A 94,201-nucleotide genomic window follows, 5' to 3' on the forward strand; every position below is an offset into this window, starting at 1 on the left:
GACGCGCGCCTGCCCCGGTCTGGTGGCCCTGCCGTACCGCGAGACGTCGTCCAGCAGCAGCTGCGGGAGCGGATGTTCGTCGAGCTCCTGTGGCAGCGGTGACAGCGGGGGCGGGTGTGGTGGCGGCGACTGAGCGGGTCTGACGAGACTGTCGGACCTGCCGGGTACGGTCTGTCCCGTGCCTGAAGTTCCCCCCACCCTGAGCCTGCTCGAGACCGCCGTCCACGCCGTCGGCGGTGCGGAGCGCCCTGGCCAGGTGGAGATGGCGGAAGCCGTCGACCACTCGATCCGCACGGGCGAGCACCTCGCGGTCCAGGCCGGCACGGGCACGGGCAAGTCGCTCGCGTACCTGGTGCCGTCCATCAGGCACGCGGTGGCCGAGGACGAGACGGTGGTCGTCTCCACGGCCACGATCGCGTTGCAGCGCCAGCTGGTCGACCGAGATCTGCCGCGGCTGGCGAAGGCGTTGAAGAAGGATCTCGGCCGCGAGCCCACGTTCGCGATCCTCAAGGGGCGGCGCAACTACCTGTGCATGCACCGCGTGCACAACGGCGCGCCGGAGGAGCCTGAGGAGGCCGGGCTGTTCGACCCGTTCGCGGTGTCGCGGCTCGGGCGCGAGGTGAAGCGGCTGCACGAGTGGTCGTCGGACACCGAGACCGGCGACCGGGACGAGCTGGTGCCCGGCGTCAGCGAGCAGGCGTGGCGGCAGGTGTCGGTGACGGCGCGCGAGTGTCTCGGCGTGTCGAAGTGCCCGATCGGCGCCGACTGCTTCGCCGAGCGGGCGCGGGCGGAGGCGGGCAAGGCGGACGTGGTCGTCACGAACCACGCGATGCTCGCCATCGACGCGTTGGAGGGCTACCAGGTCCTGCCCGACCACGACGTGGTGGTGATCGACGAGGCGCACGACCTCGTCGACCGCATCACGTCGGTAGCGACGGAGGAGCTCAGCGGGGCTTCGGTGGCCATGGCGGCGCGCCGGTGCGGCAGGCTCATCGACCAGGACGTCGCGGATCGGCTGGCCGAGGCCAGCGACGGGCTGGCGATGATCCTCGAGGACATGCCCGCTGGCCGGCTCGACACGCTGCCCAGGGCGCTCGCCGGGGCGCTGGCCGCCACCCGCGACGCCGCGCACAACTGCGTGTCGGCCATGGGGTCGGAGCGCAAGGAGGACCCGGACGGGGCGACGGCGCGCAAGCTCGCGCTGGCGTTGCTGGAGGAGGTCCACGACTGCTCGGTGCGGGTGCTGGAGGCGTTCGACGAGGAACGCGACGTCGTGTGGGTGTCGGGCGACTTCAACCAGAAGACGCCGACGCTGCGGGTCGCCCCGCTCGGCGTGGGCGGCCTGCTGCGCGAACGGCTGTTCGCCAAGCGCACCACCGTTCTCACGTCCGCGACGCTGACGCTGGGCGGCGCCTTCGACACGATGGCGCGCCAGTGGGGCCTGCCGCCGTCGGAGAAGGTCCGCAAGATCGAGGGTGCGGCCACGGACAAGGACATCGACGGTCCGAAGTGGAGCGGGCTCGACGTGGGCTCGCCGTTCCAGCACGCGTCGAGCGGGATCCTCTACGTGGCAAGGCATCTGCCGCAGCCGGGCCGCGACGGCCTGCCGCCGGAGTACCTGGACGAGATCGAGGGCCTGGTGAACGCGGCGGGCGGCCGCGCGCTCGGGCTCTTCTCCTCGACGCGCGCGGCGAAGGCGGCCACGGACGCGTTGAGGGACAAGCTCGACCACCCGATCCTGTGCCAGGGCGACGACTCGACTGGCCTGCTGGTCAAGAAGTTCGCCGAGGACGAGCGCACGTGCCTGTTCGGCACGCTGTCGCTGTGGCAGGGCGTGGACGTGCCCGGGCCGTCGCTCCAGCTCGTGATCATGGACCGGATCCCGTTCCCCAGGCCGGACGACCCGCTGGCCTCGGCCCGCCAGAAAGCGGTGAACTCCCGTGGCGGCAACGGCTTTCTGACCGTCGCCGCCACGCACGCCGCCCTGCTGCTGGCCCAGGGGGCCGGCCGCCTGCTGCGGTCGATGTCGGACAAGGGCGTGGTGGCCATCCTCGACCCGAGGCTGGCCACGGCCCGCTACGGCGGCTTCCTGCGCGCCTCGCTCCCCCCGTTCTGGACGACCTACGACCCCGAGGTGGTGCGCGCCGCCCTCAAGCGCCTGGACGCGGCCCAGACCCCGTGATCCGCTCGACCAGCTCGTCCCGGAACGCCTGAGCCTCCTGGAGTTCCGGTTCGGAGCCGTCCGCGCGCTTCAACGCGCCTTCGAGAATCTTCAACGCCTGACGCTCGTCACCGCGAGCGTCGGCCTGCCGCGCCGCGTTCTCCATGGCCTTGGCGAGTTTTGTCTGCGCTTCAGGTTCCGGGGCGGCCTTGTTGATGCGGATCCAGTTGCCACCGGGGTCGACCACGCTGAACCCGGTGTACCTGTCGTTGCGCAGCCGCGGCCGGGTCATCCGCGGAATGCCTGAGATGAGCACTTTCCCGTGCGCCGCCCGCATGCCTTCGGCAAAAGCCTCGTACAGCGGGCCGGTGTCCTGCACGATGACCAGGCAGGTGCCGTACGACTGCTCGGGATCGAAGTTGTCCATCCCGAAGAAGTGCAGCTGGATGTCCTCCCGCCGCACGGCGACGTACGGGTTCGGCCGCGTCTGCCGATAGGTGACCGAGAAGCCGAGCATCTCGTAGAACGACGCGATCTCGTCGATGTCTGGACAGGGAAGGAGCGGAAAGGTGAGTTCGTTCGCCACCGCCCGAAGCTAAGCCCGCCACTGCCGAAACGACACCGAGCTATTTGCTCAAGCGAACAGCAGGACAAGCCCGCCCAGCAACAACAACGCCGACACCACGGCGATCGCCAACACACGACCACGCGGCGTCTGCGCGTGCCTCAACGCGATCCCCAACGGTCCGATCCCAGCCACAGCAACCCCTTTCGACGGCATGGCGACAACAGCGCGCACGGCCCCGACCGCCACTCCCAACGGCGACATGCCGAGTTCGCGCGCGCCAACAACATCCGCTTCCCACTGCTCACGCCACCGGTCGTCACCGACCACTGCCGCCGCGAACCGCACCAACAACAACGCGACTCTCATTGCGCCGCCCTCGGCACCAGTCGCGGCGCCGGAGCAGCCCGAGCCACGACCTTGCGCGCCTCCGCGGCACCCTCGGCCGTCAGCCGGTACATCCGCCTGCGGGGTCCGCGCCGCTCGGCGTCGTCCTCCCAGGCCGAGGTGACCCAGCCGGCGCGTTCGAGGCGGTCCAGCAACGGGTAGACGCTGCCCGACGGCCTGCCGGTCAGCTTGATGATCTCCAGGCCCCAACGTGGCTCTTCCGCACCCAGAAGCACTTCGAGCACGTCGACCGTGGCCTTGCCGATGCGTTGCAGTGGCTCCACGCCACCAATACTACCTATGTAGATTAAGCCCTGGCAACGTCGACCTTCTCGGCCCCGATCCGCCGGATGCGTGCGGTGCCCCACGCGCCCAAGGCAGCGAGCGAGGCGTTGAGCGAGACCCCGTGCTCCGTCAGGGAGTACTCGACCTTCGGCGGCACCTCGGCGAACACCTCGCGGTGCACCAGGCCGTCCTCCTCCATCTCCCGCAGGTGCTGGCTCAGCATCTTCTCGGTGACACCCGGCAGACCGCGCCGCAGCTCGGCGAACACCTCGCGGTGCACCAGGCCGTCCTCCTCCATCTCCCGCAGGTGCTGGCTCAGCATCTTCTCGGTGACACCCGGCAGACCGCGCCGCAGCTCGGCGAACCGGCGGGTGCCGTGGTGCTGCAACTCCCACAGGATCAACGACTTCCACTTGCCCGAAACCACGTCCATCGCGGCATCGATGCCGCAGAAGTACGGACCACGCCGTGCTGCCACTCGAACCCCCAACGCGCTTACTTTTCAGTGAGTACCCCACTAATTAGTCAGTTCTTCTCAACGCCGGCGGTGCCGGAGAGGATTCCACCGAACGACGATCACAAGGGGGATCCGGAAAAATGACTGCACGCAACAACGTTCACGTGACCGTCCTCGGACTGGGAGCGATGGGCACCGCCCTCGCCGCCGCCGTGATCGGGGCGGAACACCCGACGACGGTCTGGAACCGGTCACCGGGCAAGGCCGACGGCCTCGTCGCACAGGGCGCCACAGCCGCGGCCACGGCCCGCGACGCGATCCTGAACAGCCAGGTGGTGATCGCCTGCCTGCTCGACGACGCGTCGGTGCACGAGGTGCTCGACCCGCTCACCGACGAGCTCGCCGGACGAGTCCTGATCAACGTCACCACGACGACACCGGCCCAGGCACGGGAGTCGGCCGCGTGGGCGGAGCGCGCCGGAATCGCGTACCTGGACGGCGGCATCATGGCCGTACCGCACATGATCGGCCGGCCGGAGTCGTCGATCCTCTACAGCGGGTCCGCCGAGGTGTTCCACGAGTACAAGCCGTTGCTCGACCTGTGGGGAACCAGCACCTACTTCGGCGAGGACGCCGGACTGGCCTCGCTGTACGACCTCGCCCTGCTCTCCGGCATGTACGTCATGTTCGCGGGGTTCCTGCACGGCGCCGCCATGGTCGCGCCGGCGGGCATCACGGCGACCGAGTTCGCCGCGGCGGCAGCACCCTGGCTTACTGCCATGACCGGCGGCTTCCACGGGTTCGCCGAGGTCGTCGACGGCGGCGACTACACCGTGGCCGGGCAGCAGAGCCTCGAGTTCTCCGACCTCACCGACATCGTGACCGCCAGTGCCGACCAGGGCATCAGCACCGAGGTGATCGACGTGGTCCAGCGCCTCATCCAGCGGCAGATCGACGCGGGCCACGGCAAGGAGGGGTTCGCCAGGATCTTCGAGAGCATCAGGCACCCGGCCTAGGAACGCAGTCCCAGCCGTTCAAGCAGCTCGTCCCGGAACTCCAGCGCTGTGGCCCGCTCCTCCTCCGAGGCGTGCACTTCCCGCACCAACGCCCGTTCCAGGATCTTCAACGCCTGCCGCTCCGCCGCGTGCGACCCCGCCAGCATCTCCGCGTTGTGCAACGCCCGCGTCAACCCGTTGGACGACGGCGCCTGCTCCCGCACCGCCGGCACCACCCGGATCCAGTTGCCACCGGGGTCGACGACCAGGAACCCGTCGCGTCGCGGCCGGGTCATCCGCGGCAGGCCCGACACCAGCACCCGCCCGTAGACCGCGCGCATGCCGTGCGCGAACGCCTCGTACAGCTCGCGCGGGTCCTCCACCTGGATCAGGCACGAGCTGTACGACCGTTCGGCCTCGTAGCCCGGGATGCCGAAGAAGTGGAGGTTGATCTCCTCGCGTCGCACCGAGAGGTACGAGTTCGGCCGGTACTGGCGATACGTGATGGTGAAGCCGAGCATCACGTAGAACTCGGCGACCTCGTCGATGGAGGCGCACGGCAACAGCGGGATCGTCACCTCGTTGGCCACTCCGCCACGCTAGTGCTACAGATCAGCCGTCGACCAGCAATCCACGTAACGGTCCTTGCAACCTTCCGGCACGCCGCGACACGCCGGGCAGCTCCGTCACCCGTGACGATCCCGTCAGGGCCGGACGCCACTGCTCGTCCACCACGACGTGCGCCGGGCCGGAGACCTCGTCGATCGACAGCCCGAGGTGTTCGGACCACAGCTTCAGCCTGGTTCGCCGCACGACGTCCGGGTCGTCGGTCACGACGTTGAGCTCCGTGTCGTTGAACAACGAGTGCTCGTTCAGGTTGGCCGACCCCACGGAGAGCCAGCGGTCGTCCACAATGGACAATTTCGCGTGCACGTACACCGGGCCGGGGTCGTCGCCGTGCGACACCAGGGTCGCCGCGATCAGCCGCCTGTTGCCGTCGTCGGCGTCCAGGAGCCGTCCGAGCTGACCGCGGGTGGTGTCGGCGCCGTTGCTGGGCTTCTGCGGCAGCACCAGCACCATCCGGAAGTCCGGTGACGGCGGACGGCTCAGCTTCTCCAGCAACACCTCGGTGATCTCGGGCGACCACAGGAACTGGTTCTCCAGGTACACCAGCGACTCCGCCGACCGCAGCGCCCGCAGGTACGAGTCGAGCAGGCTGAAGTCGCCGTGCGGCGCGAAGTCGTAGGTCTTCTCCGGGATCGTCCGCACGATCTGCACGGACGACGAACCGGCCTCGGGCGGCACCTCCGGGACGGGCAGGGTCTCCCCCGCGATCTCCAGCCACCGCGCGGCGAAGTGGGCGGCCACCTCCGCCACGGCAGGGCCCTCGATGCGGGCGATGTGGTCGTGCCAGCCCAGGTCGCGCGGCGGGTGCTTCGGCGAGTCGTGCCGGTCGCCCTCCACCGCGGTCATGTCGAGGCCGCCGACGAACGCCACGTCGTCGACGATCACGATCTTCTCGTGGTGGCAGTGCAACGTTCGTTCGCGCGCGTCGAGCTCGCACCGGACCGCGCCGCACTCCAGAAAGGCCTTCTGCGCCGCCACGGCCCGCTTGCGCGTCGGCTCGAAGAACGGGATCGGCGGGCCCGCCCACAGCAGCACGCGCACCGGGACCCGTTCCGCGGCGGACGACAGCAGCTCGCGCAGCTGCGGCGCACCCGGTTCGCGGGTCAGCTTGAAGTCCGGCGACGCGTGCCAGTTCGCGATGTGGACGTACTTCTGCGCCTTCTCGATCGCCTCGGCGATGACGGGGAACGCCGAGGCGCCGTCGATCAGAACCTCGATCGAATTGCCGTGCTGCACGGGTCGGCGCGGGGTGAACCACCCCGCGCCGTCGCCGTCCATCACCTCGCCCCACCCCAGGCGGCGCAGTCTTCGCCCGTGGTGAGAGCACAACAGGTTCTCCAGCCCGTCGCCGAGCCGTGCGTCGAGAACGTCGAGGAAGCCCACGAGGAGTGGATTTACCCGAATTGCCCGCGTTCTAACCCAAAGGTGAGAGAACCGTCGTCGTACCGGGCTCGACCTCGGTGAAGCCCGCGTCCCGCACGGCCACGACGTCGGCGCGCCCGATCAGCGCGTCCCACTCGGCGACCGACGGCGTCCGGACGGCACAGCGGTAGTCCAGCGACGCCCACTCCTTCAGCTCGTCGTCGGACAGGTGCGGCGCCAGCAGCATCGAGGCGTGCCCCACCTGCGCCGCGAGCTTGCCCGCGGACATCTCGACCCGCGGGTTCACGTACAGCACCCGCGCACCGGGAGGAACCGCCCCCGGCTCGTCGACGGGCAGGTCAGAGCCGGAGATCTGCAGTTTCGCGACCTCGCGGGGCGTCTCGGACACCAGGACGGGCAGCAGCGAACGAACCGACGCACCGTCCACGGTGATCGTCACGCCCGGCAGCTCCTGGACGGCCTCCCACTGCACGCCGCGAGCTCGCCGCGACACCTTGCGGATCCGTCCGGCCACCCACGCCCGCACGGCCTCGTGCCACTCCCCGCCCACGTCGGCGCGCGGGTCGAGGCACACCGCGACCGCCGAGGCGGCCGCGGCCTCCAGCAGAGCCGTCCGGGAAGGCGGCGAGACGCGTTCGATGCGCAACACCATCGGCATCGCGCGGACTTCGGACTCCTCCGCGTAGTTCCGGGAGGCGATCAGGTCGAGGATCATCACAGCCGGGTCAGCTCCAGGCCGTCCGCGGCGTCCGCGGCCTCCACCTCTGCCCTCGTGACGCCCAGGATGAACAGCACGGCGTCGAGGAACGGGTGCGACAACGCGGTGTCGGCGACCTCGCGCAGCGCGGGCTTGGCGTTGAACGCGATGCCCAGACCGGCCGCGCCCAGCATGTCGATGTCGTTCGCACCGTCACCGACCGCCACGCACTGCGCCAGCGACACGCCCGCCTCCTCGGCGAACCGGCGCAGCGCCACCGCCTTGCCCGGCCGGTCGACGATCTCGCCGACGACCTTGCCGGTCAGCTTGCCGTCCACGATCTCCAGCGTGTTCGCCGCGCAGAAGTCCAGCTGGAGCTCGTCGGCGAGGCCGGTGATCACCGACGTGAACCCGCCGGACACGACCCCGCAGTAGAAGCCGAGCCGCTTCAGCGTGCGGATCGTCGTGCGCGCACCCGGCGTGAGTTCGAGCGAGGCACCGACCTCGTCCAGCACCGTCGCGTCGAGGCCCTCCAGCAGCGCGACCCGGCGCCGCAGCGACTCCGAGAAGTCGAGCTCGCCGCGCATCGCGGCCTCGGTGATCTCGCGCACCTGCTCCTCGCACCCGACGTGCGCGGCCAGCATCTCGATCACCTCGCCCTGGATGAGCGTGGAGTCGACGTCGAACACGACCAGGCGCTTGGCGCGACGGGTCAGGCCGGCGCGCTCGACCGCGATGTCCAGGCCCACCCGCACCGACACGTCCGCCAGCGCCGAACGCAGCTCCGCGTCGTTCTCCAACGTGTCGTCGGCGACCGAAACCCGCAGCTCAAGACCGGTGACGGGGTAGTCGGCGACACCGCGGATCGCGTCGATGTTCACGCCGAGCGACGCGAGCCTGCGCGCCACCTCGGTGAACGCCTTCGCGGTGACCGGGCGGCCGAGCACGATCAGCACGTGCGACGACTCCAGGCGCGCGGTGCGCTTCGAGTCGGCGCCGATCTCGATCTCCACGTGCATCGAGACGGTGGCCATGGCCTGCTCGACGGCCTCCTGCAGGCCTTCCGGGTCGTGGTCGGTCGAGACCAGCGCCCCGAGCACCAGCCGGCCCCGGATCACGACCTGCTCCACGTCGAGCACCTCGACGCCGTGCCTGGTCAGCACGGCGAACAGCACCGAGGAGACGCCGGGCTTGTCGGGGCCGGTCACGGTGATCAGCACGGGCGTTTTCACGTTCGTCTCCTCGTAAGACGCGGCGAGCCCCGGCAGCGTGGAAGCAGCCGGGGCTCGTCGTTGAACCTGTGAAGTGCAGGTTACTTGTGGTCCGAGTCGTCCTTCTCGGAGGCCGTACCCGACTTGATGGCCGAGGCCGCGAGCTCCGACGGGGCGGGCTTCGCGTCCTTGTGCGCGATCGTCTTGCCGGTGAAGGTCACGTGACCCTCGTTCCGGATCCGCTCGATCATGTGCGGGTAGTGCAGCTCGAACGCCGGGCGCTCGGAACGGATCCGGGGCAGCTCGGTGAAGTTGTGCCGCGGCGGCGGGGACGACGTGGCCCACTCGAGCGAGTTGCCGTAGCCCCACGGGTCGTCGGCCGTCACGACCTCACCGAAGCGGTAGCTCCGGAAGATGTTCCAGATGAACGGCAGCGTCGACGCGCCCAGGATGTAGGCACCGATCGTCGAGATCATGTTCAGCGTCGTGAAGCCGTCGGACGCGAGGTAGTCGGCGTACCGGCGCGGCATGCCCTCGTTGCCCAGCCAGTGCTGGACGAGGAAGGTCGCGTGGAAGCCGAGGAACGTCGTCCAGAAGTGCAGCTTGCCGAGCGGCTCGTCGAGGAACCGGCCGGTGATCTTCGGGAACCAGAAGTAGATGCCGGCGAAGGTCGCGAACACGATCGTGCCGTAGAGCACGTAGTGGAAGTGCGCGACGACGAAGTACGTGTCCGACACGTGGAAGTCGATCGCGGGCGCGGCCAGCAGGATGCCGGAGAGGCCACCGAAGAGGAACGTGACGATGAAGCCGATCGAGAACAGCATCGGCGTCTCGAACGTCAGCTGGCCCTTCCACATCGTGCCGATCCAGTTGAAGAACTTCACACCGGTCGGAACAGCGATGAGGAACGTCATGAAGGCGAAGAACGGCAGCAGCACGGCGCCGGTCGCGTACATGTGGTGCGCCCACACGGCGACGGACAGTGCCGCGATGCCGAGCGTGGCGTAGACCAGGCCGTTGTAACCGAAGATCGGCTTGCGGCTGAACACCGGGAAGATCTCCGACACGATGCCGAAGAACGGCAGGGCGACGATGTAGACCTCGGGGTGTCCGAAGAACCAGAAGAGGTGCTGCCACAGGATCACGCCGCCGTTGGCGGGGTCGAACACGTGGGCACCGAGGTGGCGGTCGGCCAGCAGGCCGAGCAGCGCCGCGGTGAGGATCGGGAACGCGAGCAGCACGAGCACCGACGTCACCAGGATGTTCCAGGTGAAGATCGGCATGCGGAACATCGTCATGCCGGGCGCACGCAGGCAGACCACGGTGGTGATCATGTTCACCGCGCCGAGGATGGTGCCGAGACCACCGACCACCAGGCCGGAGATCCACAGGTCGGCGCCGACACCCGGCGAGTGGATGGCGTTGCTCAGCGGCGTGTACGCGAACCAGCCGAAGTCAGCCGCACCACCGGGGGTGATGAAGCCCGCCATCACGATCAGGCCGCCGAAGAGGTACAGCCAGTACGAGAACGCGTTCAGCCGCGGGAACGCCACGTCGGGCGAGCCGATCTGCAGCGGGAGCACGAAGTTCGCGAAGCCGAAGACGATCGGCGTCGCGTACAGCAGCAGCATCACGGTGCCGTGCATCGTGAAGAGCTGGTTGAACTGCTCCTGGCTGAGGAACTGCATTCCAGGCCGGGCCAGCTCGGTCCGCATCAGCATGGCCATCGCGCCGCCGACCATGAAGAAGGCGAACGAGGTGACCAGGTACATGATGCCGATTTGCTTGTGGTCCGTGGTGCGGAACATCCGCAGCAGGAAGGACCCCTTGACCGCAGTGCGCGTCGGATAAGGACGCGTTGCGATCGGCTGCGGGGCTACGGCCGTCACGGTGCCTCCAGGCCTTGGTGGGACCAGTCGTTCGGGAAACTCACCGGATATTAGACGGAGCCGATCAGCTCCATTCGGGTGGGCCATGGCCGGTGGCCAGCGACGTAGCGCACGTCACACGTATCCTGCCGCCGTGCTCCGAATGGTCGCTGTCGCAACTGTGCTGTCGCTGTCCGCCTGCGGCTCACCCGCCACCCACAACTCCGCGGACGTCGCGTTCGCGCAGGGCATGGTGCCGCACCACGAGCAGGCGCTGGAGATGAGCGACCTCGTCGCCTCCCGCACGGACAACCCGCGGGTGATCGACCTGGCCAAGCGGATCTCCGCAGCGCAGAAGCCGGAGATCGACCGCATGAACGGCTGGCTGCGCACGTGGAACGCCCCGGTGCAGGCGTCGTCGCACACGTCACACGGCCACACCGACAAGCACGGCATGGTCGACCTGGGCAACCTCGCCGACCTCGACGGCACCGAGTTCGACCGCCAGTGGCTCTCCCTGATGATCCTGCACCACCGCGGCGCCGTGGAGATGGCGCGCAAGCACCTCGCCGCCGGCACCGACCCCGAGACCCGCAAGCTGGCCCAGGACGTCGTCGGCCACCAGGAGAAGGAGATAGCGGAAATGGAGTCGCTTCTCCCGCAGGGCTGATGCCAGCCTCTCTTGCGTGACTTCTGCTGCTGTACGCGCCGCCGTGTCGTTGGCCGCGTCTCATGGTGTGGCCTGCACGGATCCTGTCGTGCTGAAAGACGGCAGCAACGTGATCGTGCACCTGCGCCCGGCCCCGGTGGTCGCCCGCATCGCCGCCCGCACGGCCCTGGTGCGCCCTGCGGTGGCCTCGCACTTCGCCCGCGACCTGTCGGTGTCGGCGTTCCTGGCCACGCGCGGCGTCCCCGTCGTGACCCCGTCCGCCGAGCTGCCCGCCGGACCTCACACGCATGATGGCTTCGTCATGTCCTTCAGCACGTACGTCCCGCACGACCCGTCCGTCGAGTTGTCCCGTCCGGACGTGCTCAAGCTGTTGCCCGACCTGCACGCCGAACTGCGCCTGTACGAGGGCGACCTCCCCACGCGCGGCCCTGTGGACGACGTCGAGAACACGCTCGAGTACCTGGGCGGCTTGGGCGTACCGGACCTTGAACCGTTCCGCGAACGGCACGAGGAGCTCCTCGCGTCGTGGGACGCGCACCACCGCGACGTCCAGCCGCTGCACGGCGACTCGCACTACGGCAACGTGCTGATGACCGCGTCCGGCCCCGTGTGGCTCGACTTCGAGGACACCTGGCGCGGCCCGATCGCCTGGGACCTGGCCTGCCTGGCAGGCGCACGAGGCAAAGAAGCCGCCCAACGCGCCGTAGAGACCTACGGCGGCGGGGCGGCTCCTGAGGACGTGGAGTTCCACGTCGAAACACGCATCAACTTCGGCACGCTGTGGGGCGTGCTGATGGAGAACTCTTAGGCGCGACGGCGGCGCAGCACGAACAGCACGGCGACACCAGCGGCGAGCAGCGCGGCGCCGAGGCCGACCAGCCAGGCGGACCCGAACCCGGTCGAGGCCAGGTCGTTGGAGCCCGGCGCACCAGCTGCGGTGGTGGTCGTGGTGGCCGCGACCTCGGAGGACGACGACGTCGTGGTCTCAGACGAGCTCGGGGGCGCCGTGTGAGTGATGGTCGAAGGAGAGGTCGACGACGAGCTGCTGCTGGACGTCTGGTCCTTCTTGACACCGCAGGCGTACCAGTGGCTGATGGTGGGGACGTTGCCGCCGTTGTTCTCAGGCGACCGGAGCTTGTTCCACGGCAGCGGGCCGAGCTTGGCCGCGAGGTAGACGTTGAACGCGTCCGAACCCTTCACGACCACACCGGTGACCGTCACGCCGGCGTCCACGGCCGTGATGTTGAGGTACTGGTCCTGCTCGCCACCACCGGTGAACGTCAACTTGCCCTTGGCGACCACCGTGCCGGTCAGCCCACCAACAGTGCAGACGTCGTCATGACCGGGCGCGACGTTCTTGTCGTACGCGACGGCACGCTCATCGCCGGAGTTCAGAACCGGCTTGTCGGGCGCGGCGAAGGCGGTGGTCACCAGAGCGAGCGTGGCCACGGCCGCCACGGTGGCGGCACCGAGCAGGCCGGATCTTCTCAGGGGCGTAAGGCGCATCGGGGTTACTCCGTTGGGGTCGACGGGATGTCGAGATCTAAGACCATCGACGTCCCCCTAACGGGTGTCATTACGGCCCGGGATACGCCCTGTGGCCCAGTCGTTATGCGGCTGTGAAGTTGAATCCCGAACGACCGAACGCCGAAGGGGCCGGAAACCCGGCCCCTTCGGCGTTCACCACGACTCAGTCGTTCTGCGCGCTCTCAGCGGGCCTCAGGAACACGGTGCCACCGTTGGGCATGCGCCTGAACCAGTCGACAGAGGTGACAGGCTGACCGATCACCGGCCCCACACCCGTCGGGAGGTGGGGAACAGGAACGCCGCCGTTGAGGTGAGACTGCGGCCGGCGAAGAGGCTGGTTCGGGGTGGTCATCGTTCCTTCTCGGGAGCGGAATGTCCGAGCGCCACGAGCGCACCGAGTGGTTGCCAAGCGCACGACTCCCCACAGCACGGCGTCCACGACCTGCCATTTCCCGGTTTGCCTGAAGTAGAGCTCGAACCATATTGATCTTCTATGGTGGCGCACTGCCCCAGAGCATGCGTCCAGCCAGAACATAGCGACACGACCTGACCGTCGTGTGAACCCTGCGGACAATCGCCGAGCCAACACGTCGGCACCGCGCGTCTGGCAACACACGGAAGGGGCCGGTTTCACTCCTCCCGGCACACCGGGATGCGGCAGTCTACATCGGACCGCAATACCTTCTCACCAGCAGCTTTACCGCGTCGTGACCGCAAAAGGGCCAGGCAGGACGAGCGGCTCCGCGTCAGACGGGGAACCGCGCCAAGCCGCGCAGGACCGACATGTGAAAACCTGTTTCCGTAGGTCATCCTACGGTTGGACTACCCCGTACAGAAATACTTCCTCGACTTCGGTCCACACATCGGAACTTCGGAAACGAACAGCCGTCCAGCCGAGAAATTCCTACGGTTGCCTCGATGTTCCGCGCGGCTTGGACTCCGGCCGCTTCCCCACCATCCAGACGAGCGCCCCCATGGCTGCCAGCCAGGCGATCAGCTCGGCGAGCTTCTCCCACCTGCCCTCACCATCGTCACCTGATCGTGTTGCTGGCACCGCGCTACCTCCTTCAGAGCGTTGACCGACCAAGTCCTGCAGACGCCGCTTCGGCGCCGTGGCGTGGATGCGCACGCCGACCCGCGGACCCTCTTGCTCGGACGCCATCGGACACCTCGCTGAACTGTGGATCGCGGGCACGGGGGACAGAGGAACCGACGTGGCCGGTTCCTGCGATAGGTGGTGCAGCTGTTCGGAATGCGCCTGAGCTGGTCGACGGAGGTGACAGGCTGACCGATCACCGGACCCACACCGGCAGGAAGGCGAGGGCAGGGACACCGTCGTTCGGCGGAAACCGTGGCCAGCGAAGCGGCTGGTCGGGGTGGTCATCGTTCCTTCTCGGGAGCGGAATGTCCGAGCCGCCACGTACGAGCACGCCGAGCGGTTGCCAGGCGCACGACACCTCACAGCACGGCGTCCACGACCCGACATTCCCGGATTGCCTGAAGTAGAGCTCGAACCAAATGAATCTTCCATGGTGACGCACTGCCACAGAGCCCAACTGGCATTGCATCCCAGCCAGAACATAGCGACACGACCTGACCGTCGCGTGAACCCTGCGACATTCGCCGAGTCAGCACGTCGGCACCGCATGTCTGACACCACACGGAAAGGGCCGTTTCACTCCTCCCGGCACACCGGGATGCGGCAGTCTACATCGGACCGCAATACCTTCTCACCAGCAGCTTTACCGCGTCGTGACCGCAAAGGGTCAGGCCGTACCAACGGCCCCACGCCAGACTCGGGGAAACTGCACCAAGCCGACATGGAAGGACCGTTTCCCCAGTACATCCCGTGGATGAACTATCTCTCGCAGAAGTAATTCCACCACATTGGTCCATGCATTAAAACTTCCTGAACAACTGTCCAGGAAACAAAAATCTACGGTTCCCCCGATTTCCGTGCGGCTTGGACTTCCGTCGACTCACCCGCATCCGGACGAGCGCTCCGACCACCGTCAGCCGAACGATCAGCTCACCGGGCTTCCCCTACACCGCCCTCGCCGTCGTCACCTGATTGCTGTCACCGGAGCCGGCGGCGGTGCGTCGTGCCGCCGTTGGGCACGCGCCGGAACCAGTCGACCGGTACGACAGGCCGGGTCACAGGCACATCCACGCGGCGCGGATGAGTGAGCTGCGAGCCGCAGGGCAGTACGGGTCTGAGCGGGCGAGCAGGCTGGTTCAGGCTTGTCATGGTTCCTTCTCGGGAGCGGTGAGTCCGGATCACGTCTGCATGACGAGTGACGAACGCAGAAGCGAGTCGAGGGAAATCTCCAGACGCCGCTCAGCGGTTGCCTCGGCGACCTGCCATTCCTCGACCGCCTTCGAGACCATGCGTTCGACCGCCATCGGCGTTCCATCGTCCGGCAGCTGGCTGAGCAGCCAGCTCGTGTCGTCATCGAGCCAGAAGACCTCAGGCGGTTGTGCCGCCCTGCCCACGACTCCGCGCCCAGTGGCCGCACGCCTGAGCCTGATGTCCGGCACCACGTGGAACTTGCCGTCCCGGTCAATGGCGACGGGCGACGCCGCACCGTCCACATCGGACGCGAGACTCGCCGGCTCATCAGCGATGGCCCGCAACAACCACCGCGCACCCGGGCCCAGGTCGTGCTCATGAGCGAGCAACCAGTCGCCGATTTCCGCCGCCCGCTCCCGCGCCTTCGGCAGCAGGGAGTCCTTGCCGAGTGATTGACCTTCGCAGGCGAGAGCGAACTGAGCGAGACAGCTGTAAGCGTGCCAGGCCGCGAACGTCTGCTCCAGCGGCCAACGGGCGTGCGACCAGGACGTCTCGAAGAACTCGACGTCCTCCGCCCGCGCGTCGAGAAATTCACGGGTGATGGCGAAGTCGAAGAACTTCTCGTGCGCACCTTCATGCACGAGCGCTTCTGCCACCTCGATCGGCAACGACGGTTCGTCGATCAGCACGATGCCGGGCACGTACCGCGACGAGGCCGAGACGACGCCGCCGGACGTCTCCCGCTTGAGCACCGCAAGCATCGACACGTGCGGGAGGAGGTCGTCAGCCGCCTCCGGCGCAAGCTCGCGGAACAGACGAATGCCGTCCGCCACCACCTGCAGCACCGCCTCGAACCGCTCCCCGTCCGCCTCGGTCAGCGGCCTGATCGTCACACCGGGCGGGGCGATGATCCGCAACGGCGCCTCGAGCAGGTCGGCGGACCGCGGGTCCGCGGCCACCAGAAGGCCTGCGTGCCGCACGCCGAGGGCCGCGACCTCGTGCAGCCGCCCGACATCCAGACCATGACCTGCCAGCGCACGGCCGATCTCGTATCGGACGATCGGATGGTCCACCAGGTTGTCCGACAACTCGGTTCCCGGAGCGAACAGGTCCACCGCGAGCCGGTAGAGCGTGCGCCGCTCGTCGACCAGCACCTCGGCCGGCGCGATGCGGGCGTGCAGCTTGTGAGCAGTTTCTGAAGGAGATGCCACCATCGAAGACCCCGTGTTCACGTGCCCAGAAGACGTCGTGGAGTCGTGGGCACCGCCACCGCGACGGCGCCTTGATGGCGAGCGACTCTAACGCACGATGTGAGCGTGACTACAGACAGGATCCCCCCACAAACAGACCGGTGCCCTGCCTGCGCTTGACGAAAGCGCAGGCAGGGCACCGGATTCCCCTCCTCAGCCGAACATGATGCTGGTGACGTTCACGAAGCCGACGACGGCCAACGCGACGACAGAGACTGCGACCATCGTGAGTACTGTGCGCCAACCGATTGCGGTCACGGCGACGGCGACGGCGGCTGCGATTCCGAGTGCGCTCCCTGCGGACATCTCGATCCCTCCCGACTAGGCGAGTCCGTGGTCCCGGTGTGGGCGGTCCGGGGCGGCTCGCCATGACAAAAGAATCTCGCAGTTGTAGGTTGTCTGTCAACGGTCGCCAGGTTGCCAGACAAGTTGCAACCAGACTGCGAGAGGCTTAGACTGAACCAATGCCTGCCGACGACGCACATCTCGGTGAGAGCTGGGCGCTCTCGCCTGATTCGCGACGGCCACTGCCGGAGCTCATCGAGCAGAAGCTCCGGGAGCAGATAATCGGCGGCACGCTGAAGGCGGGAGACCGCCTTCCCACAGAGCCTGAACTCGCTCGCAAACTGGATGTCGCGCGGTCCTCGCTGCGTACAGCTCTCCAGCGCCTCCAGCTCCAGGGCATCGTCGAGGTCCGCCGTGGTCTCGGCTGGTACGTGCGCCGCACCGACCTCGCTGCGGTAGAAGAGCACCTGGAGGGGCGCCTCGCGTCCCGTCAGTTCTCGCACACGGACCTGCTGGAGGTTCGGATCGCGCTGGAGACGACCGCGGCCTCACTCGCCGCGGTGCGCGCCGACGACGGCGAGCTGGACGAGCTGGCCAAGCTCAACCGTCGCTACCAGCGCGCCGAGGTCGAGGACACGCAGGAGGTCATCGAGTCGGACGAGGAGTTCCACTCGGCCGTCATCCACGCCGCGCACAACGAGCTGCTGGCGCAGATGTACCAGGCGCTCGTTCCCGGCCTGCAGGACTGCAAGCGGCACGCGCATCCGTCCCGCGAAGTGCACAACCGCTCGGCGAACGAACACGAGCAGGTCGTCTGGTTCCTCCGCCGGCGCGACGAGGTTGGTGCGAAAAGCGCAATGACCACGCACTTGCTCGGGTTGTACAACGACCTCGTCACCGACGACACCACCCCGCGAGCCACCCTCAGCACGTACGTCGGAGTCCACGACGAACCGATGTGGAATCGGCCCCGCTAGTACGACATCGACCGAAAGGGTCTGGCGCTGCTGCCCCATCACTCCCACCATGTATGGACAGCCGGTGGAGTGAGGGGGCGGCGACGAGGTGGTGGCGGCGCGCAGGCACGTACCAGCGCTGGCCGTCGCTGTTCTCCTGATCCTTCTGGCCGCTCTCGACCTGACCGTCGTCCTGCTCTGGCAACCCACGACTCGTTCAGTGCTGCACGACGTGCTCGTGGTCGTGTGGCCGCTACCCGCACTCGCGGGCTTCCTGCTCGGCACCTACGAGCTATTCCTGCACCGACGCCTGGTCGCCGAAGTCGGCCGCATCGCGGGCCCGGTGTTCGTCGAGCACCTGCTCCCGTCCGAGGTCCTGCGCACCTTCCTGGCCTCGGTCTACGGCCCGAACGTCGCCAACGACGACGTGGTGGCCGGCATCCTGGGCGGCGACGGCATGCGCCCCCGCGGCGACGATCTGACGATCAGCACCAGCACCACCGTGAAGCTGGAACTGCAGGGCATCGACACCAAGACCTACCACTTCATGACCACCCAGCGGTACCAGTTCCGCAACAGCGTGCCCGTCGACCGCTTTGTCATCTTCGCGACCTCGAACGCCCTGCTCCGCGACACCATCAGCGCCGCGTGCCGCTACCCCCTCTACGAGCTCTACTTCATCCCCGACTCGTCGCTGTTCCTGGACTCCGTCGACGACCTGCGCCAGTCCACCCAGATCGCCATCGACTACCTCGACCACGACGGCCAGCGACGCTCTGCGGAACCCAGTCAGATCCCGCCCGTCGAGGTGAAGTTCAACGAGTGGGCCAACTACCTGACCTTCTTCCGCGAGCCCACGGGCACGCTGCCGAAGCTCAGCCCGATGAGCCACATGAGCGACCTGCGGATCTTCGAATGCGATCTCAGCGGCATCGCCGACGACCACGTGGTGCGCGCGATCTGCGGGCTCACCGTCTCGTCGCGCACCTTGCAGCGCACCAACGACGGCTTCTGCTACTGGCAGTCACCCTATCCGTCCTTTGTGGACACGATCAGTTTCGACGCCACCGGACTGGCGGTCGACCACTCCCCCAGGCACGAGTTCCGCGTCATGCCCTTCACGTTCAGGTCGACGGAGGCGTCCGCGCAGTGGCTGGAGGCGAGCGAGCTCGGGGACTTGGACGTGCAGTCGTGGTTGCTGCCGGGACACGGGGTGGCTTTGCTGTGGCGTGAAGCGATGAGGTGACTCACCAGACAGCGACGACGCCCTGCCCCTCGACGATCCACCGGTCGAGGCTGAGCGAGGTGTGGCCGTCACTGGTGTTGTCGAGCACCAGCGAGTCGACACCACCCAGGAAGGTCTTCACCCAAACCCGGCAGTCCTGGCGGGTCACCAGTTCACGCATGTCCAAGGTGATGGTCCTGACGAACATGGGACGGTCGGCCGCCCAGTAGACGAAGTGCTCATCCAGGTCCTGAGACCAGTGGTAGTGGTAGCGAACCCGGACGAACTCGCCGTCCCCCTCACCCAGGTCCGCGGCGAAGAGCACGATGTCGCCGGCCGTCATCCCGACCGGGGGCGAGATGTACTTCCTCAACGCGTTCGCCGGGACCCTCCGGAACTCGACGCGCCGGGTGGTCCGGCTCGGTGACTCCACATAACACTCGAGCTTCTCGCCGAACGTCCTGGCAGCCTCGTCGAACGAGCCAGGCCTCCCGAGACTGACCACCTCGAACACGTCCGGACACGCTGCAGACAACGCGGTCGAGTGCATCACCGACGGCGTGGCGGCGACGAGCATCTGCCCACGTGGCATCGTCACCTCGATCCGGATGCCGGCGTGCACCGCAGTTTCGTCCACTCCCTCGATCCGCAGCGCCATCGAGACGTCGCGAAGAACAGGCCTCGGCTGCAGCATCAGCGAGACGAGCGAAGCCTTGTGAGGCGTGTGCGGGATGTCCCGGTCCAAAGCCGTGGTGACGAGTTCCTCCGATGTGGCGGAGTCGAGCACGAGCCGGCGGACAGCCGGTGCGGTCGCGTTGCTGATGTTCTCGCGGATCCCCTCCAGCTTGCCGTCAAGACCGCGCAGCAGGTCGCTCTGCTCGCGAGTCCGCACCCATTCGAAGTAGATCGAGATGAGCAGCACCAGCACGAGATCTTTGGTGATGGACCCGAGGCTGCGTGCGACAGCGTCACCGGCCTCGGGATTGAGCACGGCGGAGACGATGATCCGGGGTACCGGGGTGTTGATCAGTGCGACGGTTGCGAGCAGGCTGCCGAAGTAGACGAGCACACGTGACCGCATGGCACCTGTGATCAGTCGGCAGGCCGCACGTACACCGTACCGCCTCCGTTTGACCCGCAACGGAACCAGTCGACCGGCTGCACTGGAGGTGGCGACCAGCGTGGGCGCTCAAGAGGTGGTGAAGGGGGAGCGGAATCGGGCTGGACTGCTTCACTGGCCATCGCGGTCTCCCTCACCTGCGGTGACATTGCAGCGTATCCAAGAGTCCTGGCCCACAGCGCCTGCCGAGAGAGTGAGCGTGGGTGCGCAAGCGAGCGCAAGAATTTGCGTACACTTGCGCCATGACGCAACGGAGGCTGGCCGAGGTCGCGGCCAAGGTCGGGGTCAGCGAGGCCACCGTCAGCCGGGTGCTGAACGGCAAGCCCGGCGTCTCGGACGCCACGCGCAGTGCCGTGCTCACCGCGCTTGACGTGCTGGGATACGAGCGGCCCACGCAGCTGCGGGGTGAGCGGGCGCGGCTGGTCGGGCTCGTGTTGCCCGAGTTGCAGAACCCGATCTTTCCCGCGTTCGCGGACGTGGTGGGCAACGCGCTGGCGCAAAGGGGTTTCACGCCCGTCCTGTGCACCAGGACGGCTGGTGGGGTTACCGAGGCCGAGTACCTGGAGTTGCTGCTTGAGCAGCACGTTTCGGGCATCGTGTTCGCTGGCGGGCTCTACGCGCAGAAGGACGCCAGTCACGGGCACTACCAGCAGATGATGAGCAGGAAGTTGCCTGCGGTGCTGGTCAACGCCGCCATCGACGACCTGGCGTTTCCGCGAGTTTCGTGCGATGACGCAGTGGCCGTGGAGCAGGCGTACGGGCATCTTCTTTCGCTGGGACATCGCAGGATCGGGGCCGTGCTGGGGCCGCCGGACCACGTGCCGAGCTTGCGGAAGCTCGAGGCCATCACCAAGCAAGGTGGTGCCGATGTCGAGCACGCCATGTTCAGCCTTGAAGGTGGGCAGGCGGCGGCCACCAAGCTCGTGCAGCGCGGGGTCACGGCGATCATCTGTGCCAGCGACCCGCTTGCACTCGGGGCGATCAGGGCCGTCCGGCGCGCCGGGTTGGACGTGCCTGGGGACGTGTCGATCATCGGGTACGACGATTCCGCCTTCATGACCTGCACCGATCCGCCGCTCACCACCGTCCGGCAGCCCATTGAGGCCATGGGGCGGGCGGCTGTTGAGCTGCTTGCCAACCAGATTTCCGGCAACGCCGTGGCGCCGGACGAGTTGCTGTTCGAGCCGGAACTGGTGGTGAGGGCCTCCACGGCACCTGTCCGGTAGCAGTCGTCTTCTTGCGAGTTTTCGTCTAGATATTGCGTCCAGATGTAACGGGGACTTATGGTCGCCGTCACATCGACGCGCTCGCGAGAAGGGCGGCCCCACCATGAAGAAGTCCGCTGCCGTGCTGTTGGGCTGTGTCCTCGTAGCCGGCTGTGGGAGCGGTTCCACGAACGACACGGCGGGCGGCAAGGTCGTCATCAACATCAACGGCCAGCCACCGCAGACGCAGGCGTTCGACCGCAAGGTCTTCGACGAGGACGTCGCGGAGTTCGAGAACGAGCACAAGGACATCGACCTCGTGCCGCACGAGGGGTTCATGGACCCGAAGACGTTCTCCGCGAAGCTCGCCGGCGGGCAGCTCGAGGACGTCTTCTACGTCTACTTCACGGATCCGGCGGCGCTCATCGCGCGCAAGCAGGCCGCCGACCTCACCGGCTACGTCAAGGACGTCAAGTACTACGGCGACCTCAAGCAGGAGCTCAAGGACGTCTTCACCGCCGACGGCAAGGTCTACGGGCTGCCCACCGCCAACTACACGATGGGCCTGCTCTACAGCCGCACCAACTTCGCCAAGGCCGGTCTGAACCCGGACTCGCCGCCGAAGAGCTGGGACGAGGTCAGAACAGCGGCCAAGAAGCTCAAGGACGCCGGCGTCACGGGGTTCGCCGAGTACAGCAAGAGCAACCAGGGCGGCTGGCACTTCACCACGTGGATGAAGTCCGTCGGCGGTGACATCGCACGCAAGGACGGCGACACCTACAAGGCCGACTTCAACAACGACAAGGGCAAGGAGGTTCTGCGACGTCTCAAGGAGATGCGCTGGGACGACAACTCCATGGGCGAGAAGCAGCTCCTGGAGATCGGCGACGTGCAGAACATGATGGGCGCGGGCCAGCTCGGCATGTACCTCGCCGCGCCGGACAACGTCGCCGCGATCGTCAACCAGTTCAAGGGCAAGTACGACGACTACGGACTGGCGGCGATTCCCGGTCAAAAGGGCACTCTGCTCGGCGGCGAGGGTTACATGATCAACCCCAAGGCGTCGCCGGAGAAGATCAAGGCCGGCCTCAAGTGGATCCAGTGGAAGTACCTCAACCCGGACCGTCTTGAGACGAACCTGCAGAAGTACAAGGACCGCGGTCAGCCCGTCGGCCTGCCGATTCCGCCGATCGCCGACATCTGGACCGGTGAGCCGCGCAAGAAGCAGGAAGAGCTCAAGGGCAAGTACGCCACCATGCCCGTGCAGAACTTCCAGGCCTATGTGGACGGTTCGGAGCAGACCAAGGGCACGCTCGAACCTCCGCAGGCGCAGCAGGTCTACGCGATTCTCGACTCGGTCGTGCAGGCGACGTTGACCAACAAGGACGCTGACCACGCGGCGTTGCTCAAGGACGCCGAGACCAAGGTCAACGCCGTTCTGGCCCAGGTGAAGTGAGTGCGGCGCCACGTCACCGCGTACGGCTTTCTGAGTGCCGCGCTGGTCGTCTTCGCGGTGTTCTCCTGGTGGCCGATCGTGCGCGGGGTGGTCCTGAGCTTCCAGCAGGTCAACTTCGTCACGAGCCCCGACTGGGTCGGCTGGGAGAACTTCGAGCGGCTCTTCGCGGACCCGCTGTTCGCGGTGGCGTGGCGCAACACGGCGTACTTCACCCTCCTCGCGCTCGTCATCGGCTTCGGCGTCCCGTTCCTGACCGCCGTGGTGCTCAACGAACTGCGGCACGCCAAGGGCTACTTCCGGTTGCTGGTCTACCTTCCGGTGATGTTGCCGCCGGTCGTGACGGCGTTGCTGTGGAAGTGGTTCTACGATCCGGGACCGGGCCTGTTCAACTCCGTCCTCAGAGGACTGGGTCTGCCCACGTCCCAGTGGCTCGACTCCAGCAGCACCAGCATGATCAGCCTCGTCCTGGTGATCACGTGGGCGAACATGGGCTCGGCCACGCTGATCTACCTGGCCGCGCTGCAGACGATCCCCGGTGAGCTGTACGAGGCCGCGGACCTCGACGGCGCCGGACTGTTCAAGAAGATCTGGCACGTCACGATCCCGCAGACCAAGTTCGTGATCCTGATGTTGTTGCTGCTCCAGGTCGTGGCGACGATGCAGATCTTCACCGAGCCGTTCGTCATGACCGGCGGTGGCCCGGAGGAGTCCACGGTCACCGTGCTGCTCCTGCTCTACCGGTACGCCTTCTACTACAACGACTTCGGCACCGCGAGCGCGCTGAGCCTGATCCTCTTCGCGGTGCTGGGCGTCTTCTCCTTCCTCTACCTCAAGATCACCAGGAAGGCCGACGCATGAGGACCCTCACCGGGGGAACCGGCAAGACGTACTGGGTCGTCCTCACGCTCACGCTGGTCCTGTTCACGGCGGTGTTCCTGCTCCCGCTGGTCTGGGTGCTGCTCGGCGCCTTCAAGCCACCGGCAGAGCTCGCGCAGCAACCACCGACGATCCTGCCGCGGACGTGGGAACCGGGCGCGTACGCCGACGCCTGGAACTTCATGGACCTCGGCCGGTTCTTCCTCAACACGTTCGTCGTCGCGATCGGCGCGTGGGCCGTGCAGATGGCCGTGATCGTGCCCGCGGCCTACGCGCTCAGCAAGCTGAAACCGTGGGGCGGCAACGTCGTTCTCGGCCTGATGCTCGCCACGCTGATGCTGCCCGCGACGGCCCTGCTGGTCCCGGTCTACCTCACGCTCACCGACCTCGACCTGCTCAACAACCCCGCGGGCATCTGGCTGCCGGCCGCGGCCAACGCGCTCAACGTCTACCTGCTCAAGCGCTTCTTCGACCAGATCCCGGAAGAGCTCCTCGAAGCGGCCAGGATCGACGGCGCGAGCACGTGGACGACGCTCATTCGCGTCGTCCTGCCGATCTCGCGGCCCATCCTCGCGGTCGTCTCGATCTTCGCGGTCGTCGCGGCCTGGAAGGACTTCATCTGGCCGCTGCTCGTGTTCCCGGACCCGGCGAAGCAGACGCTCAGCGTGGCGTTGCAGCGCTTCGCCCCCGACACCCCGATCAACCTCCTGCTCGCGGGCCTCGTGCTCGCGAGCCTGCCGATGGTCGCGCTGTTCCTCGCGTTCCAGCGGCACATCCTCGCGGGGCTCACCGCGGGCGGCGTAAAAGGCTGAAAGGACACCAGATGAGTTGGTGGCGCAACGCATCCATCTACCAGGTCTACCTGCGCAGCTTCGCGGACGGCAACGGCGACGGCATCGGCGACCTGGCCGGCCTCCGCGCCAGGCTCCAGCACATCGCGAGCCTCGGCTTCGACGCGATCTGGATCAACCCGTGGTACCCCAGCCCGCTCGCCGACGGCGGCTACGACGTGGCGGACTACCGCGACATCGAACCGGTCTTCGGGTCGCTCGCCGACGCCGAGAAGCTCATCGCGGACGCGCACGGGCTCGGCATCAGGATCATCATCGACCTCGTCCCCAACCACTGCAGCGACCAGCACCCGTGGTTCACGCAGGGCCTGTGGGACCGCTTCCACGTCCGCGACTCCGACGAGATCCCGAACGACTGGAAGTCGCGGTTCGGCGGCCCCGCCTGGAGCAAGCTCGACGACGGGCGCTGGTACCTGCACCTCTACGCCGCCGAGCAACCGGACTTCAACTGGGAGAATCCCCTTGTCCACCGGGAGTTCGAGGACATTCTGCGGTTCTGGCTCGACCGCGGCGTCGACGGCTTCCGCATCGACGTGGCGGACGGGCTGGTCAAGGACTTCGGCAAGCCCGACGCCGACCTGCCCTACTCCGACCAGGACGGCGTGCACGAGATCTACCGCGAGTGGCGCAAGATCGTCGACTCCTACGACGGCGAACGCATCCTCGTCGGCGAGATGTGGCTGCCCGACCCCGTGCGGTTCGCCAGGTACCTGCGGGCCGACGAGATGCACTCCGCGTTCAACTTCGACTTCCTCTGCTGTCCCTGGAACGCCCAGGAACTGCGACGGGTCGTCGACGCCACGCTCGCCGCGCACGAACCCGTCGGCGCGCCACCGACGTGGGTGCTGTCCAACCACGACGTCACCCGGCACGTGACCCGGTACGGCCGCGAGAAGACCGGATTCTCCTTCGCGGACAGGCAACACGGCGCCCCGACCGACTTCGAACTCGGCACGCGCCGGGCCCGTGCGGCGATCATGCTCACCGCCGCGCTGCCCGGTGGCGTGTACGTCTACCAAGGGGAGGAACTCGGTCTCTGGGAGGTCGAGGACCTGCCGGACGAGCTGCGCGAGGACCCGGTGTGGCATCGCTCCGGCTTCACCGACAGGGGGCGCGACGGCTGCCGCGTGCCGCTCCCCTGGTCCGGCGAGGACGGTCCGAGCTGGTTGCCGCAGCCGGACAACTGGCAGGAGTTCTCGGTGGCGGCCCAGACGGACGACCCTGAATCGATGCTCAGCCTGTACCGCGAGGTGTTCGCGCGCCGCCGTGCGATCGACGGTGACCTGGAGTGGCTCGACCTCGGCGAGGACGTGCTGGCGTTCAGGCGGGGCGGCCACACGTGCGTGGTCAACCTGTCGCAAGCCCCGATCGACCTGCCGGGCGTGCCGGCGTTGACGAGCATCCCGCTGGTCAACGGGCAGCTGCCGAGTGATGCCGCTGCCTGGTTGGGCTAGAAACGGGCAAGTCTTGATGTTGATCCGGGCATGCCCGAAAGCCGCGTCCCAGGTGGGCGCGGCTTTCGTCATGTGAAACGGGCAAAAACCGGGCAGGATCTCACTGAGTTGTGGTGGCGACCACAACCTGACGTGGGTGTTTTATCTATGCACGGCCCGAACGGGCATCAACAGAGCCGAGTGGGCAGGTGACATGCGAGCCGAGGAACGCAAACGGCGGATCCTGGCCAGGGCGCGCGCCGACGGTCGCGTCGACGTGGTGGAGATGGCGCACGAACTGCGCGTCGCCCCGGAGACGGTCCGGCGCGACCTCCGGGTGCTCGACGAGCACGGTCTGGTGCGACGCACGCACGGTGGCGCGATCCCGGTCGAGAGCGCCGGGTTCGAGACCGGGCTGAGGTTCCGCGCCGGATCGCACGTGCCGGAGAAGCGGCGCATCGCGAAGGCCGCCGCCGAACGGCTCGACGACGCGGAGACCGTGTTCATCGACGAGGGCTACACACCGCAGCTCGTCGCGGAGGCGTTGCCCACCACCAACCCGCTCACGATCATCACGGCGTCGCTGCCGACCGCGGCGGCGATGTCCGAGCACCCGTCGTGCACCGTTCTGCTGCTGGGCGGGCGCGTCAGGGGCCACACACTGGCCACTGTGGACCACTGGACCACCAGGATGCTGGGCGAGATGGTCATCGACCTCGCCTACATCGGTGCCAACGGCATCTCCCGCGAGCACGGCCTGACCACGCCCGACCCCGCGGTCGGGGCGGTGAAGGCCAAGGCGCTCGGCTCGGCCCGGCGGAAGATCTTCGTCGGAGTCCACACCAAGTTCGGCGTGTCCAGCTTCCACCGGTTCGCCGAGGTCGCCGACCTGGAGGCGATCGTCACCGACAGCGGCCTCTCCGCGCACGAGGCCCACCGCTACTCCCTCCTCGGCCCCAAGATCATCCGCGCCTGAAAACGATGAACGGCGCATTTGTGCACCTGAGGTGAACAAAAGCGCCGTTCATCACAAACAGGGTGGGTGTGTTCAGCGCGCCCAAAAACCCCCGAAAGGAAAGACGATGTCGTCGATCCGCTCAACCCTTCGCACGCTCGGCGCCGCCACCGCTGTGCTGCTCCTGGCTTCCGCCTGTTCCGGTGCTGGAGGCGGTGGGGGTGGCGCCGACTCGGTGAACGTCCTGATGGTCAACAACCCGCAGATGCAGGACCTGCAGAAGCTGACCGCGGACAACTTCACCAAGGAGACCGGCATCAAGGTGAACTTCACCGTGCTGCCGGAGAACGACGTCCGCGACAAGATCAGCCAGGACTTCTCCAGCCAGGCCGGGCAGTACGACGTGGCGACGATCTCCAACTACGAGACTCCGATGTACGCCAAGAACGGCTGGCTCGCGGCGATGGACGACTTCGTGGCCAAGGACAGCGCGTTCGACCAGGCCGACATCCTCACTCCGATCAAGCAGTCGCTGACCGCCGCGGACGGCAAGGTCTACGCGCAGCCGTTCTACGGCGAGTCGTCGTTCCTCATGTACCGCAAGGACCTCTTCGAGGCCAAGGGTGTCACGCTGCCCGAGAAGCCGACGTGGCAGCAGGTCGCCGAGGCCGCCCAGAAGGTCGCGACGCCCGACGTCCGCGGCATCTGCCTGCGCGGTCAGCCGGGCTGGGGCCAGGTGATGGCGCCGCTCACGACGGTCGTGAACACCTTCGGCGGCACGTGGTTCACCAAGGACTGGCAGGCGCAGCTCAACGCGCCGGAGTTCAAGGAGGCCACCAAGTTCTACGTCGACCTCGTGCGCAACCACGGCGAGGCGGGCGCGCCGCAGGCCGGGTTCGCCGAGTGCCTGAACAACATGACGCAGGGCAAGGTCGCGATGTGGTACGACGCCACGGTCGCCGCCGGTCTGCTGGAGGCCGACGACTCACCGATCAAGGGCAAGCTCGGCTTCGCGCAGGCACCGGTCGTGAAGACCGAAACCTCCGGCTGGCTCTACACCTGGGCGTTCGGCATCCAGAAGGCGTCGAAGAAGCAGGAACAGGCCTGGAAGTTCATCTCGTGGGCGTCCGGCAAGGGCTACGAGGAACTCGTCGGCAAGAACCTCGGCTGGGCCAAGGTTCCCGACGGCAAGCGCTCGTCGACCTACCAGCGCGCCGAGTACAAGCAGTCCTCCGGCTCGTTCGCGGCGGCCGCCGAGGCAGCGATCAAGGGCGCGAAGCCGAACGACCCCGGTGTGCAGCCGCGGCCGGCTCCCGGCATCCAGTTCGTCGGCATCCCCGAGTTCACCGATCTCGGCACCCAGGTGTCGCAGCAGATCAGCTCGGCGATCGCGGGCGCGGTGTCCGTGGACGACGCGCTCAACAGCTCCCAGGGGCTCGCGGAGAAGGTCGCCGCGAAGTACAAGGGGCAGTGAGATGGCAGTCCTCGACTCCATTTCGACGGAGAAGCGGTCGGTCGCCGACCGGCCGCCTCCCGTCCCCCGCAAGCGGTATCCGAAGTGGGCGACGCGGGCACCGTTGCTGCCCGCGCTCATCTTCCTGATCATCGTGACGCAGCTGCCGTTCGTGGCGACGCTGGTCATCTCGTTCATGAAGTGGAACTCGCTCGACCCGGCCGGACGCGGGTTCGCCGGGATAGACAACTACGTCAACGTGTTCACCGACCCGGACCTGCGTTCGTCGGTCGTCAACACGGTCGTCCTGACGGCGTCCGTGGTGCTGATCAGCCTGCTGCTCGGGCTGGGCCTCGCGTTGTTGCTGGACAAGAAGTTCGCCGGTCGCGGGTTCGTCCGCACCATGCTCATCGCGCCGTTCCTGGTCGTGCCGGTGGCGTCCGCGCTGATCTGGAAGCACGTGCTCTACAACCCTGAGTACGGCCTGTTCAACGGAATCCTGAACTGGCTGGGCTTCGACGCCCAACCCGACTGGATCAGCACCATGCCGATGACGGCCGTGGTGGCGTCGCTCGTGTGGCAGTGGACGCCGTTCATGATGCTGATCCTGCTGGCGGGCCTGCAGAGCAAGCCGGTGGAACCCGTCGAGGCGGCCCGGATCGACGGCGCGTCGCAGTTCCAGGTCTTCCGGTACCTGACGTTCCCGCACCTGCGGCAGTACCTGGAGCTCGGCGGGCTGCTCGGATCCATCTACATCGTGCAGAACTTCGACGCGGTCTTCACGATCACGTCCGGTGGCCTGGGCACGGCGAACCTGCCGTACATGATCTACCAGACCTTCTACCAGGCCCACGAGTACGGCGAGGCGTCCGCGGCCGGCGTGATCGTGGTGGCGGGGTCGATCGTCATCGCGACCTTCGCGCTGCGCGTGGTGTCGTCGCTCTTCAGGGAGGCGAAATGACGCCCCAAATGATTAAACACAGCTGGGGCGTTCTCGCCTGGTTCTGCGGAATCCTGTTCTTCCTGCCGGTCGCGTGGATGGTGCTGACGTCGCTGCACAGCGAGTCCGACGCGGCGACGAACCCGCCGTCGCTCGCGGCACCGCTGACGTTCGACGGCTACGCGGAGTTCTTCGACGCGGGCGCGTGGCCGCCGTTGATCAACTCGTTCAGCGCCTCGATCGGGTCGACGATCATCGTGCTGCTGCTGGCGATCCCGGCCGCGTACGCGTTGTCGATCAAGCCGGTGGAGAAGTGGACCGACGTCCTGTTCTTCTTCCTGTCCACCAAGATGATGCCGGTGGTCGCGGCGCTGCTGCCGATCTACCTGATCGCGCAGTTCGCCGGGATGCTCGACCACATCTCGTTCCTGACGCTGCTGTACTGCTCGATGAACCTGCCGATCGCGGTGTGGCTCATGCGCTCGTTCCTGTCCGAGGTGCCGCGGGAGATCCTGGAGGCGGCGTCGATCGACGGCGCCGGGCTGATCACGATCCTGCGCCGGATCGTGGCACCCGTGGCCATGCCCGGCATCGCGGCGACGGCGTTGATCTGCTTCATCTTCAGCTGGAACGAGCTGCTCTTCGCACGGGTGCTCACCGGTGTCGTCGCCGGCACCGCGCCCGTGTACCTGACCGGGTTCGTCACGTCACAGGGCCTGTTCCTGGCCAAGGTCTGCGCCGCGGCGGTCGTGGTTTCTCTGCCGGTGCTCATCGCCGGGTTCGCCGCCCAGGACAAGCTGGTCCAGGGCCTTTCGTTGGGAGCGGTCAAGTGAAAGCAGCAGTGATCACCGGCGTCGGATCCGTCGAAGTGACCACTGTGGACGATCCTGCCTGCGGTCCGCGCGAAGTGATCGTCGACGTGGCCGCCTGCGGACTCTGTGGAACGGACCTCCACATCCTGCAGGGCGAGTTCGCGCCCACCCTGCCGGTCGTGCCGGGCCACGAGTTCGCGGGCACCGTCGTCGAGATCGGGTCGCAGGTGAACGAGGTGAGGGTCGGCGACCGCGTGGCCGTCGACCCGTCGCTGTACTGCCACGAGTGCCGGATGTGCCGTTCCGGCAAGAGCAACCTGTGCGAGCGTTGGGCGGCCATCGGTGTCACGACCTCCGGTGGCGCTGCGGAGTTCGCTGTCGCGCCGGTCGCCAACTGCGTGAAGCTGCCGGACCACGTGCGGACCGAGGACGCGGCGTTGATCGAACCGCTGTCGTGCGCGGTGCGCGGGTACGACGTGCTGCGGACGCAGATGGCGTCACGGGTGCTGATCTACGGCTCGGGCACCATGGGCCTGATGATGCTGCAGCTCGGCAAGCTGACCGGGGCGTCGTCGATCGAGGTGGTGGATCTCAACGCGGAACGGCTGGAGACCGCGGTCAAGTTGGGTGTGTCCGCGGTGGCGGGGTCGGCGGACGAGCTCGACCGGCCGGAGGGCTGGGACGTCGTCATCGACGCCACCGGCAACGAGAAGGCCATCCAGGACGGCCTCGGCCGGGTCGCGAAGGGCGGAACGTTCCTCCAGTTCGGCGTCTCGGACTACTCCGCGCGGGTCACGATCGAGCCGTACCGGATCTACAACCAGGAGATCACCATCACCGGCTCGATGGCGGTGCTGCACTCGTTCGAACGGGCGGCGGACCTGTTCGCGACCGGAGTACTGGATCCGGAGATCTTCATCAGTGACAGGGTGCCGCTGACCGACTACGCGGGGGCATTGGACCAGTTCAAGGCGGGTAAGGGGCGCAAGATCCAGGTCCTGCCGTGATCTTGGCTTGAAGTAGTCGCAAATGTTCGTGGGCACTCGTGTATCCAGGCGAGTGCCTGCGACTCCTTCCTGACATGTCGAAGTCCGGGCAGAAGGTAGTACCGCCGTACTTTTCGCACATGTCCGACGAAGAGCTCCTGTCGTGGTACGCGGAGCTTCAGGCGCGGGCGATGAGCCCGCAGCCTGGGGACGTCGATTTCGACCACACCCACCAGGCCTCCAAACCGATGTCCGTCGAGGACCTGCGTCACCGGATCATGACCTTCCAGGGCTGGCCCGGTAGCAGTGGTGGCATCACCACCCTCGACGACGGTTCGCCGTTCCACGACCTGTGGCACTGGCTCAACGACTGACCCGGGCGGAGGTAGTCCTCGCTCGGGTCATCGGCGCGCTGGTGGCCGCGTGTGTGCTCTTCGCCGTCGTGCACACCGTGGTCACCGGCGCGATTTCGCATCCGCGGAACTGGCTGATCGCCATCGCCTTCACACTGCTCGGTGTGCGGGTGATCGGGCACGTCCGCGGGTCGGCCGTCGGTTGGTTGTTGCTGGTCATGGGCGTGTTCGGCGGCATCGCCGTCGCGGTGGCGGGCCAGCCGGTCGATCATCCAGCCCGATGGGTCGAGGAGTGGGTCTGGTGGCCGACCTATGCGCTGTTGCCCGCCGTCGCACTGGTTTTCCCGAACGGCAAGCCGTTGAGCAACCGGTGGTGGGTCGCCATCGGTGTGTCGTTGCTCGGTGCTGTTCTCGGCACAGCCGGGCTCGCCTGGGGATCGTGGGCTGATCCGGCGGGCTTCCACCGCGGTGGTGGACCTGCTGCCGCGAAGACGATCACCGCGATCGCCGTGGTGGCAGCCGGGATCGCGGTCGTCGCGGCGGTCGTGTCGCTGGTGCTGAGGTGGCGCAAGGCCGAGGGTGACGAGCGTCGGCTGCTGGTGTGGGCGGTCGCGTTGCTGGCACTGGCCGTTGCCGCGACCGTGCTGGAAACGACGGACGGGCACGTCGCCTGGGTCGTCGGTGTGCTCGCCTTTCCGGCTGCCGCGGTCATCGCGATCGTGCGATATGGCTTGTACAACATCAGCCTGCTGATTCACCGGTCGTTGCTCTACGGCTCGTTGACCGTGGTGCTGCTGTTGGTCTACATGGGCTCCATGCTCGCGGGCGGGCGGCTGTTCGCGGCCGACGCCGAAGTCATCGGGGTGGTCGCGGCAGGGCTGGTGTTCGCGCCGATCCGCAGCTGGCTGCAGCGCAGGCTCGACCTGTGGCTGTTCGGTCAGCGAGCCGATCCTTATGTCGCTTTGTCGACATTGAGCGAGAAACTCGAACGGTCGCAGGACGTGCTGCCGACGGTCGCGCAGACCGTGGCCGAGTCGTTGAAGCTGCCGTACGTGGCGATTCGCGGCGGGTCGGTGCTGGCCGAGCACGGACGCAGCCGCGGGTGGCCGCAGCTGCGTTTTCCCATGACGTACCGGGGATCGTCGGTCGGTGATCTCGTCGTGGAGCCGCGGGCGCCCGACGAACGGCTGAGCGACCGCGAGCTGAGTCTGCTCGTCGACCTCGCCCGTTCCACCGCACCGGCCGCGCAGTCGATCAAGCTGACCGCTGACCTGCAACTCGCGCGCGAACGGCTCGTGCGTGCGCGCGAGGAAGAACGGCTGCGGTTGCGGCGCGACCTGCACGACGGCGTGGGGCCCGCGTTGGTCGGCATTCGGTTGCAGCTCAAGGCGTTGCGCCGGTCGCTGGGCGAGGTGCTGGACCCGGTGCTGGCCGACGTCGACACGACCGCCGTCGAGGTGCGCAGGCTCGTCGACGGGCTGCGGCCGCCGATCCTCGACCAGGGCCTGGCGCTGGCCGTGCGTGACGAGGCCGCGCGGTTCAACGGCGATCTGACCGTTGAGGTGGAGGCCGAGCAGATCGACGGCCTGTCCGCGGCCGTGGAAGTCGCCGCCTACCGGATCGTCGCGGAAGCGTTGACCAACACCGCACGGCATTCGGGCGCCTCGAAGTGCGTGATCACCGTCCGGGCCGACGGCGATCTCGTCGTGGAGATCGTGGACGACGGACGCGGCGTCTCGGCCGACTCGAAGCCCGGTGTCGGGTTCGACTCGATGCGAGAACGCTGCGCGGAGCTGGGTGGATCGTGCACAGTGGGACCCGCGCAACCACACGGGACACGGGTGGTGGCAAGGATCCCGTTGGAGGCCCAGTAAATGGACGCTGTGACGCGGGTTGTGATCGCGGACGACCACCCGGTGTTCCGGCGCGGGCTCAAGGCGTTGCTGGACGGCGAGGACGGGCTCTCCGTGGTCGGTGAGGCCGCGGACGGGCTTTCGGCCGTGCAGGTCGTGCTCGACCTGGAACCGGACGTCGTCGTGATGGACCTCCACATGCCCGGGCTGGGCGGTGTGGACGCCGCGAAGCAGATCCTGGAGACGTTGCCGTCGTTGGGCGTCCTCGTGCTGACGATGCACGAGGACGACGAACTGGTGTTCGCGGCGATGAAGGCCGGCGCGCGCGGATATCTCGTCAAGACCACCGACGACGACGAGATCGTGCGTGCGGTGCAGGCGATCGGGGCCGGTGAGGCGATCTTCAGCGCCACCATCGCGCAACGGATGATGGGCTACTTCACCGCGATCTCGTCGTCCAAGGCCGTGCTGTTCCCACAGCTCACGGACCGCGAACGGGACGTGCTGGAGCTGATGGCGTCCGGGCTGGACAACACCTCGATCGCCCATCGGCTCTCCCTGTCGGGCAAGACCGTGCGCAACCGCGTCTCCGCGATCTTCACCAAGCTGCAGGTCGCGGACCGCGCGCAGGCCATCGTGCGCGCCCGTGAGGCGGGACTCGGAAGTCCCTCGTGATTCGGGACAGCGGTCACCTGACAGCGGGACTTCGCCCGCGATTGGATCGGCGTCATCCGCCGAAGGGGGCCCGATGGACATCACCTGGGACGTCGCACACGCGCGGCTCAGCCACGAACGAATGCTGCACATCACGCAGGCGCTCATCTCGATGCGACCCGAGACCGTGACGCTGGGCGGGGGCGAGCCGCTCACCGTGCCCGGCCTGTTCGAGATCGTCGAGCAGTTCCGCGCCGCGGGCATCGACGTCGTCCTGCGCACGTCCGGCAAGTCGCTGCACCCGTCGATGGTGCGCACGCTGCTGGTCTCGTGCTCGCGCATCGAGGTGTGTGCGATGGCGTTCACCCACGCCATGCACGCGTTGCACCTGCTCGACATCGGCGCCGCCAAGCTCGACCGGTACGCGGTGTTCGGCCTGGACGCCACGGGCATCCGGCGCGGGTTCGACCGGCTGGAGGAGTTCTGCGCCACGACCGCGTTCGAGCTGCCGCACCTGGCGTTCATCGCGTTCAGCGACACGATCGGGTCCGACCACGCGCAGTACCTGCAGTCGCTGGCGCCTCAGACGGTGCGGGTGACCGTGGAGACCGCGAACACCTCGGTGGTCAGGGCGAGTTGAGTCGTCCGGGATTCGGTGCACGCCACCCGCGCCTGGCCGCTCTGCTGGCCCGCCACCAGCCCAGCGCGACAGGCGAGACGTGCTGGATGGACGGCGCGATGCCGTTGCGGGTCAGCGCCTACACCGTCCCGGCCGACCTGCCGGAGGAACTGGTCAGCTCGGTGCGGTGCGTGGTGCAGGTCGGTGAGCTGATCGTCTTCTGCGAGAACGCCGGCGGCGCTCACCCCCTGCCCGGTGGCAGGCGGCTCGCCGGCGAGTCGTTCGCGGACGCGGCAGCGCGGGAGGTGCACGAGGAGACCGGGTGGCTGCTCGACCGCGACACCCTCCGCCCGCTGGGGTGGCTGCACCTGGAGCATCTCGCCCCACGGCGTCCGGACGACCCGTATCCCTACCCGGATCTGCTCCAGGTCGTCTTCCACTGCACCGCGACCGAGCGCGACGGCGGAGCTGACGTCTCGTGGACCGACCTCGACGGGTACGAGCAGTCCTCCCGTCTGGTCAGCATCGCCGAGGCACGCGCGAGCACCTCGAACGATCTGCTGGCGCCCGCCTTCCTCGACCTGCTCGACGACGAGCCCGAACGGGCTGGAGATCGACCGGCAACGGACTGAACCGCCACACCTGCCTGTGGTCAGAGCGAGTTGATCAGGGCACGCCAGGCAGCCGCGGAGAACGCGAGAACGTCGCCACTCGCGTTCTTCGTGTCCCGCACGAGCGCGTCCTGGGCAAGCGAGACCTCCACGCAGTTGCCCGAGCCGTTGCCGCTGCTGTAGCTGCTCTTACGCCAGGTCCGTTCCGGAGCCATGAGAATCCTCTCGCAGTCCGCTGATGTACTCCATCAGCTTGCTCCGCGATTGTTCCTCATCCAACGCGACGGCATCCAGCCGCTGAAAGAGCCTCCTCGCCCGTGCAACTGCGACCTTGTCCTGAGCGAACACCTGAGCCATGTCGGTCTCGCTGAACACGACCGGAGAAGCCTTCTCGAACTCGTACAGCACACACGGGTAGCGGAAGGCGACGACATTCGTCGGCACTATCCGGAGGATGTGGGTGTTGAACAGGAGACGGAGGTACTGATCTTCACGGACCGCGGCGCTGCCCAACCGCATCCGCAGTGCCAGCTCGTGCACGTAGAACAAGCACTCCGGACGATTGGGCTTTCTCATGATCGCCTGCCGCTCGATGCGCGCCCGCACGTACTTCTCGATGTCCTCTGGCGCCTCGATGTGCGAGTCGACGAACAGTTCTCGCGCGTATTCCTCCACCTGAACAAGACCGGGCATCGTCATGATGTCGAGGCTGATGATCTTCGTGGCCATCGCTTCGGTCATCGCCAGTGTGCGCAGATTGTCTGGCACCTGAGCGAAGTAGAGATCGAAGGCGTTGTAGTAGCGGCTGCGGAACTCGTTCACGAAGTCGATGTCCTTGCCGCACGTCGCCAGGTACTGCACGAGGTCGATCTCGCTCGCCCGCACCTTGCCCAGTTCGATGTCGGACACCTTGCTCGGATCCCAGCCGAGCTGGATGGCCATCGCACGGCCGTGGAACTGGGTGCAGGTCTCCCTCAGGCGGCGTAGCTCATCACCGAGTTCCCGGCTGCACGGGGTGGAAATGGTCGCGGTCATGTCGTTCGACGGTAGGGCTTGGATTCAATCCATGCCACGCGCTCATTCGGGTGAAAACGTACTAGAAAACGCCGCCACGAGCTGCGAAAACATCCTCGATGGGCTGCACCGCGCCGAGGGTGAGCCGCAGCAGAACGCGCGCCTTGCGGGGACACAGCCACCCTGCCATCACCGCGCCGCGCTTGATCAGGTCCGACTCGGACCCGGTGAACCCGTAGGTGGATCGGAAAGTGGTGCCCGCACCGGTCCGCGACGCCACGACCACCGGGAAGCGGGCGCGTGAGATCGCTTCTGCCATGCCCGCCGAGACGTGGCCGGCACCCGTTGCCGCGACGACGACTCCGCCGACGTTGAGCCAGTCGAGCAGCGAGCCGTCATCGTCCAAAGTGGCCTCGATGAGCGGAACCGTTGGCACGTCCAGAGGTCGTGGCAGCGCCGGCAGCTGGTGCGCGGGGTGGAAGTACTGCGGTGCGCCCTCGACGACGAGTCCGAGCGGACCGGGGAACGACTCGAAGGCGTTCAGAAGACTGCTGTGCCCCTTGCGAACCCAGCGAGCGGCGTGGATCTCGTCGTTGAGCACGAGCAACGACCCGCGCCCGCGGGAGTTGCGCGCCGCCGCGACCGCCACCGCCGCGGCGAGGTTGGCCGGGCCGTCCGCGCTGGGCAGGCCGGGGTGCCGCATCGCGCCGGTCACGACGACCGGTTCCTCGTGCGGCCACAGGCAGTCGAAGAAGTACGCGGTCTCTTCGAGGGTGTCGGTGCCCTGAATGATCACGACACCGGCTGCACCCCTGGAGACCTGCTCGTCGGCCCAGTCGAAGGCCTCCAGCAGCGTCACGAACGTGAGCGAGGCGCCGGGGATCGTCGCCACGGTGGCGATCTCGCCGACGTCGAGGCCTGCGACGAGGTCCTTCGCGCCGAGTGTCGGTGACACCGCCCCGGAGCCGGTCATCGTGATCGTTCCGCCGAGCGATGCCACCGCCACCCGTGAGTCCATGACCTCACTCTAGGGTCACTGGCGCCAGTACGTGATGTTGCGGAAGCGGGCCTCCGCGCGGCCGCTGCCGTGGTGGTACACACCGTTCTTGAAGTAGCGCGTCGCCGGCCCCTCGTCCGGGTGGGTCAGCTTCAACGCGCCGTTGTAGTAGGTCTTGACAGTGCCGCGGCCGCCCGCGACGGCCGTGTGCTCGACGCGGATCCTGAACCACTTGTTGTAGATGCCGGTGGCGATCACCTGGTTGCTGTCCTTGCGCAGGGTGCCGCCGTTGATGTTGGCGACGTTGAGCATCACGTCGGTGGCGCGCGTGCCGTCGGGCCTGCTGCCGCGCAGGATCTGCACGACCGTCGGGCCGCTCACGCCGCTCGGGACGTAGATCTCGCCCTCCCAGGCGCGTGAACCGCTGGAGTACTCCTGGTTGAACCGCATCTCGGTGCGCGGATCCGTTGGGCTGCCTTGGGTGTGGGGCTGGTCGTAGTCGTAGACCCACATCGTGTGCACGCCGCCCTCGAACTTGTAGCGGGCACTCAGAGCCAGGTTGTACGGCTTCTGCATCGTGTAGGTGTACGGCGCCGAGACCCACTGCGCGGACGGCGGCTGAGCGAGGGCCTCAGCCGCCGGTGCCACGAGCAGGGGTGTGGTCAGGGCGAGCGCGAGAACGGAGCGGCGCGTGTGGAGTGCAGGGGTTTCCACGGTGAATCCCTCCGACCTTCGATAAGTGGTCTGTACCACTTTGGGGGCACGGAGGCGGAGGGATCAATACCTGGTTCCAGTTCCGGAACGAGATTCAGATGGGCGAACTTCTCATCGGCTTCGTCCCGCGAAACGGTCGGTGGCGGTGAGGACGGCCTCGGCCATGCTGCCGCCGCCGTGCCCGGTGTCGTCGAGGACCACGAGTTCGCTGCCGGGCCAGGCCCGGTGCAGCGCCCAGGCCGTGCCGAGCGGACCGCTGACGTCGTAGCGCCCGTGGATCAGCACGCCGGGAATCCCGTGGAGCCGCCCGATGTCGCGCAGCAACTGGCCGTCCTCGAGGAAGCAGCCGTGCGACCAGTAGTGGGTCACGAGGCGCGCGAAGGCCAGCTGGAACGACGGATCGGCGACCGACAGGAACGGCTCGGCGTCGGGAGCCAGCGACATGTGCGCGTCCTCCCAGACGCACCACTCGTGCGCGGCCCTGGCCCGGACGTCGGGATCGGGGTCGTGCAGCAGCCTGCTGTAGGCGGCGGCCAGGTCTCCGTCGCGGTCGGCGGCGGGCACGCCGTCGCGGAACCGTTCCCACTCGCGCGGGAAGACGCGGCCAACGTCACGGGTGATCCAGGCGGTCTCGCTGCGGTCGCCGCTGGTGACGGCGACCAGAATCAGCTCGGTCACCCGCTCCGGATGCGCCTGCGCGTAGGCGAGGGCGAGCGTGACGCCCCACGAGCCGCCCTGCACGAGCCAGCGCTCGATCCCCAGGTGGACCCGCAGCGCCTCGATGTCGGCGATGAGGTGCTGGGTGGTGTTGGCCGACAGGTCGACGACCGGATCGGCCGCGGACGGGGTGCTGCGGCCGGCGTTGCGCTGGTCGAACTGGACCACGCGGTAGTGGTCCGGGTCGAACAGACTCCGCTTCGCGGGCGAGCTGCCTGATCCGGGACCGCCGTGCAGGACGACCACCGGTTTGCCGCCGGGATTGCCCGACACCTCCCAGTACAGCGAATGACCGTCGCCGACCTGCAGCATGCCCGAGTCGTGCGGCTCGATAGGTGGATAGCGCCCGTCAGAGGATTTGGCAGCCATCCGAACATGATCGCTCAGTCGGACGACCGGGAAGCCCTCAACCCCGCGCTCAGCTCGTCGAAGGTCGGGAACTTCGTGGCGATGTCGCTGCCGGTGAAGTTGCCGATCCAGCCGTCGTCGTCGTGGAAGAACCGGATCGACACGTAGTCGGGCGTGGTGCCCATGTCGAACCAGTGCGTCGTGTTCGCCGGGACGCTCAGCAGGTCGCCCGCCTCGCAGAGCACCGCGTACACCCTGTCGCCGATGTGCAGGTAGAAAACCCCTGCGCCACGGGCGAAGTAGCGGTCCTCGTCGTCGTCGTGGGTGTGCTCGGCGAGGAACTTGTTGCGGAATTCGACGGCCTTCGCGCGGTACTCGTCGGTGTCCGCCGGCGCCATCTCCATCGCGTCGACGTAGGTGTAGCCCTCCGTCTCGCTGACGCGGGCGACGTCCTTTTCATAGACCTGTAACGCGTTCTCGGCGGTCACACCGTCCACAACGGACCACCGGTGGAAGCGCACGCCGTGTTCCTTGAGCGCGGTGGCGATCTCCTCGGCGTCGGTCGTGCGCAGGACGGTCTCCTCGGGGCCCGAGTCCGGCCACACCGTCAGCAACGTCATGAGTGCCTCCCCGTATAGATGTCTCGCGTCTCCACCTTGAAGCGCAGCAACCACTCCAGGCATTCCAGGCGGTGCCGGGCCTGCACCAGGTCGTCGCCCCACACGTACACGCCGTGCCGTGCGACGAGCAGCGCCGGCACCAACGGGTCGAAGCCCTTCTCGAAGGCGTCGCCCAGTTCGGCCATGTCCTGCGAGTTCTTCACGACCGGGATGACGACCTCTTCGTGGTCGTAGCGGCCGAAGCCCTTGAGCATCTCGAGGTCCTGGAGGACCACGCCGTCCGGCCAGTGCTCGGCCGCGACGACCGGCGCCAGCGCGTGGACGTGCACGACCGCTCCCGCGCCGGCGACGCGCGCGATCCTTGCGTGCAGGCCGGCCTCGGCGGACGGGATCTTGTCGCTGTCGACCGCGTTGCCGTCGGCGTCGATGACGACGCTGTCCTCAGCGGTGATCTCACCCTTGTCGACGCCGCTGACGGTGACCGCGAGCCGCAGCGGATCCCGTTGCAGCACAACGGAGAGGTTGCCGCTCGTGCCACGCATCCAGCCCATCTGCGCGAAGCGGACGCACTCGCGGGCGAGCTCCGCCGTCACGAGAGCTCCCAGACCGTCGGGTGGGGCGTGAAGTCGGCGTTGCCGTACGGCTCACCGGCGCGTGCGACGCCGACGGTCTTCCAGCCGGCTTCCTGCGCGGCGTGCAGCTCGGCCGGAACGTCGCTGTAGAAGGTGATGTCGTCGGACCCGAGCACCTCGGCGATCTTGTGGTACGACGCCGCTTCGCGCTTCGGACCGGCGTTGACCGTGTCGAAGTGGTGCTCCAGCAACGGGGTCAGGTCGCCGTCGGTGGTGTGCTTGAAGAACGCGATCTGGCCCGCGACCGAGCCGCTCGAGAAGATCGCGAGCTTCACGCCGTCGTCGTGCCACTTGCGCAGCGCGGGGACGACGTCGGGGAAGAACTCCGCGACGAGGTCGCCCTGCGCGTAGCCCTGCTGCCAGATGAGACCCTGCAACGTCTTGAGGGGCGTGACCTTCTGGTCGGCGTCCATCCAGTCGTGCAACGCCTTCACCACGTCGTCGTGGCCGGCGAGCTCCTTGATCTGCTGCACGGCGTCGGCGACCACCGGGTCGTCACCGTGCTGCTCGATCCACGGCCCGAGCCGCGGGCGCGCGTAGTCGTAGAGGACGACCAGCACCTGGTCCGTCGCGCTCAGCGTGCCCTCGATGTCGAGCACGACCCACTTGCTCACCGCTGTTCTCCCTCGTAGTACTTGTCCAGCTCCCCGGCGCCGAACACCCCTCGGTCGGTCACGACGTCCGTGACGAACCGGGGCGGCGTCACGTCGAACGCCGGGTACAGCCCTTTCACCCGCGGCGTGGCACTCGGCCTGCCGAGCACCTGCAGCACCTCGGCGCCGTCGCGGTACTCGATCTCCACGTGCTCCGCCGTGGGCGCCGCGTGGTCGGGTGCCTGCACCTGGGCGTGGAACGGTACGCCGAACGCGTGCGCTGCCACGGCCAACCCCAGTGTGCCGACCTTGTTGACGACGTGCCCGTCCATGGTGACCCGATCGGCCGCCGTGACCAACGCGTCGACCTCACCGCTTTGCAGGACGGCCGCGCCCATGCCGTCGGTGATGAGCGTGGTGTCGACACCCATCTCGATCAATGTCTCCGCGGTGAGCCTGGCCCCCTGCAGGTAGGGCCTGGTCTCGGTGCAGAAGAACTTCAACGTCTTGCCCTGGTTCTGGGCCGCCCTGACCGTTTCCGTCAGGTACAGGTCGGCCCAGCAGTGCGTCATGACCGTGGCGTTGTCCGGCAACAGGTTCGCGGTGTGCTCACCCAGCGCCTGGCTCTTGGCCCGGTACGCGTGGTCGCCGGTTTTGGCGCCCTGCAGGGCGTTCGTGACGTCCTGGGCTTCGTCGACCGCCTTGAGGACCGCCGCGGTCGCCTTGCTCAGGGCGTTGTTGGTGCGCCTGGTGTTCTCGAGCATGATCGCCGTCCTGGCGAGCTCCGCGCGTGCCTCGGCGAAGGGCTTCCCTTCGAGGGTGCGGGCCTTGAGCACCATGCCGTAGAGCGCCGCGAAGTACGGGCCCGAGGACTGGGTGACCATGTCCTCGATGGCTCGCGCGACGTCCTCGGCCGTCCGGCACAGCACCCAGTCGCGTTCGAACGGGAACTGGCGGCGGTCCAGGATCAGCACGCCGTCGTCGGTGAGCCGCACCGAGTCGGCGAGCACCGGCTGCATCAGCTGTACCCGGTGTAGGCGGGGCGCGCGCCGGTCAGGAAGTGCTCGCCGACCTCGCGGGCCTTGTAGACGACCGGGTCGTGCAGCGTGAGCGTGCGGGCGTTGCGCCAGAAGCGGTCGACGGCGTACTTGGCGGCCGTTCCGCGCGCGCCGACCTGTTCGAAGATCCGGCTGGTGACCTCGTTGACGAGCTTGGTGCTGACGACCTTGGCCTCGGAGATGGTGACCGCGACCTCCGCCCGTTTCGCCGGGGTGAGGTGGCGGCCGAGCTCGGTGGCCTCGTGGAGCTGCCGTCCGGCTTCGTCCGCGAGCAACCCGGCGGCCTTCGTCTGGGAGACCATCTCGCCGTAGGCCGCGACGATGTACGGGTCCTCGGTGGCGGTCTCGACCCCGCTGACGAACCACGGGCGGGTCTTCGTGCGGGTGTAGTCGGCGGCCTCGGCGAGCGCGCCCTCCGCGATGGCGACGTAGAGCTGGGCGAGCACGAGCTGGAAGCCGATGGCGGCGAGGCTGATGCGCGGGTCCTCGTTCGCGGGCTGCACGCCGAGGATCTCGGTGACCTCGACGTTCTCGAAGGCGACGCCACCGGACGCGGTGAGTCGCTGGCCGATGTTGTCCCAGTCGTCCAGGTAGGTGATTCCCGCGGCCTTGCCGTCGAGCAGGAACGTGAGCTTCTCGCCGTTGTCCGTGCGGGTGGCGCTGACGACGATCCGGTCGGCCACGGAGGCGCCGGTGGCGAACGTCTTGCGGCCGTTGAGGAGGAAGCCGGTGCCCTTCGGCGTCAGTTCGAGGGCCGCGTCGAGAGGGTTGCTGACGCCTGCCCAGAACTGGTCCGCGGCCTTGCTGAACGGGACGTCGAACAGTCCGCTGCGCCAGATCTGCAGGTAGTGGTACCCGAGGAGGTGCCCGACGTTGGCGTCCGCGGCCCCGATGATCCGGTTGATCTTCTGCTGGGTGGCCCAGTCGCTGACGTTCAGCAGGCCGCTCTGCCGGAGCAGTTCCACCTCTTTGGCGGGTGGCTGGTTGGCCCGGTCCCTGTCCGCCGCGTCGGACCTGAGCGTCGCCGCCACGTCGTGCGCGACGTCCAGCCAGTTCGTCATCCCTGCTCCTCTCGGTGGTACCCGGTCCAACTTACTTCTTCACACCACCGGGCTAACCACGATGTGAGAGAGACCGTCCGCTGGCAGACTGCCCGCGCGCCCCGCACGACGGGGACTTGAACGCTAGGGAGCAATTGGTATGGCGCAGGGCACCGTTAAGTGGTTCAACGGCGAGAAGGGCTTCGGATTCATCGCGCAGGACGGCGGTGGTCCGGACGTGTTCGTGCACTACTCGCAGATCGAGGGTCAGGGCTTCAAGTCGCTGGAGGAGAAGCAGCGCGTGGAGTTCGAGATCGGCCAGGGTCAGAAGGGACCACAGGCGCAGGCCGTCCGCGCCATCTGAGTGTTTCCACCAAGCCCGCTCGGTCTCAGGATCGGGCGGGCTTGTTTTGTGCCGGCTTCGCCCTCACGAGGACGATCGTGAGCGCGGACGCCTACCCGGATGAACGGCGCACGAGCCAAACCGGAGCGGGCGCCGCGATCCGCAGATCGCGACGCCCCCGCTCCCGCCGCGGGATCGACGGTGAAAGCAGTGGCAACCGAGGGAGTCGAACCCTGCGCGGCTTGTGAAGGCGGCGCTCAGAACCGGCCCGAACCCTTCGGCTGGGCGACGGCTGCCGTGGAGTTGTACTACCGGTGAAGAGGTAGAGACAGTGCGTGGGATACCCACAGTGTTAAACGTCCAAACGCCTGAGGGCGTTTCACATCTCACTCATGTGGGTGACTCCGGCCACCGTGCGACACCTCCCTGCCGTCGCAGCCCTGAGCTCAGGCCCGTGCAGCAGCTGAGCTCATACGCATATCGGCCGTAGCCCAAATCGTGGGAGTTGTACGCTCCGCGCATGGCCTCGATCCTGTTCACGCGCGGTGCGCCCTCTCTCGACATCATTGACCAGGAGGGCCTGCGCGACGCGGCGCAACAGGCCTTCACGAACGACCCCGGCGGCACGTTCGCGTACGGCACGAGCGTCGGCTACGTGCCGTTGCGCGCGTGGATCGCGGAGCAGCACGGTGTCGAGCCGGAGCAGGTGCTCGTCACCAACGGCTCGATGCAGGCCGACGCGTTCCTGTTCGAGCTCCTCGTCCAGCCGGGCGACGACGTGGTGGTCGAGGCGCCGACCTACGACCGCACGCTGCTGAACCTGCGTCAGCGCGGTGCCAAGATCCACGCCATCGAGCTGGAGACCGACGGCATCAACGTCGACGCGCTCGAGAAGCTGCTCGAGAGCGGTGTGCGGCCCTCGCTCGCGCACATCATCCCGAACTTCCACAACCCGGCCGGCTACACGCTGTCCGAGGCCAAGCGCGCGCGGCTGCTGGAGCTCGCGGCCAAGTTCGACTTCGTGCTGTTCGAGGACGACCCGTACATCAAGGTCCGCTTCGAGGGCGAGCCGCTGCCGACCATGCTGTCGCAGGACAAGAGCGACAAGGTCGTCTACGCGTCGTCGTTCTCGAAGACCATGGCGCCCGGCATCCGCTGCGGGTACCTGGTCGGTCCGAAGGCCGTCATCAAGAAGGTCCAGGACATCGCGACCACGACGTACATCTCGCCGAACATGGTGGCGCAGTCGATCGTGAACTCGTACTGCCGCTCCGGGCGTCTCGACGAGTCGGTCGTCAACGTCCGCACCGCGCTGAAGGCCCGCAGGGACGCGCTGGTCGCCGCGCTGAAGCGTGAGCTGCCGGAGGCCGTCTTCACCGCGCCGCAGGGTGGCTACTTCATGTGGGTCGAGCTGCCGGGCGTGTCGATCGAGAAGCTCTTCGGAGTCGCCAAGGAGCACGGCGTCGAGTTCGTGAAGGGCTCGGACTTCCTGCTGGAGGGCGGCGACAACGAGATGCGCCTCGCGTTCTCGGGCGTCACGCCGGAGCAGATCGACGAGGGCATCACGCGTCTCGCGGCGGCCGTTCGCTCGCTTTCCTGATCTGCGCTTCCAGGTGCTTCGGCAGCGCGCGTCGCTGCCGGAGCGCCTGGCGCAGCCGGGGCACGGCCGCCCGGAACGCGGCCGGGTCCTTCAGCGACGCCGCCACCGCGCGGTGCACCGGGCGTCGCATCCACGTGGCCAGCACGGCGTTGCGCCGCTCGACGATGTCTCCGTCCGGCGCCCGTTCTGCGGACGGGTGGTGGTGCGCCACCACGTCCTCGACGTAGCAGAGCGCCCACCCCGCCGCCGCGAGATCCCACGACAGCAACGACTCCTCGCCGCGGAAGAACAGCACCGGGCTGAACCCGCCGACCTCCAGGAACGCCTGCCGCCGCACGATCGCCGAGCAGGCCATGAACCCGAGCACGGCGGGGCCCGCGACACCGTCGCCCAGCGGGCTGTCGCGCAGCAGCGGGGTGATCGGATCCGGCACCTCGGCGGGCCCGACCAGCGTGCGTGCCGCGATCACCGCGAGGTCCGGGTGCTCGTCGAGGATCGGCTCGGCCCGTTCGAACGCGTCGGGCGCCCACCACGAGTCGTCGTCGGAGAAGGCCACGTACGGCGTCCGCGCGGCCTGTACGCCGTGATTCCGGGCCACCGCGCCGAGGTTCGCGCCCGCCTCCAGCACCTCGACCTCGGGGAACTCCCGCCGCACGCGCAGCACGGTGTCGTCGGTGGAACCGTTGTCCACCAGGATCACCGGAGTCGCGAGCTCGCTGAGGTGCGCGAGCGTGCGCACCAGGCTCGTCGCACGGTTGCGCGAGGCGATGACGACGGTTGTCCGGGCCATGCCAGTCGTCTACCCCAGGCTCCTCCGCCGAACCCGGCAGCCTGAGCGCTGCGCCACACCTCTTGGAGCCGAGCGCACCCGCGAGTTAGTGTGTACACCAATGATTAGTACACCAAGCATTCCGGAGAACCCGCTCGAGCTCGAGCGGCAGGTCTGCTTCGCCCTGGCCGTGGCGAGCAGGACGGTGATCGCCGTCTACCGGCCGATCCTGGAGCCGCTGAACCTCACCCACCCGCAGTACCTGGTGATGCTCGCCCTCTGGGAACGGTCCCCGCGCACGGTCAAGGACCTGAGCAACGTCCTGCAGCTCGACCCCGGCACCCTCAGCCCGCTGCTCAAGCGGCTGGAGGCGGTCGGCTACGTCGAGCGCCAGCGGGACCGCAACGACGAGCGCGCGCTCGCCCTCACGCTGACCGAGGCCGGCCAGGAGCTGAGGAACGAGGCGCTCAAGATCCCCTTCAAGGTCGTGGAGCAGCTGGACATGACGTTCGAAGAGCTCGCGCAGCTGAACGAGGTGCTGCGCAAGGTGATCGCCAAGGCGACGCGATGAACCCCGCCCTCAAGGTCTGGTACTACGCGGGCGGGCGGCTGCCGCAGAAGTACCGCGAGTTCGTGCACGACGACGTGACCGGTCCGAAGTGGCTGGTGCGCTTCACGATCCGCAGCCTCGTGCAGGTCACACCGCTGGTCGTGGTCATCGTTCTCGCGCTCGTGTTCGGGCTCGGCTCGCCGTGGCCGCTGGCGATCGCGTGCGGTGGGCTCGGTTTCGTTGTAGGACTGTACTTCGCGTTGTCCTACGCACCGGAAAGTGTGGATTACCGGCTCACCAAGTACGGGTACCCACGAGGGTCGGCGACTCAGGGGCGCCGAGAGCGCAATGCCGCGCAGGACCGCGAACGACAGGCGAAGTACGACGCGGTGTGGCGGCGATCCGAAGGGTAGGACCCCCAATGGCCTTGTTGAGCGACCAGTTCGAGTTCACGAGGCCGCAGATCCTGACCCTCACAGCAGGCGTGTTGCAGCTCGCGTTCGGATGGTTCGACGTGTTCGGACTGGATCCCGACTACCACGTCATCCAGGTCGGCGTCGGGGCGCTGGGCGTCGCCATGGCGTGGCGGCACGACCTCGCGCGGATGTACGGCCTGCTCCTGCTGCTCTCGTTCGGGACGCTGGCGTTCTCGCTCGACGACGTCACCACCGAGGGCTTCCTCGAAGTGCGCACGGCGCTGATCGGGCTCGTGATCACGCTGGCCAGGCCGGCGAAGGCAGCCCCGAAATAGGTTCGGCACCAACGGAACGCAACGGCGTCAGGGTCGCGTAGCCGTCGGCCAGCAACGCCGCGTCGGTGCCGGGAGCGGGCTTGTCCTCCGAGTACGCGGTGACGAGCTCGACCTCGTTCTCCCCCACCTCGTCCACCCGGCTCTGCACGGTGCCGAACCGCGCCAGCTCCGCCCAGCGAAGTCCTTGCACGTCAACGATGTTCGGCACGTTCAGCGACAGCACCGTGGCGGCGGGCATCTCCAGCAACGCGGGCAGCACCGCGCGCACCGCCTCACCCGCCTTGTCCCACAACGGTTCGGGCCCGTCCAACCCGACGTCGAGCGACACCGCCAGCGACGTGACGTCGTTCAGGTGCGCGGTCAGTGCCGCGCCGACCGTGCCGGAGTGCAGGATCGCGCGGCCGACGTTCGCACCGAGGTTCACTCCGGACAGCACCACGTCGGGTTTGCCACCGAAGCCGCCGCGGCACGCGATCAGCGAGATCAGGCCCGGATGCGCGGCGACCGCGTAGGCCTCCGCGTCGAGACCGGGCATCGTGCGACGAACGCTCGCCACCCTGCCGTTGTCGCCGACGGCCGCGACCGAGGCGCTCGTGCCGCTGGCCTGCTCGGCCGGTGCGGCGACGACGACCTCCAGTCCGCACTCGACCGCGGCACGAGCCAACGTCAGCAGGCCGGGAGAGTCGATTCCGTCGTCGTTCGTGATCAGCGCGCGCATCCGCTCATTCCTCGATCGGCTCCAGTTCCACGCGTCGGCTCAGCTCGCGCACCGCATCTCCCCCGCCGCTGCCGAGGCCGTGCCGGGTCACGTTCACCGCGCCGGCCGCCGCGCCGAGCTTCACCGCGTCCTCCAACGACATACCCAGCGCGAGTCCGGCTGAAATCCCCGCGGTCATGGAGTCGCCCGCGCCACGGGTGTCGACGGGCTCCAGCCGAGGCATCCTCACCAGGTACAACGTCTCGTCCAGCAGCGCCAGCGCCGGTTCGTCGGCACGTGACACGACCACGCCGTGCACACCTGACTTGGCGATCTCACGACACTTCCGCACGAGCTCGGACAGCTCCTCCTCGCCCAGTTCCTCGTGACTCACCTTGACGACGTGCGGACCACCCCGCACCGCCTCGGCCAGCCGGTCGCCGGCCAGGTCCACGATCACGCGGCAGTCGTTGCGCGTCAGGTCGGTCGTGAGGCGGTAGTACGTGTCGTGCGGCAGCACGCGGTCGTCGGACGGCCCGCTCAGCACGGCCGTGCCCGCGCGGATGCCCTCCACCAACGCCAGTTCGTACAGGTCGTCGAGCTCGTGGCGGGACAACGCGTCCGGCAGCATCTCGACCATCTCAGACCGGCTGCCGTCACGGCGATCGTGCACGTAGGCGCCGTTGCGCGCAGCGACATCCCGCGCGCGCAGGTCGACGTGTTCACCTTCAAGCAGCGTGCGCAACACACGGCCTGTCTCGCCGCCGAACGCCGCGCACACGACGGCTTCGACGCCCAGCGCGGCGATCATCCTGGACTGCCAGAAACCCTGGCCACCGGCGTGCAGGTGCACGTCGGGCTCGCCGTCGAGGTCCTCGACGGTCACGGTCAGCTGAGGGGACGGGGCAAAAACGGCAACTCGGGCATCCACGACATCCGGCTACCCAGTGCGAGCGCCCAGTACCCGCGTTGCTCGATGAACGGCGCTTTTGTCCACCTCACGTGAACAAATGCGCCGTTCATCGAGCAAGAACTCAGCAGACGCCGCCGTCGCGCCAGACGCCCCACTGGCCGGTGGTGCCCGGCTCCTCGCCCTGCGTCCACCACTGCGCGGTCCACTTGTGGCCGTTGTGCGAGACCACGTTGCCGCCGGTGTAGATCTTCGTGCGCTCCCACGCCGGCTGCGAGCACGGTCCGGGCTGCGGACCGCCGGTGTCCCACGGGACCTGGGCCGAGCGGTAGAAGTTGATGCCCATCGTCGCCCAGCGCGGCGCCTGGGCGCCCAGGCGGACCTTGAACTGGTCCCAGTTGTGCGTCGACCACGGCGACCAGCCCAGCTCCGCGATGGCCGAGAGCCGCGGGAACGCCATGAACTCGATGTCGCGCGACGTCACGATCGTCTCTGTCCACAGTGGAGCTTCAACGCCGCGGACCGCGGACTCCGGCACGCCGCTCAGGTGCGTGCCGGGGTTCCAGTCGTAGGCGGTCTGCACCTCGATGTACCCCGCCCACGACAGCCCGAGAGGCGTGCTGGAGTTGTACTTCATGTCCAGGTAGGCCTTGTTCGCGGGCGACATGATCACCTTGTTGCCGCGCGCCGCCGCTGCCTGCACGGTCGCGTTGGACGTGGTGGTGCCCCAGTACTGCGGAACGGCGGTCGTGTCGGTCGTGGTCTTCACGAACTCGTGCCAGCCGAGCACGGTCTTGCCGTACTTCTTCACGATCGGCAGCGCGCGGTTCATGAACGCCTGGTAGTCCGCGTCGGAGGTGGCGTGCGCCTCGTCACCGCCGATGTGGAAGTACGGGCCGGGCGTGAGCGCCGCGATCTCGCGCACCACGTCGTCGATGAACTGGTAGGTGATGTCCTTGCCGACGCACAACGACGAGTAGCCGACCTCGATGTCCGTGCGCAGCGGCGGAGCCTGACCGTTGCAGTTGAGCTCGGCGTACGAGGCCTGCGCGGCGTTGGTGTGGCCGGGCATGTCGATCTCGGGAATCACCGTGATCTTGCGCGCCGCCGCGTACTGCACGATCTCGCTGTACTGCGCCTTGGTGTAGTACCCGCCGGACCCGCCACCGACCTGCGTGCTGCCGCCGTACGTGGCGAGGCGCGGCCAGCTGTCGATCACGATCCGCCAGCCCTGGTCGTCACTCAGGTGCAGGTGAAAATAGTTGATCTTGTACAACGCCAGCTGGTCGATGTACCGCTTGACCGACGCGACGGGGTGGAAGTGGCGGGCCACGTCGAGCATCGCGCCGCGGTAGGAGAACCGCGGGTGGTCGACGATCAACGCGCCCGGCACGGTCCACGGCCCGGGCTGCGTGGTCGCGCTCTCCACCGCCGCGGGCAGCAGCTGCCGCAACGTCTGCACGCCGGCGAACAACCCCTCGGAAGTGTTGGCCCTGACGACGATGGCACTGGTCGCGACGTCGAGCTGGTAGCCCTGGTCCCCGACCGAGCCCGGCGCACCCGAGAGCAGCAGCGAAATGCCGTCGGCCGGAGTTCCCACCGCGTCGGACACCGGCAACGCGTAACCGGTCGAGGGCCGCAGGACACCCGCGAGGAAGGCGCCGACGTCCCGTGCGGCAGGAGCTGTGTAGATCTTCGTGGCTGCCGTCAGCGTGTGCGTGACACCGCTTCTGGCCTGCACCGACACCGGGACCGGCACGAGGCTCTGCAACGGTTCCGCGGCCTGCGACTGCGCGCTCACGGACAGGGCCGCGGTGACAGCGATGACCGCGGCGAGAACGCGAGTTCTCACGACTCCTCCTCTTACGAGCCGGGGGGCGGCGACCCGCGGTCCAGCGTGACGACCTGTCCCATTTGCCGTCAATGGTCTGAGCCAATTCAGTAGGTCCACCCGGCCGCTGATCACCGAACACAGATGCGGTATCAACGTTTCGCTCCACTGTCCTGCTACTGACCTGCCACGGGAAACGAGTGCCGATGCTGACTGAGTTCGTGCGTGATCAGTGCTTCACGGTGGCGTGGTTCGGGTTGATGGCTTTCGTGTGGTTCGGCTGGGCCCAGGAGGACCCTCCCCGGAGTTGGCGGGTCTGGCTGGGGGTGGGTTCGGTGCTGGGCATCGGGTTCGCCGTGGCGTTCGGGGTTCTGACCGCCGTGAACTGGGACCGGCCGACCGCGCTGGAGGGCGAGTACGCCTGGTTCGGAGCCCTGGTCGCGGCCGAGGTCGTCGCCGCTGGTACCGGGTGTCTCGTGCTGACGAGACGCGGGGCATCGCGGTGGATGGCGTGGTGGGTCGCGGTCGTCGTGGCGGTGCATTTTCTGCCACTGGCGCTGCTGCTGAACGACCTCGGTGTAGCGGTCGTCGGCGTCGTCCAACTGGTCGCACTCGGGGGAGTGGTGTCACGCCTGCGTGGCACCACCGGGCCGAGCAGCCGGCTGGCCGGACCGATCATGGGCGCGAGCCTGCTGGCAAGCGCCATGATCAGCGCCGCGATCACGGCACCGGGGCTGTGACGCAACCGACGAGCTGCATCAGTAGGTGGGGAGCTTCAGGGAGTTCACGACCTCCGCGAACTCCTCCGACGGCTCGCCCCCGTTCTCCCGGTTCTTCAGCGCCATGTCCTGGTTCGCCGTCACGTACGGCCGCAGGATCTCCTCGTAGCGCCCGAAAGCACCGTCGAAACCCGCCGCCAGCTCACCGGCCAGCACGTACGCGCCGACCAGCGCCATGCTGGTGCCCTGGCCCGACAACGGCGAACCGCAGTAGCCGGCGTCGCCGAGGAGCACCACGTTGCCGCGCGACCAGGTGTCCATGTGGATCTGGCTCATCGAGTCGAAGTGGAAGTCCGGCGCCTCCCACATGTGCTTGAGCGCGGTCGGCCAGGCCCAGCCCGCGTCGGCGAACATCTCGGCCAGCAGGCGGCGCTGGGCGTCCACGTCGCGGTGGTCGAACTCCACGGCGCCGTTGAAACCCATGTAGACGCGGCATTCCGCGTTCGAGCGGGCGCTCATGATGCCGCCGCCCACGACGTCGCCCCGCTGGAAGGTCTGCCAGTGGTCGAGGCCGAGGAAGTTCGGCGCGGTGAACACGGCGAGGTTCATGCCGAGGTGGCTGATGAACTGCTCTTCCGGGCCGAAGACGAGCCTGCGGACGTTGGAGTGCAGGCCGTCGGCGCCGACGATCACGTCGAAGTCGCGTGGTGCGGCCTTCTCGAACGTGACGCGGGTGCCGTCGATGGACGTGATCGTGTCGTCGAACAGGTACTCGACGCCTTCGGCTGCGTCGAAGAGCATTCGGGCGAGGTCGTCGCGCAGCAGTTCGACGTCGGGGCCGGCGAGGTCGCCGCCGCTGATGGTGCGGGTGGTGGAGCTGAACAGCTCGCTGCCCTCGGCGTCGACCATGCTCATGCCGCGCATGTTGGTGCTGAACGACCTCAGCTGGTCGCCCAGGCCCATGCGCTCGACGACCTCCAGCGCGGGGCCGCGGACGTCGATGGCCTGACCGCCGGGCCGCAGACCGCGGGCCCGCTCCACGACGGTGACGGAGAAACCGTGGTGGCGCAGCCAGTGGGCGAGTGCGGGTCCGCCGATGCTGGCGCCGGAGATCAGGACGTTCTTCATGTGGTTGCCCCCTTGTGAGCCGGTGTTGCTCACAAGGTGCCGACCAGCGCTGACCGGTGGCTGACCGTCGGCCGTCAGTGAAGATCAGGGTTTGACAGCGACGCCCGCGAACGGCACTTCGTTGATCTCCGGGTTCGCCGCGAAGTCGCCCGCGCCGTCCGGGCGCCACGCCGGGCAGCCGACGAGTCCCGGCTCCAGCAGCTCGAAACCGCCGAAGAACGCCAGCACCTCGTCGTGGGTGCGCGGGAACGCCTGGTTCTGCGAGCTCTTCACGTTGTAGGTCTGCACGGCCTCGTCCATGCCGGAAGGTTTCGCCTCGGCCGAGGCGTGCGTCAGGGCCAGGTAGCTGCCGGGGGCGAGACGGTCGCGGTAGTGACCGACGATCGTCGCCGGGTCCCACTCGTCCGGGACGAAGTGCAGCACCAGCAACATGAACAGGCCTACCGGCTGGTCGAAGTCGAGGAGCTTGCGGGTCGGGTCGGCGTTGAAGATCGCGTCCAGGTCGCGCAGATCTGCCTGCACCACGGCGGTGTTGCCGTTGCCCGCCAGGATCAGCTCGCTGTGCGCCACCGCGACCGGGTCCTTGTCGACGTAGACCACCCTGCAGTCGGGGGCCTCGGCCTGCACGATCTCGTGCAGGTTGCCGACCGTCGGGATGCCGGAGCCGATGTCGAGGAACTGCCGCACGCCCTGCTCGACCATGGTGAGCGCGGCCCTGCGCAGGAACGACCTGTTGAGCCGCGCCGCGTCCCGGACGCCGGGCATGATCTGCAGGATCTTCTCCGCCAGCGCGCGGTCCGGCGCGAAGTTGTGACCGCCGCCGAGCCAGTAGTCGTACACCCGTGCCGGTGAGGGCACCGTCGTGTCTACACCTGGTGGAACCCAACCGGGGCCGTTGCTCACCGACTGAGCGTACTCATGCGCACCAGACCGGCCGAATGGATGAGCATCCGATCGTGTGTATCTGCTCGCCTCCACTGGCGCTACGGCCCTAGGTTGTTCGGGGTCGCGAGAGGGTGGTGTGATGCCGAGCGTCACGACGGTGCCGGGCCGATGGCCCCTCATCGGGCACACCGTCACGCTGCTCAGGTCTCCGGTCGAGTTCCTGTCCTCGTTACCCGCCAGGGGTGACGTGGTCAGAGTCTTCCTCGGTCCCCTACCGGTGCACCTGGTCACGACACCCGAGCTCGCGCTGCAGCTGCGCGCCAGGGTCGCGACCTGCGCGGAGAACGTGATCACGTCGCTCGCCACCGAACTGCGCGACTCGTGGCACGACGGTCAGCGGCTCGAGTTCGACCGGGTGGTGCAGGCCTTCGTGATGACCGTCGCCGGCCGCACGCTGTTCTTCGCGGAGCTCGGACAGCTGCCGCTCGAGGCGAACCGCGAGTTCGACGAGGCCGCGGCCAGGCTGCGCGAGGTCATCCCCGAGGCCGACGCCGTGCTGGGCGACCGGCCCGCGACGTTCGAGGACGTGGCGAAGCTCGAGTACACCGGCCGGATCATCAACGAGGTGCTGCGGCGCACCCCGCCGATCATCGGAGATGCGCCGGGCCCGCGAGGACGTCGAGATCGGCGGCGCGCTATGGCCTGTCTTGAAGTAGAGCGACTCAGGCATACCGGACATATTTTTTGGCGCGAAAAGCACGTTCGGGCCATCTATCGGCCCGAACGTGCTTTTCGCGCCAAACAGCAGGGGCTCGGTGCCGGTTGCGGCACAGGCCCTGGTGCGGAAGGGGTCCGAGATCGCGGTCTCGCAACACACTCTGCACCGCGATCCCCGGTGGTACCCGAACCCCGGCCAGTTCGACCCGGACCGGTGGGACCTCGTCCCCGTTGCGGGACAACGCGTTTACGCCCAGGTGAAGGCGACGATGCAGCCCAACAGGCTGCCCATGACCGCCACGAGTAGAAGGCCTCAAGCGTGAAACTGCTCCCCGTTCTCGCCGCGGTGCTGGCGATGACGTCACTGACGCCTGCCGCCCACGCCTCCGCCGTCGAGTGCTCGCTCACCACACTTCCCGTGTCCGGCCCGACAGGAGAACCGGCGACGGTCTCCGGCCAGCTCTGCAAGCCCGCGGGCGTGCACCCCCGCTCGATCCAGCTGCTGGTGCACGGCGGCACGTACAACCGCGCGTACTGGGATCTGCCGGGCGCGCCGGAGTCCTACTCGTACCAGCGGAACATGGCGCGCGAAGGCCGTGCCACGTTCGCCGTGGACCGGCTCGGCACGGGTGCCTCGACGCACCCGATGAGCCTGCCGCTGCTGATTTCCGTTGAGGCGCGGTCGATGCACGAGGTCGTGCAGCACCTGCGCGCCGGACGCGTCGGCGGCACGGCCTACGAGAAGGTCGTCATCGTCGGGCACTCCGTCGGGTCGGGCATCGTGGCGATGGAGGCCGCGACCTACCACGACGTCGACGGCGTGGTGCTGTCCGGCATGACGCACATGCCCGCCGTCCCTGTGCTGACACTGGGCGCCGCACTCGGGCTTCAGCCGGTGTTCCTGGACGACCTGCTCGCGAAGCTCGGCAGCGACCCGCTGTACTTCACGACGCGACCGGGTGCGCGGGCCGGGTTGTTCTACGCCATGGACGACGCCGAGCAGCTCGTGGTGAACGCGGACGAGCTGACCAAGGACCAGGTTTCCGTGCCGGGCATGGGAACCGTGGCCGTCTTCGGCATCGTGCTGCCCACGACGTACGGCATCGACGTGCCGGTGTTCCAGGCGGTCGGCACGGACGACGTCCTGTTCTGCGGCCTGCTCGCGTTGCGCGACTGCTCGTCCGCGGCGAGCCTGCGCGCGCAGGAGGCGCCGTACTACCGGCCTGAGGCGCAGCTGGAGACCTACGTGCTGCCCGGCGCGGGACATTCACTGGCCCTGCACCGCAACGCCGAGGACTACCGCGACGCGACCCGTGCGTGGCTCAGCTCGAAGCTCGCGATGTGATCAGCGCACCAGGCCCTGAGCGCTCAGCTTCACCGCGAACGGGAATTGCAGTTCGATGATCTCGTCGCCTTCCGAACGCGCCTGTTCGACGTACACCCCGTTTTCGAGGTGGAGACACCGCAGCCACGGCGCGTCGTAGTCGATCATCCAGTAGTTCTCGCAGCCGACTTCCTGGAACTTCGCACGTTTGAGTTCGAGGTCCACGTGCCGCGTGCGCGGAGACAAAACCTCGACCGCCAGCACCGGCGGTCCCATGAGGGCCTGTTTCGTGAACTGCTCGCGCCGGCCGACCACGAGGTCCGGAATGAAGACCGTGTCGTCGGCGAGCACCACGTCGACCGGAGCCGGGAGCACCTCGAGCTCGGGCGGGCAGACAGCCGTCAGCGCCACCAGCAGTCGTGCGACGACCCGCTGGTGCACGGGGCGGGGTGAGGGGCTCATGACCAACACCCCGTCGACGAGTTCGAAACGGTGCCCGTCATCAGGCATCGCCTCCAGGTCCGCCCACGTCAGCGGTCTGCCGTGGGGAAACGTCGGGACACCACCCATGGTGCGTTCCACCCCCTGGTCGAGGCCACTGTCCGCCGGACGGGTCCCGGCGATGCCATTAGACAAGACTGGTCCGATTCTCACGACTCGCAAGCCCCTTTTGGCCGACCTCGCACCACTGCACGCACACACCTCTGTCACCACCGCCCCGCAGGGTGAGCGCCGACTGGTCCTGTCGTGGACGGCCGCACTCCGATGGAGCAGCGTTTTGGTTGCAATCGAACAAGTGGCTAATTTTTGATCAATTTTCGGGCGATTTTCGGTAACGCCGGCACCCGTGCCAATTGCTCGCGAATGCGACCCTAACGGAATGTGGCGAGCCAGCCAAGCGCTCGGTTGGAGCAATGCTTCACGAGTACCTCACGCCGAGAAGATCAAAACGTCTCCGACGGGTTTCCTCGCACATTCCGAGTAAACCGCACGGGTGATGGTCGGGACCCCGTGTGATCGCCGTGGGGACGACGTGGGGGCGGGCTTCACCACGCTCGGTGGCACCACCACCGAGGGGAGCAGGGGAATGCGCAGGACCAAGGACAGACTCGCCCAGTACACGGCCTTCGCACTGGTCGCGGTCGTCGCTACGACGCTGGTGCTGCTGGCGCTGTCGCTCTAGCGAGGATTTCCTTCATGACGGCGATGGCGCGTGGCTGACGCAGTCGCTCGGCGGCCCGCACCGCTTCCTCGCCGACGCGCAGCGCGGTGGCGGGGTCGCCGAGTGCGAGGTGCAGGCCGGACAACTGGGTGAGCAGGCGGGCCTCGCCCCAGCCGCGCGCCGCCCTGCGCACCAGGGCGAGGCACCTTTCCGCGTGCCGCAAGGCATCACGCAGCCGTCCGTCGAGCTCGGCGTCGAGTGACATCGAGAGGAGGACTGCGATCTGACCCGTGTGGTCCCTCACTTCCGCCATCGTCGCGAGGGCGGTCCCCACATCGGCCAAGTTCATCGACTCCGTGGTCTGCCTGATCAGCGCGCGCACCATCTCGTGTGCCCGGTCGTGCATGCCCATTGCGTAGAACATGTAACTGAAGTCGGACTTGGCCATCATCGCACCGCGCCAGTCGCCCGACTCGTGATAGGCCTGCAAGCTGCGTTCGATGAACGACAGAGACAGGTCGTCGTTGAACTCGTTGCAGTGCACGTAGGCGATGTGGTGCAGGATTATCGCGCACGACCGTGCGTCGCCGTACTTCTGTTGCAACGCCAGCGCTTCCTCGAGGTAGATGAGCGCCGTGCCGTACTCACCGCGTTCGGCGTACACGACGCCGATGTTGTGCAGCGCGCTCGACTCGCCCGTCTTCGCTTCCACCTGGCGCATCAAGGTCAGGCCTCGCTCGAAGTACTCCATCGCCTTGTCGAGCTCACGGCGTTCGCGCGCGATGGTGCCGAGCACTCCCATCGTCGATGCCTCGCCCCGCAGGTCCTTGATCTGCCGCATCAGGTCGAGCGCCTCGTGCAGGTACCCCTCCGCCTTCGGGTTGCTGTCCTCCAGGTACGCAGAACCCAGGCCCTGCAACGCTTCCGCGCGCGCCTTGAGGTCACCGAGCTGGTGCGTGGCCGCGAGCGCGATGCTGTGCAGCTCCACCCGTTCGCGTCCGTAGCCCCGCATCAACAGGAAGTGCGCGAGGTGGTGGGGCAACTGCCACGCGTGCCGGTAGTGGCCCTGGTAGGCGGCCAGGTAGACGGCGGCCTTGACGTTCAGCCGCTCCGCCGCCAGCCACTCCAGCGCGGCGACGGGTGTGGCGAACTGCGGCGGCTCGACCGGCTCGTGGACGACCGCCGTGTCGATCTGCGGACGGCCGGGTGAGAGCAGGTTCCCGGCGACGGTGGCGCAGTGCAGGTAGAAGTCGAGGATCCGGAGTTGCGCCTCCTGCGTCTCCTCCGGTGCGGCAACGGCCTTGGCGTGGTCGGCCAGCAGGTCGTGGAAACGGTAGCGGCCGTTCTCCTTCTGCTGCACCAGGTGCACGTCGAGCAGCTCGTCGAGTAGCCGCTCCGCCGGCGCCTTCGTCGTCGCCAGGAGCGCCGCGGCGAGGTGCGCGTCCCAGTCCTCGCCGGTGTGCAGCCCCAGCAACCGGAACAACCGCTGCTGTTCGCCCGTGAGTTGCTGGTACGACAAGGCGAACGCGCCCGCCACGCTGCGTTCACCCGCCGTCAGCTCGGTCAGCCGTTGCTCGGTGAGGCGGCGCGTCACGTCCCGCGCGGACCACGCCGGCCTGGTGCGCCACCGGGCACCGACGATCCGCACGGCCAGCGGCAGGTGGCCGCACAACCGGACGATCTCGCGGGCGGCTTCGAGGTCCTGGTCGAGTTTCCGTTGTCCCGCAATGCACGCGAGCAGCCGCAGTGAGTCCTCTTCGGACAGGACGTCCAACGAGATCGTGTGGGCGGCGTCCAGGTCGACGAGCCGGCGCCTGCTCGTGACCAGCACCAGGCCGGTGCCGGGCAGCAGAGGCCGGACCTGGGCGGCACTGCCCGCGTTGTCCAGCACGACGAGTGCCTTGCGGTGCGCCATTTCCGCCCGCCACCGCGCGGCGCGGGCGTCCAGGCCGTCCGGGATGTCCTGCGCGGGCACGCCGAGCGCGGTCAGCAACTCCAGCAACGCGTCCGCGGGCGTCCGGGGTTCGACGCCGTCGGTGTGGGAGTGCAGGTCCACGAACAGTTGCGCGTCCGGGAAACGGGATGCCAGCCGGTGCGCCGCGCGGACGGCCAGCGTCGTCTTGCCGATGCCCGCCATGCCGTCGATCGCCGTGATCGCCACGCACCCGGACGGCACGGCGGCGAGGATCTCCTCCAGGTCGTCGGCGCGGCCGGCGAAGTCGGGGATGTCACCGGGCAGGTCGTTGCGCGCCTTCGGTCTGTTGTCGGCCGTGAGCACCTGCTGGTGGGCCTTCTGCAGGTCCCGGCCGGGATCGAGGCCGAGCTCCTCGGCGAGCCTGCCGCGGATGTCGTCGAAGGCCTGCAACGCCTCGGTCTGCCGGTCGCAGCGGTGCAGTGCCACGATCAGCTGCGCCCACATCCGTTCCCTGGTGGGGTGCTGACGGGTGAGCGTGCGCAGTTCCGGGACGAGCTGGGCGTGTCTGCCGTCGCGGAGGTCGTTCTCGATCCGCGCTTCCAGCGTCGCGAGGTACTTCTCGGTCAACGCGGGCAGGTGGTCGCGTTCGAGCGCGTCGCTGCCGATGTCGGCGAACGGGCGGCCGCGCCACAACGCGAGCGCCTCCCGCGGTTCCAGGCGGTCGAAGCGGTGGACGTCGACCTCGTCGGGCCGCACGTCCAGCAGGTAGCCGCCTGGCCTGGTCCGCACGAGCTCGGTGTGGCCGAGGTCCTCGCGCAGCCGGCCGACGGTGGTCTGCAGGGCGTTGCGCGACCCGCCGGCCAGTTCGACGAGCTCGTCGACACCGACGACCTGGCCGGGCCGCAGCAGCAACGCGGCGAGCACCACCCGGCGCTTGCCGGGCGGGATGTGGACTCCACGCCCGTCGAGCACCACGTCCAACGGCCCGAGCAGGCCGAACGATCTCACTTCCACTGACCCCAGTGCACCATCTCGTCGAACCTCTTGCGCATGCGAGTCAGCGGCGACGCGCCCTCGGAGACGCCTTCCTCGGCGGGGTGCCCGATCGCGATCATGCCGATCGGCACGTAGATGTCCGGAACGCCGAACTCCTCGCGCAGTCCGGGCCACTGGTCCTTGCCGAGCCCGAAGAACACCGCGCCGAGACCCTCGTCCACGGCGGTCTGCAGGATCAGCAACGCGGCCATGCCGGTGTCGATGTCCCAGTACGGCACCGGCCAGTGGTCCTCGCTGCGGTCCGTCCAGCCCTTGTCGGGCTGCGCGTACCGGTCGAGGTAGACGTCCTTGGCCGAGAACGGGATCACGACGGCCGGTGCGGCCTTCGTCTCCTCAGCGGCCCACCACTCGAAGTTCCTGAGCCGCTCGAGCGGCTCACCCGTCAGCACCAGGAACCCCTGGCCCTGAGAGAACCCCGCGGACGGCCCGCGCACCGCGTTGCGCATGATCCGCTGGAGGCTCTCGTCGCTGACCGGCTCGTCCGTGAACCTGCGCACCATGCGCCTGCGCCGGACGACGTCTTGGAACTCCATTCCGACCTCCCCAGGTTGTTCTCCGACCGTAGCGGAGAACCACGCTCAGAGTCGGCGCAGCCCAGCCAGCACCCGCTCCAGCAACGCCCCGTCCGGCCTGTCTCCGCCGTACGACGACGCCGTGCGGTGCACGTCGATCAGCCCGTGCATCGCCATGTCACCGAGCAGCACCTTGGTGACGCCCAGCGGAAGCCCGCGCAACGCGGCGATCTCCGCCACCGAGCGCGGCGAGTGGCACAGGGCCAGCACGTCCTGGTGCTCCGGGCGCACCGCGGTGGCGGAACGCTCGTTCACCGACACCAGCGACTCGATCTCCAGCTGCACGTCGGACGTGGTGCGGCCGCCGGTCCACGCGTAGGCGCGCACGATCGACGACGACGTCTCGACCGACGGCAGCGGAGGTACCACCGGTTCGAAGGGCAGCGTGGCGTACGGGTCCGGCTCCGGCACGGGATCCGCGGCGCGCGTGGCCTTCTTCTTGCCGCGCTTGCGGATCCGTTCGCTGTCGAAGCTGAAACCACTGATCAGGTCGCCGAAGTTGACCTGTTCGTCGGACTCCCCGCTCATGCCAGCTCAGCCCGCAGCTCCGGCGTGAGCAGCTGGCCCACCTGCCGCACGACCACGGTCATCTCGTAGGCGACCTGCGCGACGTCGCTCGTGTTCGACGCCAGCACGGCGAGGACCGAACCGTCGCTGATCGACGACAGCAGCATCACGCCCCGGTCCATCTGCACGACCGTGCGGACGACCGCCTCACCGGCGAAGCACTGCGACGCCGACTCCGCGAGTGAGACCACGCCGGCCACGATCGCCGCGAACTGCGGCGCGACGTGCGCCGGCAGCTTCGACGACGAGATCAACACCAAGCCGTCTGCCGAGATCACCACGGCGTGCTCGATGCCGGGTGTGCGTTCGGCGAAGTTGGTGACCAGCCAGCCGAACTGGTCCACCTGCGTGCTCATCGACTCTCCTGGTGGTCGGGAAGGCCTCGCTGCACACCGCGCTGGAAGGCGTTGAGGAATCCTCGGGCAGATTCCGGCGTCTGACGCGCGGGTGCGGGTGGGGGAGGCGGCGCGGCGGCAGCGGACGCCTGGAACCACGACGTCTGCTGGGCCTCGATCGCTTCCCCGCGGAAACTCTCCCAGGACTCTTCGCGTCGTGGTGCCAGTTCCGCCGGAACCAACACGATCGCGCGAGTCCCCTTGCCCTGTTGGGCATCGAGGCGTACCACGATCTGGTGGCGGGCCGCGAGCCTGCCCACGACGAAAAGTCCCATTTCACGGAACACCTGGACGTCCACGCCCTCGCCCGCGGCCTCGAGGCGGTGGTTCACGGCCTCCAGCGCCTCGCGGTCGATGCCGATGCCGTGGTCGACCACGTCGATCTGCACGATGTCTCCGGCCTCGATCGACGCGCTGATCGAGACCTGCGTGTGCGGCGGCGAGAACGCCGTTGCGTTGTCAAGGAGTTCGGCCAGCAGGCGGACGAGGTCGCTTGCCACGTAACCGACCACTTCGGCGTTCGGCGCGGTGTGCACCATTACCCGTTGGTACTGCTCGATCTCCGCGGCCGCCGCGCGCAGCACGTCGGTCAGCGGGATCGGCCGGGTGAACCGCCGCGCCACGTCGCCGCCGGAGAGCACCATCAGGTTCTCGTTGTTGCGGCGCATGCGGGTGGCGAGGTGGTCGAGCTTGAACAGGTTCGCGAGCTGGTCCGGGTCCTCCTCGTACTTCTCCAGCTCCTCCATCAGCTTGAGCTGGCGTTCGACGAGGCTCTGGCTGCGCCGCGAGAGGTTCACGAAGATGTTGCGCATGTTGGCGCGCATGCCGGCCTGCTCGATGACCGACTTCACGGCCTGCTGGTGCACCGCGTCGAACGCGCGCGCCACCTGGCCGAACTCCTCGGTCGTGTCGACCGGCACCGGCTCGATCTCGGTGCTGCCGCGCCCGGTCGCGACCATCTCGGGAAGCCTGTGCCACGCCACTTCCAACGCGGAGCGGCGCAACGCGTTGAGGGAGCGCAGCAGGTAGCGGCCGACGACGAACCCGATGGTGCCGGCCAGGACGAGACTCGCGAACAGGATGGCTGACGCGGTGCCGGCCGCGTCGCTCGTCTCGTCGCGCAGACGGTTCGCGGTGTTGCGCAGGTCGTCCTGCAGACCCGTCACCACGCCGTTCAGCGACGTCACGACCGCGCCGGAGGCCTTGCTCCAGTCCGATGCCGAGATGGGCAACGGCTTGGGCCTGTTCGAGTTCGCGTTGCCCGTGACCGGGGCGTCCGAGGTCGGGTGCAGCACCGCGGTGGCCAGCATCTTGCGGTGCGCCTCGATGTCCGGGCCGTTGAACATCGTGCCGTAGGCGTTGAGCTGGTCGGGGGTCGCCAGTGCGGCGAACTCGCCCGCGATGTAGCTCAGCTTGACGTTCGACTCGACGAGCGACCGCACCTCGGCGGTGACGAGCTGGCCGCGGGTGAGCCCGGACAGCACGACCGCCTGCTGGTAGAGGACCTGTTCCTGCACGTGCATCACGTGGTGCAGGCCCATCGCCGTGCGGAAGAGCGCGGCGTCGCCGAACTCGCTCGCGAGCACCTCGTCCACGTCGAGCATCAGCTCGGTGAGGCCGGTGTACTCCGCGATCACCTTCGGCACGTCGCCGGTCTGCTCGCGCAACGCGGTCAGGCCGCCGATCTTGGCGCCGACGTCGTTCATGCGAGCGGTCACGACCTCGCTCAACGAGGTCTTGCCGGTCTGTTCCCGCAACGCCTTGCGGGCGTCGTCGGTGCGTTTCACCTGTTCGGCGAGGATCTGCGGACCGACTCCCTCGGCGATGATGCGCCGTTCCGCCTGCACCCCCTGGATCACGGGGATCAGGGCGGAACGGACCTTCACCAGCCGCTGGAGCGCCGCGTAGGACTCGGCGCGTTCCATGTGGGACTGGATCTGCAGCACGCCGACGCCCACCGCGATGGTGACCGGAACGATCAACACCGCGGCGAGCTTCACCGGCAGGCGCCAGTTGCGCCAGTTGACGAGCTTGGTGAACATCAGACGAAGAGCTTGGCCGCGTTCAGGAAGAGCCGGTACAGGCCGTAGGCGAGCGGGATGCCCACCCACAACCACGCACCGATCAGCAACAAGCGCTGGGAGTTCACTTCCGCACCACGCCTTCCGACTCTTCTTCCTTCTCGGCCGTCTCTGCGACGTCCGCGGCCTCGGCCTCGTTCCACTTGGCGACCGTCGCCTCGTCAGCGGCGTCGTCCTCAGCCTTCGGCTGGTCGGTCACGGGTTCCGCGACCTCGGCCTCGGCAGCGCTCGCCTCAGCCGCCTTCGGCTCGTCGTCCGTCGCCGCTGCCGGCTCCTCGGCCTTGGGCTCGTGGAACTTCGGGTTGACCGGACGGACCAGTTCGTTCGCGACGAAACCGACGACCAGCAGCGAGATCATGATGTAGAAGGACGTGGCGTACAAGTCGGGACCGGTGTGGCCCGCCTTCTTGCCCGCGTCCGCGATGGCGTTGACGATCAGCGGCCCGAGGACGCCCGCGACCGACCAGGCGGTGAGCAGGCGGCCGTGGATCGCGCCGACCTGGTAGGTGCCGAACAGGTCCCGCAGGTAGGCGGGAATCGTGGCGAAACCGCCGCCGTAGAACGAAAGGATCACCATCGCCGCGACCACGAACAGCGGGGTGCTGGTCGGGCCGAACGTCAGCAGCACCAGGTAGAGCAGCGCGCCGACGCCGAGGTAGAGGCGGTAGATGTTCTTGCGCCCCACGATGTCCGACGTCGACGACCAGATGAACCGGCCGGCCATGTTGGCAGCGCTCAGCAGTGCCACGAACCCGGTGGCGGCGGTCGCGAGGACCGGCGTCGAGGACTCCTTGAAGAAGTCGACCAGCATCGGCGCGGCCTTCTCCAGGATGCCGATGCCCGCGGTGACGTTGAAGCACAGCACGACCCAGAGCAGCCAGAACTGCGGCGTCTTGATCGCGTTGTTCGCCGAGACGTTGAACGCGACGGTCGCCTTCGGCTTGTCCTTGAGCAGTTCCGCCTTCTCCCGCGTGAACTCAGCGGAGGGCAGGCGGATCAGCAGCACGCCGACGCTCATGAAGATCGCGTAGACGATGCCGTGGATGAGGAAGGCCTTGCCGATGCCCGACGTCGAGGTGTTGCCGAACGCCGTGAGCATCGAGGTCGACCACGGTGACGCGATCAACGCACCGCCACCGAAGCCCATGATCGCGATGCCGGTCGCCATGCCGGGACGGTCGGGGAACCACTTGATCAGCGTCGAGACCGGCGAGATGTAGCCGATGCCGAGACCGATGCCGCCTATCAGGCCGTAGCCCAGGACGACGACCCAGTACATGCCCGCCCACACGCCGGCCGCGGAGATCAGCAGGCCGGAGCAGAAGCAGAGCAGCGAGGTGAACATCGCCCACCTCGGGCCCTTGCGCTCCACCGTCGTGCCGAGGACCGCCGCGGAGAGCCCGAGCATCACGATGCCGAGCTGGAAAGGCAGAGCCGACTGCGTTCCCGTGATACCGAGAGATTTCTCCAGCGGCGTCTTGAAGACGCTCCAGGCGTAGGCCTGACCAATGGAGAGATGAATCGCCAGTGCTGCGGGCGGAACGAGCCAGCGGTTCCATCCGGGAGGCGCGACTGTGCGTTCGCGCGCTAAGAACCCCACTATATCCCCAACCGTCACCAAAAACGCGGACCGATCGATCCTAGGCCAGGTGCACACGTGCGACAACGGTCTGAACCAGCACTGTGCTGTTGCATACGGCGCAACCTCTGGGCAACTCCCGGGCAACACACCTGAGTTACCCTCGGGTCGCACCATTTGAGACGAATGCAGTGTCCGGATTTGCCCTGGTTTTGCCCGTTTGACGCGACTCCGCGCGTTGACTGCACACGTGAGACCGCTACAGTGTTGCCGCACACGAGGGGCGGGGGTACATGACGAAGGCGATGTGGTCGCCTGGAGAAACTCAGCACGAGTACCGGGAATCGCGGGGTTTTGCGTCGTTCGACGACCCCGATACTTTGTCGTACGTCGATTCCGACGGCAACCCGAACTTCGCGCTGATTCGGCAGACCGACGAATTCCGTGTGCTGCGCAGGCGACTGACGGCGTTCGTCTTCCCGATGACCGCCCTCTTTCTCTCGTCCTACCTCACCTTTGTGCTGTTGTCCGCCTATGCGGCCGACTTCGTCAGCACAAAGGTGATCGGTGTGATCAACGTCGGGATCCTCTTGGGACTCGGCCAGTTCGTGACTTCGATCATCATCACGCTCGGCTACGCCCGTTACGCAAAGCGACGGCTGGACCCGCAGCGCCAATTGCTCGCAGAGAAGACGGGCGTCGAGGAGTAAGGCATGCCCACCACCGGCAACCCGGTGCTGAACCTCAGCGTCTTCGCGGTCTTCGTGCTGATCACCCTCTACATCGTCTACCGGGCCAGCAGCCGCAACGTCACGGCGTCGGACTACTACGCCGCGGGCAGCTCGTTCACCGGTGCCCAGAACGGCGTGGCGCTGTCCGGTGACTTCCTGTCCGCCGCGTCCTTCCTCGGCATCTCCGGTGGTATCGCGGCGCACGGCTACGACGGCTTCCTCTACTCCGTGGGCTGGGTCGTCGCGTGGCTGGTCGGCCTGCTGCTGATCGCGGAGGGCCTGCGCAACACCGGCCGTTTCACCGTCGGCGACGTGCTGGCGTTCCGGATGAAGCAGCGTCCGGTCCGCGCGGCCGCGGCGAACGCGACCCTGGTGATCTCGTTCTTCTACATGATCGCGCAGATGGCGGGCGCCGGCGGCCTGATCGCGTTGCTGCTCAACGTGTCCTCGAAGTGGGGCCAGGCGCTGCTGATCGCGGTCGTCGGCATGGTCATGGTGCTCTACGTGCTGGTCGGCGGCATGAAGGGCACCACGTGGGTGCAGATCATCAAGGCCGTCCTGCTGCTGCTCTGCGTGACGCTGATGAGCATCTTCCTGCTGGGCAAGTTCGGGTTCAGCCTGTCCGCGATCATGCAGCAGGCCACCGAGAACAACAAGCTCGGCGAGGCCGTGCTCGATCCCGGTGCGAAGTACGGTTTCAGCGCGATGTCCAAACTGGACTTCGTGTCGCTGGCCCTGTCGCTGGTGCTCGGCATCGCGTCGCTGCCGCACGTGCTGATGCGCTTCTACACCGTGCCGAACGCCTCGGAAGCCCGTCGTTCGGTCGTGTGGGCGACCTGGACGATGGTCATCTTCTACCTCTGCACGCTGGTGATCGGCTTCGGTGCGATGGCACTGGTCGGCACGGACACGATCGCCGCGGCACCGGGTGGTGAGAACTCGGCGGCTCCGCTGCTCGCGTTCCGCATCGGTGGCGCCGTGCTGCTGGGCATCGTGTCCGCCGTGGCGTTCGCCACGATCCTCGCCGTCGTCGCGGGCCTGACGCTGGCGGCGTCCGCGTCCTTCGCGCACGACGTGTACGCGAACGTGATCAAGCGCGGCAACGCGGAGCCGCGCAGGGAGATCCGGGTCGCGCGGTTGACGGCGGTGGTCGTCGGTGTGCTGTCGATCATCGGCGGCATCGCGGCGAACGGGCAGAACGTCGCGTTCCTCGTGTCGCTCGCGCTCGCGCTGGCGGCGTCGGCGAACCTGTCGACGATCCTCTACACGATCTTCTGGCGGCGCTTCAACACCACGGGCACGCTGTGGAGCATCTACGGCGGCCTGGGCTCGTGCCTGGTGCTGATCATCTTCTCGCCGGTGATGTCCGGCGCGAAGACGTCGATCTTCCCGGACGTGGACTTCGCGTGGTTCCCGCTCGGCAACCCCGGCCTGGTGTCGATCCCGTTCTCGTTCCTGTGCGGGTTCCTGGCGACGATCTTCTCGAAGGCCGAGCCGGAGAACGCGGACAAGGCGGCCGAGATGGAGGTCAGGGCGATCTCCGGAATCGGTGCCCGAGCCTGATCAGCCGGGGATGATCCCCGACTCGTGGGCGATGATCGCGGCCTGCACGCGGTTGCGGACCCCGAGCTGCCTCAGGATCGTGCTGACGTAGACCTTCACGGTTCCCTCGACGACGTGCAGGCGTGCCGCGATCTCGGCGTTGGAGAGCCCGGCGCCGACGAGCCCCAGCACCTCGCGCTCCCGTGCGGTCAGGACGGCGATCCGTTGCGTGGCAAGGGGTCGCGGCCGTGCCGTCTGGAGCTGATCGACGACTCTCTTGGCCACCAGCGGGGACAGGAACGCGCCGCCGTTCGCGACCGCGCGGACCCCGGAGATGATCTCCTGTGGGTCACCGGTCTTCAGCACGAACCCGGCCGCGCCCTCCCCCAGCGCCCTGCTGATGTACGCGTCGTCGGCGAAAGTGGTCAGCACCAACGTCTTCGTGTCCGGATGGCACTCACGGATCACCCTGGCGGCGTCCAGCCCGTCGAACACGGGCATGCGGATGTCGAGCACGGCGACGTCGGGCCGGTGCCGGGCGACGCGGTCCACCGCCTCGCTGCCGTTCTCGGCCTCCGCGACCACCTCGATGTCCCCGGCGGTGGCGAGGACGGCCTTGACGCCGAACCTGACCACCGGTTCGTCGTCCGCGAGCACGACCCTGATCAACCGCTCCTCCTCGCGAGCCACTCCTTGAGCACGAGCCGATCATCCTGGAAGCACAACTGGTGCAGGTCGTGGCGGTCGGCGTCGAACGGGTTGGGGTGCGTGCTGTAGTAGCGGCACTCGGTGTCCGGCGGTGCGGTGACACCGAGCGGGTTGTCGACGCGGGTGCGCCACGGCAGGTCGAGGTCGTCCTCGAGTTGCCCGATTTCCGCCCGTTCGAACTGCTGCGGTGTGAGAACCGACGTCACCGCGTCGAACACCATGTAGCCCGGCACTCCGATCGCGATGCCCACACACACGACCGACGTGATCAGCACGGTCCGTTTGGCGCTCTTGCGGATCTCCTCCTCCGTGCGCTCGCGGTGCACGTGCGTGGGCGTGGTGCGTTGCCGTGGTCGTTCCGGCAGCTTCGCCCGCACCTCGAACCCGCCGTCGTCCGTCGGGGCGGCCTCGAACGAGCCGCCGACGAGCGCGACGCGTTCGGCGAGGCCCACCAGTCCTTTGCCGCTGCCGACCGCGTGGGTCCTCGGCGCGGGCCCGTTGGTGATCCGCAGTTCGAGGTTGGCCGTGAGGGTGACGGTGACCTTCGCGCCGGGCGCGTGCTTGATCACGTTCGTCAGCGCCTCGGCCGTGATGCGGTGCACGGTGCGCGCGATGATGCCGTCGATCCCGGTCCTGCGACCGTTGCGGAGCTCGACGTCGAGTCCGCTCCCCGCAACGACTTCCTCGATCGTGGCGACGGGCCCGTCCTCGTCGGACCGCAGCACCTGCATGACGTCGGCGAGCCGTTCCGCGGCCGCCGTGACGCTGGCCCGCGCGGTCTTGGCGGCCTCGCGTTGCGACGCGGTCAAGCTCGGTTCCAGCTCCAGCGCACCGACCAGGAGCGCCGCCCGCGCGAGCTCGTGGCCGACGAGGTCGTGCATCTCACCGGCCAGGCGCGCACGTTCGGCCTCACGCGCGTTGTCCGCGTCCCGTTCGAGGAGTGAGGCGTGCTCCCAGCCGACCTCCCGCAGCTCCGCGAACCGCCGGCGGAACCGCCCGAACGCCCACGGCACCACTCCGAGCACCCCGACCCCGGACGTGACGGCGAGCGCGGTGTCACTCCCGCCGCGCTCGGTCAGTGCGACGACGACCCCCGCGAACTCCGCGGCGGTCAGGGCGATCGCGGTCGCGCGCGGGTCCTCGGCGTGCCGCCCGGCGAGAAAGCTGGTGATGGCGAGCGCGGGCGCCAGCGCGATCACACCGGTGGCGCTGTCCAGCTCGACCCGCACGAGGTAGCAGACCAGCCACGCCCCGAGCGCGAGGCCGAGCGCCACGGCAGGCCGCCGTTTCACGACGACGAACGCCCCGGCGAGCACGGCCAGGTACAGCACCACTTCCCAGAGAGCGAGCCGGCCGGGCCGCGATGTCGCCGCCGCGGCCACCACCAACACCGCCGCGCACATCCACAAACTCAGCCGCGCGCACACGGCTCCCATCATCGCAGCCGCTGCATCACCACGGTCGGGGCGTCAGCTTCGTCGCGTTGTTGCTGCCTCTTCTCCAGCAGCACCGCAATCCCCCACGACACCAACGCTCCCAGCGCCAGCCCGGCCAGCACGTCGTGTACATAGTGGACGCCCACGATCACCCGCGACGCCGCGGCCGCGGCCGCACAGATCACCGCCACCCAGCCGAAGGTCCGGTGCAACGCCCAGATCGCCATGGCCGACGCACCGGCGATCACCGAGTGGTTGCTGGGAAACGACCAGTCACCGGGCTCAGGACACGGCGCCAGCGAAGGCGCCGTGCGACAAGGCCGTTCCTCCTGCACCACGAGCTTGACCACCTCGCTGACCGCGTAGGCGACCACCACACCGGCGCCGGCGAGCAACGCCCGAAGCCGGTGCTTGAACCACAACGCGAGGAACATCAACGCGAACACACCCAGCACCGCGTCGGTGCCGATCACCAGCCAAGTCACCCAGCCGAACCTACGAAGATCGTCGTTTCGGCGCCCCTGCCGATCGGAACCGATCGGACCTTACTTTCGACAAGGTCGATCTCGTGCTGCGGTCGCACCCGGGCTGTGGCAGGTTCACACCACCGTTCGGTGAGGAGACCGGGTGTGCTGATCCAGCGCGCGGCCATCGCGATCGTCCAGGTCCTCGGCCTGGCGGTGTGGTTCTCGATGTCGGCGGTCGTCCCCTCGCTGCGCCAGGAGTGGGGCATCAGCGCGGGCGCCGCGGTGTGGCTGACGGCGTCCGTGCAGCTCGGTTTCGTCACGGGAGCGATCGGGGCCACGGTGCTCAACCTGGCCGACCGCGTCCGCCCGCACCGGCTGCTCGCGGTCTCCGCGGCGACCGGCGCGGTGATCACGTTGGTGCTCGGCCTGTTCGTGGACGGCCTGGCGTCCGCGATCCCGTTGCGGTTCCTGACCGGAGTGGCGCTGGCCGGCGTCTACCCGGTGGGCATGAAGCTGATGGCGTCGTGGTCGGAGTCCCGCAACCGCGGCCGGGCACTGGGCGTGCTGATCGGTGCGCTGACACTGGGCTCGGCGCTGCCGCACGTCTTCGGGCGCCTGCCGTGGCGCGAGGTGCTCGTGACCGCGGCCGCGATCGCGTTCCTGGGCGCAGTGGTGGCGTTCCTGGTCGTGCGGCCAGGTCCGTTCGTCACGGCCACGACCGCACAGCTCAATCCTCGGTACGCGTTGCAGATGTTCCGGGAGCGCAAGCCCCGGTTGGTCAACCTCGGCTACTACGGGCACATGTGGGAGCTGTACGCGTTGTGGACGTGGCTGCCCACGTTCCTGTTGAGCGCCAACGCCAAGGCCGGGCTCACCGTGTTCCTGACGATGGGCGTGGCCGGGTTCGTGGGCTGCCTGATCGGCGGGTGGGCCGCGGACCGGTTCGGCCGAGCCCCCGCCGCTGTCGGCGCGCTCACCGTCAGCGGGCTCTGTTGTCTGTTCTCTCCTCTCGCGCACGGGTCGGCGCTGCTGGTCGCGTTCTGCGCGGTGTGGGGTGCGTCGGTGATCGCCGACTCCGGAGTGTTCTCGGCGTCGTTGAGCGAGGTCGCCGACCCGCGCTACGTCGGGACCGCGCTCACCGCGCTGACCGCCATCGGATTCGGGCTCACGGTGGTCAGCATCCAGCTCGTGCCGCTGTTCGCCGAGGTCGTGACCTGGCGTTACGCCTTCTTGCTGCTGGTTCCGGGGCCCGTGATCGGAGCGCTGGCCATGCTCAGAACCAGGTCGTAGTAGCCGTCGGGGTTGTCGGCGCCCGAACGCCCGTCGATCAGTTCGCGCACGACGTCGCAGTGGCCCGCGTGCTGCGCGGTCTCGGCCAGGACGCGGACCAGCAGGTGGCCGAACGTCGTCTGGCGCTTGTGCTCCGCCCACCACTCCACCGACGCGGGCGCGTCCAGCGGTAAAAGGGAGATCGACTCGTCGGAGTGCTGCCAGGCCGTGCGGTAGAGGTCCAGGAGGTACTCGCGGCTCTCGGTGGGCTTGGCCCACATGTCGCCGTTCTCCCAGATCGACTTGTCCTCGACCCACGGCAGCGTCACCGGGGCGGGGCGGCCCACGGAGTCGCCGAGGTAGCCGAGTTCGATGCCGATCAGGTGCTTCACCAGGCCGAGCAGGTTCGTGCCGCTGGGCACGAGCGGTCGGCGCACGTCGTACTCGCTGAGGCCCTCCAACGAGGAAACGACGGAGTCGCGGGAGTCCTGCAGGTAGCGGCGGAGGTCGTCGGCGGTCATGGTTCGAACCGTAGCGACGGGGTCTGACAGTTTCGGCGAACGCGAGCCACTACCACCGCGCACCGCAGCCTCGCTCGACCGGCGATCGAGAACCGGACGTGAAACAACAAGGCCGTGTCACTTTCGGCTGACTCACGGAGAGTGACGCGCAGGTCAGCGCCCGATCGCTCGAAAGTCGCTCGAGTTTCGCTGGAGCGGCCGCTCGTCTAGGACACAAGCTGACCTCAAGTGGTCATACAGTCGTTCATGTCGGGACAAACGAGCGAAGGACTACAGCGATGACCACCACCGAGATCCTCACCGGCGAGCGCGCGGACCTGCTCGAGAGCCTCCAGCAGCACCGCTACTTCCTGACGTTCACGGCGAAGGGCCTCACCGACGAGCAGGCCGCGTCCAGCCCGACGGTCAGCGCGCTGTCGGTCGGCGGCCTGATCAAGCACGTCGCGACGGTCGAGGAGAACTGGGTCAAGTTCATCGAGGAGGGCACGCCGGCGCTGGACTTCGACCCCGGGTCGGACGCCTACGACAGCCACGAGCGCAACTTCCGGATGGAGCCGGGCGAGACGCTCGAGAGCATCCTCGAGCGCTACAACAAGATCGCCGCGCACACCGACAAGCTCCTCGAGACGGTCGACATGGACCTCTCGCACAAGCTGCCGAACGCCCCGTGGTTCCCCGAGGGCAAGACGTGGTCGGCGCGGCGCGTGTTCGCGCACATCATCGCCGAGACCTCGCAGCACGCGGGCCACGCGGACATCATCCGCGAGACGATCGACGGCCAGAAGACGATGGGCTAGTCCGCGCCCCCTCGTTTCCTTTGGCGCGAAAAGCACGTTCGGGCCATCTATCGGCCCGAACGTGCTTTTCGCGCCAAACCAGCCAGCGAGGTGGCTAGGGGCGGGGCGGCGAGAAGGTCGAGAGGAACTGGTCCCGGAAGTCGCTCATCCGCGACACCGGGGCCGACCCTCCCGGCCTGATGCCGTCGTCCCACTTCCAGGCCTCGACGCGCTGCAGCACCGCCGGGTCCTTGGCGACGATGGTGATCGGCACGTCCCGCGAGGCCCCCTCACCGGTCACCATCTGCGCCGGCTGGTGGTCGCCGAGGAACACGAAGACCAGGTTCTCGTCGCCGTACCGTTCGAGGTACGAGACCACCGACTCCAGCGAGTACGAGATCGAGTGCCCGTAGTCGGCCCGCACGGCGGCCGGGTCGCGGCCGAAGATCGACTCCGGCGGGTCGTTCGAGGCGGGCATGGTCGAGTAGATCGAGCCGTCGCCCAACGCGGACCAGTCGACGGAGTCCGGCGTCGGCGACCACGGGGCGTGTGAGGACACCATCGGGATCGCCGCCATCACCGGGGCGTGTTCACCCGAACGTTCGTTGCGTTGGAACGACTCCAACGTGAACTGGTCCGGCGTCGTCGCGTACCCGAAGCGCGGCCCCTTGTAGCCGAGGTCCTGGGCGGCGTAGATCTTGTTGTAGTGGAAGAAGTCCCCTTCCGGCCACGCCTGCGTGATGCCGGGGACGACGCCGACCGAGCGCCACGACGACTCGCGGAACGCGCGCGGCAGCGTCAGCCGGTCCGAGGCCACCAGGTTGCGGTAGCGCTGCTGGTTGTCGATCCACAGCCCGGACAGCAGCGTCGCCTGCGCCATCCAGCTGCCGCCGCCGGCCGTCGGCGAGGTCAGGAACGCGGACTTGGCCGTGTACCCGGCCGCCTTCAGCCGATCGTTGCCGGCAGCCAGCTTCGCGGACACGTCCGGCAGGTCGAGGGCCGACTTGCCGTAGCTCTCCACGAACGTGAAGACGACGTCCTTGCCCTGCAACGAGGACAGCAGCCCGGGGTGGTCGCGGTACGCGTCGACCGAGGCCTCCGCGGCGAACACCTCCTGGTCGTGCAGCCCGAGCCGCACGCGCTTGGCGTGATCGACCAACGACGTCGCGGCGGCGTCCGAGTACACCGGAACCCCCGGCACGGCAAGAGAAACGCACGCCACCGCCGCCAGCGCGACCACGCGGATCGCGACCGGACGACGCCCTGCCGCGACGGAACCCAGCCGCAGCACCGAAACCGCGGCGAGCCACACGATCCCGACGACCAGCGCCACCGTCAGCCCCACGGCCAACACCGAAGCGAAACGGCCGAACGTCACGTCCACGAAGTCGACCGCCGGCACCAGCAACGGCCAGTCGAGCACGAGGTCGAACGGCCGGTACAGCACCATGTCGAAGCCGATGTCCATGATCTTGACGACCGTGAACAGCCCCAGCGCGATGCCGGCAGCGACGGCGAAGGGCTTGCGCACCCGGTCCGGCAGCAGCACCAGCACCAGCACGCCGATGAGACCTTCGAGCGGCACCCGCAGGAACGCCTCGAACGTGAACTTCTCCAGGTCGCTCGGCGCGATGAGCACGAACAACACGAACAGCCCTGCCAGGACAGTGGCCGTCCGACGCAGCAACATCCTCACCGAGAATCCCCTTTCCTGACCTATGAGGTAAACGCGGCACGGCCCGTGCGCGGTTCAACTGCACTACCATCGAGCCCGTGACCCGCCCGCACGTTCTGCTGAGCGTCGCCGTCAGCCTCGACGGCCACATCGACGATCGCGGCACCGAGAGGTTTCCGCTTTCCAACGCCGAGGACTTCGATCACGTCGACCGGATGCGCGCGGAGTCGGACGCGATTCTCGCCGGGGCCGAGACGCTGCGCCGTGACAACGCGCGCCTGCTCGTCTACAGCGAAGAGCGGCGCGCGCAGAGAATAGCGGAGGGCAAACCGGAGCTCCCGCTGCGGGTCACCGTCACCCGAAGTGGTGATCTGGACCCTGAGCTGCTGTTTTGGCACTGCGGTGGCACGTGCCTGGTCTACACCAAAAGCCCCACGACCACTGTCGACCACCTCGCCGAAACGAAAATCTTCAGCGATTTCCCAGAAATTCTGGACGATCTCGGCGCACGCGGCGTGAGAAAGCTCATGGTCGAAGGCGGCACGAGCATTCACACGGCGTTCCTCGCCGCCGGACTCGCGGACGAGATCAGGGTCGCGGTCGCACCGATGCTGATCGGGCAGGCGACGGCCCCGCGTTTCGTGAATCCCGCCGAATTCCCCGGTGGACCGGCACGCCGATTCCACCTGGAGGACGTCACGAAAGTCGGGGACGTCGCCGTGCTGCGCTACTTCCCGAAAGTCACTTCCTGAACAGCCCGAGGATCTGCTCGCGGCGGTAGACCGCGATCACCAGCGCCCAGAGCATGAACACGATCGGCATCGTGGCTGCCTTGAACCCGCCGTTGGTGACCAGGAACAGCTCCGTGAGCGCCGCACCGCCCATGATCCCGGCGAGCGCGAGCGCCGCGAAGCCGCAGACGCGCGGGATCAGCAGGCCGATCGCGGCACCGATCTCCAGCACGCCGGTGAAGTAGCGGAACCACTGGCCGAAGCCGATGTCGTCGAACTTCGCAACGAACTGGTCGGTGAACAACGCGGAACCGTTCAGGACGAACTGCACGGCGAGAACGATCTGCAGGATCCAGACGACGATGTTGCCGACCTTCGCCGCGGTCGAGGTCTGCTCAGACATGGCGGGATCCTCCCACCGACACCGCCGCGTTGCGCCACAGCCACAGCACGTCGCGACCGAACGACCACACCAGCGAGGCCAGCGCGAGACCGACCAGAACGGCCGCGAACGGCAGCAGGCCCGACGCCGCCACGACGAGGAAGATCCCCTGCACCGCGGCCACGACCTTGCGCGCGTAGCTGCCCGGCAGCGGCGCGTTCATCCAGCGGAAGCGCCACGACGCGGCCACGAACACGTACCGCATGAGCCCGATCGCGAGCACCCACGGCCCCATGTGCACGGCCACGTACGCGCTCAGCACCAGGATCAGGAACGCGTCGACCTCCATGTCGAACCGGGCTCCGAGCGCGGTCGACGTGCCGGTGCGGCGGGCGACCTGACCGTCGACCCAGTCGAGGGACAACGCGACCGCGGCCAGCGTCACGACCAGCGCCACCGGCACGTCCTGGCCCGCGCGGTCCGCGACGAGTGCCGTCACCGCGCCGACCATCAGGCCGCGCGCCAGCGTGACGCGGTCGGCCGGCCCCAGTGACCTGGTGCGATGCCGCTGCATGCCGTAGCCGAGGAACGCCCAGGTGGCGAACCCGTAGGCCAGACCTGCGGCCCAGCCGAGCGGCCCGAGACCGGCGGTGGCGCCGACCACACCCAGCAGGAGCACCTGGGCGGCGGCCCACACGGCAGGCTCCCGTACGACGACGGACGCCCTGGTGTGCTGAAGTGTGATCATCAGGTGCTCCTGGTGGACTTCGTGCGGCGGAGGTGTTGTGAGTGACACGTACGGCGAGTGCCTTTTGGCTCAATGAATCCGGAAAAGGGGAAGTCCGTCCGGTCGCGCTGGCCGAGCCCGGTCCTGGCGAGGTCGAGGTGCGCACGCTGTTCTCCGGTGTCAGCCGCGGCACGGAGACCCTCGTGCACCGCGGTGGTGTGCCGGAGAACCAGTACGCGGCGATGAGGGCTCCTTTCCAGGAAGGGGACTTCCCGTGGCCGGTGAAGTACGGGTACCTCAACGTGGGCGTCGTTGAACACGGACCCGAACAACTCCGCGGGCGCACGGTGTTCTGCCTCTATCCACACCAGACCCGTTACGTGGTCCCGGAAAGCTCGGTCACACCCGTTCCCGACGACGTTCCGGCCGCTCGCGCCGTGCTCGCGGGCACCGTCGAGACCGCGGTGAACGCCGTGTGGGACGCGCGTCCGCTGATCGGCGACCGGATCGCGGTGGTCGGCGGCGGCATGGTCGGATCGAGCATCGCGGCGGTCCTCGCCACGTTCCCCGGAGCACGCGTGCAGCTCGTGGACGCGGATCCGAGCCGCGAGACCGTCGCCGATCAACTCGGTGTGGGCTTCGCGTTGCCGGGCAACGCTCTCGACGGCTGCGACCTCGTCTTCCACGCCAGCGCGACCGAACCCGGCCTCACCACCGCGCTGAACCTGCTCGCGCCGGAAGGCAGGGTCGTCGAGCTCAGCTGGTACGGCGACAAGAAAATCTCGGTTCCGCTCGGCGAGTTCTTCCACTCGCGGCGCCTCACGATCCGCAGCAGCCAGGTCGGCACGGTCGGCCGCCCCGACCGCAGCTACGCCGAACGCATGGCGCTGGCACTGGACCTGCTGGCCGGCGACCGGTTCGACGCGCTGATCACCGGCTCCAGCGCGTTCGAGGAGCTGCCGGACGTCATGCCGAAGCTCGCGAACGGGGAGATTCCGGCGCTGTGCCACCGGATTGACTACGGTCAGGACCATGTTTCCGAGTGACACCACGGTCGACGTCCGCGACCAGCGCGTGGCCGTGCTCCCGGTCGGCAGCACCGAGCAGCACGGCCCGCACCTGCCGCTCGCCACGGACTCGGTGATCGCGTGGACGATCGCGTCGGAGATCGCCGCGCGGCACCCGGTCCGGCTGCTGCCGCCGATCCAGTTCTCGTGCTCGCAGGAGCACGCCGACTGGCCCGGCACCGTCAGCATCTCCGCGCGCACGCTGGTCTCAGTGATCACGGACATCGCGGACTCTTTGCGGCGCAACGGTGTCACCGGCCTGGTGCTGGTGAACGGGCACGGCGGCAACTACGTCCTGTCGAACGTCGTGCAGGAGAACGAGAACATGGCGCTGTTCCCGGGACGGGACGACTGGGCGTTCGCGCGGGAGAAGGCCGGCATCGAGACCTCCGCGTACAGCGACATGCACGCGGGTGAGCTGGAGACGTCGATCCTTCTGCACGCTCACCCCGATCTCATCCGTCCCGGCTACGAAACCGCTGACCACCTGGCGGAGGACCGGCGGCACATGCTGACCCTCGGTCTGACGCCGTACACGTCCTCCGGCGTCATCGGGAGGCCTTCTCTCGCGTCAGCGCGCAAGGGCGAGCTCCTGCTCGCGGGGCTGGCCGAGTCCTTCGGCCACTACCTCGGTCTTTTCGACCTTGGTACGGCGTGACAGGAACAGCACGACCGCGCCGGGCAGCGCGGCGATCAACGCCAGCACGCCGTAGACGATGCCCGTGGTGAACCCGTGCTGGGCGCCCAGGCCGGCGGCGCCGAACGCCACCGCGAGGAACGCCTCCCGCGGGCCGAACCCGCCGATGTTGACCGGGATGGCCATGATCAGCAGCGCCAGCACGACGACCGGCGCGAGCTGGGTGATCGTGGCGGTCGACCCGGCGGCGCGGGCGGCGACCACGAACATCGCCACGTACCCGGCGACGGTGGCGGCCGACAGCGCGACGACCGCGGGCCAGGTCTTGAACGACAACAGCCTGATGCCGTCCGCGAGAGTGTTGACCAGGACGCGGCGCACGGGCTTGATGTGCCAACCGGCGACCGCCGCAACGGCCAGACCAGCGAGAACGAGCCCCACCGTGGTGCCGCTCAGGTCGAGGTCGAAGCCGGGCGCGGGGTGCAGCAGCAGCACCCCGAGACCGATCCCGATGAGCACGACCTGACCGGCGAAGCGCTCGAAGAACACGGCGCGCACGCCCCGTCCGACATCGCCCGACTCACGTCCGTGGTTGACCGCGCGGTGCACGTCGCCGAGCACGCCCGCGGGCAGCACGGCGTTGACGAGCAGCGCCCGGTAGTAGTCGCTGACCGCGGTCCGCATGGTCAGCGACAGGCCGAGGCGGCGCGCGACGAGCACCCAGCGACCGGCGCTGAGCAGTGTCGTCACGAACCCGATCGCCAGCGCGGCGGCGACGGAGAACGCGTCGATCGCGCGCAGTCCGTCCACGAACGCCCCGGTGCCCAGGCGAAGGCCCACCGCCACCAGGATCGCCACCGCCAGCACAAGGCGAAGCCACGGCCAGAACTTCTTCATCACACAGCCCTCGGTATCGCTAGCAGGTCGACGTGGTGGACCACCGCGGAAGCCTCTGACCTGCGACGCAGGTACTCGGGCGCTTCTGCGGCCAGTGCGGGTTCCTGCTCGACAGCCGCGCCGACCCAGCCCTTCAGCCATTCGCGCTGGAGGGCGTCGGAGTTCATGCGCCACGGGCTCGAAGCCGTTCGAACCGAAGCGCCCGCTGCCACGAATGCCTGTTCGGCAGCGGCCGGAGCGTCCGGTCCGAGAAGCTCGCGCCCGTCCACGACGCGGCGCTGGTGAGCGTTGAACGCGTCCTGGAAGGCGGCGTCGAGCGGCTCGGCCGGGTCGAACTCGATCCGGCCTGCCACCGAGAGCGTGAACAGTGCGGGCACATGTGCTTCTACGCATGCAACCGCCAGAGCGTTCATCTCGTTGACAGTGAGCAAGTCGAGCAGCGCGGAGCAGGTGACCAGGTCAGAGCTCGCGAGGTCGGCGGCGGTGAGCTCGGTGAGGTCGCCCTCACGCGTCTCGGCGGTGACGTTCTCGAGGGCGCTCACGCCGGCCTCCGCCAGTGCGAGCAGCCGGGGATCGCGGTCGTGCAGCACCCAGTGCTGCACACCGCCGAGCCTCCCGGCGAGCCATCGTCCCATCGATCCCGTGCCACAACCCAGGTCACGGATCGTCAGCGGGTTTCGGTTCACCAGAGTTGCGCGGACCACGTCGACGAGTTCGGTCGAGCGTGCCTGAGCGTCCGCGTTCTCCCGCAGTGCCAGCCATTCCGGCGCGAAGGTCATGGCCGCAGACTAGCCAGCACCCTCCGCAGGTCCTCTGTGGATCGATCCCAAGTGGACAGAACGGCTCGTCTGGCGAGGGCTCTGGCCCGCAGCTCCGAGCGGAATTCCTGATCTTGGAACCAGCGCGTCAGTGCAGCTTCCAATGCATTTTCGTCGCCCGGAGGCAGGAGCAGCCCGCCGTCGGCCAATGCGTCGGGAACGGCACTGGCGATGACCGGCAGACCGTGCGCGAGCGCCTCGGTGACGACCATCCCGTACGTCTCGTTGCGGGACGCGAGGACGAACAGGTCCGCATCGGAATACGCCCTGGTCAGAGCGTCGCCGACGAGCGGTCCGCGGAAGCTGACGCGATCGTCTTCCGGCAGCTGGCCGACGAACGGACGGACCGGCCCCACGCAGTCGAGCCGCCACTCGTAGTCGATCTTCTGCAAGGCCCTGATCAGCAGGTCGTGGCCTTTGCGGGGTGTGATCGAGGCAACGCAGAGGAGTTGGCTGACGCCGTCCGTGCCGGGTGCTTCCGGCGCCGGATCCGTGCCTGGGACCACCACGTGGACGCTGTCGAGCCCGTGCCTGGTCCTGATGTCGTGCGCGGCCGTCGGGCTGGTCGCGATGACGGCGCTCACGGCCCTCAGGACCTGGCGTTCCCGCTCGTCCAGCGCCTTCGCCGTCGCGGGGTCGAGCCCGGTCTCGTCGGCGAGCGGCAGGTGCACGAGCACGGCGAGCCGGAGGCGTCCGGCCTGTGGGACGACCACCTCCGGCACACCGCAGGCGACCAGGCCGTCCAGCAGGACGACCTCGCCGTCGGGGATCCGCGCAAGCGTTTGCTCCAACGACGAGGTGTCGCGCGGACGCGGCCAGTCACCGGCGACGGGCAAGAGGTCCATGCCCGCGCTCACGCGCAGGTCGTAGACGTTGCCGCCGCTGGGACCGGCCGGATCGTCGACGTCAGCCGGCAGTACGAAGTGCACGTTCGTAGCTCGCCCACGCCACATGGGACTCGTGGAGTGTGACGGCGATCGCATCGATGCCGTGAGCACCCTCACCGAGAGCGCCCTCGGAGATCTTGTCGGCGAGCTGGTCGGCGATGTGCTTCGCGAGGAACTCAGTGGACGTGTTGATGCCCTTGAACTGCGGTTCCTCGTCCAGGTTGCGGTAGTTGAACGCGGCCAGGACCTTGTTCAGCTCCTGGGTCGCGAGTCCGATGTCGACAACGATGTTGTCCGAATCGAGTTCGGCACGTTTGAACGTTGCGTCCACCAGGAACGTTGCTCCATGGAGACGTTGTGCCGGACCGAAGACCTCGCCGCGGAAACTGTGGGCGATCATCACGTGATCGCGGACGGTGATGCTGAACAGGATGACCTCCGCTGTGCGGTCGGGTTACGGTGCGACCTCGCATCCGAGCGTAGCTGCACGCTCGGGAGGCGCCTGGTGACGAGGGGACCCGAGATGTTCGAACAGGCCTTCAACGACGAGGACGTGGCGGAGTCCGACCTGGTGACCCGCCGTGGCACCTTCCGTGCGGTCGCGTTCCGCGCGGACGGCCACGAGCACATGGCCCTCGTCTACGGAAAGACGAAGCTGCGCGAGAACGTGCTGGTGCGCATCCACTCCGAGTGCATGACCGGCGACATCTTCGGTGCGATGCGCTGCGAGTGCGGCGAGCAGCTCGACGCCGCGTTGAACACGATCGTCCGCGAGGGCAGCGGGATCCTCATCTACCTGCGCGGCCACGAGGGCCGCGGAATCGGTTTGGTGGCAAAGGTCCGCACCCACGTGCTGCAGGACGCCGGTCTGGACACCCTGGACTCCGCGACCTCGCTCGGCCTGCCGGTGGACATCCGCGACTACTCCCCCGCGGCCCGCGTTCTCAAGCACCTGCGCGTGCAGTCGGTGCGGTTGATGTCCAACAACCCGGACAAGATCGCGGCGTTGGAGGACAACGGGATCACCGTCGCCTCGCGCGTGCCGTTGCTGATGGCGCCCAACTCGCACAACATCGCGTACCTGACCGCGAAGCGCGACCGGCTCGGCCACGACCTGCCGCAGGTCGACTCGTTCACCCTGCCGCACGCCCGCTGACCATTGCTTTCCCAGCACGTGGCGCTCAGACTGTTCCGATGCTGGCGCTGCGAGCAGGGCGTGCCTTCGACGGTGAGCACTCGCTCGCCGGTCCCGTCACGGTCATCACCGAGAACGGCACGATCAAGGCGGTCGAGCAGGGTCACCCGGACGTTCCCGGTGCCGAGGTCGTGGATCTCGGCACCGCGACCGTCCTGCCCGGACTGATCGACACCCACGTCCACCTGTGCGCGGACAGCGAGAACGGCGCTCTGGACCGGATCCCCGGTTTCAGCGCCGATCAGCTCGACGCGGTGATCGCAGACAGTCTCGCCCGCCAGCTCCGGGCGGGCGTGACGACGGTCAGGGACCTCGGCGACCACCAGTGGGCGGTGATCGAGCAGCGGGGCAGGCACGTCCAGCGGATCCTCGGCTCCGGACCGCCCATCACCAGCCCTCGAGGTCACTGCTGGTCGATGGGCGGCGAGGTCTCCGGCGACGAGCAACTGCGCCAGGCCGTCCGTGTCCGGGCCGAACGCGGTGTCGACGTCGTCAAGGTCATGGCCAGCGGCGGGTTCGCGACCCCCGGCTCCGCGGTCGGCGAGTGCCAGTTCACCGAGCAGGAGCTCCGCGTGGTGGTCGAGGAGGCCCACGCGCACGGCCTGCCGGTGACCGCCCACGCCCACAGCCTGGCCGCGGCACAACGGGCCGTGGCCGCGGGAGTGGACGGTCTCGAACACCTCTCGTGCCTCTCCGACCGGGGCATGCAGGTTCCGGACGATCTCGTGGACGCGTTGGTGGAAGCCGACATCGCGGTCTGTCACACGCTCGGCATCACCCAGGAACCACCGCCTTTCATGATCGAGGCGTGGGACAAGATCGGCATGAGCTACGCCGGCAAGGTGAGCATGGCCGGGATGATGTACGACCGCGGCGTGCGGACGGTCGCGGGCACCGACGGTGGTATCGCGTCGGGCAAACCACACGGTGCCATCGCCTTCTCGGTCGTCGACCTGGTGAAGGGCGGCGTGCCGAACGCCGGTGCGCTGGCGAGCGCCACCAGTCAGGCGGCGAAGGCGTGTGGTGTCACCAAAGGAGTGTTGAAGCCCGGCTGGGACGCGGACATCATTGCGGTGCGAGGAGATCCGATGCGGGACATCTCCGCGCTGCACCACGTGACCACCGTGGTGATCGGCGGTCAGATCGTGACGACGACCTTGCCGAGCGAGCGTCGCGAGTAGACGTGGTCGATCGCGTTCAGCGCTTCCGGCAACGGGAACTCGCGTTCCACCGGCGGTTTCACCTCGCCTGCTTCGATCAGCACGCGCAGTTCGTCGAAGACGTCGGCACGTTCCTTCGACATCAGCAGGAAGAGCTTCTGGGAGGTGAACGGGTTCAACGCGGCCGCGCGCAACGCCCGTTCGAACCCGCCCGTCAGCGATCCCCCGGTCTCGGCACCGACCAGCACCAGGGTTCCGCGCGGGGTCAAGGCCTTGCGCAGCCTGGACAACGACCGGTTGCCGCCGCAGTCCAGGATCAGGTCGTAGGTGCCGGTGAAGTCCGCCACCGTGTAGTCGACGACCTCGTCCGCGCCCAACGACCGCACCAGGTCCATCTTCCGCGTGCTGCACACACCGGTCACGTGTGCCTGACGGGCCTTCGCGATCTGCACCCCGTACGAGCCGACACCACCACCAGCGCCGAGCACCAGAACCCGTTGTCCTGCCCGCACTTCACGCAGTCCCTGGAGCGCGGTTCCGCCCGAGATCGGCACGGCGGCCGCTTCCGCGAACGAGATCCCCGCCGGCTTGCGCGCCAGCTGTGAGACGGGCGCGACGGAGTACTCGGCGAACGATCCCTCGCACGTGCCGAAAACCTCGTCGCCGACCGCGAACTCGGTCACACCGGGACCGATCCCGGTGACGACACCGGAGACGTCCCGGCCTGGTACCGGCACCTTCGGCCCGCGGAAGCCGAACCCGATGACCCGCACCAGGTAGGGCTTTCCGGCGAGGAGGTGCCACGTGCCCATGTCGACGCCCGCGGCCCGCACCTCCAGCAGAACCTGACCTGGCCCAGGCACAGGCACGTCCAGCTCACCGAGCACCGCCGTTCCGTATCTTCGTTGCACGACAGCCTTCACTCGTCTTCCTCCTCCGGGTACTGGAAAACCTCTTCGAGCGACACCTGGAAAGTGCGGGCGATCTTGAACGCGACCTCCAGCGAGGGCGAGTACTTGCCCTGCTCGATGGCGATCAGCGTCTGCCGCGTCACGCCGATGGCCTTCGCGAGATCCGCCTGCTTCATCTCGCCGTGCGCGAACCGCAGGGCGCGGATGGAGTTCGTGACCTTCGTCGGCTTCACTGCAGTCCCCGGTGGTAAGCCGCGAGCTTCGCCAGTGAGCCGAGTACTGCGGACAGCACGAAGCACAGGTAGAGCACGTTCGCGATCCAGAAGTGCGGCACCTCGAACATGGCCAGCACCATCGCCGAGACTCCGCCGATCGCGACGAACGACTGTCCGATGTGGTCACCGAACCGGCCGATCTCGCGATCCCGTTCGTCGACCTGCAGGCCGTCGTTCCGCGCGGCGATGCCGAACCAGATGCCCGACACGATCCCGGCGACGATCCCGCCCCCCACCGTCCACAGCAACGCGGCCACGTACGGCGTCTCCGCGAGCGGCCGCCCGTCCATCCGGGTCAGGACAAGCACCGCGTACACGGCATATCCGACAACGGCGAACACCGCCATTGCCCATGCCCGCTTCTCCTCGACCGCCACGTCTCACTCCCGATGTCAAAGAAACCTGACACGACCAAGGTAAAACTTCGCAGACACCGTGTCAAATATCTTTTACATGATCACGCGCGTCCGTATGGCGGTCGACTACGTCCGATCGGAGGCGTTAGCGTGCGGCACATGCTCCGTCCGATCCTTGTTGCGTGCGCGCTCGCCCTGACGGCGTGCGGCAGTGCCGTGACGGCGGAACCACCCGCCTCCACGAGCACGCAGCCCACGTCCCGGCCGGCGTCGCCCGCCCCGGCCGCGGCCGTCGCGACGCCCGAGGTGTGCGCGATGCCCGACAGCGGCTTCGAGTGCGACTTCCAGAAGCGCATCAAGGCGGCTCAGGCCTACGCCGAAACCCGGCCCGGCACGGTCGGCATCGTGCTGCGCGACCGCAGGTCCGGGGTGATGTGGCGCAACGACCACGCGGACGACATGACGTGGACCGCGTCGACCATCAAGCTCGCGATGGTCGTGAACCTGCTGGAGCGCCATCGCGCCGGCAAGATCAAGCTGAGCAACGACGACCGCCGCCTGATGACCGCGATGCTGCACAGCTCCGACGACGACGCGGCCGACACGCTGTGGAAGCGCTACGGCGGCGCGACGTTCAACGCGGCGTTCGGCAGGTACGGCATGACCAGCCTGGTTGCCCAAAGGGGATATTCCTCTTCTTTTCCCTACTGGGGCTTCGAGAAGTGCACGACGAACGACCTCGACCGGCTCATCAACTACGTGCTCGACACCGTGCCGGCGGAGGACCGCGAGTACATCGTCGGGCAGATGCGTCAGGTCGGCCCCGAGCAGCAGTGGGGTGTCTGGGGACCTGACTCCGGCACGAAGAACGGCTGGTCGGAGGAGGACGGCGGCTGGGTGATGAACTCGGTCGGGTTCGTGGGGAAGGACGCGCGGTACACCGTCGCGATCATGAACAACCTCAAGGGCGAGGGCGGGTACGACGAGGGCCGCGAAACGGACACGGAGATCACCCGCATCCTGTTCCGCTGACAGTCCTTTCAGGACATCGGCTCGAAGTGGAACGAGCGGATGAAGCAGTCACGTGGCTGGTTCACGGCGAACACCACGCAATCGGCCACGGACTGCGCGGTCAGCACGCCGTCGCGCGGCGCGTTGTCGTCGTTGTCGAAGTCCGGTGGGTACAACGAGATCATGCGGATGCCCTCCGGCCGCAGCCGTTGCGACATGATCTCGACGTAGCGGCCCTGTCCTGCTTTGGCCGCGTGGAAGGCCGCGTGCGCGACGTGCGCGGGATCGCTGCGCGACTCGGCTTCGAGCGACACGATCGTCACGACGTCGGGACGTTCGGAACGGCGCAGCAGCGGCAGGAAGTTTTCGGTCATCAGCACCGTTCCGGCCGTACCGGACAAGATGGTCCGCACGATCGCGTCGTCGTCCGCCTGGGACTGTGCGAGGAACCCGGCGCCGTTGTTGACGAGCACGTCCACGTGCCCGAGCAGCTCCCCCACCTGGTCAGCGCACTGCCGGACCGATGCCGGGTCAGTCAGGTCGCACCGCAGCGCGTGGGCGCCGGGCAACTCGTCACGGGTGCGTTGTGCGGCAGCGAGATCACGAGCCGTGACCACCACTGTCGCGTCCAGCGCGGCGAACCGGCGCGCGATCGTGCGTCCGAAACCCCTGCCACCACCGCTGACGACCACGTTCATGCGCGAGATGGTGCAACCTCCATCCCGCTGGAGGTCAAGTTGCTAGCGTGGTGCCGACCTGCTCGGAACTGGGGAAGGGGTCGCCGTGCCGGACCGGAGGGCACAACTCGAGGAGAAGATCCGCGCGTTCCAGGAGCAGGCCGCCAGGGCAGGCCAGCTCAAGGACAAGATCTCGGAACTGCGCGGGCAGGCTCGCAGCGGTGACGGCTCCGTCACCGTGACCGTCGCACCGTCGGGCGCGGTGCTGGGCCTGCAGCTCAGCCCGACCGCGATGAGGTACAGCCACACGCAGCTGCAACAGGAGATCCTCGCCACCATCAGGGCGGCGACGCAGCAGGCTGCGCAGGCGTTGCAGGACACGGTGACGCCGGTGCTGGGCGACCAGGCCGAGCTCTTCAAGGAGGCGTTCAACGCGCACTCCGGCGTGATGATGCCGGACGCGCCCCAGCAGCAGATGCCGCCCCAGCACATGCCGCCGCAGCCGCCTGCGCCGATGTCGCGTCCACCACAGGGGAACCGTCCGAGGCCCGCGCCGGTCTCAGATGACGACGACTTCGGCGGCAACTCGATCCTGAGGTGATGGGGGCATGACGGGATTCCAAGTGCAGGGCGGCGCACTCACCGCGCACAGCGCCGGTTCGAAGGAGGCCGCCGGCCACTTCGGACAGTTGGCGACCCTGCTCGAACAGGCGAGGGTGAGCGACGACTGCTTCGGCCCGCTCGGCGAACTGCTCGCGTTCAAGTACTTCGAAGGCCTGCAGGAGTGCCAGGACATGGCCAACAAGGCCAAGGGCTTCCTGGAGGGCGTGTCCGAGCGCACCGAGCAGACCGCTCAGACCTACCGCGACGTCGAGGACGCGATCCACCAGGGACTGCAGAAGCTGACCTCCAGCGGCGGCCCCGGCTCACTCGCCGACCTGAACAGCGCGGGCAACGCCGGTCGCAAGAGCGACTTCGAGCAGAACGCGAGCTACGGCAGCTCGTGGATGAGCACGAGCGGTGACATCTCCCGCGCGAGCAGCCCGCCGGACGTGGCCATCGCGGCGGTCAACGCGCGCATGGAGCAGCTGCAGTTCGTGATGAGCCCCGGCCAGTCGTTCATCGACAACGGCCTGGGCTTCCTGATCGGCATCGTGATCAGCCCGATCGTCGAGCTCGTGCTCGAACCCGCGATCGGCGACCCCGAGCAGATGCGCAGCACCGCGACCGGCTGGGGCAAGGTCGCGGACTGGGTGAAGTCCACCGGCGAGCACGAGAAGACCCGCGCCGCCGCGACCTCCCAGCCGTGGACCGGCCAGGCAGGCGACAAGTTCCGGCAGCAGATGGACGAGTTCGGCGCGGGCGCGGAAGCGTTCTCGAACGAGATCCGCGGCCTCCAGCAGATGCTGGAACTCGCCGCCGACCTCTTCGACGCGTTCGTCGAGATCTGCATCGACATCCTGCAAGAGCTGGTCATGGGCCTGATCATCGAGTGGCTGGCCGCGCTGGCCGCCTCGTGGATCACCGCGGGCGCGTCGGTCGGTGCCGCGGGAGCCGCCACCGCCGCGCAGGTCGGCGGCACGATGGCGCGCCTGGGCATGAAGGTGAAGCAGCTGCTCGGCAAGCTGAAGCCGTTGATCGAGCAGCTCGAGAAGATGCTGGTGAAGCTGCGCAACGGCCCGCTGAAGAAGCTCGTCGAGAAGGCGGAGGGCTTGCGCGACGGCAACATGGCCGAGAAGTGGCTGATGCGCCAGGTCGACGCCAACCCGCTGGCCAAGATCCTCACCAAGGCGGACCCGGCGACGATGGCGTCCAAGACCGGCAACCGCTTCGCCGGCCGGTTCGGCGTGGACGGCGCGGGCGCCGACTCGCTCACGACGAACCTCACCGAGGCGGGCCTGCGCATGGCGGGCATGAGCGGCACCACGCACGTGCCGACCGCCATCACCAACGGCGTCATGGAGAACGCGCCGGGCCTGGCGATGGAACAGGGCATCAAGTACGGCTACAACAAGGGCCAGGACCCGTCCTCCGACGAGGAACGTTCCGACGCCATGAACCGCGGATTCGAGTACGAATGATCTTCTCAGCGCCACTCGGCCCAGGCCACGTCGCCCGGCAGCACGTCTGCCGGGCCGGCGAGTCGTTGGTCTGGGCGATGTACCGGCGGACCTTCTACTACGCCGTCGACGGCCTCGACCGGCTCGGCGCACCGAGCCGGTCGTTGTTCGCGCGCGGGGCTTCTGCCGTGGGCCGAGGGGCGGGCGACCTCGCGCTGACGTTCTTGGGCGGCGGCGGGGACTCCGCCGACGACAAGTCCCCTCCCGCTGACCACCTGGTGTTCGGGCCCTCCGGTGAGTCGCTCGCGGTGCGTGCCCTGTCGCGGTTCGAGCCCGGTAAGCGCTCGGATCGCTTGTGGGCGTTGACGTCAACACGGCTGGTGATCGCCGAGCGAGTCGCCGAGGTGGCTGCGGAGCCGGAGCCGAAGTCGTTCCTGGGCAAGGCGATCGAGTTCGGCAAGGACATGGGCAAGATCCTCACGGACACCCGCCGCACGTACGGCGAGCACGTGGAGGGCGAACCGGTCGCCGTACCGGCCCACCGGGTGGTGGTGGAGATTCCGCGTGCGCAGATCGCCGACGTCCAGTCCGCCGGCTCTTCGCTGCGTGTCGTGCTGGTCGACGGGTCCGGGTTCGAGTTCCTGCTCCAACCCCGGGTCGCTGCCCAGGACAAGGTGGTCGCGAAGGAGCTGACGAAGTTCTGGCTGCGCCGCGGAGAGAACCTGGAGCTGGGCCTGGCCCCGGTCTTCGGGTACGTGGGCGGCGTGGTCGGCGGATCGGTGCACGTGCCCTGGAACCCTGTCGGCGAGATGCCCCCGCTGAAGCTGGACGCACTGCGGTGGCCGTTGCCCGCGCCCCCGTCACCACCGGACTGGCTCGACGACCCGACGCTCGGCTACTGGCTGGAAGGACCCGCCCCGTCGTGCGCCGCGGTGCGACTGGCCGACCACTTCGCGTTCGCCCGCGGCAACGGGAGGCTGGCGGTGAGCGACCAGCGGGTCGCCGTGGTGTATCCGACGCATCTGTTCGAGGCCAAGCCCGCCACCGTCTTCACGACGTTCGCGGAGATCCCGCGCAACGCCGTGCGGCTGGAAACCCCTTCCACAGGGGCAAGCCTGCCAGCGGAACCCGTGGTCAGGCTGACGTTCGCGGACGGCTCGCGCCTGGACATCCGTCATCCCTGAAGCGACTCCCACAGGCACAGCACGCTGCCTTCGCTGTCCTTCACGTACTGCGAGAAGCCGAAGTCACCAACGCGTTCCTTGGCGTTGAGCAGCGTGCCGCCCGCCTGTGCGACCTTCCGCGCCACCTCGTCGATGCTCGGCACCTCGATGATCAGCACCGGACCCTGCACGAACTCGGTGCGCGGCGAGATCCCGCCATCGCTGTCCGCCGGGTCGACGGGGTCGCCGTCGGTGTCCACGAGCACGTACTCGAACGGCAGCTGCTGCGCCGACCACCCGAAGACCTCGCGGTAGAAGGCCGTCGCACGGTTCAGGTCGTCGGCGGGCAGCTCGAACTTGACCCTGGTCATCGCGCGAGGTCCGGAACCTGGGCGACCAGCTCCTCCGGCGCGGACAACCGCCAGGCCTCGAACACCAGCTCCGCCAGTTCGTCGGCCTCGATGCCCTCCAGGTACACCACGACCCAGCCGAACCCGCCCGCCGTGAACTGCACCTCGAACACGTCCGGCCGCTCCGCCACCAGCGCGAGCTGCTCGGACAGCGTCTGCTTCAGCCCGACCGTCTGCGTGCGCGGCCAGAAGTAGCCGAACACCTTGCCCCGCACCTTCAAGGTGTCGTACGAGCTCCCGGACGTCCGCTTCACCTCGGCGAGCGCGTCCACGATCTTGAAGAGCTGCTTGTCCGTCGTTGCCACTGCCGACCCCCAAAGCCGAAGGCCAGCAGTATAAATCCGCTCAGCGGACCGGTTGAGGTTCCGTGGTGGAGGTCTGGGTGACGCGGCTGCGTTGGGTCAGCACCACGCACACGACCACCACGGCGGCGGTGGCCAGTGCCGGCCAGCCGACCGGTTCGCCGAGGACCAGGGCCGACCACATCAGGGTCAGGACCGGTTGGGCCAGCTGGATTTGACCGATCTTGGCCACGCCGCCCGCGGCCAGGCCCGCGTACCAGGCGAAGAAGCCCAGGAACATCGAGATCAGGGCCACGTAGGCGAAACTGGCCCAGACGATGCCAGTGGCTCGCGAGAAGTCCGCTGTGTACAAGGAAACCGGGAGTGTCACCGGTAGTGACACGACCAGCGCCCAGCAGACGGTCCGGGCGCCGCCGAGTTCGCGGGAGAGTGCGCCGCCCTCGGCGTATCCCAAGCCGCACAACACGACCGCGACGAGCAGGTAGACATCTGCCAGGCCCAGCGAACCCGAGAGGCCGCCGCCGGTGGCCACGAACGCCAGCACGGCGAGCAGGCCTGCGCCGCTGGAGAGCCAGAACGCCGCGGGTGGACGTTCGGAGGCGCGCAGGACGGCCCAGATCGCCGTGGACATGGGCAGCACGGCGATCACCACGGCGCCGTGGGCCGAGGTCTGGGTGGTGAGGGCCAACGAGGTGAAGAGCGGGAAGCCGATCACGATGCCCGCGGCGACGACGACCAGGCGGCGGATCTGCGTTGCCGACGGGAGTGGTGCGCGAGACAACGCCAAGTAGGCGATCGCCAGGACGCCGGCGACCAGGGCGCGGCCGAACGCGACGAACCACGGGTCCAGTCCGGCCACCGCCAGGCGGGTCGCGGGGAGGGAGAAGCTGAAACCCAGCACGCCGAGCGCGCCGAGTGTTACCCCCGCTGGCACGATAACGTTACTCTTGGCTCTCATGAATGAGGATAACGCAGCCGTCCGCGTTATCGAGGACCTGAGAGCGACAGCACTGGCTGGGCGCGCGGGCGATCGCATGCCGTCGGTGCGGGAGCTGATGTCGCGGCACCGGGCGTCGCCCGCGACCGTGCAGCAGGCCATCCAGCGCGTGGCCGCCGAAGGACTCGTCGAGGTGCGGCCCGGACGCGGCAGCTACGTCGCCGAGCGCACGTCCGCCACCAGCCACGACCTGTCGTGGCAGGCGGTGGCGCTCGGCGAGGGCAGACCCGGTGAGGAGCTGGTCGCGAACCTGCTCGCGGTGCCGAAGCCCGAAGCCATCCCGTTGTCCAGCGGCTACCTCGACCCCGACCTGCAGCCCACCGAGGCGCTCGGTCTCGCGCTCAGCAGGGCCGCGCGCCGGCCCGCGTCGTGGGGACGCGTACCGGTGGAAGGCAGGGAGGAGCTACGCGCCTGGTTCGCGAAGGAGGCCGGCGGCGAGCTCCGGGGCGGCGACATGACGGTGTGCGCGGGCGCTCAGGAAGCGCTGGCGACCGTGTTCCGCGGGCTGGGCGATCGCGGTGACACCGTGCTCGTCGAGTCGCCCACCTACCTCGGCGCGATCGCGGCGGCGCGCGACGCGGGGCTCAAGGTCGTTCCGGTGCCCGCGGACTCCGACGGTGTGCGACCGGACCTGCTCCGGGCTGCGTTCGAGCGCACCGGCGCCCGGCTCTTCTACTGCCAGCCGCTGCACGCGAACCCGCACGGCGCCGTGCTGTCCGATGAACGACGCGTCGAGGTGATGCGGATCGTCCGTGCCGTGGGCGCGTTCCTCGTCGAGGACGACTGGGCGCGCGGTTTCACGATCGACGGCACCGCGCCGCCGACGCTGGTCTCACAGGACACCGACGGGCACGTCGTCTACGTCCGCTCGCTGACGAAGGTCGCCGCGCCGGGGCTGCGCGTCGCCGTGATCGGAGCTCGCGGGCCCGCGGGCATCCGGCTGAAGAACACGCGGTCCAAACAGGACCTGTACGTCGCGGGGCCGTTGCAGGAGGCGGCGATCGACTTCGTGACGTCCCCGGTCTGGCGCAGGCACCTGCGCACGCTCCAGCAGTCCCTGAGGTCCAGACGCGACGCTCTGGCGCGCGCGATCGGCGAGCACCTGCCGGACTTCGAGATCGCGAAGTCGTCCGGCGGCCTGCACCTGTGGACGAAGCTGCCGGGCGGTGTCGACGACCTGGAGCTGACGACGGCGGCCGCGGCACGGGACGTCGTCGTGTTCCCGGGACGGCCGTGGTTCGCCGCTGAACCGCCGGGCAGTTTTCTTCGTTTGACCTACGGCGGCGCGCCTGAGCACGTGCTCGCCGAGGGCGTGCGGCGGTTGGCCGGCGCCGTGTCCGCCGTGGGGCGATGACCAGATCGAGTGAATTGCATCGTTCGTTAACTTGACTCACTCCAGAAAAGACGGCATGGTGGCTCCCGTGCCCACGGCTTCCGACTTCGAGCGCATGTTGCGTGGAGCGTCACTTCGGGTGACGGCTCCGCGGATAGCTGTGCTGTCCGCGGTGCACGCCCACCCGCACGCCGACACGGACTCGATCATCGGTGTCGTGCGTCAGAACCTCGGCGCGGTCTCCCACCAGGCCGTGTACGACGTGCTCCGGGCGTTGACCGGGGCCGGCCTGTTGCGACGCATCGAGCCGCAGGGCTCGGTCGCGCGTTACGAGGCCCGCGTCGGGGACAACCACCACCACGTCGTGTGCAGATCCTGCGGCGCCATCGCCGACGTCGACTGCGCAGTCGGCGCCGCGCCCTGCCTGGACGCATCCGACGACCACGGATTCGTCATCGACGAGGCCGAGGTCATCTACTGGGGCACCTGCTCCGAGTGCACGACCGCCGCGAAAAGTTCCTGAACACCCGGAAGGATTCCCGTGTCCGACAGCACTGACGCCAAGGTGAGCGAGAACGTGGAGGAGGCCGGCGGCTGCCCGGTCGCGCACGGGCGACGCAGCCATCCCAGCGAGGGCGGCAGCAACCGCGACTGGTGGCCGAACCAGCTCAACCTCCGGATCCTCCGCAAGCACCCGGTCCAGGCCAACCCGATGGGCGGTGACTTCGACTACGCCAAGGAGTTCCTGACCGTCGACCTCGACGAGCTGGCGCGCGACGTCGACGCCGTGCTGACCGAGTCGAAGGACTGGTGGCCCGCGGACTTCGGGCACTACGGCCCGTTCATGATCCGCATGGCGTGGCACAGCGCGGGCACCTACCGCACCCACGACGGCCGCGGTGGGGCCGGCGCGGGCATGCAGCGCTTCGCCCCGCTGAACAGCTGGCCGGACAACGGCAACCTGGACAAGGCCCGCCGTCTGCTGTGGCCGGTCAAGAAGAAGTGGGGCAAGAAGGTCTCCTGGGCCGACCTCATGATCTTCACGGGCAACCGCGCGCTGGAGACCATGGGCTTCACGACCTTCGGCTTCGCCGGTGGCCGCGAGGACGTGTGGGAGCCGGACGAGGACGTGTACTGGGGCCCCGAGACCGAGTGGCTCGGCGGCGACGCGCGCTACAGCGGTGAGCGCGACCTCGAGTCGCCGCTGGCCGCGGTCCAGATGGGCCTGATCTACGTCAACCCCGAGGGTCCGAACAGCAACCCGGACCCGCTCGCCGCGGCCCGCGACATCCGCGAGACGTTCGGCCGCATGGGCATGAACGACGAGGAGACCGTCGCGCTCATCGCCGGTGGCCACACCTTCGGCAAGGCGCACGGCGCGGGCGACCCGTCGCTCGTCGGCGTGGAGCCCGAGGGCTCGCTGATGGACGCGCAGGGCTTCGGCTGGATCAGCACGCACGGCACCGGCAAGGGCCGTGACGCCATCACGTCCGGCCTCGAGGTCACCTGGACCCAGAAGCCGACCGAGTGGACGAACCTGTTCTTCAAGAACCTCTTCCAGTTCGAGTGGGAGCTCACCAAGTCTCCCGCCGGCGCGCACCAGTGGAAGCCGAAGGACGGCGCGGGCGCCAACACCGTGCCGGACCCCGAGGACGGCACGCTCAACCGCACGCCGATGATGCTGACCACGGACCTCTCGCTGCGCTTCGACCCGATCTACGAGCCGATCTCGCGCAGGTTCGCCGAGGACCACCAGGCGTTCTCGGAGGCGTTCTCGCGTGCGTGGTTCAAGCTGACCCACCGCGACATGGGCCCGATCCAGCGCTACCTCGGCCCGCAGGTGCCGCAGGAGGAGCTGATCTGGCAGGACCGCCTGCCGGTGCGTGACTACGAGCTGATCTCCGCGGACGACGTGGCCGCGCTGAAGGCCAAGATCCTGGAGACGGGCCTCTCGGTCTCGCAGCTGGTCAAGACGGCGTGGGCGTCCGCGTCGTCGTTCCGCCAGAGCGACAAGCGCGGTGGCGCGAACGGTGCCCGGATCCGCCTGGAGCCGCAGCGCAACTGGGAGGTCAACGAGCCCGACCAGCTCGCGCAGGTCCTGCGTGCGCTGGAAGGCGTGCAGGAGGCGTTCAACGCCGCCCAGACCGGCGGCAAGAAGGTCTCGCTGGCCGACGTGATCGTGCTCGGCGGTGCCGCGGCGATCGAGCAGGCGGCCAAGGCCGCCGGCCACGACGTCGAGGTTCCGTTCCTCGCGGGCCGCACCGACGCCACGCAGGAGCAGACCGACGCCGAGTCGTTCGCGGTGCTGGAGCCCGTCGTCGACGGCTTCCGCAACTTCGGCAACAAGGCCACCCGCCTGCCGTCGGAGTACCTGCTGATCGACAGGGCGAACCTGCTCGGCCTCTCCGCGCCGGAGATGACCGTGCTGGTCGGCGGTCTGCGCGTGCTGGGCGCCAACCACGGTGGTTCGACGGCGGGCGTGCTCACGGCCAAGCCGGAGACGCTGACCAACGACTTCTTCGTCAACCTGCTCGACATGGAGACGGAGTGGAAGTCGGTCACGGAGGACCAGGAGAACTTCGAGGGCCGCGACCGCGCCACCGGTGCCGTCCGGTGGACCGCCACGCGCAACGACCTGGTGTTCGGCTCGAACTCGGAGCTGCGTGCCGTTGCCGAGGTGTACGCGAGTGATGACGCGTCGGAGAAGTTCGTGCAGGACTTCGTCGTTGCGTGGAACAAGGTGATGAACGCGGATCGGTACGACGTCTGATCCAGTTCTT

General features: G+C 68.1%; 103 protein-coding genes. 46 read left to right on the plus strand and 57 right to left on the minus strand.

Going from position 1 to position 94,201, the window contains the following annotated elements; genetic code table 11:
• Positions 1-178: 178 nt before the first annotated feature.
• Positions 179-2,182 (plus strand): ATP-dependent DNA helicase, encoded by a 2,004-nt coding sequence (locus ACFOWZ_RS36230; protein ID WP_382378441.1) that lies wholly within the window; start codon positions 179-181, stop codon positions 2,180-2,182.
• Here the strand turns inward: ACFOWZ_RS36230 and ACFOWZ_RS36235 are convergent.
• Genes ACFOWZ_RS36235 through ACFOWZ_RS36250 form a run of 4 tightly spaced genes read right to left on the minus strand, consistent with a single transcriptional unit; the run spans position 2,151 to position 3,876 of the window.
• A complete protein-coding gene (locus ACFOWZ_RS36235; protein ID WP_382378442.1) occupies positions 2,151-2,747 on the minus strand; it encodes a hypothetical protein in 597 nt (198 codons plus the stop codon). The two genes, ACFOWZ_RS36230 and ACFOWZ_RS36235, sit on opposite strands and share 32 nt — an antisense overlap.
• A gap of 48 nt (positions 2,748-2,795) precedes the next feature.
• Complete coding sequence (locus tag ACFOWZ_RS36240) at positions 2,796-3,095, minus strand: hypothetical protein (protein WP_382378443.1); 300 nt, start codon at positions 3,093-3,095, stop codon at positions 2,796-2,798.
• Positions 3,092-3,397, minus strand: coding sequence for a helix-turn-helix transcriptional regulator (locus tag ACFOWZ_RS36245; protein ID WP_382378444.1), 306 nt, complete (start codon positions 3,395-3,397; stop codon positions 3,092-3,094). The genes ACFOWZ_RS36240 and ACFOWZ_RS36245 overlap by 4 nt, the downstream gene beginning before the upstream one ends.
• Positions 3,398-3,420: 23 nt before the next feature.
• Entirely contained in the window at positions 3,421-3,876 is a 456-nt protein-coding gene (locus ACFOWZ_RS36250) for a winged helix-turn-helix transcriptional regulator (protein ID WP_382378445.1), read from the minus strand.
• Between the two features lie 119 nt (positions 3,877-3,995).
• Here ACFOWZ_RS36250 and ACFOWZ_RS36255 point away from each other — a divergent pair, with 119 nt between their 5' ends.
• A complete protein-coding gene (locus ACFOWZ_RS36255) occupies positions 3,996-4,871 on the plus strand; it encodes an NAD(P)-dependent oxidoreductase (RefSeq protein ID WP_382378446.1) in 876 nt (291 codons plus the stop codon).
• Here the strand turns inward: ACFOWZ_RS36255 and ACFOWZ_RS36260 are convergent.
• The 5 genes from ACFOWZ_RS36260 to ctaD all read right to left on the minus strand — a co-directional run bounded on the left by ACFOWZ_RS36260 (position 4,868) and on the right by ctaD (position 10,657).
• Complete coding sequence (locus ACFOWZ_RS36260; RefSeq protein WP_382378447.1) at positions 4,868-5,440, minus strand: bleomycin resistance protein; 573 nt, start codon at positions 5,438-5,440, stop codon at positions 4,868-4,870. The genes ACFOWZ_RS36255 and ACFOWZ_RS36260 overlap by 4 nt on opposite strands.
• A gap of 22 nt (positions 5,441-5,462) precedes the next feature.
• On the minus strand, positions 5,463-6,860 hold the full coding sequence (locus ACFOWZ_RS36265) for a phospholipase D-like domain-containing protein (RefSeq protein ID WP_382378448.1): 1,398 nt from the start codon (positions 6,858-6,860) through the stop codon (positions 5,463-5,465).
• 31 nt (positions 6,861-6,891) lie between these two features.
• Entirely contained in the window at positions 6,892-7,575 is a 684-nt protein-coding gene (locus ACFOWZ_RS36270) for a peptidyl-tRNA hydrolase (protein ID WP_382378449.1), read from the minus strand.
• Positions 7,575-8,789, minus strand: a complete 1,215-nt coding sequence (serB, locus tag ACFOWZ_RS36275) for a phosphoserine phosphatase SerB (protein ID WP_382378450.1) — start codon at positions 8,787-8,789, stop codon at positions 7,575-7,577. Before serB ends, ACFOWZ_RS36270 begins: the two co-directional genes overlap by 1 nt.
• A gap of 80 nt (positions 8,790-8,869) precedes the next feature.
• On the minus strand, positions 8,870-10,657 hold the full coding sequence (ctaD, locus tag ACFOWZ_RS36280) for an aa3-type cytochrome oxidase subunit I (RefSeq protein WP_382378451.1): 1,788 nt from the start codon (positions 10,655-10,657) through the stop codon (positions 8,870-8,872).
• A 142-nt stretch (positions 10,658-10,799) separates the two neighbouring features.
• Here ctaD and ACFOWZ_RS36285 point away from each other — a divergent pair, with 142 nt between their 5' ends.
• Together ACFOWZ_RS36285 and ACFOWZ_RS36290 are read left to right on the plus strand one after the other, a co-directional pair.
• Positions 10,800-11,306, plus strand: coding sequence for a DUF305 domain-containing protein (locus ACFOWZ_RS36285; protein ID WP_382378538.1), 507 nt, complete (start codon positions 10,800-10,802; stop codon positions 11,304-11,306).
• 16 nt (positions 11,307-11,322) lie between these two features.
• Complete coding sequence (locus ACFOWZ_RS36290; RefSeq protein WP_382378452.1) at positions 11,323-12,114, plus strand: phosphotransferase family protein; 792 nt, start codon at positions 11,323-11,325, stop codon at positions 12,112-12,114.
• Here the strand turns inward: ACFOWZ_RS36290 and ACFOWZ_RS36295 are convergent.
• The 4 genes from ACFOWZ_RS36295 to ACFOWZ_RS36310 form a co-directional block, all read right to left on the minus strand.
• Positions 12,111-12,812, minus strand: coding sequence for an LPXTG cell wall anchor domain-containing protein (locus ACFOWZ_RS36295; protein WP_382378453.1), 702 nt, complete (start codon positions 12,810-12,812; stop codon positions 12,111-12,113). The two genes, ACFOWZ_RS36290 and ACFOWZ_RS36295, sit on opposite strands and share 4 nt — an antisense overlap.
• 925 nt (positions 12,813-13,737) lie before the next feature.
• Entirely contained in the window at positions 13,738-13,887 is a 150-nt protein-coding gene (locus ACFOWZ_RS36300; RefSeq protein ID WP_382378454.1) for a hypothetical protein, read from the minus strand.
• A gap of 1,223 nt (positions 13,888-15,110) precedes the next feature.
• Positions 15,111-16,334, minus strand: a complete 1,224-nt coding sequence (locus ACFOWZ_RS36305; protein ID WP_382378455.1) for an aKG-HExxH-type peptide beta-hydroxylase — start codon at positions 16,332-16,334, stop codon at positions 15,111-15,113.
• 192 nt (positions 16,335-16,526) lie between these two features.
• A complete protein-coding gene (locus tag ACFOWZ_RS36310) occupies positions 16,527-16,679 on the minus strand; it encodes a hypothetical protein (RefSeq protein WP_360398153.1) in 153 nt (50 codons plus the stop codon).
• 158 nt (positions 16,680-16,837) lie between these two features.
• Here ACFOWZ_RS36310 and ACFOWZ_RS36315 point away from each other — a divergent pair, with 158 nt between their 5' ends.
• Both ACFOWZ_RS36315 and ACFOWZ_RS36320 read left to right on the plus strand, forming a co-directional pair.
• The gene (locus tag ACFOWZ_RS36315) at positions 16,838-17,635 is read left to right on the plus strand and encodes a FadR/GntR family transcriptional regulator (protein WP_382378456.1); all 798 of its coding nucleotides are present in this window, start codon (positions 16,838-16,840) and stop codon (positions 17,633-17,635) included.
• Positions 17,636-17,726: 91 nt separating this feature from the next.
• Complete coding sequence (locus ACFOWZ_RS36320) at positions 17,727-18,860, plus strand: hypothetical protein (RefSeq protein WP_382378457.1); 1,134 nt, start codon at positions 17,727-17,729, stop codon at positions 18,858-18,860.
• Position 18,861: 1 nt separating this feature from the next.
• Here ACFOWZ_RS36320 and ACFOWZ_RS36325 read toward each other — a convergent pair whose 3' ends face one another.
• On the minus strand, positions 18,862-19,920 hold the full coding sequence (locus ACFOWZ_RS36325; protein WP_382378458.1) for a hypothetical protein: 1,059 nt from the start codon (positions 19,918-19,920) through the stop codon (positions 18,862-18,864).
• Positions 19,921-20,201: 281 nt separating this feature from the next.
• On the opposite strand from ACFOWZ_RS36325, the gene ACFOWZ_RS36330 reads away from it, so the two are divergent.
• The 15 genes from ACFOWZ_RS36330 (at position 20,202) to ACFOWZ_RS36400 (ending at position 35,037) form a co-directional block, all read left to right on the plus strand.
• The gene (locus ACFOWZ_RS36330) at positions 20,202-21,185 is read left to right on the plus strand and encodes a LacI family DNA-binding transcriptional regulator (RefSeq protein ID WP_382378539.1); all 984 of its coding nucleotides are present in this window, start codon (positions 20,202-20,204) and stop codon (positions 21,183-21,185) included.
• Positions 21,186-21,288: 103 nt separating this feature from the next.
• Complete coding sequence (locus ACFOWZ_RS36335; RefSeq protein ID WP_382378459.1) at positions 21,289-22,620, plus strand: ABC transporter substrate-binding protein; 1,332 nt, start codon at positions 21,289-21,291, stop codon at positions 22,618-22,620.
• Positions 22,621-23,478: a carbohydrate ABC transporter permease gene (locus ACFOWZ_RS36340; RefSeq protein ID WP_382378460.1), complete on the plus strand. Its 858-nt coding sequence runs from the start codon at positions 22,621-22,623 to the stop codon at positions 23,476-23,478.
• Complete coding sequence (locus ACFOWZ_RS36345; RefSeq protein ID WP_382378461.1) at positions 23,475-24,308, plus strand: carbohydrate ABC transporter permease; 834 nt, start codon at positions 23,475-23,477, stop codon at positions 24,306-24,308. The genes ACFOWZ_RS36340 and ACFOWZ_RS36345 overlap by 4 nt, the downstream gene beginning before the upstream one ends.
• Positions 24,309-24,319: 11 nt before the next feature.
• The gene (locus ACFOWZ_RS36350; RefSeq protein ID WP_382378462.1) at positions 24,320-25,801 is read left to right on the plus strand and encodes a glycoside hydrolase family 13 protein; all 1,482 of its coding nucleotides are present in this window, start codon (positions 24,320-24,322) and stop codon (positions 25,799-25,801) included.
• A 193-nt stretch (positions 25,802-25,994) separates the two neighbouring features.
• Positions 25,995-26,756: a DeoR/GlpR family DNA-binding transcription regulator gene (locus ACFOWZ_RS36355; protein WP_382378463.1), complete on the plus strand. Its 762-nt coding sequence runs from the start codon at positions 25,995-25,997 to the stop codon at positions 26,754-26,756.
• Between the two features lie 106 nt (positions 26,757-26,862).
• Entirely contained in the window at positions 26,863-28,209 is a 1,347-nt protein-coding gene (locus ACFOWZ_RS36360; RefSeq protein WP_382378464.1) for an ABC transporter substrate-binding protein, read from the plus strand.
• Position 28,210: 1 nt separating this feature from the next.
• Entirely contained in the window at positions 28,211-29,149 is a 939-nt protein-coding gene (locus ACFOWZ_RS36365; protein ID WP_382378465.1) for a carbohydrate ABC transporter permease, read from the plus strand.
• A gap of 8 nt (positions 29,150-29,157) precedes the next feature.
• A complete protein-coding gene (locus tag ACFOWZ_RS36370) occupies positions 29,158-29,961 on the plus strand; it encodes a carbohydrate ABC transporter permease (protein WP_382378466.1) in 804 nt (267 codons plus the stop codon).
• Entirely contained in the window at positions 29,958-30,947 is a 990-nt protein-coding gene (locus ACFOWZ_RS36375; RefSeq protein ID WP_382378467.1) for a zinc-dependent alcohol dehydrogenase family protein, read from the plus strand. Before ACFOWZ_RS36370 ends, ACFOWZ_RS36375 begins: the two co-directional genes overlap by 4 nt.
• A gap of 119 nt (positions 30,948-31,066) precedes the next feature.
• Positions 31,067-31,300 (plus strand): hypothetical protein, encoded by a 234-nt coding sequence (locus ACFOWZ_RS36380; protein ID WP_382378468.1) that lies wholly within the window; start codon positions 31,067-31,069, stop codon positions 31,298-31,300.
• 41 nt (positions 31,301-31,341) lie between these two features.
• Positions 31,342-33,153 carry a sensor histidine kinase gene (locus tag ACFOWZ_RS36385; RefSeq protein WP_382378469.1) on the plus strand — a complete coding sequence of 604 codons (1,812 nt, stop codon included), beginning with the start codon at positions 31,342-31,344 and terminating at the stop codon, positions 33,151-33,153.
• On the plus strand, positions 33,154-33,807 hold the full coding sequence (locus tag ACFOWZ_RS36390) for a response regulator (protein ID WP_382378470.1): 654 nt from the start codon (positions 33,154-33,156) through the stop codon (positions 33,805-33,807).
• 73 nt (positions 33,808-33,880) lie between these two features.
• Complete coding sequence (locus ACFOWZ_RS36395; RefSeq protein WP_382378471.1) at positions 33,881-34,426, plus strand: hypothetical protein; 546 nt, start codon at positions 33,881-33,883, stop codon at positions 34,424-34,426.
• A complete protein-coding gene (locus ACFOWZ_RS36400; RefSeq protein WP_382378472.1) occupies positions 34,423-35,037 on the plus strand; it encodes an NUDIX hydrolase in 615 nt (204 codons plus the stop codon). The genes ACFOWZ_RS36395 and ACFOWZ_RS36400 overlap by 4 nt, the downstream gene beginning before the upstream one ends.
• A gap of 20 nt (positions 35,038-35,057) precedes the next feature.
• Here the strand turns inward: ACFOWZ_RS36400 and ACFOWZ_RS36405 are convergent, their stop codons facing one another.
• The 10 genes from ACFOWZ_RS36405 to ACFOWZ_RS36450 all read right to left on the minus strand — a co-directional run bounded on the left by ACFOWZ_RS36405 (position 35,058) and on the right by ACFOWZ_RS36450 (position 42,770).
• Positions 35,058-35,231, minus strand: coding sequence for a DUF397 domain-containing protein (locus ACFOWZ_RS36405; protein WP_382378473.1), 174 nt, complete (start codon positions 35,229-35,231; stop codon positions 35,058-35,060).
• On the minus strand, positions 35,206-36,051 hold the full coding sequence (locus ACFOWZ_RS36410; protein WP_382378474.1) for a helix-turn-helix domain-containing protein: 846 nt from the start codon (positions 36,049-36,051) through the stop codon (positions 35,206-35,208). The genes ACFOWZ_RS36405 and ACFOWZ_RS36410 overlap by 26 nt, the downstream gene beginning before the upstream one ends.
• 61 nt (positions 36,052-36,112) lie before the next feature.
• On the minus strand, positions 36,113-37,048 hold the full coding sequence (locus ACFOWZ_RS36415; RefSeq protein ID WP_382378475.1) for an asparaginase: 936 nt from the start codon (positions 37,046-37,048) through the stop codon (positions 36,113-36,115).
• A gap of 15 nt (positions 37,049-37,063) precedes the next feature.
• On the minus strand, positions 37,064-37,741 hold the full coding sequence (locus ACFOWZ_RS36420; RefSeq protein WP_382378476.1) for a polysaccharide lyase family 7 protein: 678 nt from the start codon (positions 37,739-37,741) through the stop codon (positions 37,064-37,066).
• A gap of 111 nt (positions 37,742-37,852) precedes the next feature.
• Positions 37,853-38,827: a prolyl aminopeptidase gene (gene pip / locus ACFOWZ_RS36425; RefSeq protein ID WP_382378477.1), complete on the minus strand. Its 975-nt coding sequence runs from the start codon at positions 38,825-38,827 to the stop codon at positions 37,853-37,855.
• A 14-nt stretch (positions 38,828-38,841) separates the two neighbouring features.
• Positions 38,842-39,426: a 1,2-dihydroxy-3-keto-5-methylthiopentene dioxygenase gene (locus ACFOWZ_RS36430; protein ID WP_382378478.1), complete on the minus strand. Its 585-nt coding sequence runs from the start codon at positions 39,424-39,426 to the stop codon at positions 38,842-38,844.
• Positions 39,423-40,019 (minus strand): methylthioribulose 1-phosphate dehydratase, encoded by a 597-nt coding sequence (gene mtnB, locus ACFOWZ_RS36435; RefSeq protein WP_382378479.1) that lies wholly within the window; start codon positions 40,017-40,019, stop codon positions 39,423-39,425. The genes ACFOWZ_RS36430 and mtnB overlap by 4 nt, the downstream gene beginning before the upstream one ends.
• Complete coding sequence (gene mtnC / locus ACFOWZ_RS36440) at positions 40,016-40,672, minus strand: acireductone synthase (protein WP_382378480.1); 657 nt, start codon at positions 40,670-40,672, stop codon at positions 40,016-40,018. Before mtnC ends, mtnB begins: the two co-directional genes overlap by 4 nt.
• Positions 40,669-41,670 (minus strand): s-methyl-5-thioribose-1-phosphate isomerase, encoded by a 1,002-nt coding sequence (locus tag ACFOWZ_RS36445; RefSeq protein ID WP_382378481.1) that lies wholly within the window; start codon positions 41,668-41,670, stop codon positions 40,669-40,671. The genes mtnC and ACFOWZ_RS36445 overlap by 4 nt, the downstream gene beginning before the upstream one ends.
• A complete protein-coding gene (locus tag ACFOWZ_RS36450; RefSeq protein WP_382378482.1) occupies positions 41,670-42,770 on the minus strand; it encodes an acyl-CoA dehydrogenase family protein in 1,101 nt (366 codons plus the stop codon). Before ACFOWZ_RS36450 ends, ACFOWZ_RS36445 begins: the two co-directional genes overlap by 1 nt.
• 139 nt (positions 42,771-42,909) lie before the next feature.
• Between ACFOWZ_RS36450 and ACFOWZ_RS36455 the strand changes: the two genes are divergently transcribed.
• Together ACFOWZ_RS36455 and ACFOWZ_RS36460 are read left to right on the plus strand one after the other, a co-directional pair.
• Positions 42,910-43,113 (plus strand): cold-shock protein, encoded by a 204-nt coding sequence (locus tag ACFOWZ_RS36455; protein ID WP_363766324.1) that lies wholly within the window; start codon positions 42,910-42,912, stop codon positions 43,111-43,113.
• Between the two features lie 499 nt (positions 43,114-43,612).
• Positions 43,613-44,692: an aminotransferase-like domain-containing protein gene (locus ACFOWZ_RS36460; RefSeq protein ID WP_201780139.1), complete on the plus strand. Its 1,080-nt coding sequence runs from the start codon at positions 43,613-43,615 to the stop codon at positions 44,690-44,692.
• Here the strand turns inward: ACFOWZ_RS36460 and ACFOWZ_RS36465 are convergent.
• Complete coding sequence (locus ACFOWZ_RS36465) at positions 44,655-45,482, minus strand: glycosyltransferase family 2 protein (RefSeq protein ID WP_382378483.1); 828 nt, start codon at positions 45,480-45,482, stop codon at positions 44,655-44,657. The two genes, ACFOWZ_RS36460 and ACFOWZ_RS36465, sit on opposite strands and share 38 nt — an antisense overlap.
• Positions 45,483-45,582: 100 nt before the next feature.
• On the opposite strand from ACFOWZ_RS36465, the gene ACFOWZ_RS36470 reads away from it, so the two are divergent.
• Genes ACFOWZ_RS36470 through ACFOWZ_RS36480 form a run of 3 tightly spaced genes read left to right on the plus strand, consistent with a single transcriptional unit; the run spans position 45,583 to position 46,762 of the window.
• Positions 45,583-46,032, plus strand: a complete 450-nt coding sequence (locus ACFOWZ_RS36470) for a MarR family winged helix-turn-helix transcriptional regulator (RefSeq protein ID WP_382378484.1) — start codon at positions 45,583-45,585, stop codon at positions 46,030-46,032.
• Entirely contained in the window at positions 46,029-46,424 is a 396-nt protein-coding gene (locus tag ACFOWZ_RS36475) for a DUF5313 family protein (protein ID WP_382378485.1), read from the plus strand. The genes ACFOWZ_RS36470 and ACFOWZ_RS36475 overlap by 4 nt, the downstream gene beginning before the upstream one ends.
• Before the next feature lie 8 nt (positions 46,425-46,432).
• Entirely contained in the window at positions 46,433-46,762 is a 330-nt protein-coding gene (locus ACFOWZ_RS36480; protein WP_382378486.1) for a hypothetical protein, read from the plus strand.
• Here the strand turns inward: ACFOWZ_RS36480 and surE are convergent.
• The 3 genes from surE to ACFOWZ_RS36495 all read right to left on the minus strand — a co-directional run bounded on the left by surE (position 46,725) and on the right by ACFOWZ_RS36495 (position 50,194).
• The gene (gene surE, locus ACFOWZ_RS36485; RefSeq protein WP_382378487.1) at positions 46,725-47,480 is read right to left on the minus strand and encodes a 5'/3'-nucleotidase SurE; all 756 of its coding nucleotides are present in this window, start codon (positions 47,478-47,480) and stop codon (positions 46,725-46,727) included. The two genes, ACFOWZ_RS36480 and surE, sit on opposite strands and share 38 nt — an antisense overlap.
• 4 nt (positions 47,481-47,484) lie before the next feature.
• Positions 47,485-48,345 (minus strand): 1-phosphofructokinase family hexose kinase, encoded by an 861-nt coding sequence (locus tag ACFOWZ_RS36490; protein WP_382378488.1) that lies wholly within the window; start codon positions 48,343-48,345, stop codon positions 47,485-47,487.
• A gap of 148 nt (positions 48,346-48,493) precedes the next feature.
• Positions 48,494-50,194, minus strand: coding sequence for a family 20 glycosylhydrolase (locus ACFOWZ_RS36495; protein WP_382378540.1), 1,701 nt, complete (start codon positions 50,192-50,194; stop codon positions 48,494-48,496).
• Positions 50,195-50,406: 212 nt separating this feature from the next.
• Between ACFOWZ_RS36495 and ACFOWZ_RS36500 the strand changes: the two genes are divergently transcribed.
• Positions 50,407-50,940 (plus strand): hypothetical protein, encoded by a 534-nt coding sequence (locus tag ACFOWZ_RS36500; RefSeq protein WP_382378489.1) that lies wholly within the window; start codon positions 50,407-50,409, stop codon positions 50,938-50,940.
• An 18-nt stretch (positions 50,941-50,958) separates the two neighbouring features.
• Here ACFOWZ_RS36500 and ACFOWZ_RS36505 read toward each other — a convergent pair whose 3' ends face one another.
• The 3 genes from ACFOWZ_RS36505 to ACFOWZ_RS36515 all read right to left on the minus strand — a co-directional run bounded on the left by ACFOWZ_RS36505 (position 50,959) and on the right by ACFOWZ_RS36515 (position 53,662).
• Entirely contained in the window at positions 50,959-52,047 is a 1,089-nt protein-coding gene (locus ACFOWZ_RS36505) for an FAD-dependent monooxygenase (protein ID WP_382378490.1), read from the minus strand.
• A gap of 84 nt (positions 52,048-52,131) precedes the next feature.
• Complete coding sequence (locus ACFOWZ_RS36510) at positions 52,132-52,950, minus strand: SAM-dependent methyltransferase (RefSeq protein ID WP_382378491.1); 819 nt, start codon at positions 52,948-52,950, stop codon at positions 52,132-52,134.
• Between the two features lie 253 nt (positions 52,951-53,203).
• Positions 53,204-53,662, minus strand: a complete 459-nt coding sequence (locus ACFOWZ_RS36515) for a hypothetical protein (RefSeq protein WP_382378492.1) — start codon at positions 53,660-53,662, stop codon at positions 53,204-53,206.
• Positions 53,663-53,771: 109 nt separating this feature from the next.
• On the opposite strand from ACFOWZ_RS36515, the gene ACFOWZ_RS36520 reads away from it, so the two are divergent.
• Together ACFOWZ_RS36520 and ACFOWZ_RS36525 are read left to right on the plus strand one after the other, a co-directional pair.
• Positions 53,772-53,972: a cytochrome P450 gene (locus ACFOWZ_RS36520; RefSeq protein ID WP_449280288.1), complete on the plus strand. Its 201-nt coding sequence runs from the start codon at positions 53,772-53,774 to the stop codon at positions 53,970-53,972.
• A gap of 32 nt (positions 53,973-54,004) precedes the next feature.
• On the plus strand, positions 54,005-54,994 hold the full coding sequence (locus ACFOWZ_RS36525) for an alpha/beta hydrolase (protein WP_382378541.1): 990 nt from the start codon (positions 54,005-54,007) through the stop codon (positions 54,992-54,994).
• On the opposite strand, the gene ACFOWZ_RS36530 is transcribed toward ACFOWZ_RS36525, so the two are convergent.
• Positions 54,995-55,543: a Uma2 family endonuclease gene (locus tag ACFOWZ_RS36530; protein ID WP_382378493.1), complete on the minus strand. Its 549-nt coding sequence runs from the start codon at positions 55,541-55,543 to the stop codon at positions 54,995-54,997. It abuts the gene before it with no gap.
• A gap of 463 nt (positions 55,544-56,006) precedes the next feature.
• On the opposite strand from ACFOWZ_RS36530, the gene ACFOWZ_RS36535 reads away from it, so the two are divergent.
• Positions 56,007-56,156 carry a hypothetical protein gene (locus ACFOWZ_RS36535; protein WP_382378494.1) on the plus strand — a complete coding sequence of 50 codons (150 nt, stop codon included), beginning with the start codon at positions 56,007-56,009 and terminating at the stop codon, positions 56,154-56,156.
• Here ACFOWZ_RS36535 and ACFOWZ_RS36540 read toward each other — a convergent pair.
• From ACFOWZ_RS36540 to ACFOWZ_RS36565, 7 genes are read right to left on the minus strand one after another with little or no spacing between them, the layout of a single operon-like run.
• Positions 56,122-59,064: an AfsR/SARP family transcriptional regulator gene (locus ACFOWZ_RS36540; protein WP_382378496.1), complete on the minus strand. Its 2,943-nt coding sequence runs from the start codon at positions 59,062-59,064 to the stop codon at positions 56,122-56,124. The genes ACFOWZ_RS36535 and ACFOWZ_RS36540 overlap by 35 nt on opposite strands.
• Positions 59,055-59,639: a nitroreductase family protein gene (locus ACFOWZ_RS36545; protein ID WP_382378497.1), complete on the minus strand. Its 585-nt coding sequence runs from the start codon at positions 59,637-59,639 to the stop codon at positions 59,055-59,057. The genes ACFOWZ_RS36540 and ACFOWZ_RS36545 overlap by 10 nt, the downstream gene beginning before the upstream one ends.
• Positions 59,640-59,684: 45 nt before the next feature.
• Positions 59,685-60,206 (minus strand): DUF742 domain-containing protein, encoded by a 522-nt coding sequence (locus ACFOWZ_RS36550; protein WP_382378498.1) that lies wholly within the window; start codon positions 60,204-60,206, stop codon positions 59,685-59,687.
• Positions 60,203-60,601: a roadblock/LC7 domain-containing protein gene (locus tag ACFOWZ_RS36555; RefSeq protein WP_059362885.1), complete on the minus strand. Its 399-nt coding sequence runs from the start codon at positions 60,599-60,601 to the stop codon at positions 60,203-60,205. Before ACFOWZ_RS36555 ends, ACFOWZ_RS36550 begins: the two co-directional genes overlap by 4 nt.
• Positions 60,598-62,682 (minus strand): sensor histidine kinase, encoded by a 2,085-nt coding sequence (locus ACFOWZ_RS36560; protein ID WP_382378499.1) that lies wholly within the window; start codon positions 62,680-62,682, stop codon positions 60,598-60,600. Before ACFOWZ_RS36560 ends, ACFOWZ_RS36555 begins: the two co-directional genes overlap by 4 nt.
• Entirely contained in the window at positions 62,682-62,789 is a 108-nt protein-coding gene (locus tag ACFOWZ_RS48040) for an MFS transporter small subunit (RefSeq protein ID WP_419503918.1), read from the minus strand. Before ACFOWZ_RS48040 ends, ACFOWZ_RS36560 begins: the two co-directional genes overlap by 1 nt.
• Positions 62,786-64,321: an OFA family MFS transporter gene (locus tag ACFOWZ_RS36565; protein ID WP_382378500.1), complete on the minus strand. Its 1,536-nt coding sequence runs from the start codon at positions 64,319-64,321 to the stop codon at positions 62,786-62,788. Before ACFOWZ_RS36565 ends, ACFOWZ_RS48040 begins: the two co-directional genes overlap by 4 nt.
• 272 nt (positions 64,322-64,593) lie before the next feature.
• Here ACFOWZ_RS36565 and ACFOWZ_RS36570 point away from each other — a divergent pair, with 272 nt between their 5' ends.
• A complete protein-coding gene (locus ACFOWZ_RS36570) occupies positions 64,594-65,010 on the plus strand; it encodes a DUF485 domain-containing protein (RefSeq protein ID WP_382378501.1) in 417 nt (138 codons plus the stop codon).
• Between the two features lie 3 nt (positions 65,011-65,013).
• Positions 65,014-66,594: a solute symporter family protein gene (locus tag ACFOWZ_RS36575; RefSeq protein WP_382378502.1), complete on the plus strand. Its 1,581-nt coding sequence runs from the start codon at positions 65,014-65,016 to the stop codon at positions 66,592-66,594.
• Here ACFOWZ_RS36575 and ACFOWZ_RS36580 read toward each other — a convergent pair whose 3' ends face one another.
• Genes ACFOWZ_RS36580 through ACFOWZ_RS36590 form a run of 3 tightly spaced genes read right to left on the minus strand, consistent with a single transcriptional unit; the run spans position 66,595 to position 69,202 of the window.
• Positions 66,595-67,242, minus strand: a complete 648-nt coding sequence (locus ACFOWZ_RS36580) for a response regulator (RefSeq protein WP_382378503.1) — start codon at positions 67,240-67,242, stop codon at positions 66,595-66,597.
• Positions 67,239-68,708: a sensor histidine kinase gene (locus tag ACFOWZ_RS36585; protein ID WP_382378504.1), complete on the minus strand. Its 1,470-nt coding sequence runs from the start codon at positions 68,706-68,708 to the stop codon at positions 67,239-67,241. Before ACFOWZ_RS36585 ends, ACFOWZ_RS36580 begins: the two co-directional genes overlap by 4 nt.
• Before the next feature lie 8 nt (positions 68,709-68,716).
• Positions 68,717-69,202: a phosphatase PAP2 family protein gene (locus ACFOWZ_RS36590; protein ID WP_382378505.1), complete on the minus strand. Its 486-nt coding sequence runs from the start codon at positions 69,200-69,202 to the stop codon at positions 68,717-68,719.
• 144 nt (positions 69,203-69,346) lie between these two features.
• Here ACFOWZ_RS36590 and ACFOWZ_RS36595 point away from each other — a divergent pair, with 144 nt between their 5' ends.
• Complete coding sequence (locus tag ACFOWZ_RS36595; RefSeq protein ID WP_382378506.1) at positions 69,347-70,474, plus strand: MFS transporter; 1,128 nt, start codon at positions 69,347-69,349, stop codon at positions 70,472-70,474.
• Here the strand turns inward: ACFOWZ_RS36595 and ACFOWZ_RS36600 are convergent.
• The gene (locus ACFOWZ_RS36600) at positions 70,405-70,974 is read right to left on the minus strand and encodes a DinB family protein (RefSeq protein ID WP_382378507.1); all 570 of its coding nucleotides are present in this window, start codon (positions 70,972-70,974) and stop codon (positions 70,405-70,407) included. The two genes, ACFOWZ_RS36595 and ACFOWZ_RS36600, sit on opposite strands and share 70 nt — an antisense overlap.
• 278 nt (positions 70,975-71,252) lie before the next feature.
• Here ACFOWZ_RS36600 and ACFOWZ_RS36605 point away from each other — a divergent pair, with 278 nt between their 5' ends.
• Positions 71,253-71,771 carry a DinB family protein gene (locus tag ACFOWZ_RS36605; protein WP_382378508.1) on the plus strand — a complete coding sequence of 173 codons (519 nt, stop codon included), beginning with the start codon at positions 71,253-71,255 and terminating at the stop codon, positions 71,769-71,771.
• Positions 71,772-71,865: 94 nt separating this feature from the next.
• Here ACFOWZ_RS36605 and ACFOWZ_RS36610 read toward each other — a convergent pair whose 3' ends face one another.
• Complete coding sequence (locus ACFOWZ_RS36610; protein WP_382378542.1) at positions 71,866-73,440, minus strand: sulfatase; 1,575 nt, start codon at positions 73,438-73,440, stop codon at positions 71,866-71,868.
• A gap of 83 nt (positions 73,441-73,523) precedes the next feature.
• Between ACFOWZ_RS36610 and ACFOWZ_RS36615 the strand changes: the two genes are divergently transcribed.
• Complete coding sequence (locus ACFOWZ_RS36615; RefSeq protein WP_382378509.1) at positions 73,524-74,177, plus strand: RibD family protein; 654 nt, start codon at positions 73,524-73,526, stop codon at positions 74,175-74,177.
• On the opposite strand, the gene ACFOWZ_RS36620 is transcribed toward ACFOWZ_RS36615, so the two are convergent.
• Both ACFOWZ_RS36620 and ACFOWZ_RS36625 read right to left on the minus strand, forming a co-directional pair.
• Positions 74,167-74,559: a DoxX family protein gene (locus ACFOWZ_RS36620; protein WP_382378510.1), complete on the minus strand. Its 393-nt coding sequence runs from the start codon at positions 74,557-74,559 to the stop codon at positions 74,167-74,169. The genes ACFOWZ_RS36615 and ACFOWZ_RS36620 overlap by 11 nt on opposite strands.
• The gene (locus ACFOWZ_RS36625; RefSeq protein ID WP_382378511.1) at positions 74,552-75,286 is read right to left on the minus strand and encodes a CDP-alcohol phosphatidyltransferase family protein; all 735 of its coding nucleotides are present in this window, start codon (positions 75,284-75,286) and stop codon (positions 74,552-74,554) included. Before ACFOWZ_RS36625 ends, ACFOWZ_RS36620 begins: the two co-directional genes overlap by 8 nt.
• Before the next feature lie 41 nt (positions 75,287-75,327).
• On the opposite strand from ACFOWZ_RS36625, the gene ACFOWZ_RS36630 reads away from it, so the two are divergent.
• Positions 75,328-76,311, plus strand: a complete 984-nt coding sequence (locus ACFOWZ_RS36630) for a zinc-dependent alcohol dehydrogenase (protein WP_382378512.1) — start codon at positions 75,328-75,330, stop codon at positions 76,309-76,311.
• The gene (locus ACFOWZ_RS36635) at positions 76,298-76,990 is read left to right on the plus strand and encodes a creatininase family protein (RefSeq protein ID WP_382378513.1); all 693 of its coding nucleotides are present in this window, start codon (positions 76,298-76,300) and stop codon (positions 76,988-76,990) included. The genes ACFOWZ_RS36630 and ACFOWZ_RS36635 overlap by 14 nt, the downstream gene beginning before the upstream one ends.
• Here ACFOWZ_RS36635 and ACFOWZ_RS36640 read toward each other — a convergent pair.
• From ACFOWZ_RS36640 to ACFOWZ_RS36655, 4 genes are read right to left on the minus strand one after another with little or no spacing between them, the layout of a single operon-like run.
• Positions 76,904-77,866, minus strand: coding sequence for a lysylphosphatidylglycerol synthase transmembrane domain-containing protein (locus tag ACFOWZ_RS36640; protein WP_382378514.1), 963 nt, complete (start codon positions 77,864-77,866; stop codon positions 76,904-76,906). The two genes, ACFOWZ_RS36635 and ACFOWZ_RS36640, sit on opposite strands and share 87 nt — an antisense overlap.
• Positions 77,866-78,645, minus strand: coding sequence for a class I SAM-dependent methyltransferase (locus tag ACFOWZ_RS36645; RefSeq protein WP_382378515.1), 780 nt, complete (start codon positions 78,643-78,645; stop codon positions 77,866-77,868). The genes ACFOWZ_RS36640 and ACFOWZ_RS36645 overlap by 1 nt, the downstream gene beginning before the upstream one ends.
• On the minus strand, positions 78,642-79,637 hold the full coding sequence (locus ACFOWZ_RS36650; protein WP_382378516.1) for a glycosyltransferase family 4 protein: 996 nt from the start codon (positions 79,635-79,637) through the stop codon (positions 78,642-78,644). Before ACFOWZ_RS36650 ends, ACFOWZ_RS36645 begins: the two co-directional genes overlap by 4 nt.
• Positions 79,591-80,001 carry a 6-pyruvoyl trahydropterin synthase family protein gene (locus ACFOWZ_RS36655; protein ID WP_382378543.1) on the minus strand — a complete coding sequence of 137 codons (411 nt, stop codon included), beginning with the start codon at positions 79,999-80,001 and terminating at the stop codon, positions 79,591-79,593. Before ACFOWZ_RS36655 ends, ACFOWZ_RS36650 begins: the two co-directional genes overlap by 47 nt.
• Before the next feature lie 75 nt (positions 80,002-80,076).
• Here ACFOWZ_RS36655 and ribA point away from each other — a divergent pair, with 75 nt between their 5' ends.
• On the plus strand, positions 80,077-80,727 hold the full coding sequence (ribA, locus tag ACFOWZ_RS36660) for a GTP cyclohydrolase II (RefSeq protein WP_382378517.1): 651 nt from the start codon (positions 80,077-80,079) through the stop codon (positions 80,725-80,727).
• A gap of 38 nt (positions 80,728-80,765) precedes the next feature.
• Positions 80,766-81,947: an amidohydrolase family protein gene (locus ACFOWZ_RS36665; RefSeq protein WP_382378519.1), complete on the plus strand. Its 1,182-nt coding sequence runs from the start codon at positions 80,766-80,768 to the stop codon at positions 81,945-81,947.
• Here the strand turns inward: ACFOWZ_RS36665 and ACFOWZ_RS36670 are convergent.
• Genes ACFOWZ_RS36670 through ACFOWZ_RS36680 form a run of 3 tightly spaced genes read right to left on the minus strand, consistent with a single transcriptional unit; the run spans position 81,905 to position 83,489 of the window.
• A complete protein-coding gene (locus ACFOWZ_RS36670; protein ID WP_382378520.1) occupies positions 81,905-82,849 on the minus strand; it encodes an NAD(P)-dependent alcohol dehydrogenase in 945 nt (314 codons plus the stop codon). The two genes, ACFOWZ_RS36665 and ACFOWZ_RS36670, sit on opposite strands and share 43 nt — an antisense overlap.
• Complete coding sequence (locus ACFOWZ_RS36675; protein WP_382378521.1) at positions 82,846-83,070, minus strand: helix-turn-helix transcriptional regulator; 225 nt, start codon at positions 83,068-83,070, stop codon at positions 82,846-82,848. Before ACFOWZ_RS36675 ends, ACFOWZ_RS36670 begins: the two co-directional genes overlap by 4 nt.
• Positions 83,067-83,489, minus strand: a complete 423-nt coding sequence (locus ACFOWZ_RS36680; RefSeq protein ID WP_382378522.1) for a hypothetical protein — start codon at positions 83,487-83,489, stop codon at positions 83,067-83,069. Before ACFOWZ_RS36680 ends, ACFOWZ_RS36675 begins: the two co-directional genes overlap by 4 nt.
• Positions 83,490-83,627: 138 nt before the next feature.
• On the opposite strand from ACFOWZ_RS36680, the gene ACFOWZ_RS36685 reads away from it, so the two are divergent.
• Positions 83,628-84,500, plus strand: coding sequence for a tat pathway signal sequence (locus ACFOWZ_RS36685; protein WP_382378523.1), 873 nt, complete (start codon positions 83,628-83,630; stop codon positions 84,498-84,500).
• Positions 84,501-84,508: 8 nt separating this feature from the next.
• On the opposite strand, the gene ACFOWZ_RS36690 is transcribed toward ACFOWZ_RS36685, so the two are convergent.
• Positions 84,509-85,177: an SDR family oxidoreductase gene (locus ACFOWZ_RS36690; RefSeq protein WP_382378524.1), complete on the minus strand. Its 669-nt coding sequence runs from the start codon at positions 85,175-85,177 to the stop codon at positions 84,509-84,511.
• Between the two features lie 85 nt (positions 85,178-85,262).
• Here ACFOWZ_RS36690 and ACFOWZ_RS36695 point away from each other — a divergent pair, with 85 nt between their 5' ends.
• The 3 genes from ACFOWZ_RS36695 to ACFOWZ_RS36705 are packed head-to-tail and all read left to right on the plus strand — an operon-like array spanning position 85,263 to position 88,400.
• Positions 85,263-85,757, plus strand: coding sequence for a YbaB/EbfC family nucleoid-associated protein (locus ACFOWZ_RS36695; protein ID WP_382378525.1), 495 nt, complete (start codon positions 85,263-85,265; stop codon positions 85,755-85,757).
• Between the two features lie 7 nt (positions 85,758-85,764).
• Positions 85,765-87,237 carry a WXG100 family type VII secretion target gene (locus tag ACFOWZ_RS36700; protein WP_382378526.1) on the plus strand — a complete coding sequence of 491 codons (1,473 nt, stop codon included), beginning with the start codon at positions 85,765-85,767 and terminating at the stop codon, positions 87,235-87,237.
• Positions 87,234-88,400, plus strand: a complete 1,167-nt coding sequence (locus ACFOWZ_RS36705; RefSeq protein ID WP_382378527.1) for a hypothetical protein — start codon at positions 87,234-87,236, stop codon at positions 88,398-88,400. Before ACFOWZ_RS36700 ends, ACFOWZ_RS36705 begins: the two co-directional genes overlap by 4 nt.
• Here the strand turns inward: ACFOWZ_RS36705 and ACFOWZ_RS36710 are convergent.
• Genes ACFOWZ_RS36710 through ACFOWZ_RS36720 form a run of 3 tightly spaced genes read right to left on the minus strand, consistent with a single transcriptional unit; the run spans position 88,391 to position 90,025 of the window.
• A complete protein-coding gene (locus tag ACFOWZ_RS36710; RefSeq protein WP_382378528.1) occupies positions 88,391-88,750 on the minus strand; it encodes a VOC family protein in 360 nt (119 codons plus the stop codon). The genes ACFOWZ_RS36705 and ACFOWZ_RS36710 overlap by 10 nt on opposite strands.
• Complete coding sequence (locus tag ACFOWZ_RS36715) at positions 88,747-89,094, minus strand: MmcQ/YjbR family DNA-binding protein (protein WP_382378529.1); 348 nt, start codon at positions 89,092-89,094, stop codon at positions 88,747-88,749. Before ACFOWZ_RS36715 ends, ACFOWZ_RS36710 begins: the two co-directional genes overlap by 4 nt.
• 40 nt (positions 89,095-89,134) lie before the next feature.
• Complete coding sequence (locus tag ACFOWZ_RS36720; RefSeq protein WP_382378530.1) at positions 89,135-90,025, minus strand: DMT family transporter; 891 nt, start codon at positions 90,023-90,025, stop codon at positions 89,135-89,137.
• 22 nt (positions 90,026-90,047) lie between these two features.
• On the opposite strand from ACFOWZ_RS36720, the gene ACFOWZ_RS36725 reads away from it, so the two are divergent.
• The 3 genes from ACFOWZ_RS36725 to katG all read left to right on the plus strand — a co-directional run bounded on the left by ACFOWZ_RS36725 (position 90,048) and on the right by katG (position 94,191).
• The gene (locus ACFOWZ_RS36725; protein ID WP_382378531.1) at positions 90,048-91,442 is read left to right on the plus strand and encodes an aminotransferase-like domain-containing protein; all 1,395 of its coding nucleotides are present in this window, start codon (positions 90,048-90,050) and stop codon (positions 91,440-91,442) included.
• Between the two features lie 67 nt (positions 91,443-91,509).
• Positions 91,510-91,944: a Fur family transcriptional regulator gene (locus ACFOWZ_RS36730; RefSeq protein WP_030469700.1), complete on the plus strand. Its 435-nt coding sequence runs from the start codon at positions 91,510-91,512 to the stop codon at positions 91,942-91,944.
• Between the two features lie 18 nt (positions 91,945-91,962).
• Positions 91,963-94,191 (plus strand): catalase/peroxidase HPI, encoded by a 2,229-nt coding sequence (gene katG, locus ACFOWZ_RS36735; RefSeq protein ID WP_382378532.1) that lies wholly within the window; start codon positions 91,963-91,965, stop codon positions 94,189-94,191.
• Positions 94,192-94,201 lie beyond the last annotated feature (10 nt).

This window comes from Lentzea rhizosphaerae, assembly GCF_042649515.1.
GTDB lineage: Bacteria > Actinomycetota > Actinomycetes > Mycobacteriales > Pseudonocardiaceae > Lentzea > Lentzea aerocolonigenes.

Excerpts from the sequence above, each read along its gene's own strand:
- ACFOWZ_RS36240 (WP_382378443.1), bottom strand. The coding sequence starts at position 3,095 with ATGAGAGTCGCGTTGTTGTTGGTGCGGTTCGCGGCGGCAGTGGTCGGT.
- ACFOWZ_RS36255 (WP_382378446.1), top strand. The coding sequence starts at position 3,996 with ATGACTGCACGCAACAACGTTCACGTGACCGTCCTCGGACTGGGAGCG.
- ACFOWZ_RS36270 (WP_382378449.1), bottom strand. The coding sequence starts at position 7,575 with ATGATCCTCGACCTGATCGCCTCCCGGAACTACGCGGAGGAGTCCGAA.
- ACFOWZ_RS36285 (WP_382378538.1), top strand. The coding sequence starts at position 10,800 with ATGGTCGCTGTCGCAACTGTGCTGTCGCTGTCCGCCTGCGGCTCACCC.
- ACFOWZ_RS36295 (WP_382378453.1), bottom strand. The coding sequence starts at position 12,812 with ATGCGCCTTACGCCCCTGAGAAGATCCGGCCTGCTCGGTGCCGCCACC.
- ACFOWZ_RS36310 (WP_360398153.1), bottom strand. The coding sequence starts at position 16,679 with ATGTCCGCAGGGAGCGCACTCGGAATCGCAGCCGCCGTCGCCGTCGCC.
- ACFOWZ_RS36315 (WP_382378456.1), top strand. The coding sequence starts at position 16,838 with ATGCCTGCCGACGACGCACATCTCGGTGAGAGCTGGGCGCTCTCGCCT.
- ACFOWZ_RS36325 (WP_382378458.1), bottom strand. The coding sequence starts at position 19,920 with ATGCGGTCACGTGTGCTCGTCTACTTCGGCAGCCTGCTCGCAACCGTC.
- ACFOWZ_RS36330 (WP_382378539.1), top strand. The coding sequence starts at position 20,202 with ATGACGCAACGGAGGCTGGCCGAGGTCGCGGCCAAGGTCGGGGTCAGC.
- ACFOWZ_RS36335 (WP_382378459.1), top strand. The coding sequence starts at position 21,289 with ATGAAGAAGTCCGCTGCCGTGCTGTTGGGCTGTGTCCTCGTAGCCGGC.
- ACFOWZ_RS36345 (WP_382378461.1), top strand. The coding sequence starts at position 23,475 with ATGAGGACCCTCACCGGGGGAACCGGCAAGACGTACTGGGTCGTCCTC.
- ACFOWZ_RS36350 (WP_382378462.1), top strand. The coding sequence starts at position 24,320 with ATGAGTTGGTGGCGCAACGCATCCATCTACCAGGTCTACCTGCGCAGC.
- ACFOWZ_RS36355 (WP_382378463.1), top strand. The coding sequence starts at position 25,995 with ATGCGAGCCGAGGAACGCAAACGGCGGATCCTGGCCAGGGCGCGCGCC.
- ACFOWZ_RS36360 (WP_382378464.1), top strand. The coding sequence starts at position 26,863 with ATGTCGTCGATCCGCTCAACCCTTCGCACGCTCGGCGCCGCCACCGCT.
- ACFOWZ_RS36365 (WP_382378465.1), top strand. The coding sequence starts at position 28,211 with ATGGCAGTCCTCGACTCCATTTCGACGGAGAAGCGGTCGGTCGCCGAC.
- ACFOWZ_RS36370 (WP_382378466.1), top strand. The coding sequence starts at position 29,158 with ATGATTAAACACAGCTGGGGCGTTCTCGCCTGGTTCTGCGGAATCCTG.
- ACFOWZ_RS36380 (WP_382378468.1), top strand. The coding sequence starts at position 31,067 with ATGTCCGACGAAGAGCTCCTGTCGTGGTACGCGGAGCTTCAGGCGCGG.
- ACFOWZ_RS36390 (WP_382378470.1), top strand. The coding sequence starts at position 33,154 with ATGGACGCTGTGACGCGGGTTGTGATCGCGGACGACCACCCGGTGTTC.
- ACFOWZ_RS36395 (WP_382378471.1), top strand. The coding sequence starts at position 33,881 with ATGGACATCACCTGGGACGTCGCACACGCGCGGCTCAGCCACGAACGA.
- ACFOWZ_RS36405 (WP_382378473.1), bottom strand. The coding sequence starts at position 35,231 with ATGGCTCCGGAACGGACCTGGCGTAAGAGCAGCTACAGCAGCGGCAAC.
- ACFOWZ_RS36410 (WP_382378474.1), bottom strand. The coding sequence starts at position 36,051 with ATGACCGCGACCATTTCCACCCCGTGCAGCCGGGAACTCGGTGATGAG.
- ACFOWZ_RS36415 (WP_382378475.1), bottom strand. The coding sequence starts at position 37,048 with ATGGACTCACGGGTGGCGGTGGCATCGCTCGGCGGAACGATCACGATG.
- pip (WP_382378477.1), bottom strand. The coding sequence starts at position 38,827 with ATGGCTGCCAAATCCTCTGACGGGCGCTATCCACCTATCGAGCCGCAC.
- ACFOWZ_RS36430 (WP_382378478.1), bottom strand. The coding sequence starts at position 39,426 with ATGACGTTGCTGACGGTGTGGCCGGACTCGGGCCCCGAGGAGACCGTC.
- ACFOWZ_RS36445 (WP_382378481.1), bottom strand. The coding sequence starts at position 41,670 with ATGCAGCCGGTGCTCGCCGACTCGGTGCGGCTCACCGACGACGGCGTG.
- ACFOWZ_RS36450 (WP_382378482.1), bottom strand. The coding sequence starts at position 42,770 with ATGACGAACTGGCTGGACGTCGCGCACGACGTGGCGGCGACGCTCAGG.
- ACFOWZ_RS36455 (WP_363766324.1), top strand. The coding sequence starts at position 42,910 with ATGGCGCAGGGCACCGTTAAGTGGTTCAACGGCGAGAAGGGCTTCGGA.
- ACFOWZ_RS36460 (WP_201780139.1), top strand. The coding sequence starts at position 43,613 with ATGGCCTCGATCCTGTTCACGCGCGGTGCGCCCTCTCTCGACATCATT.
- ACFOWZ_RS36465 (WP_382378483.1), bottom strand. The coding sequence starts at position 45,482 with ATGGCCCGGACAACCGTCGTCATCGCCTCGCGCAACCGTGCGACGAGC.
- ACFOWZ_RS36470 (WP_382378484.1), top strand. The coding sequence starts at position 45,583 with ATGATTAGTACACCAAGCATTCCGGAGAACCCGCTCGAGCTCGAGCGG.
- ACFOWZ_RS36475 (WP_382378485.1), top strand. The coding sequence starts at position 46,029 with ATGAACCCCGCCCTCAAGGTCTGGTACTACGCGGGCGGGCGGCTGCCG.
- ACFOWZ_RS36480 (WP_382378486.1), top strand. The coding sequence starts at position 46,433 with ATGGCCTTGTTGAGCGACCAGTTCGAGTTCACGAGGCCGCAGATCCTG.
- surE (WP_382378487.1), bottom strand. The coding sequence starts at position 47,480 with ATGCGCGCGCTGATCACGAACGACGACGGAATCGACTCTCCCGGCCTG.
- ACFOWZ_RS36500 (WP_382378489.1), top strand. The coding sequence starts at position 50,407 with ATGCTGACTGAGTTCGTGCGTGATCAGTGCTTCACGGTGGCGTGGTTC.
- ACFOWZ_RS36505 (WP_382378490.1), bottom strand. The coding sequence starts at position 52,047 with ATGAAGAACGTCCTGATCTCCGGCGCCAGCATCGGCGGACCCGCACTC.
- ACFOWZ_RS36515 (WP_382378492.1), bottom strand. The coding sequence starts at position 53,662 with ATGCCTGAGTCGCTCTACTTCAAGACAGGCCATAGCGCGCCGCCGATC.
- ACFOWZ_RS36525 (WP_382378541.1), top strand. The coding sequence starts at position 54,005 with ATGACGTCACTGACGCCTGCCGCCCACGCCTCCGCCGTCGAGTGCTCG.
- ACFOWZ_RS36530 (WP_382378493.1), bottom strand. The coding sequence starts at position 55,543 with ATGGGTGGTGTCCCGACGTTTCCCCACGGCAGACCGCTGACGTGGGCG.
- ACFOWZ_RS36545 (WP_382378497.1), bottom strand. The coding sequence starts at position 59,639 with ATGGAGTTCCAAGACGTCGTCCGGCGCAGGCGCATGGTGCGCAGGTTC.
- ACFOWZ_RS36550 (WP_382378498.1), bottom strand. The coding sequence starts at position 60,206 with ATGAGCGGGGAGTCCGACGAACAGGTCAACTTCGGCGACCTGATCAGT.
- ACFOWZ_RS36555 (WP_059362885.1), bottom strand. The coding sequence starts at position 60,601 with ATGAGCACGCAGGTGGACCAGTTCGGCTGGCTGGTCACCAACTTCGCC.
- ACFOWZ_RS36560 (WP_382378499.1), bottom strand. The coding sequence starts at position 62,682 with ATGTTCACCAAGCTCGTCAACTGGCGCAACTGGCGCCTGCCGGTGAAG.
- ACFOWZ_RS36570 (WP_382378501.1), top strand. The coding sequence starts at position 64,594 with ATGACGAAGGCGATGTGGTCGCCTGGAGAAACTCAGCACGAGTACCGG.
- ACFOWZ_RS36575 (WP_382378502.1), top strand. The coding sequence starts at position 65,014 with ATGCCCACCACCGGCAACCCGGTGCTGAACCTCAGCGTCTTCGCGGTC.
- ACFOWZ_RS36600 (WP_382378507.1), bottom strand. The coding sequence starts at position 70,974 with ATGACCGCCGACGACCTCCGCCGCTACCTGCAGGACTCCCGCGACTCC.
- ACFOWZ_RS36605 (WP_382378508.1), top strand. The coding sequence starts at position 71,253 with ATGACCACCACCGAGATCCTCACCGGCGAGCGCGCGGACCTGCTCGAG.
- ACFOWZ_RS36610 (WP_382378542.1), bottom strand. The coding sequence starts at position 73,440 with ATGTTGCTGCGTCGGACGGCCACTGTCCTGGCAGGGCTGTTCGTGTTG.
- ACFOWZ_RS36620 (WP_382378510.1), bottom strand. The coding sequence starts at position 74,559 with ATGTCTGAGCAGACCTCGACCGCGGCGAAGGTCGGCAACATCGTCGTC.
- ACFOWZ_RS36625 (WP_382378511.1), bottom strand. The coding sequence starts at position 75,286 with ATGATCACACTTCAGCACACCAGGGCGTCCGTCGTCGTACGGGAGCCT.
- ACFOWZ_RS36635 (WP_382378513.1), top strand. The coding sequence starts at position 76,298 with ATGTTTCCGAGTGACACCACGGTCGACGTCCGCGACCAGCGCGTGGCC.
- ACFOWZ_RS36640 (WP_382378514.1), bottom strand. The coding sequence starts at position 77,866 with ATGAAGAAGTTCTGGCCGTGGCTTCGCCTTGTGCTGGCGGTGGCGATC.
- ACFOWZ_RS36645 (WP_382378515.1), bottom strand. The coding sequence starts at position 78,645 with ATGACCTTCGCGCCGGAATGGCTGGCACTGCGGGAGAACGCGGACGCT.
- ACFOWZ_RS36650 (WP_382378516.1), bottom strand. The coding sequence starts at position 79,637 with ATGTGGCGTGGGCGAGCTACGAACGTGCACTTCGTACTGCCGGCTGAC.
- ACFOWZ_RS36665 (WP_382378519.1), top strand. The coding sequence starts at position 80,766 with ATGCTGGCGCTGCGAGCAGGGCGTGCCTTCGACGGTGAGCACTCGCTC.
- ACFOWZ_RS36685 (WP_382378523.1), top strand. The coding sequence starts at position 83,628 with ATGCTCCGTCCGATCCTTGTTGCGTGCGCGCTCGCCCTGACGGCGTGC.
- ACFOWZ_RS36690 (WP_382378524.1), bottom strand. The coding sequence starts at position 85,177 with ATGAACGTGGTCGTCAGCGGTGGTGGCAGGGGTTTCGGACGCACGATC.
- ACFOWZ_RS36700 (WP_382378526.1), top strand. The coding sequence starts at position 85,765 with ATGACGGGATTCCAAGTGCAGGGCGGCGCACTCACCGCGCACAGCGCC.
- ACFOWZ_RS36705 (WP_382378527.1), top strand. The coding sequence starts at position 87,234 with ATGATCTTCTCAGCGCCACTCGGCCCAGGCCACGTCGCCCGGCAGCAC.
- ACFOWZ_RS36710 (WP_382378528.1), bottom strand. The coding sequence starts at position 88,750 with ATGACCAGGGTCAAGTTCGAGCTGCCCGCCGACGACCTGAACCGTGCG.
- ACFOWZ_RS36725 (WP_382378531.1), top strand. The coding sequence starts at position 90,048 with ATGAATGAGGATAACGCAGCCGTCCGCGTTATCGAGGACCTGAGAGCG.